Genomic DNA, 91,312 nt, shown 5'->3' on the forward strand with positions numbered 1-91,312 from the left:
CGGTGAGCTGGAAGCCGCCCAGGCAGACCATGGCGAGGACGGCGACGCCCAGCGGTTCGGCCGGGGCCTTCTTCTCCACCACCCAGCTGCTGTAGAAGAAGCAGCCGCCGAGCAGCCCCCAGAAGGCGGCCGAGCCGAGGCGCTTGGGGTTGGTGCGGTCGACGACCATCTGGGCGGCCATGGCGAGGAAGACGGCGCCGACGAGCCAGTAGAACCACTCCGCCTTGATCACTTGGCTTCCTCCGCGGTGCGGCTGCCCTCGGCAGCGGTTCGGCCGCCGGAGGCGGCGAGGTCGTGGTCCAGTGAGCGGTCCAGGCGCAGCAGCCGGAAGCCGTGGATGAGGAACGCGCAGACGGCGGTGGGGATGGCCCACAGCGCCAGCTGAAGCGGCTCCAGGTGGGTGTGGTACGTGGTGTTGACGAACCCGGTGATCAGCAGGATCGAGCCGATGGCCAGGAAGCAGTCCTCGCCGAAGAACAGCCCGACCGTGTCGGCGCTCGCGGAGTACGAGCGGACGCGCTCGCGGATCCGCTCCGGCAGCGGGCCGTGGCGGCGCTCCGCGGCGCCCTCGGCCATCGGCGCGACCATGGGCCGGACGCTCTGGGCCGGGCCGCCGATGCTGGTGAGGCCGAGAGCGGCGGTGAGCTGGCGCAGCAACAGGTAGAGGGCGAGGAACCGGCCGGTGGTGAGCTTGCCGAGCCGGCCGATGAGGATACGGGCCTGTTCCTGGAGGCCGTGGCGCTCCAGGAGGCCGATCACGGGCAGGGTGATGACGAAGATCGTCACCGAGCGGCTGGAGGCGAAGCCGTTGCCGAAGGCCGCCAGGATCTCCTGGGGCGAGAGCTTGGCCAGCAGTCCGGTGGCGATGCCGGCGACCCCCACCACCAGCAACGGGTTGCGTCGTGTGGCGAATCCGAGGATCACCACGAGGACGCCAAGGAGAACGATCATGCGTCTCGCCTTCCGCGCACAAGGACCTCACGGGGGGCGTGAGGAGGGTGCACCGGAGGCTAGGCGTTCGTTCAACGATCCGACAAGAGCCTGAAACGAACTTGTTCCGGCCCCGCCGGATCGTTTACCGCTGGGAAACCCCTATCGCCGGAACATCTTCCGCCCGTAGGCGTCGGCCAACTGCCCCTGGGAATCGTCCAGATAGGAGGCGAGCAGCCGCTCGGCCTCCACCGCGTCGCCGCCCTGCAGCGCCTCCAGGATCTGGCGGTTGCGCACCAGATAGGGGGCGTGGAAGCGGCGGGGGTCGGCCATGACGTGGAAGACCAGCCGGAGTTCGGCCAGCACCGCGCGCATGAGTTCATCGGCGCGGGGGCTTTCGGCGAGGGAGACGATCGCCTGATGGAAGCGGATATTGGCGGTGGACAGGTCCTGCCAGGCCCGGTCCCGCGCGGCGCGCTCGCCCGCCAGCACCGCCGCCTCGACCGCCCGCACCTCGTACGGCGGCTCGCCCAGACCGCGCACCGCCGCGCATTCGACGAGCCGGCGCACGCGGTAGATGTCGTTGAGGTCGTCGACCGTGACGACGCGGACGAAGACGCCGCGGTTCAGCTCGTGCACCAGCAGCCGCTCATGGGTCAGCAGGCGGAACGCCTCCCGGAGGGTGTTGCGCGAGACGCCGAGCGCGCCGCCGACGCTGTCCTCGGACAGCCGGGTGCCGGGCGGGAAGAACCCCTCGGCGATGCGGTCGCGCAGGATGTCCGCGACCCGCTCCGCCGTGCTGGTGCGGCCCAGCAGCGCCCGGTCGGCCTCGAGTCCGGCGGCGAGACCGGGGGCCGGGGCGTACCCGGCCGGCTCCGCCCGCTCCGCGGCCTCCGGCGACCCCGACATCTCCGGCGACTCCTCCGGCGGCTCCTCCGACGGCTCGCCGGAACGGCGCTTTACGCCCTTTGTCCCCTTCGCCACATCAGCCCCTGTTCGGTGTCTCGTTCGTCCCGTATAGCGAGAAGTCAAGCCCAGAAACCCTCACCGGACAACATCTATCTTGTCGGATCGTTCAACGATCGCTTACCTTGTGGTGCCATCCGCGGCCACCCGCGACCCCGCACGCATCCCCCACGCCCGAACGGACGGATATGACCGCATCCTTGGCGAACCTGTCCATCGATCTCAACGCCGACCTCGGCGAGGGGTTCGGCCGCTGGCAGCTCACCGACGACGAGGCCCTGCTGTCCATCGTCACCAGCGCCAATGTCGCCTGCGGCTTCCACGCCGGGGATCCCTCGACCATGCGCCGGGTGTGCGAGCTGGCCGCCGAGCGCGGGGTGCGCGTCGGGGCCCAGGTCTCCTACCGGGACCTGGCCGGTTTCGGCCGGCGCAGCATGGACGTTCCGCCCCGGGAGCTGGCCGACGAGATCGCCTATCAGATCGGCGCGCTGGAGATCTTCGCGCGTGCCGCCGGGACGCGGGTGCACTACGTCAAGCCTCATGGCGCGCTCTACAACCGCGGCGTGCACGACGAGGCGCAGGCCGCCGCCGTGGTCGAGGGCGTCAGGCTGGCGGCCGGAGGTCCGCTGCCGGTGCTGGGGCTGCCCGGGTCCCGGCTGCACGATGCGGCCCGCGCGGCCGGGCTGCCGGTGATAGCCGAGGCGTTCGCCGACCGCGCCTACACCGCCGCCGGGACGCTCGTGCCGCGCGGCGAGCCCGGCGCCGTGGTCCACGACCCGGACACGGTGGTCGAGCGCGCCCTCGGCTTCGCCCGCGACCGCGCGGTGACCTCGATCGACGGACGGCGCATCGAGGTGGACGTGCGCTCGCTGTGCGTCCACGGCGACACCCCCGGCGCCGCCGAACTCGCCCGCCGGGTGCGGTCCGAGCTGGCCGCCGCGGGGGTGCGCGTGGCGGCGTTCACATGACGGTGCGGACCCTGCCCGTCGGTGAGCACGGGCTGCTCATCGAGCTCGACAGCGGCGAGGCGGCCGAGGCGCTCCACGCCGAGCTGCTGCGCCGCGCCGCCGCGCGGCGGCTGCCCGCCGTGCGCGAGATCGTGCCCGCCGCCCGCAGCGTGTTCCTTGACGGGCTCGCCGACCCCGGGCGGCTCGCCGCCGAGCTGCCCGGCTGGCGGATACCGCCCCTCGACCGCGGCGACAGCGAGATCGTCGAGGTGCCCGTGCGCTACGACGGGCCCGATCTGGACGAGGTCGCGCGGCGGTGGGGGGTGACGCCCGAGGAGGCCGTACGGATCCACTCCGGCGCCGAGTTCCGGGTGGCCTTCTGCGGCTTCGCGCCCGGCTTCGGCTATCTGACGGGGCTGCCCGAGCGGTTCCACGTACCGCGCCACGCGACGCCCAGGACCCGGGTGCCGGTCGGCTCGGTGGCCCTCGCGGGCGGGTACACGGGCGTCTATCCGCGCTCCTCCCCCGGCGGCTGGCAGCTCATCGGCACCACGGACGCCGTGCTGTGGGACACCGCACGGGAACCGGCGGCGCTGTTCACCCCCGGCACCCGCGTCCGCTTCGTCCCGGTAGGGGAGAGCACGGCCCCGGAAGGGGCGGCGACATGACCGACAGCGCCTTCGTCGTCGTACGGCCGGGAGCCCTGACCACCGTCCAGGATCTCGGCCGCGTCGGCCATGCCCATCTCGGGGTGCCCCGCTCGGGGGCGCTCGACCAGCCCGCCCACCGGCTCGCCAACCGCCTGGTGGGCAACTCCGAGGGGGCCGCGACCCTGGAGACCACGCTCACCGGCTGTGCGGTGCGGCTGCGCCGCCCGGCGACGGTCGCGGTCACCGGCGCGCCCTGCCCGGTCACGGTCGACGGCCGCCCGGTCGCGTGGGGCGCGGCCGTACGGGTGCCGTCGGGCGCGCTCCTGGAGGCCGGGGCCGCCGCCCATGGGGTGCGCAGCTATGTGGCGTTCGACGGCGGTGTCGAGGCCGAGCCGGTGCTCGGCAGCCGGGCCACGGATGTGCTCTCCGGTCTGGGACCGGCGCCGCTCGCGGACGGCGCGGTGCTGCGGCTCGGGCGGCCGCGCGGGCCGGTGCCCGCTGTGGACGGGGTGCCGCATCGGGGCGTCGCGCCCGAGCTGGTGCTCCCCGTGGTGCTCGGTCCGCGTGACGACTGGTTCACCCCCGCGGGGCTGCGCACCCTCTCCACCGGGGACTTCCGCGTCTCGGCCGCGAGCAATCGGATCGGCCTGCGGACCGAGGGCCCCTCGCTGGAGCGGGCGCGGGACGGTGAGCTGGCCAGTGAGGGCATGGCGCTCGGCGCGCTCCAAGTCCCGCCCGACGGACGGCCGGTGCTCTTTCTCGCCGACCATCCGACGACCGGCGGCTACCCGGTCGTGGGCGTCGTGCCGGAACGGTGTCTGGCCGCCGCGGCGCAAGCCGTCCCCGGCACTCCGGTACGGTTCACCCCGCTGGGCCGGGCCTCCTGGAGGCCGCCTGCCGGGCGGACCGTGCCGGACGCCTAACGGGCGCGCCGTGCGCCGACGCGCTCCCTGCGCTGGGCCTTGCGGCGCAGCGCGCGGCGCTCCTCCTCACCGGTGCCGCCCCAAACCCCGTGGGTCATTCCGCTCTCCAGTGCGTGGTCCAGGCATTCCTGGATCACCGGACAGCGGTGACAGACCGCCTTGGCCAGCGCCTCCTGCTTCCGGGCCGCCGGGCCTGCCACTCCCACGGGGAAGAACAGCTCCGGATCCTCGTGCGTGCATTCGGCGTTATGCCACCAGGCCATGGCTGCCCCTTCCGTGAACGATCGCTGAAGCACCCGCCGTCGGGCTCACGCGCGGGGGGCGCGGGCGGGCGCCCGTGAGTCATGCGGGCGCGTCGGGCGGGCTTTGACAGGGTTCGGGTTTCCGGTCGTGGCGGCGGCAAACGGATCCGAACACGCCATGCCTCATATCGGGCTGCCTGGTTGAGCCCCGGGGCGGTCCCGGCACCTCCAGGGGCGTCAGTCCCGCAGCGGCTCGGGCAGCAGGATGACGCTGCTGCCCGGCCGGCCGATCCACCGCGGACCGCCGTCGACCGCGACCCCCGTGACCGCGGCGGCCATCGCCAGCGCCCGCGCCGTCCAGCCGGACGGATGCCCGCCGTCCCCGAAGCGATAGCGCCACGCCTCCTCCGGATCGCCCTGCTCCGGGTCGAGCATGACCTCCCCGGAGGAGCACATCGCCCCGTCGCGGGCTATGGAGGGGTGGATGAGCGCGTCGGGGTGGTCGAAGACCGAGACGGCCACGGTGCCCCGGGAGAGCGGTGCCAGCACCTCCTCGCCATGGATGGCGATCCCGTCGAACTGCTGGAGCACCACACCGCCGGGCGCCGCGCCGACCAGCACCCGCCCCTCCTCCTCCAGCAGGACATCCGCGTAGTCGGCCTCGCCGTCCTCCTCGCCGTCCTCGTGCTCGTGCTCGTCCTCGCCGATGGTGGCGACGATGTCTCCGCCCAGCGCGGCCACGACCTCCGGCACGCTCCGCCCGGCCACGAACGCCACACAGCCCCAGTCCTGATACTCCCCACCCTCGCCGTCGAAGGCGGCGATCAGCTCATCGGCCGCCCGCTGCGCGGCCCGCTCCTCGGGGGACGGCTCCCGGGCGCCCGGCGCCCCGGCCACCAGGTCGGCCAGCGACGTCCACCACGCCAGCTCGCCCGGGCACCGCCCGTCGGCCTCCCGGGGCCGCCAGGGGTCGGCCCCGGCCGCGATCAGCGCCGACGCCTTCTCGCGGTCCCAGTTGCGCACCGCGTGCCACAGCGGGGTGCGGCCCGCCTCGTCCGGCTGGTCCACCTCCCGCGCCACCGTGAGCAGTTCGGCCAGCACCTCGGCGCTTCCCGAGCAGGCCGCTGAGTGCAGCGGCGCCATATGGCCGCCGAGGATGCGGTCGGGGTCGGCTCCCGAGGCGAGCGCGGCGCGCACGGCCCGCAGATCCGTCCAGTCGTGGATGTCGTGCCAGTCGGTCATGCGTCCAATCTGTCATCCGCCACCGACAATCCGTCCCCGGCCTCCTCCGGCGGGCCGTAACCGCCGCCGCCCGGGGTGTGGACGACCAGGACGTCCCCCGCCCCGACGTCCGCCGCGTCGCGGCCGTCCAGGCGGTCCACCGAACCGTCGGCGCGCTCGATCAGGTTCGCGCCCAGCGCGCCCGGTTCGCCACCCGCCATGCCGTACGGGGCCACCCGGCGGTGGCCGGTGAGGAGGGCGACCGTCATCGGCTCCAGGAAGCGGACACGGCGGGTGACGCCGTGGCCGCCGCGCCAGCGGCCGCGGCCGCCGCTGCCCCGGCGGATCGCGAAGCTCTCCACCCGCACCGGGTAGCGCCACTCCAGCACCTCGGGGTCGGTCAGCCGGGAGTTGGTCATATGGGTCTGTACGGCGTCGGCGCCGTCGAAGCCGTCCCCCGCGCCGGAGCCACTGGCGACCGTCTCGTAGTACTGGACGCGGTCATTGCCGAAGGTGACGTTGTTCATCGTGCCGGAGCCCTCCGCCTGGACGCCCAGGGCCGCGTACAGGGCGCCCGTGACGGCCTGGGAGGTCTCGACGTTCCCGGCGACCGTGGCGGCCGGGAAGACGGGCGCCAGCATGGAGCCCTCGGGGATGCGGACCTCCAGGGGCTTCAGACAGCCGCTGTTGAGCGGGATGTCCTCGGCGACCAGCGTGCGGAAGACATAGAGCACGGCCGCCATCACCACCGAGCTGGGCGCGTTGTCGTTGCCCGGCCGCTGGGGCGAGGTGCCGGTGAAGTCCAGGACGGCGCCGCGCGCGTCGCGGTCCACCGTAAGGCTGACGCGGATGACCGCCCCGCCGTCGGTCTGGTAGCGGTACGAGCCGTCGCGCAGCCCGGCGACGATACGGCGCACCGACTCCTCGGCGTTGTCCTGGACGTGGCCCATATAGGCGTGCACCACATCGAGGCCGAACTGCCCGATCATCCGGCGCAGTTCCTGGATGCCCTTCTCGTTGGCGGCGATCTGGGCGCGCAGATCGGCGAGGTTGGCGTCCGGCGCGCGGGACGGATACGGCCCGCCGGTCAGCAGCTCGCGGGTCTCCCGCTCCCGCAGCGCCCCGTCCCGTACCAGCAGCCAGTTGTCGAAGAGGACGCCCTCCTCCTCGATGGTGCGGCTGAAGGCGGGCATGGAGCCGGGGGTGATGCCGCCGATCTCGGCGTGGTGGCCGCGCGAGGCCACGAGGAAGAGCAGCTCGTCCCCCGCCTCGTCGAAGACCGGGCTGACCACGGTGACATCCGGCAGATGGGTGCCTCCGTGGTACGGGTCGTTGATCGCGTACACATCGCCGGGCCGCATCGCGCCCCCGTTGCGCCGCAGCACCTCCTTGATGGACTCGCCCATGGAGCCCAAGTGGACGGGGATGTGCGGGGCGTTGGCGATGAGGTTGCCCTCGGCGTCGAAGAGGGCGCAGGAGAAGTCGAGCCGCTCCTTGATGTTGACGGAGTGGGCGGTGTGCTCCAGGCGGACGCCCATCTGTTCGGCGATGGCCATGAAGAGGCTGTTGAAGACCTCCAGCATCACGGGGTCCACCTCGGTGCCGACCGCGGTGGTGCTCGGGCGCGGCCGGACCCGGGTGAGCAGCAGATGGCCGCGCTCGCCCATGGTGGCCTGCCAGCCCGGGTCGACCACGGTGGTGGCGTCCTCCTCGGCGACGATCGCGGGCCCGGTGACCCGGTCCGAGGGGCGCATACGGTCGCGTTCGTAGAGCTCCGTCCGCTGCCAGTGCCCTTCCGAGAACATCCTTACGGTCGTCACGGGCACCAGTTCGCCCTCCCTGGGCGGCCGTTCCACGGCATGGCCGCCGGTGGGGCCGGACGCGCCGACCGCCTCGACCGACACCGCCTCGACGACCAGCGGCTTGTCCATGGTGAAGGCGTAGCGGGTGCGGTGCGCCCGGACGAAGTCCTCGGTCATCGCGGGGGCGGAGCCTACGGGTACGGGGATGCTGGAGTCGGTGCCCGCGTACCGCAGATGGACCCGGGCGAGGGTGCCCAGGGTGTCCTCCGGGACCCCGTCCGCGAGCAGTTCGCCGCGGGTCTGATCGGCCAGCCGCGCGCACAGCTCGCGCACCCGCGCCAGCGTCTCCTCGCCCAGCTCCGCCTCGACGGCCTGCTCGCGCATGGCGGTGGCGTCGGCCACCCCGATGCCGTACGCGGAGAGCACCCCCGCGAGCGGCGGCACGATCACTGTGCCGATGCCGAGCGCGTCGGCGACCGCGCAGGCGTGCTGGCCGCCCGCGCCGCCGAAGCTGGTGAGCGCGTAACGGGTGACGTCACGGCCGCGCTGCACGGAGATCTTCTTGACCGCGTTGGCCATGTTGAGCACCGCGATTTCCAGGAAGCCCGCCGCGACCTCCTCCGGTCCGCGCCGGTCTCCGGTCGCCTCCGCGATCTCCTCGGCGAGCGCGGCGAAGCGCTCCCGGACCGTCGCCGCGTCCAGCGGCTGGTCGGCGTGCGGGCCGAAGACCGCGGGGAAGTGGTCCGGGTGGATCCGGCCGAGCATCACATTGGCGTCGGTCACGGTCAGCGGGCCGCCGCGCCGGTAGCAGGCGGGGCCGGGGACGGCACCGGCCGAGTCCGGCCCCACGCGGTAGCGCCGGCCGTCGAAGTGGAGCACCGAACCGCCGCCCGCCGCCACGGTGTGGATGTTCATCATCGGGGCGCGCATCCGCACCCCGGCGACCTCGGTGCCGAAGATCCGCTCGAACTCGCCCGCGTAGTGCGAGACATCGGTCGAGGTGCCGCCCATGTCGAAGCCGATGACGCGGTCGTGTCCGGCCTCGCCGGAGGAGCGCGCCATGCCCACCACACCGCCCGCGGGCCCGGACAGCACCGCGTCCTTGCCCCGGAAGTGCGCGGCCTCCCGCAGCCCTCCGTTGGACTGCATGAACATCAGCCGGATACCGCGCAGTTCGGCGGCCACGTCCTCCACATAGCGGCGCAGAATGGGCGACAGATACGCGTCGACCACGGTGGTGTCGCCGCGGGACACCAGCTTCATCAGCGGGCTGACCTCGTGCGAACAGCTCACCTGCGCGAAGCCGAGGTCTCGGGCCACCGCGGCGACCCGCTGTTCGTGCGCGGCGTGCCGGTAGCCGTGCAGCAGGACGACGGCGGCGGCGCGGAAGCCGTCGCGGTGGGCGGCGCGCAGCGCCTCGGCGGCGGCGTCGAGGTCCAGGGGGCGGACGACCTCGCCATGGGCGTCCACCCGCTCGGGGATCTCCACCACCCGGTCGTACAGCGCCTCCGGGAGCAGGATCCGGCGGTCGAAGAGGCGGGGGCGGTTCTGGTACGCGATGCGCAGCGCGTCCCGGAACCCTTCGGTGACGACGAGGACGGTCGGCTCACCCTTGCGCTCCAGGAGGGCGTTGGTGGCGACCGTGGTGCCCATCTTGACGACGTCGATCCGGTCGGCCGGGACCGGATCGCCGGGGCCGAGCCCCAGCGTCTGCCGGATCCCGGCGACGGCGGCGTCCGTATAGCGCTCGGGGTGGTGGGACAGCAGCTTGCGGGTGACCAGACGGCCGTCCGGACGCTTGCCGACGACGTCCGTGAAGGTTCCGCCCCGGTCGATCCAGAATTCCCAGCGACCCGTCACCCCGCCATTGTCGCAGCGGACGGCGGTGGGTCGGCGATGAGCGGATCGGCGGGCGGGCGGGGCACCGGGTCGGCGGAGGCGGGCACCTGGACGCGCGGGCCTGCGGACGAGGGCGCGGACCGCTGGGCGAGCGGATCGGCGGAGGGGCGGGGCAGTGGGCCGGTGGTGGACGGGTGCGGGAGGAGGGCGGGGGCCGGGCCGCGGGTCACCGCGGTGAGCGCGGCGAGCGTCGCCCGCCGGTCCCGGTCCTCGAGCAGATGTCCGGTGCCCTTGAGGCGGTGGCGCCACTCCAGGGCCGCCAGCGCGACCAGGCCGGGCAGCAGGTCCGTGCAGCGGTCCGCGACCCACCGGGTGCCGCGGGTCGCCATCCACCACGCGGAGGCGGCGCGCGAGGGCGCGGGGCCGTCGAGCTCCAGGGACGGCGGGGCGCCGGTCGCGATGGAACGGGCGCGCAGGGCGCTGTGGAACTCCCTGGCCAGCAGCCGGTGCCCGAGCTCGCTCGGATGCAGCCGGTCCACGCTCCACGCCCGCCGGTCGGCGACCCAGGTGTGGTCGCTCAGCTCCACATGGACCGCCTCGTGGCGCTGGGACAGCGCGTGCACCACGGTGTTCACCGCGCGCATCCGGCGGCCCAGCGGGCGCGCCAGCGCGGACGGCAGCCCCAGCATCCGCCCGGGGTCGGGCAGGCAGGCGGTGAGCACCACGGCGCCGTCGGCGCGCAGCGCGCCGATCGTGCGGTCAAGGGCCTCGGCGACCCGGTGGATGTCGAACGAGTCGCGCAGCGTGTCGTTCCCGCCGACCACGACCGACACCAGGTGGGGGCGGGCGCGGCGGGCGGCGGGCAGCTGTTCGTCGGCGACGTCGGCGGCCAGCGCCCCGCTGCGGGACAGATTGACGAACTCCACGGGCTCATCGGGGTGCGGCCCTGCCGCGGCCGCCAGCAGCGCGGCCCAGCCACGCCATCCGCCGCCGGGCGCCGGGTCGCCGAGCCCCTCGGTGAGCGAGTCGCCGAGGGCGGCGAACCGCAGCCTGCGCGGCTCCGCGGCATCGCCGATGCCCGGCGTCGTCCCCTGCGCCGTGCCCCGGGGCGTGGCCTTGCCCGTACCCGACGCCGTGACCCGGGGCGTGCTCGGGTCCGTGCCCTGCGACGGGGCCTGAGCCGTGGCCCGGGGCATGCCCTGGGCCGTGCTTCGCGCCATGGCCCGGGCCGTGCCCTGCGACGGGGCTTGGGCCGTGCCCTCAGCCGTGACCCGGGCGATGCCCTGCGCCATGGCGTTGCCCGCGCCCTGGGGCATGCCCTGCGACGTGTCCCGGGTCCGGCCCGTCCGGTGCGGGGCGGCCGTGGAGTCCCGCCCCGCACCCTCCGTCCTCGTCAGGGCCGTCTCCGTACGAGACGCTTCCGTACCAGCGCGGTCCCCCGTGTGAGCGCCGGCTGCGCTCACCGCACACCGCCGACGGCCCGGGGCGCGGAGACCGCCGGAGCGGCCGGGAGCGCGGCGGCCGGGAGCCGGCCGCCGTCGGCGCACCGGACGCCCTCGGTGGACGCGTCATGGGCGGCCAGGAAGGAGGCGACCGCCGCGGGCCAGCCGTAGCGCTCGGCCCGGGCCCGGGCCGCCGCCCGGCGCAGGGGCTCCGAGCGGCCGAGGACGCGCTCGACGGCGTCCGCGAAGGCCGGTCCGTTGTCGGCGGCGGTCTCGCCCGCCGCACCGACGATGTCCGGCAGCGCGGAGAGCGCGCTGACGACCACGGGCGAACCGCAGGCCAGGGCCTCCAGCGCCGCGAGGCCGAAGGTCTCCGCCGGGCCCGGCGCCAGCACGACATCGGCGCTCGCCTGGATGGCGGCGAGCCCCGCCCGCTCCGCCACATGGCCGAGGAAGACGGCCGGAAGCCCCTCGGCGCGGGCGCGGGCCTCCAGGCGCGGCCGGAGCGGCCCGTCCCCGGCGACCACGAGCGCCGCGGAGACGCCGCGCCGCCGCAGCTCGGCGAGCGCGTCGAGCGCCCGGCCCGGCCGCTTCTCGGGCGAGAGCCGCGAGCACATGGCGATGAGCACGGCCGCCTCACCGCGGTGGTGGTCCCGCAAGGCGGCGTCGTGGTGGGAGGGGTGGAAGTGGCCGAGATCCACGCCCAGCGGGGCGCGTACGACGTTGCGCGCGCCGATCCGTACGAACTCGCGCGCCGCCCATTCGGTGGTGCAGACGATCCGCGAGTACGCCCGCGCGGTACGGAGGTTGAGCCGGTCCGCGGCTCCCTGGGCGAACGCGTCCGGCACACCCCAGGTGCGCAGCACGGCGTCCGCGCTCTCGTGGGAGACCATCACGGCCGGTACGCGGGCGCGCCGCGCCCACTCCCCCGTCCAGCGGAGGGAGGTGCGGTCCGACACCTCGAGCCGGTCCGGCGCGAGGCCGTCGAGCAGCCGGGTGAGCCGCCGCCGGTCGGTCAGGACGCGGTAGCCGCCGGTGCCGGGGATGGTCGGCCCGGGCAGCGTGATCACCCGCCCCTGCCGGGTGTGCTCGTCCGAGACCCGCTCGCCCGGCACCACCAGGACGGCCTCGTGCCCGGCCACCTGGTACCCGGCCCCGAGCTCGCGCAGCGCGGTGCGGAGGCCACCGGAGGCGGGGGTGACGAAGTTGGCCAGCCGGACGATGCGCAGCCCCTTGGCGTCGCTCATGTTCCGCTCTCCTCCCACCGGGCTCATGCCGTGCCCCCTTGATTCGCTTCTCCGCCCGCGCCGCGCACAGGCGCGCGCCTCGCCATCCACCGCGGCCCTGCGGCCGCGCGTGCGGCGCTCATGCGGCGACCGCCGTGCGGGCCGCCAGGACCTCGGTGTAGTGGTCGATGAGCTGGTCGCCGATCGCCGCCCAGGTGCGGCCCTCGACCGCCTCCCGGCCGGCGTGCCCCAGCGCCGCGCGCCGCTTCGCGTCGGCCGCGAGCAGCGAGACGGCGTCGGTCACCTCGGTCGCGTCCCCGGGCGGCACCAGCAGTCCGGTGCGCCCGTGGTCGATGAGGTCGAGCGGGCCGCCCGCCGCGGGCGCGATCACCGGGACGCCGCTGGCCTGGGCCTCCTGCACGGTCTGGCAGAAGGTCTCCTGGGGCCCGGTGTGGGCGAAGACGTCCAGCGAGGCGAAGACGCGGGCCAGGTCGCCGCCGGTGCGGCGGCCGAGGAAGCGGGCCCTCGGCATGGCCGCCCGCAGCGCGGGTTCGCTCGGCCCGTCCCCGACCACGACCACCTGGATGCCGGGGAGCTCGCTCAGCGGCGCGAGCAGCTCGACGTTCTTCTCCGGGGCGAGGCGGCCGATGTATCCGACGATCAGCTCACCGCCGGGGGCGAGCGAGCGGCGCAGCTCCGGGTCGCGGCGCGAGGGGTGGAAGCGCTCGGTGTCGACCCCGCGCGGCCACAGCCGGATCCGCGGCACGCCGTGCTCGTCCAGGTCGCGAGCGGCGGCGGTGGAGGGGGCGAGGGTGCGGTCGGCGGCGGTGTGCACGGCGCGGATGCGGCGCCAGGCCGCGCTCTCGCCCGCGCCGAGGTAGGTGCGGGCGTAGGAGCCCAGGTCGGTCTGGTACACGGCCACCGCGGGTATCCGCAGCCGGAGCGCGGCCGTCATCCCGCGCGCGCCCAGCACGAAGGGGCTGGCGAGGTGGACGACATCGCTGCCGTGGGAGGTGATCGCGGCCGCGAGCTTCCGGCTGGGCAGTGCGACCCGCACCTGCGAATAGCCGGGCAGCGGCAGGGACGGGATACGGACGACGGGGTACGGATGCGACCGGTCCATCTCCCCTTGGCTCTCGGGTGGCCCGCCGGCCGCGGCGGGCGGTGGGCCTCCGGGCGGACCCGCCGGTGCGATGACCAGGGGGTGATGACCACGGCGGTGGAGGTGGTCCGCGGTCTGCAGCGTGCAGTGAGCGACGCCGTTGATGTCGGGTGGGAAGGATTCAGTCACGATGGCGACACGCATACCGGTGTTGTCGGCGTACGAAGGGTGGCCCCGGCATCGTGAACGTTTCGCGCCGTGGAACGTCCCATGAGCGTTGGCCGTCGCACCCCGCGGGGCCCGTTAGGGGCCCCTGGAGGGAGCACGGCAAACCCGTATGAACCCGCTGGAATCGGCGGCCGGTCACTCGGCGTGAATGTTTCGCTGCGAACGCCCTGCTCGGGGCGGAGCGGAGATACGGAGGGTGATGAGGCCTTCACCCACGCCCGGAAAGACGCGCTCGACGCCTCGAGGGTTGCCTGCGTCCGATACCTCGAGGTCGCCTGCGCCCGGGACCTTGGAGGTGTCCGCGCCCGACGCCTCGGAGGTGCCTGCCCCCGGGGCCGTACGCCGGGGGCGGCCGGGGGTCAGAAGCCCGGGGTCTCGGGTCCGATGCGGCTGCGGACCGCCGTCTGGACCTCGGCCTCCTCCGCCGGGTCGGCGGCCAGCCGGCGGAGCTGTTCGACGACGCGGGCGTCGGCGGTGGCGGCGTGGCGGGCGGCGACTTCGCGGGTGCTCTCCTCGCAGTCCCAGAGGCATTCGACCGCGAAGCCCGCCGCGAAGGACGGATCGGTGACGGCCAGCGCGCGGGCGGCGCGGCCGCGGAGGTGGGAGGAGGCCGTCTCCCGGTAGATATGGCGCAGGACGGGCGCGGCGCAGGAGATCGCCAGGCGTCCGGCGCCGTCGACGAGCGTCCACAGGTTCTGGGCGTCCGGGCCCTCGGCCCGGACCGTGCGGCGGAGGGCGGCGAGCACGAGCGGGGTGTCGTACTGACCGCCGCGGCAGGAGAGCATCGCGGCCGCCGCGTCCCCGAGGGCGTCGGGGCGGTGGGCCCAGACCCGGGCCCGGTCGAGGGCGGCGATACCACGCATGCGTTCGAAGGCGGAGAGGGCCGCCTGGGAGACCAGCTGCGAGGCGTCCGGCTCGGTCACGGCGGCCTCGATCAGATCGAGCACCTCGGGGTCGCCGGTCTCCGCGAGGTGCCGCAGCGCCGCGGCGCGGGCGGCGTCGGGGGCCGACGCGGCGGCGGCGAGGAGTTCGGGCCGGTCCTCGGGACCGGCGACGGCGGCCAGACAGCGGGCGGCCGCGTCGGGGCGGTGGGCGTCCGGCTTCAGATCGTGTTCCCGCTGGGCCCACAACAGGATGTCGTGGACGCTCCAGCCGGGGCGCGGCCCCGAGGGCCGCAGCTGGCGCTGCCATCGGTCGAAGGCGCCGCGCTCGGCCGCCGCGCGCACCCGCGGCCCGTGGTCCGGATCGTCGGCCCACAGCCGCCAGGGCCGGGGTTCGTAGGCGCCGCGCACGACGGCGGCCAGTTCGGCGTCGCCGTCGGGAGTCCGGGGGAAGCGGGCGAGGATCGCGGGCGCGAGGCCGCGCAGCCCGGTGTCGTCGTCGCGCAGGGCCAGCTCGTCGAGGGCCCATTCCCAGTTGCTGCCGGCCGCGGCGTAGCGGCGCAGCAGCCGCAGCGCGTCGGACCTGCCGTAGGCGGCGAGGTGGCCGAGGACGGAGAGGGCGAGCCCGGTGCGCGCCTCGTCGTCGTTGACCAGGTCGTCGGGGTGGAACAGATGCTGTTCGATCTCGTCGAGCCCGGCGTCGAGGTCCAGACAGAGCCTGGCGTAATAGAGCGAGCGGTTCTCGACCTGCCAGTCACGGCGGGGGTCGCGCAGCACACAGTGGTGCAGTGCCGCGAGCGCCTCGGCCCGCGGCGCGGCGAGGGCGTGCAGGGTCCCGTCGCCGCGGCCTCGCTGCAGGAGGCCGAGCAGGGTGCCGCTGGGCGCTATGTCTGGATCGAACATGAGGTCAGCATCCGGTGCGGGAGGTTCGCTGGCAACGGGATTTCCATCGATCGGCATTCTTGCCGATGTCCTGCCGCCGTATGCCTGATGAACGGCGCGAGACCGAGGGACTCCCGAGCGCCGCAGCCTACCCGGAATCACGCCCTCCGCCGATTCCCGCCCGACATGCCCCCGGAAGGCCATGGGCATATGCCACAAGCACCACCGGATCGGGTATTGCCAAACCGCTTACGGGATGTCGCAGCCTGTGCAAGAGTCGTTACCGGTCCCTCCCTCAAGACCCGGCCGCGCCGCGCCCGTATCGGAGAACGTCATGCCGTCCCCCCGCTCCGCGGACCATCCCGCCGTATCGCCTCCCCAGCGTGAGACGGTGGACGCCCTCATCTCACAGACCCAGCGGCTCCGCGGCGGGCTCGACGCCGTCCGCCGTGACACCGTCGCGGACCTGGGCGGTACGGATGACGCGCAGGTGCGCTGGCAGCGCGCGCTGTGCGAGCTCGCCGTCCACCAGCTGGACGATCTGGGCCGGCATCTGGGCGAGCTGCGCGAGGGACTGCCCGCCGATGCCCCCGGGACGGTCGATCCCGCCGAGCCGAAGGCCGACGCGACGGCAGAGGCCCCGGCCGGGAGCGAGGCCGACGGCGACGCTCCCACCGGCCGCGGTTCGCTGCTGAGCCGGGTCGGCAGCGCCGAGTGGAACCTCCTCACCGACGAGGTGACCTGGTCCGACGAGCTCTGCCGGATCTTCGGACGCGACCCCGAGGACGGCGGGCTCACCCTCGACGAGCTCCCCTCCTGGGTCTTCTCCGAGGACCAGCCGATCCTGACCGCGATGGTCACGGACTGCCTGGTGGACGGAAAGCCCATCGACGGCGAGTTCCGAATCGTGCGCGCGGACGAGGTGGTGCGCACCATCCATATGGCGGGCGAGCCCGTGCTCGACACCGACGGCAGCACCGCCTCCATGTGGGCCGTGCTGCGGGACGTGAGCGAGCTGCGCCGCAGCGAGCGGGCGGTGCGCGAGAGCCGGGACACGCTGCGCCACCAGCGGCGGATCGCCCGGACCGAGCGCCGGCTGGCGGTGGAGGTGCAGGAGGCCGTGCTGCCACCGTGGCGCGGCTCCCTCCGGCTCCCGGCCCGTGACGGCTTCCCGGGCGCCGGCCCGGCGGCCGACGGCGCCGCCCTCGACCTCGCCGCCCACTACCTCCCCTCCGAGTCCAGCGCCCAGATCGGCGGCGACTGGTACGACGCGCTCGAACTCCCCGAGGGCCACACCCTGCTGAGCGTCGGCGGCCTCACCGGCCACGGTGTGACCGCCACCTGCGGCATGGCCATGCTGCTGGGCGCCGTGCGCGGCATGGCGGTGGCCGGGATCGAGCCGGGCGCGCTGATGGGGCGGCTCAACCAGCTGCTCGCCGTCTCCTCCCAGCCCGCGCTGGTCGGCGCCGTCTGCGGGCGGTACGACCCGCGCACCCGCACCCTGGTGTGGGCCCAGGCCGGACACCCCGCCCCGCTGCTGTTCCGCGACGGGACGGGGCGCCCGCTGCGCTCTCCCGATGGCGTGCTGCTGGGCGCCACGACGGGCGCCGCGTACACCCAGTACGAGGAGCTGCTGGAGCCGGGCGATCTGCTGGTGCTGCACACCGGACGGCTCGCCCGGGACACCGAGGGCGCCACCGAGCGGCTGCTCGCGCTCGCGCCACGGCTGACCGCCGCCCAGGGCGCACAGGAGTGCGTACGGACGGTGGCCGAGGCGTTCGGCGACGAGCCGCGCGAGCACGACGCCTGTGTGCTGATCGCCAGGGTCACCGGCACCCACGCATGACAGGGTCACCGGCACCCACGCATGACAGGGTCACCGGCGCCCGCGCATGACGCGGCGCCCCGCGTCGGCGTGGCGCGGTGAACGGCCCCTCGTAAGGCCTCGACTCCCCGTAAGGCGTTGACCCCGCGTAAGGCATCGGCCCTTCGTGTGGCGCTGACCCCGCGTAAGGCGCTGACCCCGCGTGCTGCCCCTCGTCATGCCCTTCGTACGGCGTGGCCCCGCCGCTAGACGGCCGCGCTCTTGGCGATGGGGCCGGTCCCTTTCAGCCCCGTGCCGCCCTTCCCCGCACCTCCCTTCGGCATCACCCGCTGGATCTCCTCGCGCAGCTCCCGGATGGCCGGTGAGGTGCCGTACCGGCCGGTGAGCCGGTACATCTCGCGCAGCCGGTCCCAGGTGCGGTGCGAGGAGTTCTGCTCGATCGTCAGCAGCGCCATCCGGGCATAGCGCTCGGCCTGCTCGGGATCGTCGCCGATGAAACAGGCCGAGGCGATGGAGATGTGGTCGAAGATCTGGGACCGCTGGCGCCCGCCCTCCCGCATCCGCAGCGCCTTCTTGGCGTGGCTCTGCGCGATCCCCGCCGCCCCCGGCTCGTGCTCGGCGAGCGTGCGGTAGACCAGCCCCTGCATCCCGTGCAGATCGGCCTCGTTGAACAGCTGCATCCAGCTCGGCGCCGGCCCGTCGTCCCGGTCCGAGACGAACAGCTCCTCCGCCTCGCCCAGGGCGCGCCGGACCGCCTGGCCATGGCCCTTGGACGCCTGCGCCCATGCCTCGATGGTGCAGAACATGGACCGGGTGCGCGGCAGCGCCGCCTCCCCCGCACCGGACTTGGCCAGTCTCATCAGCTCCAGGGCGTCGTCCGGGCGGCCGAGGTGCACCATCTGACGGGCGGCCCGGGAGAGCGCCTCGCTCGCCCGGGGCCGGTCGCCGCCCTCGCGGGCCGCGTGCGCGGCGATGACGAAGTACTTCTGGGCGGTCGGCTCCAGGCCGACGTCATGGGACATCCAGCCGGCGAGGACGGCCAGATTGGCCGCCACCCCCCACAGTCTGCGCTGCAGGTGCTCGGGGTGGCGATAGGCGAGCATGCCGCCCACCTCGTTGAGCTGGCCCACCACGGCCTTGCGCTGGAGCCCGCCGCCGCGGGCCGCGTCCCAGGCGCGGAAGACCTCGACCGAGGTCTCCAGGGCGTCGATCTCCTGGGAGCCCACGGGGGCGGCCTCGTAGCGGTCGAAGCCCACGGGCTCGACGGAGAGGGGATTGTCGGTACGGGGCGCGTCGGTGGCGAGGGTGGGGTCGGAGAGCAGAAAGTCGCTCATGGCACCGGTGATGGCGGATCCCGCGGCGAGCGCGGCACCCGCACCCACCAAGCCGCGTCGGTTGAACATAAGGTCCATTCCCGTGAATTCGGTGAGGACCGCGGCCGTGGACTCGGGCGGCCAGAGCAGCCCGTCGCCGGACTGCCCCTTTCCCGCGCGCCCCCCTCGTCCGAACCCGAGATCCTCAGTGGTCACGACTCGACCGAGGCGCTCGGTGAACAGGGCCGCCAGCACCTTGGGCACGGGATCGCGCGGCGTCTCGCCGGTGTCGATCCAACGCCGCACCCGCGAGGTGTCGGTCGCCAGCTGCGGATGGCCCATGGCCGCCGCCTTCCGGTTCACGAGCCTCGCGAGCTCCCCCTTGGACCAGCCGGCGAGGCCGAACAGGTCCGCAAGACGGGTGTTGGGTTCCCTCGTCACGTCAAGCCCCCAGGTTCCTCGGCTGACTTGACAGTAACGGTCCCGTCACGAGCCGTGCGACTATTCGCCAGGGTTCGCCAGGGTCCGCCAGATGGTGTGCCACCCGCACAGGGGTGTGATGTAGGAGTGCGTTACCCGGCCCGGTGGCGGCTCGAGTTCGACCGAACCGCATTCCCCAGGGTGCGGCCCCGCCCCGGGGCCGGGTGCGTACGCAATTCGTCGGCACGCGAAGGGATCTGTCTCGCCCATGTACGCAGCATCGTCCTCCGTGTCCGTCCCGCCCCGGCCGTACCGGCGGCAGCTGCCCGGCAATGGGCCGTACCTCGATCCCGCCCCCGGCGGCCGGGCCCGGCGGACCGCCGCCCTCGGCCCCGTGCCGCCCCGCGGGAGACTCGACTTGTCCGGTCCACAGGGTGCGCAGCTGCGCACCGCGATCACCTCGGTCCACCGCATCTGCCCGGAGTTCAACCCGGTGCAGGTGCTGCGGCGCAGCGGACGGTCCGTGCTCCTGATCGGGGCGACCGGGCGCAGCACGGCGGTGGCCAAGTGCCTGCTGGACCACTCCCCCGCGTGGGCCGAGCGGTTCCGCCGGGAAATAGCGATGTACCGGGCGTTCGTCCGCCAGCGCCCGCCGGTGCGGGTGCCCCGGCTGATCGCCGCGGACCCGGACAACTGCGCGCTGGTCATCGAGCGGATGCCCGGGCGGATCGCGGCCGCGCAGCGCCATCCCACCGAGCCCCCGCCCCGTGCCGATCTGGGCGCGGTGCTGGGTGCGATCCGCCGGGTCAACCAGTGGCGGCCGCCCGCCGATCTGTTCGACGCCCCCATCGACTACGCCGCCCGGCTGGCCCGCTATCACGAGCTCGGGCTGCTGACCGACCGGGACATGGGCGATCTGCAGAAGCTGCTGCGCGGCGTCTCACACGCCTGCGGGCGGCAGACCCCGGCGCAGTTCTGCCACGGCGACGCCCTGTTGAACAACGTCCTGCTGTCCCCCGCGGGCCCGGTGCTCCTCGACTGGGACCACGCGGGCTGGTATCTGCCCGGCTATGACCTGGCCACGCTGTGGACGGTGCTGGGCGACGCCCCCGTCACCCGGCGCCAGATCAGCCAGTTGGCGCAGGCCGCGGGCCCGGCCGCGCGGGACTCCTTCCTGGTGAATCTGATGCTGGTGCTGACGCGGGAGATCCGCCAGTACGAGACCGCGGTGCAGCGCACCATGCACGACCCCGCTCCCGTGGTGCCGGGCGCGGTGCCGGCCGGTGAGGAGCAGCGGCTGCTGCTGCGCCGGCTGCACGACGACTGCGCGCTGGCCCGGCGCGCGGTGCGGGCGGCGGTCGGCACCCGCTGAGCGGAGGCGGAGTGGCGGCCGCCCGGCGCGTCACCGGTCTGGACCGGTGACGCGCCGCAGGCGGGCGACCATGCGAACGTCCGTCCGGGTGACGGCGATTGACGCCACGCCTGGCAGCGCATATCTCTAAGTGGCTCGGCTCGGCCCGGCCCGCTTGAGGAGGCTGCAATGCCAGGATCCGCACAGGACAGCGCCCACGACGCGAACAGAGCCCCGTCCGGTCCCACCCGGAGAACCACGCTGCGCACCGCGGGAGCCGCGGCGTCCGCCGCCCTTCTGCTCCCGCTGGTCTCCGCCACCCCCGCCGCCCATGCCGACCAGCGGCGGGCCGATGCACCTGGTGCCGACGGCGGCGCCCTGCAGCGCGCCTTCGCGGCCGCTGCCGCCGAGTACGGCGTTCCGCTGAGCGTGCTCCTGGGCGTGTCGTATCTCCAGTCGCGCTGGGACGGCCACCGCGGCGCGCCCAGCGTCACCGGCGGCTACGGCCCCATGCACCTCACCGACGCCCACACCGCGCTGCTCACCGCCCCGCACCACAGCCAGGGCACCGAGGACGCGCGCGGCGATCTCGCCCGGCCGCTGAGGGTGCCCAAGGCCACCGTTCCCCAGCCCCGGCAGCTGCCCGCCCGGCTGCGCACCCTCAGCCGCGCCGCGGACCTCACCGGGCTGTCCGCGGAGGCGCTGCGCGGCGACGAGAGCGCCAATGTGCGCGGTGGCGCGGCCCTGCTGGCCGCCACGCAGAAGCGGCTCGGGCTGCCGTCGAGCGAGGACCCCGCCGACTGGTACGCGGCGGTGGCGGCCTACTCCGGCGCCGACGACGCCGCGGCCGCGGCCTTCTTCGCCGACGAGGTGTACGGGGTGATCCGCGGCGGTGCCGCGCGGACGACCGCCGACGGCGAGCGGGTCTTTCTCGACCCGGCGCCCTACGTCGCCCCGGACACCCGGCAGCTGCGCACGCTCGGTCTGCCGTCCCGGGCGCGGGATCCGCGGGTCGAGGCCCCCGAGGACGTCTCCTGCGAGTGGATCCCGGCGCCCTACGAGGAGTTCGGGGAGGGCGACTACGGCAACCACGACCTGGGCGACCGCCCCTCCTCGCAGTCCATCGACTACATCGTCATCCATGACACCGAGGGGTCCTGGGACACCACCATCAAGCTGGTCCAGGACCCCACCTATGTGTCCTGGCAGTACACCCTGCGCTCCTCCGACGGGCATATCGCCCAGCATGTGCCGCTCAAGGACGTCGCCTGGCACGCGGGCAACTGGTACGTCAACGCCAAGTCCATCGGCCTGGAGCACGAGGGGTTCCTGACCGCCCCGGACGCCTGGTACACGGAGGCGATGTACCGCTCCTCGGCGCGGCTGGTGCGCTACCTCGCCGAGCGGTTCGGCATCCCCCTGGACCGCCAGCACATCCTGGGCCATGACAATGTGCCGGGCACCACCGCCGCCACCATCAAGGGCATGCACACCGACCCCGGCCCCTACTGGGACTGGGCGCACTACTTCACCCTGCTCGGCGCGCCCTTCCGGCGCACCGCGGGCTCCTCCGGCGGCCTGGTCACCATCCGCCCCGACTACGACACCAACCGGCCCGTCTACACCGACTGCGAGACGGCGGGCCAGGCGTGCGCCCCGCACGGCTCGGCCGCGGTGCGGCTGCACACCGCGCCGAGCGCGGACGCCCCGCTGGTCAAGGACATCGGGCTGCGCCCGGACGGCTCGGACTCGACGACCGGGGTGAATGACACCGGCGCCCGCGCCACCACCGGGCAGCAGTTCGCGGTCGCGGGGCACGAGGGCGACTGGACGGCGATCTGGTACCTGGGCCAGCGGGCCTGGTTCCAGAACCCCAAGCGGCGGCCGACGGCGGTGAGCGCCAAGGGGCTCGTGGTGACGCCCAAGGCCGGGGCGGCGGAGGTTCCGGTGTACGGCCGCGCCTACCCGGAGAAGGAGGCGTATCCGGAGGGCGTGCCGGTGCAGGCGGTCTCGCCGCTGCCGTACAAGCTGCTCGCCGGGCAGTCCTATCCGCTGGGGCTGAGGACGCGGGGCGAGTATCTGTGGGCGACCACCTTCGATCCGGCCGGTCACAAGGTGGTGCGCGGCCAGGACGTGTACTACCAGATCCAGTTCGGGCACCGGGTGGCGTTCGTCCGGGCCGCCGATGTGACGGTCCGGCGCTCGGGGAAGTGAGACTGACGGGCCGTCAGCCCGCCGTATGACGGACGGCAGGGGCCGTGAGCGACCGTACGGGCCTCTCACGGCCCCGGCGAAGGTCCAGCAGCGCTGCTTCTCTCAGCGCTGCTGGAACATCTCCGCGGGCAGCGGCTTGAGCAGCCGGTACAGATCGTCGGTGATCGGCCGGTCCCAGCTGGCGATGGTGACGAGCACGCCATCGCTGCGGTCGAACTGGGCGCAGGAGATCCGGCCCTCGGAGAGCTTGATCCGGCGGACGATGAGCAGATTGTCCTCGTGCATGACCGGGCTGTCCTCGGTGTCCACCACCTGCACCGGCTCGTCGTTCCCCAGCGCCGCCAGCAGCTGGGTCACCTCGAACGGCGGCTGGCCCTCGGCCACCTCGCGGGCCGGGGAGCCCTCGGGCAGATTGCCGATGATCATCGCCGGGCCGCGGCCGCCGAACAGGTCGTAGCGCAGGAAGACGCCCTGGCAGGTGCCGTCCGGAGCGGGCAGCAGCCCCGCACCAAGATCGCCGGGCCAGTCTCCCGGGTCCATGGCGAGGACGTCGAAGTCCGGCCCGGTGGGCGTGGCGGCGCTGCGGCGGCGGAGGAAGGACATGCCGACATGGTACGTGGCCGCGCGCCGGTTGCCGTGCCGGGGAGCGGCCGGGCCGCACCCCTCATCCGGGGTCGGGCGCCGGACGCCGCGGAAGGCCGACCGTGGGGGTGATGAGCCGCTTGGCCAGCCCGGCCCGGTCGGTGCCGACCTTACGGTAGACATCGGACAGCAGCCGGGCGACCTCACGCTCCTCCAACCCCGTGGCCTCGCCGATCCGGGCGTCCGACCAGCCCTCGGCGGCCCGCTCGGCGACGGCCTGCTCCTGCGAGGTCAGCGGGCTGGCGTGATCGACGCGCAGCTGCATGGGGCGCAGTCCGGCCGCCGACAGCTCGTCGCGGGCCCGGGCCGCGAGCGCGTCGGCTCCGCAGCGCACCGCTCCCTCCAGACCGCGGTAGAGCCGGTCGCCGGCCTCCTGGGGCAGCCCGATGCGGCGCAGCGCGGCGCCGTGGTCGACCAGCGCCACGGCCAGGTCGTACGCGGCCGGTGACCGCATCAGATGGCTGACGGCCTCGGCCAGCAGCTTGATCCGGTCCGGCCCCTGGGTGACGGTGGCGGCGGTGTGCAGCGCCTTGCCGATCGCGGAGTGGGTGCCGAACTGACGGGCGCGGCGCACCGCGTCGTCGGCGACCTCGGCGGCCTGCCGGGGATCGGTCAGCGCGAGGCCCTGGGCGAGGTGGAGCTGCCAGGGGCACCAGGCGGGGTTGCGCATACCGCGTCCGTCCATGCGGCGGCCGACCTCGGTGAGCTGCTCGCGGGCCTCGCGGTGCAGATTGGCGGCCAGCAGCAGCTCACCGCGGACCGCCGGCACATCGGGGCAGAGCGTGGCCTGCGGCAGGGTCTCGCCGCGGTGCCGGGCCGCGAACTCCTGCGCCTCCCGGACCCGGCCCCGGCAGATCAGCGTTCCGATGAGGGTGCCGACCGCGGTCCAGTGGGCGGGTGTCGAGGAGCCCACCAGGTCGGCGATCCGCATTCCCTCACGGGCCAGCTCCTCCGCCTCGCCGAGAGCGCCGCGGCGCAGACGTGCGTAGCCGAGGAGGGTGAAGCCGAACGCCAGGTGGGAGCCGCGCCAGCCCTTGCGCTCGCATTCGGCGATACCCTTGTTGAACAGCTCCTCGGCGCGTCCGGGCTGGTCGCAGTGGAGGAAGACCAGGGCGACCAGGATGGGCACCTCGAAGCCCCAGTCGTCATCGGTCCAGCTGAGGCCGTCGCCGAGGGCCTCCTCCGCGTAGTGCAGGGCGGTGGCGACCGGCTCTCCGCGCGTCATCGCGTCCCAGGCGCGCAGCCCCATCAGATAACGCTCGGCCATGCCGCGGCCGGTGAGGTGGTCCGCGAGCCGGGCCAGCCGCCGGGAGCGGGCGGGCGACTCCTTCTCGTCGGCCCGGAACATGTTCCACATCAGCTGCTCGGTCTGCATCCGCAGCCGGGCGCGGGCGCTGGTGGCCCGCCCGACCTCCTCGGCGAAGACCTGGGCGGCCTCCTCCATCCGGCCGCTGTGGCCGTACGCCTGGGCGAGCCGGTAGGTGATCGCCTCGCGCAGCTCGGGGCCGAGCGCGGGCTCCTCGAGCGCGGCCCGCAGATGGTTGACGGTGACGTCGGGCTCGGTGAGCTGGGCGGCGCAGCCCAGCTCGTACAGCACGGCGGCGCGCTCCTCCAGGGCGGGTGGTTCGCGCAGGGCCCGCGCCAGACAGCGGCGCCCGGCGTCGGGGGCTCCGGCGCGCAGATACTCCCGGGCGGCCGCCCGCAGATGGCGCACCACCCAGGGGTCGCCCTCGGGGTGCATCTCCAGCAGATGCCGGCCGGCGGCCGCGGAGCCGAGGCCCGCGCCGAGCACCACGGTGGCGGCCTGGCCGTGCATGGCCACGCGCAGGGCGCCGGGGATGGCCTGGTAGACGGCGGTGGCGATGAGCGGGTGGAGGTACTCCAGGGGCCGGGTGCCGTTCCCGGGGTGCGGCGGGGCCAGGATCCGCGCGTCGACGAGCCGGGACACCACATCGGCGGCCTCGGTCTCGCTGAGCCCGGCGACGTTGGCGGTCAGCGCCGGGGTGGCCTCGATGCCGAGGACGGCGACGGCCCAGGCGAGGCGGACGGCGGCGGTGCCGAGGCGGGTCAGCCGGTCGTTGAGCCCGCTGTCCTTGGCCGAGGAGACCAGCTCGCGCAGCGCGGGCAGGTTCTCCGACTGCGGCTTCAGCCGACGGTCGCGGATCTTGGCGGTGAGCTCGGTGACCTCCCAGGGGTTGCCGCCGGTCATCGCCCAGCACTCGCGGCAGAACGCCTCGTCGGCGTGGTCCCCGAGGACCTCACGGACGATCCTGCCGACTCCGCTCGGGGTGAGCGGCGCCAGCACATGGGGCCGTGATCCCTGGCGCTCGGCCAGGGTCCGTATCGCGGCGACATCGGCGGTCAGCTCCTCCGGGCGGTAGCCGACGGCGAGCAGCAGGGGCAGGTCGGCGGTGCGCGGGGCGAACCGGGTCAGCCAGTCCAGCGATTCGGGGTCGGCCCAGTGGACATCGTCGAGGATCATGACGACCGGGGCGTGCTCCACGGCGAAGCGGGTCACCAGCCAGTCGAGGCCGTCGCGGACGCCCTGCGGATCGGGCGCCCCGCCGTTGCCCGGGACCATCAGGCCGACCGCGGGCGCGACGATCTCGTACCAGCCGCCCAGGATCCTGCGGTGCTCGTCCTCGCCGGTCGCCGCGAGCACCGGCTGGAAGAGCTGGCGCACCACATGGAAGGCCGCGCCCTGTTCGTGCTCGCCGCCCCGGGCCCGGAGCACGGTGCAGCCGCGGGCGGCGGCTCTGCGGCGCGCCTCGCCGAGCAGCGCGGTCTTGCCGACGCCGCCGGGCCCCTCGAAGGCGATCACTCCGCCGCCGCGGGTCCCGGCCCCGTCGGCGGGATCCGTACCGCACAGTTCGGTCAGCGCGGCGTCCACCGCGCGCAGCTCGCGCTCCCGCTCCAGCAGTGTCCGACGCGTCCGGTTCTGTTGGCTCATGTACTCCGCCATGTTGCTTCCCCTCCGGCAGGTGACGCCGAGCGTAGCGCGGATGGCACGCTGCGTAGCTCCCCCATGGTGGGATTTCCGCCGGGCATTGCCAGTGGCACACGCCAATTCACCACCTCCTCTATCGATGCCACGTCTCGCACGCGAGGATGACCGGATTCAACGGGTCGGCCAGATACCGCTTTCGCCTGTGGTATATGCGGGCTCGGGCTGCCCGAACGACGAAGGGGGCGGAGACCACTCATGCACTCGCACGCTGCGCGACCACACGCCCGGCGGACGGCACTGCTGCGCCGGGCGGCCCTGTTCGGCTTTCCGGCCTCCGCAGACCTCAGTCCCGGCACCGAGACGGCCAGGCACCACACCATCCAATGGCTTTCGCGGTTCGGCGTCTTCGAGGACCGCGCGTCCGTCGCGGAGTACGACGCGCTCCGCTTCGACGTGCTGACGGGCCTGTTCTACCCCCGGGCGACCGGCGCCGATCTGAACCTGGGCAGTGACCTCGTGGGCTGGTACTTCGTCTTCGACGATCAGTTCGACGGGGAGCTGGGCTGCCACCCGGAGGCGGTGGCGCGGCTGGTGGCGGACGTCATACGGATCACCGACGAGGACCTGGCGCACGGCAGGGCGGGGGACGGTGACGGGCCGCTGCTGGAGAGCTTCCGCGACCTGTGGCGCCGGATCAACTCCGGGCGGCCCCAGGTGTGGCGGGACCGCTTCCGCCACCACTGGCTGGAATATCTGCACTCCTACCACCGCGAGGCGCTGGAGCGGACCGGCGCCCTGCCCGGGGCCGGCGGCGCGGGCGCGCCGCGCTCGGTGGAGGACGTGCTGGCGCTGCGGCGCCACTCGATAGGCGTACAGCCGTGTCTCGACCTGAACGAGCCGTTCGGCGGCTACACCCTGCCGCCCGCGCTGCACGGCGGCTATCCGCTGGCCCGGATGCGGGAGGCTACGGACGATGTGGTGGTCTTCACCAATGACATCGCCTCCCTGGACAAGGAGCTGGCCGTCGGCGACGTCCACAACAGCGTCATCGTCCAGTGGGAGCGCGCGGGTGGTGAACTGGAGGACGCGGTACGCCATATCGCCGACCTGGCCAATGCCCGCTACCGCTGGTTCGAGGAGACCGCGGCCGGACTGCCCGCGGTGCTGGCCGAGACGGGGGCCGGTCCGGACACCCACCGCGCCGTGGCGCGCTATGTGGACGGCATGCGGCATGTGATGACGGGCAATCTGGGCTGGTCGCTGCGTACGGCCCGGTACGACGAGCAGGGCACCGAGGCGGTCAGCGGAGGGCGGCAGCGGCCCTGGGCCCAGCTGACCGGGGCTCAGCCGGCGTAGCGCCACTCGACCGCTCGGCTCGCGTGGCGCCACTCGACCGCTCGGCTCGCGTGGCGCCACTTGACCGCTCAGCTCGCGTAGAGCTGCTCGATCTGCGCGGCGCAGACCTTGTACACCGCGTCGCGCCGCAGTTTGAGCGTGGGCGTCAACAGCCCGTCCTCGACGGTGAATTCCTTCGGGAGGATGCGGAACGCCCTGATCGACTCAGCTCTGGACACCGAGAGGTTCGCCGTGGAGACCGCCTGCTGGATCTCCGCGTGCAGCGCCTTGTTCGCCGACGCGTGCTCCCGGCCGACCGGGAGCCGCGCGTCGACCACCTGGTGCCAGCGCCTCAGCATCTCGGCGTCCAGGGTGATCAGCGCCCCGACGAAGGGGCGGTTGTCGCCCACCAGGACGCACTGCGAGATCAGCGGATGCGCCCGCAGCCGCTCCTCCAGTGGCAGCGGGGAGACGCTCTTGCCGCCGCTGGTGATGATGATGTCCTTCTTACGGCCGGTGATGGTCAGATAGCCCTCGCCGTCGAGGAATCCGATGTCTCCGGTGCGCAGCCAGCCGTCGCGCAGCGCGGCCCCGGTGGCCTTCGGATCGTCCACATAGCCCGCGAAGACGGTGCCGCCGCGCACCCATACCTCGCCGTCCGGCGCGATGCGTACCGCCGTGCCCGGCATCGGGCGGCCCACGGTGCCGTGCCGAGGGCGGCCGGGCGGCTGCGCGGTGACGGCGGCGGTGGTCTCGGTGAGGCCGTAGCCGTTGTAGACGGTGATCCCGGCGCCCGCGAACGTCAGCCCCAGCTCCCGGCTGAACGGTGAGCCACCGGTGACCGCGTAGCGCACCCGGCCGCCCAGGACGGCTCTCAGCCGCCGGTAGACCATGTGGTCGAAGACGGCGTGGGCGGCTCTGAGCCCGGGGCCCGGCCCCTTCCCCGCGCCCTGTGTCTGCTGCTCGACCGCCGCGGCGTGGCGCACCGCCGTGTCCATGGCCCGCTCGAAGAGCGAGCCCTTGCCCGCGTCCCGGGCGGCGGTCCGGGCGGCTCCGAGGATCCGCTCGAAGATGTAGGGCACCGCGAAGACGCAGGTCGGGCGGAAGGACTGGAGGGACGGCAGCAGTGCGGCCGGGCTGAGCTCGGGCTCGTGTCCCATGAGGATGCCGCCCCGCACACAGAGCACTTGGACCATCAGTCCGTAGATGTGGGCCAGCGGGAGGAAGGCGAGGACGGCGGGCCGCTGCCCGGGCTCGGCGAACAGCCCGCTCCAGCCCGCGAACAGGGTGTCGCATTCGGCGGCGAGATTGGCGTGGGTGATCTCGCACCCCAGGGGCCGTCCGGTGGTGCCCGAGGTGTAGCAGATGACCGCCGTACAGCGCGGTTCGACGAGCCAGCGCCGCTCGGTGACCAGTTCGTCGTGGACCCCGGCGCCGCGCCGCCACAGCTCCGCGACGCACCCATGGTCCATCTGCCAGATGGAGCGCAGCGCCGGAAGGGTGTCGCAGACGGCGCCGACCGTCATGGTGTCGTCCTCGCCCTCCACCACCACGGCCACGGCCCGCGTCTGGGCCAGGATCCAGCGCACCTGCTCCGCCGAGGAGGTGGGGTAGACGGTCACCACCTGGGCGCCGACGGACCACAGGGCATAGCTGAACAGCGTCCACTCGTAGCGCGTCCGGGCCATCAGGGCCACCCGGTCCCCGAACCGCACTCCCTCGGCCAGCAGGCCCTTCGCCAGCGCCAGGACCTCGTCACGGAAGGCCGCGGCGGTCATTGGAGTCCACTGGCCGCGGTCGGCGGCGTCGCGCCGGGCGAGCTGGATCCTGTCCGGTTCGCGGTCCGCCAGCTCGTACACCGAGTCCGCGAGCCCGCCCGCGCGCAGCGGTTCCACCATATGAGGGAGACTGAATTCGCGCACGACACCCCCTTTTCAGCCGACTTTCCGCCCCGCACAACGGGGAGGTGGGAGGGAAAACTACCTCCCGGGGCCGGGGCTGCATAGAGCGCGGACGATTCTGCTCCCGCCCACGGAGACCCGGCGCGACCTGCCGGAGTTACCGTGAGTCACGCCCACGGTTCGGCATGGGGTGTGAAGGTTTGACGACGTTCTGGTCCTGGCCGATAACGCACTACGGGGCGGGCCCTCCGGTCCGGCCGGATCCGCCCGCCCCGATCAGCCTCCCCGGTTCAGGTGAGGTCGAACTCGCCCTCACGCGCGCCCAGGACGAAGGCGCGCCACTCGGCCGGGGTGAAGATCAGCGCCGGCCCCTCGGGACGGCGGCCGTGGCGCATCGCGATGAATCCCTCGACGAAGGCGATCTCCACATCGCCCACGCCCTGGCTGCTCGACTGCCATTGGGCGCCCGAGAGGTCGAGTTCGGGCTTCTCGCCGCTTCCTGTCAGTGGCTGTTCGGTGGTAGTGCTATCGGCCACGTCAGCTCATCCTCCCGCATCGTCGTCCGCGCCCCACCCTAGCGATCGTGGCCGGTGCCGCACAGGCCACGAAAGGAGGAGTGAGCAGGAGACTCACCCGGCGGGTGACGTGTCCGCGACCACCCACATCGAGAAGAACTGCGAGCCTCCGCCATAGGCGTGGCCGAGCGCCTTGCGGGCGCCGTCGACCTGGTGTTCGCCCGCCCGCCCGCGCACCTGGAGCGCGGCCTCGGCGAACCGCAGCATGCCGGACGCCCCGATGGGGTTGGTGGACAGCACGCCGCCCGAGGGGTTGACCGGAAGTTCGCCGTCGAGCTCGGTCACCCCGGACTCGGTGAGCTTCCAGCCCTCCCCCTCGTCCGCGAAGCCCAGGTTCTCCAGCCACATGGGTTCGTACCAGCTGAAGGGCACGTACATCTCCACCGCGTCGATCTCCCGGCGCGGGTCGGTGATCCCGGCCTGGCGGTAGACATCGGCCGCGCAGTCCCGGCCGGCCCTCGGCGAGACGAAGTCCTTCCCCGCGAAGAGCGTCGGCTCGCTGCGCATGGCGCCGCCGTGCATCCAGGCGGGCGGATACGGGGCGCGGTCCGCGCCCGCGCGGTCGGTGAGCACCATGGCGCAGGCGCCGTCCGAGGAGGGGCAGGTCTCGGAGTAGCGGATGGGGTCCCACAGCATCGGGGACGACCGCACCCGGTCCAGCGTCAGATCGTGCTCGTGGAGATGCGCGTAGGGGTTGCGCAGGGCGTTGCGGCGGTCCTTGTAGGCCACGAGGGCGCCGATGCCGGAAGGCGCGCCGGTGCGCCGCATGTACGCCCGGACGTGCGGGGCGAAGAAGCCGCCCGCCCCGGCCAGCAGCGGCTGCTGGAAGGGGATGGGCAGGGACAGCCCCCACATGGCGTTGGACTCCGACTGCTTCTCGAAGGCGAGGGTGAGGACGGTTCGGTGGACACGGGCGGCGACCAGCCCCGCGGCCACCAGCGCGGTGGAGCCGCCGACCGAGCCCGCGGTGTGCACGCGCAGCATCGGCTTGCCGACCGCGCCGAGCGCGTCGGCGAGGTACAGCTCGGGCATCATCACGCCCTCGAAGAAGTCGGGGGCCTTGCCGATGACGACGGCGTCGATGTCCGCCCAGGTCAACTGGGCGTCCTCCAGGGCCCGTACGGCGGCCTCCCGGACCAGCCCGGCGATGGAGACGTCGCGGCGTGCGGCGGTGTGCTTGGTCTGGCCGATCCCGACGACGGCCACCGGCTCCTTCGTCACGAGGCATCCCCTTCCAGGACGGCCACCAGGTTCTGCTGGAGACAAGGGCCCGAGGTGGCGTGGGCGAGGGCCCGGTCGGCGGCGCCGCGGTGGATGGCGGCGACGGCCTCGCCGAGGCGGATCAGCCCGGCGGCCATCATGGGGTTGGCGGCCAGCGCCCCGCCGGACGGATTGACGCGTACGTCATCCCCCAGCCGCAGCTCGCGGCGGAGGATCAGCTCCTGTGAGGTGAACGGCGCATGCAGCTCGGCGAGGTCGACGGGGGCCTCGAAGACGCCCGCGCGCTCGGCGGCGAGCCGGGTGGACGGGGAGCGGGTGAGGTCCCGTACGCCGAGGCCGTGCGCCTCTGTCCGGTGGTCCATGCCGCGGATCCAGGCGGGGCGGCGGCAGAGCCGGCGCGCGGTGTCCCCGGCGGCGAGCACGACGGCGGCCGCGCCGTCGCCGACCGGCGGGCAGTCGTGGCGGCGCAGCGGCCGCACCAGATACGGCTCGTCCAACAGGGCCTCGGGCGGCGGTGAACCGGCCAGCTGGGCATGGGGGTTGTCCTCGGCCGCGGTCCGGCTGCGCGCCGCGATCCCGGCCAGCGCCCGCTCGTCGGCGGCGGTGCCCCCCGTGTCCTCCGCGTCGAGCAGCGCCTGGGCCTGGAGGGCGGCGAGGGAGACCGAGTCCGGCCACAGGGGCGCCACGTAGTACGGGTCGAGCTGGCGGGTGAGGACCTCCCGCAGATCGCCGGGCGAGGACTTGCCGTAGGAGTAGACGAGCGCGGTCTCGGCCTCGCCGGTCAGCAGCCTCGTCCATGCCTCGTACAGCGCCCAGGCGCCGTCCATCTCCACATGGGACTCCGAGATGGGCGGCCAGGCGCCGACGCCGTCGAGGGCCATGGTGAAGGAGAAGGCGCGGCCCGCCAGGTAGTCGCAGGAGCCGGAGCAGGTGAAGTCGATCTCGCCCGCCCGCAGTCCGACGGCGTCGAGCACCTGGTGGAGGACGGGCATCAGCATCTCGACCTCGGAGGTCTCCGCGGTGTCGCGCTGGTGGTCGCTCTGGCCGAAGGCGACGATGGCCACCTCTCGCATCTACAACAGCTCCTTGTAGGTGTCGTAGTCGGCGTCGGGTTCGCCGGTGGGGCGGTAGTGGTCGGGGTAGCGGCCGTCCTCGCTCCATACGGGCTCCACGCGCAGCCCCATGCGCACCTCGTCGTAGGGGATGCCGCCGATGCGCGCGTGGAGGGCCAGATCGGCGCCGTCCAGGGCGATGTGGGCGTAGACGTACGGCACCTCGATGTCGAGGTTGCGGGCCTTGATGTTGACGATGCAGAAGGTGGTGACCGTGCCGCGCGGGCCGACCTCCACCTGTTCGTCGGTGGCGACACCGCAGGTGGGGCAGGCGCCCCGGGGCGGGACGTACACCTTGCGGCAGGACGGGCAGCGCTCCCCGTAGGTGGTGTGGTCGGCGAGGGCCCTCAGATAGCGCGACTGGGCGCGGCCGGGCGCGTAGGTGTAGTCGAGGCGGGCGGGGGCCACGATGCCGCTGACGGGGTCGGCGAACGTACCGCTGTGCGGCACGGCTTCGCCGCCCCCGGCGCCGTCGTACGGCTCGAAGCAGGCGATGTCGGTGATGGCGCCCTCGCGCTCCGCGGCCCAGCGGATCCGCACCCGCATGCCGGTGCGCACGACGTCGGGGCCGGGTGCGTCGAGGGCGTGGAGGAGGCCGGTGTCCGCGCCGTCCAGCCGCACCAGCACCCAGGCGAAGGGGGTGCGCAGGGGCTGGCCGCGGCGCGGCGAGGGGTTCCAGGCCCAGGTGGTGACGGTGCCGGTGGCGGCGACCTCGACGAGGTCGGACAGCTCGTCGGCGGTGACCGGGTCGTATTCGACGGGCGGCACCAGCACCCGGCCGTCGGTGGTGCGCACGCCGAGCACGGTCTGTTCGCGCAGTCCGGTGAGGAAGGCGCTCTGGACCGGGCCGAGGGAGCGGGTGAACGGGAACTCGACGACCAAAGGCGCCTGGAGCACTTCGGGTGAGGGGGCCGGGGTCATGGGGGTGCGTCTCCTTCCGCGCGGCCGCGGGGTGGGTGCGGCGGGCCCGGCCGCGGGGTGGGCGCGGCCGGCCTGAGGTGTGGGGGTCACGCCCGGCGGTAGACCGGCGGCCGTTTCTCCGCGAAGGCTTTCGAGCCCTCCTTGGCGTCGGCGGTGTCGAAAATGGGCCAGCCACGTATCAGTTCGGACTTCAGGCCGTCGGTCTCGGTCATCTCGGCGGTCTCGTAGACGGACGCCTTGACCGCCTCGACGGCCAGCGGGCCGTTGGCGTTGATCAGCTCGGCGAGCTCCAGGGCCTTCTCCAGCGCCGTGCCGTCCGGGACGACATGGCCGATCAGCCCGATCCGCGCCGCCTCCTCGGCCGGGTAGGGGCGCCCGGTGAGCAGCATCTCCAGGGCGTGGGTGCGGGGCAGCTGGCGGGCCAGCCGTACGGTGGAGCCGCCGATGGGGAACAGCCCGCGCCGTACCTCGAAGAGCCCGAAGGTGGCGCCGCGGCCCGCGATACGGATGTCGGTGCCCTGGAGGATCTCGGTGCCGCCCGCGACACAGGGCCCCTCGACGGCGGCGATCACCGGCTTGCGCGGCCGATGGTGGCGGAGCATCGCCTTCCAGTGCAGATCGGGGTCGGCCGCGAGGCGGTCGCGGACGTGCTGTCCGTCCATCCGGCCGCCGCCCGCGAGCGCCTTGAGGTCCATTCCCGCGCAGAAGGCCCCGCCGGCGCCGGTGAGCACCACGGAGCGCACGGCGTCGTCCTCGTCGGCCTCGGTCCAGCCGTCGTACAGCCCGACCAGCATCGGCAGCGAGAGCGCGTTCCTGGCCTCGGGCCGGTTCAAGGTGAGCACCAGGGTCGCGCCGACGCGCTCGACGATGAGGTGTTCGGTCCCGCTTGTCACGACGTCCTCCCGTCTCGAGACCTAGGGTCCTTCTGGCGGATCTCCGCCAGAAGGACCCTAGAACAGGTTGCAGCAGCCGGGGACCGACTTCAAGAGAAATCTGATGCTCAGTCAGATTTCTTGTTCCGTGGGCCTTCCCACCTCATCCCGGCGCGGCTCTAATGAGCGCCGAGCCGCCGGATCGAGGGGTCAGGAGGAGTCATGGAGTACAACCTTGCGGACCTGTTCGAGTCGATCGTCGACACGGTGCCCGGCAGAGAGGCGCTGGTCTACCTCGACCACCCCGGCACCGGGGCCGAGCGGCGGCTCAGCTACGCCCAGCTGGACGCGGCCGCCAACCGGCTCGGCCACCATCTGCTGGACAGCGGTATCGCCCCGGGCGAGCATGTCGGACTGCATCTGTGCAACGGCGTGGAGTACCTCCAGACCGCGCTGGCCTGCCTGAAGATCCGGGCGGTGCCGGTGAACGTCAACTACCGCTACGTCGAGGACGAGTTGGTCTACCTCTACCGCGACGCCGAGCTGGCCGCGCTGGTCTACGACGCCGAGTTCGGCGAGCGGGTGGCCGCCGCGCTGCCCCACACCCGCACCCTGCGCCATCTGGTGCGGGTCGGCTCCGGGGACGGCCCCGGGGACGGCCCCGGGGACGGCCCCGGGTCGGCCGTGGCGTTCACCGACGCCGAGGCGTCCGGGTCGCCCGAGCGCGGCTTCCCGGCGCGGTCCGCCGACGACCGCTTCATCATCTACACCGGCGGCACCACCGGGATGCCCAAGGGCGTGGTCTGGCGGCAGGAGGACCTGTTCTTCTCCGGTCTCGGCGGCGGCGCTCCGACCGGCCAGCCCGTCGAGCGCCCGGAGGAGCTGGCCGAGCGGGTGGCCGCGGGCGGCGAGGGACTGGTCTTCTTCCCCACCCCGCCCCTGATGCACGGAACCTCCACCCTTACGGCCTTCATCGCGTTCAACTTCGGTCAGAAGGTGGTGCTGCACCGGAAGTTCGTGCCGGAGGAGGTGCTGAGGACCATCGAGAAGGAGAAGGTCACCGCGGCCTCGCTGGTCGGCGACGCGATGCTGCGGCCCCTGGTGGACGCCCTGACCGGGCCCCTCAAGGGCACCGATCTCTCCTCGCTGCTCAGCGTCAGCAGCTCGGGCGCGATCCTGTCGGAGACCGTACGCGCCCAGTTCGCCGAGCTCTCCCCGCACACCCTGCTGCTGAACAACTTCGGCTCCTCGGAGTCCGGGTTCAACGGCACGGCCACCGCCGACTCCGGCCCCGAGAAGGGCTTCCGGCTGAGCGTCAACGCCCGGACGACCGTGGTGGACCCGGCGACCCTCGCCCCGGTGGCGCCCGGTGAGCCCGGCCGGATCGCCCAGCGCGGCCATGTGCCGCTCGGCTACTACAACGACCCGAAGAAGACCGCCGAGACGTTCTTCGAGGCGGACGGGGAGCGCTGGGTGCTGCTCGGCGACATGGCGACCGTCGACGAGAACGGTGTGATCACCGTCCTCGGGCGCGGTTCCCAGTGCATCAACACCGGGGGCGAGAAGGTCTACCCGGAGGAGGTCGAACAGGCCCTGAAGGCCCATCCGGATGTGTACGACGCGCTGGTGGCGGGCGTTCCGGACACCCGCTGGGGCCATCGTGTCGCGGCCGTCGTCCAGCCCCGGGCGGAGGCGTCCGGGCTCACCGCCGACGCGGTCCGCGACCACTGCCGGGAGCGGCTCGCGGGCTACAAGATCCCCCGTACGGTCGTCTTCACCGACCGCATCCAGCGCTCCCCCAGCGGCAAGGCCGACTACCGCTGGGCGCGGGCGGTGGCGGAGGGGGCGGACCAGGACACCCCGCATCCCGGATGAACCGCCACGCCGCCCTGAGCGCGTCGGGCGAAGTCCGCTACGGTTCGGCAGCGCCCCGAAGGGGCGCGGGGCTGTGTCGATGTGCGGCTCCGCCGCGCGGGCGCGACCGGCCACGACGGCGCCGCAGACGGCCGACGACGCATCGCAGCACTTCCAGCGGAGCGCTTAGGCTGACCGGGTGACTCTTCCGCCTGTGACGCCCGCGACTCCAGTGACTGCTGGTGCTCCTGTAACTCCTGGTGCTCCTGCGGCTTCCGCGACACCCGTACCTCCCGCGACGGTCGGCCTTCCTCCCGTGCCCCTGGCCGACGGGATCACGATGCGGATCGCCGTCGAGGACGACGCCGAGGCGCTCGCGGACGCGTTCACCCGCAACCATGAGCATCTGCGCCCCTCCAGCCCGCGGCGGGACGAGAGCTTCTTCACCGCCGACGGCCAGGCCGCCCGGCTGCGGGACCAGCTGGAGCAGTGGGAGTCCGGCCGGATGGTGCCCTGGGTGCTGACCGGCGGCGAGCGGATCCTGGGCGCGGTCACGCTGTCGCAGATCGTCCTCGGGCCCTGGCGCAACGCCCATCTCGGCTACTGGATCGACGCCGGGCACGCCGGCCGCGGGCTGACCACCCTGGCCGTCCGCTCCGTCTGCCGGACGGCCGATGAGCGGCTCGGACTGCACCGGATCGAGGCCAGCACACTGCTGGAGAACATCCCGTCCCAACGCGTCCTGCTGGGCTGCGGATTCACCCGGATCGGCATGGCGCCGGACTATCTGCACATCGCCGGCGCCTGGCGGGACCACCTGCTCTTCCAGCGCGTCCTCAACGACCGCCCCGTGGCCTGACCGCCGCCTTACGGCGCTCCGCGCTCGCACACCGAGGGCAGCGAACGGCCCAGCGCCACGGTGTGCAGCGGGTCCAGATGCCGCCCGTGGACCACGGCGGCGGTCCCGGCCGTGAGCCGTCCCACGCAGGAGGGGGACTCGCGCACGGCCGCCGAGTCCGCGATGGCGCGCACGAGTTCGCCGTTGATCCGGTTGATCTCCAGCCGGACCCGGCCGAGGTCGGGGCGTTCGCTGGGCGCCTGTGAGGGGTCGGCGTCCCAGCGGCTGTAGAGGCCGCGCTGGACGACCTTGCTGGCCTCGATCTGGTCGCGGAAGATCCTCGATGTGGCCACCGGGTCGGCGCCCAGCTCCTCGGCCTGCCGCGCCACCGCCGCCAGCACCTCCCGCTCCCGCGCGGGGTCGTCGATCGGGCTGTCCGTGCCCCACTTCGCGGCGGCGACCTCGTCCGCCACCAGCACCCGTTGCGCGGACAGTTCGACCAGCGGCCGCAGGGTGCCGTGCTGGACACGGGCCGGACCGGGCGCCGGGCCGGCCGGTCCGGCGACGGCGGTGGTGGCCCCGGTGGCCACCACCGTGGCGGCCAGCACGGCGATCAGCGCATGGCGCGGGGACGGATGCGGTCGCATGGGCGGGGTTCCTCTCTCGGCGGTACGGGCGGCCCGCGCCATCGTCCGGGCGGCCCGGGTGGCCTGAGGCGTCGTCCGGGCGACCCGGATGGCCTGAGCGTCGTCCGGGCGGCCCGGATGACGCCCAGCGGGTTCTGGAACGATAGGGCGCCGCACCGCGAGCACGCCACGGGGCAGGTCCCGCGGAAGGCGGAACCGGCCCCGTGAGCCCCGGCCGGATCAGGCGGGCTGCGGCGGCCGGGCCAGTTCGGCCTGGCCGAACAGCAGGGCGTAGCCCTCGGGCAGCTGGTCGAGGATGCGGCGCAGGAGTTCCGGGCCCGCCACCCGCCCGATGATCCCCAGCACCGATCCGGCGTCCCAGCGGGCCGTCGCCCGAGTGGATCCGGGGGTGTGCGCGGCGATCTCCTTGACGAATCCCCAGCCGGTCAGCCGCTCGGAGCCGGGGATCTCGGCGGCGAGCACCCGCGCCGCCCTCCGGGGCAGTGCCGCGGCCAGGGCGACCCGCTCCTCACCGGTGAGCTGACGTCCCAGGGCGGCCAGCACGGTGCGGGTGACCTCCTCGGCCCTCTCCCGGGTGGAGTAGAGGCCGTCGTACCGCACCGCCTCGATCAGCTCGTCGTACGTCATACCGGACTCCTGCGGCCCCGGGCGACGCTGCTGGAACATGGGTGTGAAGGTGCCTTTCTCGTGAAGGGGTGGGGATGCGTCAGGCGGTCAGCTGGTGGGGGGCGCCCGTCCCCTCGCTGATCTTGATCTTGCGCGGCTTGGCCTTCTCCGAGATCGGCAGGCGGAGGGTGAGGACCCCCGCGTCGTACGAGGCGTCGATCCCCTCGGTGTCGAGGGTGTCCCCGAGGATGAGCTGACGGGTGTGGAGGCCGGACGGGCGCTCCGAGGCGATCATCTCGGCGCCCTCGGGGGCCGGGGAGCGGCGCTCGGCGCGGACGGTCAGCACATTGCGCTCGACATCGAGGTCAATGGTGTTCGGATCGATGCCCGGGAGATCGAAGTGGACGACGAACTCGTCGCCCGCGCGGTAGGCGTCCATCGGCATGGCGGCCGGTCGTGCGGCGGTGCCGAGCAGCTGCTGGGAGAGTCGGTCGAGCTCCCGGAAGGCGTCGGTGCGCATGAGCATCACAGATCACTCCTTTTCGTATCGCGCTGCGTGCGATGCCCTATGCCTTTTTATATAGCGCGACCGACATTAAGTTGACAACCCCACGCTCAATGCTGGCCCTGACCTGCGTCGACCGCACCTTCCCAGTACGGCTCGCGCAGCCGCCGCTTGTAGAGCTTGCCGTTGGGGTCGCGCGGCATCTCGGTAATGAAATCCACTGACTTGGGGCATTTGTACCCGGCGAGCCGGGTGGTGCAGTGGGCGAGGATCTCCTCGGCCAGACCGGGCCCCGGCGCATGCCCCTCGGCGGGCTCCACGACCGCGATGACCTGCTCGCCCCAGTCCTCGTGGGGGATCCCGAAGGCGGCGGCGTCGGCCACGGCCGGATGGGTGAGCAGCGCGGCCTCGATCTCGGCCGGGTAGATGTTGACCCCACCGGAGATGATCAGATCGATCTTGCGGTCGCGGAGGTAGAGATAGCCGTCCTCGTCGAGGAGGCCGAGGTCGCCGACGGTGAAGAAGTCGCCGATGCGGTTCTTCTCGGTCTTGGACTTGTCCTTGTGGTAGGCGAAGCCCCCGGTGCTCATCTTCATGTAGACGGTGCCGAGTTCACCGGCAGGCAGCCGGGTGCCCTCGTCGTCGAAGATGGCGATCTCGCTGATCGGCCAGGGGCGGCCGACGGTCCCCGGCTTCTTCAGCCAGTCCTCGGCGGTGGCGAAGGCGCCGCCGCCCTCGCTGGCCGCGTAGTACTCCTCGACACAGCCGCCCCACCAGTCGATCATTCCGCGCTTGACGTGGTCGGGGCAGGGCGCGGCGCCGTGGATGGCGTGGCGCATCGACGAGACGTCGTAGGACCGCTTGACCTCGTCGGGGAGGGCGAGCAGCCGGTGGAACTGAGTGGGCACCATATGGGTGTGCGTACAGCGGTAGGTGTCGATCAGGCGCAGCATCTCCTGGGGCGTCCACTTGTCCATGAGCACCAGGGGATGGCCGATGTGCAGCGAGGAGCTCGCGAACTGCAGAACGGCGGTGTGGTAGAGCGGTGAGCACACCAGATGGACGTGGTCGGGCTCCTCGGCGCGCGGCCTGATGCCGAAGAACCGCAGGAAGCCGCCGAGGTGACTCTCCTCGGGGAGCTTTCCGGTCAGCGCCCGGCGGATGCCGCGCGGCCGGCCCGTGGTGCCGGAGGTGTAGTTCATCACCCAGCCCAGCTCGCGGTCGGCGGGCGGCTCCTCCGGCTGCCCCTCGAGCAGCTCGGCGTACGGGCGGAAGCCGTCGATGGCGCCGACCGCGTAGCGGTGGGTCGTGGGCAGCCCCGCCTCGTCGGCGGCCGCGGCCGCCTGCCCGCCGTAGCGCTCATGGGCGATCAGCACCTTGGCGCCGGAGTCGGAGACGATCCAGGCGATCTCGGGGCCGACCAGATGGTGGTTGACCGGCACCAGATAGAGCCCGGCCTGGGTGGCGGCGAGCGCGGCGACGAAGAACTCCACCCCGTTGGGCAGGACGACCGCGAGGGCGTCGCCGCGGCGCAGCCCGGCGGCGCGCAGCCCGCCGACGAGCCGGTTGCACGCGCTGTGCAGCCGCCCGGCGGTCCACTCCTCACCGTCCGGGGCGATGAGCACGGTGCGGTCGGGCTCGAGCGCGGCCTGGGCCCAGAAGCCGTTGGGTGTAGGGGACGACATGACGGTCCGGTCCTCCTTCTGACGGCGGGATCAGGGGAATGGCGAACGGGGGTGTGCGGGGGCGGAACGGGGGCGTGCGGGAGTGGACGGGGGTGTGCGGGGCGGGCGCGGTCAGGCGCGTCCGGCGATGCGGTTGACGCGGTCGATGGCGCGCTCGAAGCCGCGGGTCAGCTCGTCGAAGACGGCCCGCACCGGGCGGACGGAGTCCATCCGGCCGACGATCTGGCCGACCGGCGTGCCGAGCAGCGGTTCCACCTCGTACTTCTGGATGCGCGAGACGGCCTCGGCCACCAGCAGCCCCTGGAGCGGCATGGGCAGCGGGCCCGGGCCGTCCGGGTCCTCCCAGGCGTCGGTCCACTCGGTGCGCAGCTGGCGGGCGGGTTTGCCGGTGAGGGCGCGGGAGCGCACGGTGTCCCCGGACCCGGCCGCCAGCAGTTTGCGGGTGAGGGCCGCCGAATGGAGTTCGGCCTCCTCGGTGGTGAGCCAGAGGGAGCCGATCCACACGCCCTGGGCGCCGAGCGCCAGTCCGGCGGCGATCTGCTCACCGCTGCCGATGCCGCCCGCGGCGAGCACGGGCAGCGGGTCCACGGCCCGTACCACCTCGGGGGTGAGCACCATGGAGGCGATCTCACCGGTGTGGCCGCCCGCCTCATAGCCCTGGGCGACGATGACATCGAGCCCCGCCTCCTTGTGGTGGAGGGCGTGGCGGGCGCTGCCCGCGAGGGCGGCCACGAGGATGCCGTGGTCATGGGCGCGGGCCACGACATCGGCCGGGGGCGAACCCAGGGCGTTGGCCAGGAGTTTCACGGGGTAGTCGAAGGCCACGTCGAGCTGGCTGCGGGCCACCTGCTCGAGCCAGCCGGTGATCCGCCAGCCGGACGCCTCGCCCTCGGCGAGCTCGGGGACGCCGTGCTTGGCGAGGGTGTCCCGGACGAAGGCACGGTGGCCCTCGGGGATCATCGCCTCGATATCGGCCTCGGTGACCCCCTCCACCTTCTTCGCGGGCATCACGACGTCCAGGCCGTACGGTCTGCCGTCGGTGTGCGCCTCCATCCAGTCGAGGTCGCGGGCCAGCTCCTCGCCCGCGCCGTAACGGACCGCGCCGAGCACACCGAAGCCGCCGGCCCGGCTGATCGCCGCGGCCACGGCGGGGAACGGCGTGAAGCCGAAGACGGCGTGCTCGACACCCAGCCTTGTGCTCAGCTCCGTCTGCATGGGCGGCAGGATGCCGCAGGGCGCCGGACGAAGGAAGAGTTTTTCTGACGCTACGTCAGATTCGAAGCAAGAAATCCGCGTCCCGGGCCGTCCGGAGGGGTCCGGGGCCCGGGGATCCGGGGCCGGGGGTCCGGGGCCCGGGGGTCCGGGGCCCGGGGGTCCGGGGCCCGGGGGTCCGGGGCCCGGGGGATCACTTCTCCAGCACCGCCATGGCCGCGTTGTGCCCGGGGACCCCGCTCACCCCGCCGCCGCGCACCGCGCCCGCGCCGCACAGCAGCACATTGGCGTGGCGCGTCTCCACGCCCCAGCGGCCGGTGCCCTCCTGGGCGTACGGGAAGGCCAGGTCCCGGTGGAAGATGTTGCCGCCGGGCAGCCGCAGGTCGGCGTCCAGGTCCAGCGGGGTCTTGGCCTCGACGCACGGGCGCCCGTCGGCGTCCCGGGCCAGACAGTCGGTAATCGGCTCGGCCAGATGGGCGTCCAGCTCCGCGAGGGTGGCGCGCAGCAGCGCGGTGCGCGTCGCGTCGTTGTCCTCGGTGAACAGCCGGGCGGGGGTGTGCAGTCCGAACAGGGTCAGGGTCTGATAGCCCTCGCGCGCGAGTTCCGGGCCGAGGATCGACGGATCGGTCAGCGAGTGGCAGTAGATCTCCGACGGCGGCCGGTGCGGCAGCTCCCCCGCGGCCGCCTGGCGGTACGCCTCCTCCAGCGCGCCGTACCCCTCGGCGATGTGGAACGTCCCGGAGAACGCCTCGCGCGGGTCCACCTCGCGGTCGCGCAGCGCGGGCAGCCTGCGCAGCAGCATGTTCACCTTGAGCTGCGCCCCTTCGGCGGGCGGCGCGGGCGGCTCCTCGCCCAGCAGCCGGGCCAGCTCGCGCGGGGCGGCCCCGACGAGCACGTACCGGGCGGCCGCGGTGCCCTCCCCCGCCTCGCCCTCGTACCGCACCTCCGCCGAGGTGCCGTCGGTGGCGATCGACGTGACCTCGCGCCCGGTGGCGATCCGCGCGCCCGCCGCGCGGGCGGCGTCGGCGAGGGCGTCGGTGAGCGCGCCCATGCCGCCGACGGGAACGTCCCAGTCCCCGGTGCCGCCGCCGATCACGTGGTAGAGGAAGCAGCGGTTCTGACGCAGCGACGGGTCGTGGGCCCGGGCGAAGGTGCCGATGAGCGCGTCGGTGAGGACCACGCCCCGGACGAGGTCGTCGTCGAACGCGGCCTCGATCGCCTCCCCCAGCGGCCGCTCGAACAGCGCCTGCCACGCCGCGTCGTCCCCGATCCGCGCCCGCAGCTCCTCCCGGGTGGGCAGCGGCTCGGTCAGCGTGGGGAAGACCCGCTCGGCGACGCGCCGGGTCATGCCGTAGAACCGCTCCCAGGACGCGTACTCCCGCTCCGACCCGGTCAGCCGCTCGAACGCGGCGCGCGTCCGGCCGGTGGCGGCGGTGTCCACCAGCAGCCCGGTGGGGCGCCCGCCCCGGACGTCGGGCGTGTACGAGGACACCGCGCGCTTGCGCACCGCGAAGCGCAGTCCGAGGTCGTCGACGATCCGCCGCGGCAACAGGCTGACCAGGTAGGAGTAGCGCGAGAGCCGTGCGTCCACCCCGGGAAAGGGCCGCGTGGACACGGCCGCGCCACCGGTGTGGCCAAGCCGCTCGAGCACCAGCACGCTCCGCCCGGCACGGGCGAGGTACGCGGCGGCGACCAGACCGTTGTGACCACCGCCGACGATGACGACGTCGTACGCATCGCTGTGAGACATGCCCTCTGGTTAGCACGCGGTGACAGCCGGGACCAGGCCGCCCAGGGGTCACCTCGCCCCCAGGTGGCACCTCCGCCGCCGAAGGCCACCTCTGCCGCGCCCGCCGCCCCGTCGTCTCGGCCGTCCCGCCCGCCTCAGGCGCCCCGCCCGTCTCGGGCGCCCCGCCCGTCTCTCCGTGGCGGCCCAGCCGCTCCAGGCAATGCGCCTCGTCGCAAGGGGGACGCCTCTGCCCCAGGCGGCAACTCCGCCGCCGAAGGTCANTCCCGCCCGCCTCAGGCGCCCCGCCCGTCTCGGGCGCCCCGCCCGTCTCTCCGTGGCGGCCCAGCCGCTCCAGGCAATGCGCCTCGTCGCAAGGGGGACGCCTCTGCCCCAGGCGGCAACTCCGCCGCCGAAGGTCACCTCCGCCGCGCCCGCCGCCCCACCGTCTCGGCCACCCCGCCCGCCTCAGGCGCCTCGGCCGCCTCGGGCGCCCCGCCCGTCTCTCCGTGGCGGCCCAGCCGCTCCAGGCAATGCGCCTCGTCGCAAGGGGGACACCTCGGCCCCAGGCGGCACCTCCGCCGCCGAAGGTCACCTCCGCCGCGCCCGCCGCCCCACCGTCTCGGCCGCCCCAGCCGCCTCGGCCGCCTCGGGCGCCTCGCCCGTCTCCTCGCTGCGGCCCAGCCGCTCCAGGCAGTGCGCCTCGTCGCCGCGGCTGACCAGGGTGTCGGGGTGGTCGGGGCCGAGGACGCGCACGCGGGCCCGGGTCACCCGGCGGTAGTCGGCCAGCGCGTCGGACCAGCGGCCGAGCCAGCCCAGGGCGACGGCCACCTCACGACGGCTGACCAGGGTGTCCGGGTGGTCCGGGCCCAGGACGCGCTCGCGCAGGGCGCAGACCTCCCGTGCCTCGGCGAGGGCCTCCTCCCAGCGGCCCAACCGCCCCAGGCCGACGCCGAGGCCGTGCCGGGCGCGCAGGGTCTCCGGATCGGCCGGGCCCTGGGCGCGGGTGCGGTCCTCGACCAACGCACGGTAGACCGCGAGGGCCTCCTCGCCCCGGTCCAGCCACCCCAGGCCGACGCCGATCTCGTAGCGGGCGGCGAGGGTGTCGGGGTGGTGGGGGCCGAGGGTGCGGGCGCGGGCGGCGGCCACCTCGCGGAAGACGCCCAGGGCCTCGCCCCAGCGGTCGAGGCGGCCGAGGGCGCATGCCACCTCGTAGCGGGTGACCAGCGTGTCGGGGTGGTCGGGGCCCAGCACCCGGGCGCGGGCCGCGGCCACCCGCTCCGCCATCCGGTACGCCTCCTCCCGGCGCCCCAGACAGCCCAGGTTGAAGGCGAGGTTGTGGCGGCAGCGCAGGGTGTCGGGGTGGTCGGCGCCCATGGTCCGCTCACGGGCGGCGAGCACGGCGGTGTAGACGTCCTGGGCCTCGGGGAAGCGGCCGAGGCGGCCCAGGGTGAACGCGGTCTCCTGGCGGGCGGCGAGGGTGTCCGGATGGTCGGGGCCCAGGACGCGCCGACGGCCCGCCGCGACCCGCTCGTACTCGCGCAGCGCGTCGCCGGGGCGGCCCAGCATCCCGAGGGCGAAGGCGATCTCGTAGCGGCTGGCGAGGGTGTCGGGGTGGTCGGCGCCCAGCGCACGCTCGCGCTCGGCGGCCAGCGCGCGGTGGGTTTCCACGGCCTCCGTCCAGCGGCCCGCCCGCCCCAGGTCCAGCGCGGCGCGGTGCCGCTCGGCGAGCCGGGCCCGTACCCCGGGCGGGGCCGGCGGGGCGGGGTGCGTGGGGACGCGGTCGCCGGTCCAGGCGCCGGTCAGCGCCGCCGCCGCGTCGGGCGGGGTAGCCGACAGCAGTCCCACGCCGCCACTGTGCGCCTTGGTCCCGGTGGTCATACGGCGGGCCCAGCCCGGGAGGCGCGGAGCCGGCGGCCCCGCGGTCAGAAGGCCCGGAGCCAACGGTCCCGCGACCGGGGGCGCGCCACGCGGCTCGGGGAACGGCGGCGGCCGCCGGGATGCGCGCCCCGGGGCGATCCGCCCGGCGAACTCGGCGGCGTCGCGCGGACGGTCCTCCGGGGTCTTGGCCAGCAGATCGAGGATGGCGCGCTCGAACCGCTCGGGGAGTTCGGGCCGGTGGCGGCGCGGCGGGGTGGGCGGGGTGTGGCGGTGGCCGACGAGGATCGCCCAGGCGTCGTCGAGGGCGAACGGCGGCGCCCCCGTGGCCAGTTCGTAGAGCACACAGCCCAGCGAGTACAGATCGCTGCGGTGGTCGACCGGGTCGCCCGCGATCTGCTCGGGCGACATGTAGTGCGGGGTGCCCATGGCGACGCCGGTGCCGGTGAGCCGGGAGGTGAGGCCGACGTCATCGCCGAGGCGGGCGATGCCGAAGTCGCAGAGCTTCACGGTGCCGTCGGTGAGCCGCATGATGTTGGCCGGCTTCAGATCGCGGTGCACCACGCCCTGGCCATGGGTGTAGGCGAGGGCGTCGGCCACCTGCTCGGCGATGTCCAGCACCTCGGGGACCGGCAGCGGCCGGCGCGCGTTGTCGCTCAGCAGCCGGCCGAGGTCACGGCCCTCCAGCAGCTCCATGACCAGGTAGAGCACGCCCTCGTGCTCGCCGAAGTCATGCACCACGGTGACCCCGCGGTGCTGCAGCGCGGCGGCGACCCGCGCCTCCCGGCGGAACCGCTCGCGCATCACACCGGTGAACGAGGGGTCGTGCCGCGACCCCAGCGGTTTGAGGCATTTGACGGCGACGCGGCGGCCGAGCGACTCGTCCCGCGCCCGCCACACCTCGCCCATTCCCCCGCGCCCGATCCGGTCCAGCAGCCGATATCGGCCCTGGATCAGCCTGATGTCCGCCATGCTCCCCCTGCCTCGGCGGAAGTCAGCTCCCGCCGCCCCCGTGGAGACCGGCCGTGCACGGCCGCGCACCCGCCGCATCCCCGCTGTCCAGTATGGCCGCGTTTCTGCGCAGTTTGTAGGGCGAGGGGCGGCTGCCCGGGCCGAGCCGTTCGACCGCCCGCAGGATGTGCTTCGGCGGCAGCTGCCAGCGGGCCGTGGGCGGGATGCAGCGCAGCGCCCTGCCCATCGCCCGCAGCCGGCGGGTGACCACCCGCGGCGGGGGCGCCGGGCGCCCGTACAGCGCGTGGGCGTACGGGGGCAGGGTCCCGTAGGCGAGCGAGGCGAAGCGCCCCCAGATCACCTCGCGCGCCGGGACGAGCAGGGCATGGACCGGGGGCCGCCGCAGAAAGGCGTCCACCTCGCGGGCCTCGGAGGTGGCGGCGAGTTCGGGGCGCACCGTGGCGAAGTACGCGGCGAGCGCCGCCGTATCGGCCGGTACGTCGGCGGCGTCGAGGCCGACCAGCCGGGCGGACACCACGTTCTCGGCGACATAGGCGTCCGCCTGGGCGTCGGTGAGCGGATAGCCGGAGCGCCGCATCACGTGGAGGTAGGAGTCGATCTCGGCGCAGTGCACCCACAGCAGCAGCTCGGGCTCGTCGACGCCGTGCCGGACCCCGGTGACCGGATCGGTCAGGGAGAGCCTGCGGTGAATGCCCCGGACCTTGGCGCCCGCCCGCTCGGCCGCCTCGGTGGTGCCGTAGGTGATGGTGGCGACGAACCGCGCGGTGCGCAGCAGCCGTCCCCAGGCGTCCTCGCGGAAGTCGGAGTTCTGGGTGACGCCGCGCACCGCGAGCGGGTGCAGCGCCTGGAGGTACAGGGCGCGCACCCCCGCGATCCACATCACCGGGTCGCCGTGCATCTGCCAGGTGACCGACCGGGGGCCGTAGAGCCCCGGGTCGCCGTCCGATCCGCCCCGCCGTATGGCCGCCGCCATGGCCACCACCTCCCGACGGCCAGCCTACGGAGTGTCCGGCGGACCACGCGGCGGAGCCGCATAGCGATCCACGCGGCGGAGCCGCATAGCGATCCACGCGGCGGAGCCGCATAGCGATCCACGCGGCGGAGCCGCACATTGATGCCGCCCCCTCCCCGCCCCTTCCCGCAGCATCGATATGCGGCTCCGCCGCGTAGCAGGGGCTTCCTCCCCTGGACCTCGGGGTCTGGGGCGGAGCCCCGCACGCGGCATAGCCGCATATCGTCAGGTGCCGGGAAGGGGCGGGGCGGGGCGGGGCGGGGAGCAGCCCGCCGCAGGCGGCAAGACGTGCCGGACAAGCCCTAGGCGTGCCCTACGCGTGCCCTGGGCGTCAGCGGGCCCCGGGGCGGGACCGCCCCGGGCTCACTTCTTGAGCGGCTGGGTGAAGCGCAGCAGATTCCCGGCGGGGTCGCGGAAGGCGCAGTCGCGGACGCCGTAGGGCTGGTCCATGGGCTCCTGCAGCACCTCGCCGCCCGCGGCGCTGACGCGCTCGAAGGTGGCGTCGCAGTCGTCCGTGGCGAAGATGACGCCGCGCAGCAAGCCCTTGGCCATCAGCTCCGCCATGGTCTGTCTGTCGGCCGGGGAGGCGTTCGGGTCGGCGAGGGGCGGTTCCAGGACGATGTTCACGTCCGGCTGCGACGGCGACCCGACGGTGACCCAGCGCATCCCCTCGAACCCCACGTCATTGCGGACCTCGAGGCCGAGCACATCGCGGTAGAAGGCGATCGCCCTGTCGTGGTCGTCGACGGCGATGAAGCATGTGGAAAGGGTGATGTCCATACCGCTCACGCTACGGCCGAGCGGCGACACTCGCTTCTCCGTTCCTGACCGGCCGCGTGTAGATCTTGGCCATGCACGCCGGGATGGCGGCGCCATGATCATGGTCCCGGGCCCGGTACGCGCTCGGGCTCTCGCCGACCAGCTGTGTGAAGCGCGAGCTGAACGACCCCAGCGAGGTACAGCCGACCGCGATGCAGACCTCGGTCACCGTGAGGTCGCCGCGCCGCAGCAGCGCCTTGGCCCGCTCGATGCGGCGGGTCATCAGATAGCTGTACGGGCTCTCGCCGAAGGCGGCGCGGAAGCTGCGCGAGAAGTGGCCCGGCGACATCAGGGCGCCCCGCGCCAGCGCCGGGACGTCGAGCGGCTCGGCGTAGTCGCGGTCCATCCGGTCGCGGGCCCGCCGCAGCCGGACGAGGTCATCGAGATCCTGCCGTTTCACCGGCCCAGTTTCCCACAGCGCCGCCGTGACCGGTGTGGATCGAAAATCACCCGCGTCCGGACCGATCAGGACCGATCAGGAATGGAGAAGCCCCGGTCGCGGAGGCGTGGCTAGCGTCTGCGCCATGGACCTCACCATTCACTGGACCTTCCTTCCGCATGACGACCCCGACGCCTCCCTGGCCTTCTACCGCGACACCCTCGGCTTCGAAGTCCGTAAGGACGTCGGGGACGGCGGGATGCGCTGGATCACGGTCGGCCCCGCCGGCCGGCCCGAGACATCCATCGTGCTGGAGCCCCCGGCCCTCGGCCCCGGCATCACCGACGACGAGCGCCGCACCGTCGTGGAGATGATGGCCAAGGGCAGCTACGCCCGTATCACCCTGGCCACCGCCGACCTCGACGGCGTCTTCGAGCGGGTGCGGACCAGCGGCGCGGAGGTCGTCCAGGAGCCGACCGCGCAGCCGTACGGGATCCGCGACTGCGCCTTCCGCGACCCCGCGGGCAACATGATCCGCATCAACGAGGTGCGCTGAGCCGCAGGCGAAAAGGCCATGACCTGCGCATCGGACGTATTGTTCGAAGCCGGTCAGGTCGATTCGGGCGACACCGGCGGGGGCCGTGCGGGCGGCCCCCGCCCGAACAGATGGAGAGACACCATGAGCAGGGCCACGGACACGGACACGCGGTCGCCTGAACCCCACGCCGCCGACAGCCACGATCTGATCCGGGTGCACGGCGCGCGCGAGAACAACCTCAAGGACGTCAGCATCGAGATCCCGAAGCGCCGGCTGACGGTGTTCACCGGCGTCTCGGGCTCGGGCAAGAGCTCGCTGGTGTTCGACACGATCGCCGCGGAGTCACAGCGGCTGATCAACGAGACCTACAGCGCCTTCCTCCAGGGGTTCATGCCGAACCTGGCGCGCCCCGAGGTCGACCTGCTCGACGGGCTGACCACCGCCATCACCGTCGACCAGCAGCGGATGGGCTCCGACCCCCGCTCCACCGTGGGCACCGCCACCGACGCCAACGCGATGCTGCGCATCCTCTTCAGCCGGCTGGGCACACCGCACATCGGCCCGCCCGCCGCGTTCTCCTTCAACACGGCCTCGGTCTCGGCGACCGGTGGCTTCACGGTCGACCGCGGGGCCGAGAAGACGAAGACCGAGAAGGTGAGCTTCAGCCGCACCGGCGGCATGTGCACCCACTGCGAGGGCCGGGGCACGGTCTCCGACATCGACCTCACCCAGCTGTACGACGACTCCAAGTCGCTCTCCGAGGACCCGTTCACCATTCCCACCTACACCGGGGACGGCTGGGTCGTACGGGTCATCTCCGAGTCGGGCTTCTTCGACAAGGACAAGCCGATCCGCGAGTACACCAAGAAGGAGCGGCACGACTTCCTCTACCGCGAGCCGACCAAGGTGAAGATCAACGGGGTCAACCTCACCTACGAGGGGCTGATCCCCAAGCTCCAGAAGTCGTTCCTGTCCAAGGACCGGGAGTCGATGCAGCCGCACATCCGGGCCTTCGTGGACCGGGCGGTCACCTTCGCCGAGTGCCCCGAGTGCGACGGCACCCGGCTCAGCGAGCTGGCCCGCTCCTCGAGGATCGGCGAGGTCAACATCGCCGACGCGTGCGCGATGGAGATCCGCGACCTGGCCGGCTGGGTCCGCGGGCTGACGGAGCCGTCGGTGGCGCCGCTGCTCACCAAGCTCCAGCACACCCTGGACTCGTTCGTGGAGATCGGCCTCGGCTATCTCTCGCTGGACCGGGCCTCGGGCACCCTCTCCGGCGGTGAGGCGCAGCGCACCAAGATGATCCGTCACCTCGGCTCCTCGCTCACCGATGTCACCTACGTCTTCGACGAGCCCACCATCGGCCTGCACCCGCACGACATCCAGCGGATGAACAACCTGCTGCTGCGGCTGCGGGACAAGGGCAACACGGTGCTCGTGGTGGAGCACAAGCCGGAGACGATCGCCATCGCCGACCATGTCGTGGACCTCGGCCCCGGCGCCGGTACGGCGGGCGGCACCGTGTGCTTCGAGGGCACCGTCGACGGGCTGCGGGCTTCCGGCAGCGTCACCGGCCGCCATCTCGACGACCGGGCCACGCTCAAGGAGACGGTCCGCAAGGCCACCGGCCAACTGGAGATCCGCGGCGCGCGTGCGAACAACCTGCGGGACGTCGACGTCGACATCCCGCTCGGGGTGCTCTGCGTCGTCACCGGCGTGGCCGGCTCCGGCAAGAGCTCGCTCGTGCACGGCTCCATCCCGGCCCCGGAGGGCGTGGTCTCGGTGGACCAGACCCCGGTCCGGGGCTCCCGCCGGAGCAACCCGGCCACGTACACCGGGCTGCTGGACCCGATCCGCAAGGCGTTCGCGAAGGCCAACGGCGTCAAGCCGGCCCTGTTCAGCGCCAACTCCGAGGGGGCCTGTCCCACCTGCAACGGCGCCGGTGTCCTCTACACCGATCTGGCGATCATGCAGAGCGTGGCCACGCCCTGCGAGGACTGCGAGGGGAAGCGGTTCAGCGCCTCGGTGCTGGAGTACCACCTCGGCGGCCGTGACATCAGCGAGGTGCTGGCGATGCCGGTGACCGAGGCCGAGGAGTTCTTCGGCAGCGGCGAGGCGCGCACCCCGGCGGCCCACAAGATCCTTCAGCGGATGACGGACGTCGGGCTCGGCTATCTCACCCTCGGCCAGCCGCTCACCACACTGTCCGGTGGCGAGCGGCAGCGGCTCAAGCTGGCCGTCCACATGGCCGACAAGGGCGGGGTCTACGTCCTCGACGAGCCGACCACCGGGCTGCACCTCGCCGATGTCGAGCAGCTGCTCGGCCTGCTGGACCGGCTCGTGGACTCCGGCAAGTCGGTCATCGTCATCGAGCACCACCAGGCCGTCATGGCCCACGCCGACTGGATCGTCGACCTCGGCCCCGGCGCCGGTCACGACGGTGGCCGCGTCGTCTTCGAGGGCACCCCGGCCGACCTGGTGGCCGCCCGGTCCACCCTCACCGGTGAGCACCTCGCGGCGTACGTCGGCGCCTGACCGGGATCCTTACGGGGAGCGCCGCCGTGCGGCGGCTCAGCGGCGCACCCGTGGCATCCCCAGCCCGATCCAGGAGATGATCTCCCGCTGGATCTCGTTGTTGCCGCCGCCGAAGGTGAAGACGACGCTGCTGCGGTAGCCGCGCTCCAGCTCTCCATGGAGGACCTCGCCCGCCGAGCCCTCCTTGAGCGGTCCGGCGGCCCCGACGATCTCCATCAGCCAGGCGTAGGCGTCGCGGCGCGCCTCGGAGCCGTACACCTTGACGGCGGAGGCGTCCTGCGGGGTGAGGGCCTCCCGCTCGAGGGCCTCCACCATCTGCCAGTTGAGCAGCTTCATGGCGTCCAGCCGGGCGTGGGTGCGGGCCAGCCGGCCGCGCACCCAGCCCAGGTCGATCACCCGGCGGCCGTCGGGGAGCTTGGTGTCGGCGGCCCACTGGCGGACGCCGCGCAGGGCGCGGATGGCCATGGTGCCGTGGGCGGCGAGGGTGACCCGCTCGTAGTTGAGCTGGGTGGTGATCATGCGCCAGCCCTCGTTCTCGGCGCCGACGCGGCGGGTGGCCGGGACCCGGATGTTCTCGTAGTAGCTGGCGGTGGTGTCGTGGGAGGCGAGGGTCTTGATGAGGGTGGAGGAGTAGCCGGGGTCGTCGGTCGGGACCAGCAGGATGCTGATGCCCTTGTGGGGTTTGGCGTCGGGGTCGGTGCGGACCGCGAGCCACACCCAGTCGGCGGTGTCGCCGTTGGTGGTCCAGGTCTTCTGGCCGTTGACGATGTATTCGTCGCCGTCGCGCACCGCGCGGGTCTTGAGCGAGGCGAGGTCGGTACCGGCGTCGGGCTCGCTGTAGCCGATCGCGAAGTCGATCTCGCCGGAGAGGACCCTGGGCAGGAAGTACGCCTTCTGCTCCTCGGTGCCGTACCGCATGATCGTGGGCCCGACCGTGTTGAGCGCCATCAGCGGCAGCGGCACCCCGGCCTGGGCCGCCTCGTCGAAGAAGATGAACTGCTCGACCGGGCCGAGCCCGCGCCCGCCGTACTCCTGTGGCCAGCCCACCCCCAGCCAGCCGTCGGTGCCGAGTCGGCGGATGGTCTCGCGGTAGAACCGCTTCTGCCCGGCGGAGTCGGCGTAGCGGGCGTAGGCGTCATCGGGGACCAGTTCGGCGAAGTACGCGCGCAGCTCATCGCGCAACCGCCGCTGATCAGGGGTGTATTCGAGGTCCACGGCCCCTCCTGGAGTCTCGCGTGCGCCATGACGGCGGGCTGGGAGCGTCCTGGGATCGAGGGGCACGGTAGAACGTGTTCCAACAATACGGAAGGGCCGTGGACCGGGCCGGTCCGCCCGGTCCACGGCCTTACGTCTCAGTCCTCCGCCCGGGGCGGGGTGTCGTCGCCGCCCGGCGTTACGACCCGTACCGGCTGGCCCGGGCGCCAGGTCCGCAGCACCATCCGCCCGTTCTCCCGGGCGGTGTGCACCACCTCGGTCACCTCGGCGCGGAAGAGGTGGAAGGGCTCGGGCGGCCGGACCTCCTCGGCGAAGCCGGCGAGCGTCTCGGGGTCGGCCACCTCGACCGCCCGGCCGCTCACCCGGACGTCGCCCTCGGTCAGGTCCTCGCCCGGGCCGGGGTTGGCCTGCACCGAGAACCGGGGATCGCGGCGCAGGTCCAGCGCCTTGCGCGACTCCGGCATCATGCCGAGCCACAACTCGCCGGAGAGGAAGTTCACTTCGAGCGGGGTGACCCGCGGGGAGCCGTCCTGGCGCAGGGTGGCCAGCACATGGTGGCGGTAGCGCCGGAAGCGGTCCTGGGCGTAGTCGGCGAAGGCGGGCTCGGCCGCCGCGAATCCGGCCCAGCTGGTGGTCGGGTGGGTCATCGTCATGGCGCCCATGTTCGGACCGTTTCCGGACGTCTCCTGTCGGGATTTCCGGGCTTCCCACTCCCGCGCCTGGTCCGGTGGCAGATACGCGTTCCACTCGGTGCCCGGCAGCGGATAGGCGATCCAGGTGCGGGCGTAGGCCGGGGGCCGGGCCCGGCCGCGCCGCAGCAGCAGCGCGGTCGGTTCCCGGGCGGCGCGGCGCAGCAGTGTGGGCAGGGTGGTGGAGCGGTTGTTCCCGCTGGTCTGGGCGGAGGAGCAGCCCGCGTGGTACGCCACGGGCAGGGCGCGGTCGCCGGTCACCAGGCAGGGCGGCCGCAGCCCCAGCCGCTGGAGCCCCTTGGCGGCGGTGCGATAGCGGCCGGTGGTGGTCTCGGACTGTTCGGCGGTGTGGTCGAGGATGACGAACTGGCTCGCCAGATGGAGGGTGATGATCACCCCGAGGGCGACCGCCAGGTGCTGCGGGGAGCGCGCGGCCCGCACGGCGCGGAACACCAGCCCGGCGATCGGCAGCGCCAGCAGCGCGTAGGCGGGCATCAGGAACCGCGGTGCGGAGTAGCCGATGAGCAGCAGATAGGGCAGGGCGAGGGTGGCCGCGCAGGCGATGGGCAGCACGGTGAGCGGTACGGCGGGGGGCCGGGCGGCCGGGCGGCCGAGCCCCACCCGCACCCGGCGCTGCTCCTGGCGGTCGCGCAGGGTGGTGTGGACGGCGAGGAGGGTCAGCACGGGCAGCGCCAGCCACCACACGGTCAGCTCCGGGTGGCGCAGCGGCACCTCGCAGGGGCGGCACAGCTGGGGTCCGTTGAGGCTGCGCAGCGCGGCGCCGACGGTGAAGTGGAGCCCCATGCCGCCCTCGACGTCGCTGGAGGCGCTCAGCCGCTCCCCGATGCCGCCGAAGCGGTCGTACGCCTCGCCGATCCACTGGGCGGCGCCGAGCAGCGGTCCGCCGATCAGTGGAAGCAGGGCGGGCCGCCAGGTGCGCGTCCCGATCGCCCCGATCAGCAGCGGCAGGGCGAGCCATCCCCCGTCGGGGGTGCGCACCAGGGTGACGCCCGCGAGGACGGCGGCCAGCCACCAGCGGGCGTTCGGCTCGTCCGGCACCCGGAGGAACCAGCCGACGGCGGCGACGGCGCCGATCGCCACCCAGAGGTTGGGCATCACCGCGGGCCCGCTGATCTGGGTGATCCACAGCCCGGAGAACAGCAGCGCGGCCAGGGCCACCTGGGACGCGGGCAGCAGCCGGGTCCAGACCCGGAAGGCGCCGTAGAGCGCGCCCGCGGACAGCAGCATCAGCAGGATCCGCAGCGCAGGAATGGAGTCGGTGGCGGACACGACGGGCGCGACCAGGAGACTGACGCCGCGCGAGCGGGGTGCGCTGAAGTACGCGGGCGGGGTGCGCGGATCGACCTGGGAGACGTACACGGACTCGTCCCAGCCCAGCGCGTGGCCGGTGTGCGGGATCACCATGGCGAGCTGGACCACGGCGTATCCGATGGCGACCAGCCCGAGCCAGGGGGCCGGACGACGGTACCGCTGCGGCGGGCGGGGCTGGGGGCGCGGGGGCAGGACGGCGGCCGCCGGTGCGGCAGTATTCTCCATGCGCGCACCATATGATGTCTATGTACCTTTTTCGTCCTATTAGGCCGTTCGGCTCAGTGTCCAAGGGGTGCCATGGACGCGGCGGATCCGTACGCTGTTGCAGCGGTGCACACCCCCATCCGGCGGAGGACGGACACACCCATGAAAATGCTCATCAACGTCCCCGAGACCGTGGTCGCCGACGCCCTGCGCGGACTGGCCGCCTGCCACCCCGAGCTGATCGTCGACGTCGACAACCGGGTGATCGTCCGGCGGGACGCACCGATCGAGGACAAGGTGGGACTGGTCTCCGGCGGCGGCTCGGGGCACGAACCGCTGCACGGCGGTTTCGTGGGCCCCGGCATGCTCGACGCCGCCTGCCCCGGCGAGGTGTTCACCTCCCCGGTGCCGGATCAGATGGTGCGCGCGGCGGCCGCGGTGGACAGCGGCAAGGGCGTGCTGTTCATCGTCAAGAACTACACGGGCGACGTGCTCAACTTCGACATGGCCGCCGAGCTCGCCGAGGACGAGGGCATCCAGGTCGCCAAGGTCCTGGTCAACGATGACGCGGCGGTCACCGACAGCCTCTACACGGCGGGCCGGCGCGGCACCGGGGCCACCCTGTTCGTGGAGAAGATCGCGGGCGCCGCGGCCGACGAGGGCGCGCCGCTGGAACGGGTGGAGTCGATCGCCCGGCGGGTGAACGAGCTCTCGCGGAGCTTCGGCGTGGCGCTCAGCGCCTGCTCCACCCCGGCCAAGGGCGGCCCCACCTTCGATCTGCCCGCCGGGGAGCTGGAGTTGGGCGTGGGCATCCACGGCGAGCCGGGGCGTGAGCGGCGGGCGATGATGACCTCCCACGAGATCGCCGACTACGCGGTGGAGGTGGTGGTCGAGGACCTGCGCCCGGACAGCCCGGTGCTGCTGCTCGTCAACGGCATGGGGGCCACCCCGCAGCTGGAGCTGTACGGCTTCGCCGCCGAGGTGCACCGGGCGCTCGGCGAGCGCCGGGTGGCGGTGGCGCGTACGCTCGTCGGCAACTACGTCACATCACTCGACATGGCGGGCGCCTCGATCACGCTGTGCCAGGTCGACGAGGACCTCCTGCGGCTGTGGGACGCGCCCGTGCGGACCGCCGGGCTGCGCTGGGGCGCCTGAGGCCGGCCGGCCCCCGATACGTACGCTGTCGCCGTTGGCTACACCCCGAGGAGGCGTCTGTGTCCAGCAGTGAACCCGCCGTCGACGACGTGCTCGACACCCCTTTCTTCCTCCGATGGCTCACCGCCGCCGCCACGTCCGTGAGCGTTGAGGCGGCCCGTCTCACCGACCTGGACTCCGCGATCGGCGACGCCGACCACGGCACCAATATGCAGCGCGGCTTCGCCGCCGTGACCGAGGCGCTGGAGAAGGAGCCGCCGGGCTCGCCCGGGGCCGCGCTCATCCTGGCCGGGCGCCAGCTGATCTCCAAGGTGGGCGGGGCCTCCGGACCGCTGTACGGGACGCTGCTGCGGCGCGCCGGCAAGGCGCTCGGCGACGCCGAGCAGATCACCCCGCAGCAGCTGGCGGACGCGCTGCGGGCCGGGGTGGACGCGGTGGCGCAGCTCGGCGGCGCCGCGCCCGGCGACAAGACGATGCTGGACGCGCTGCTCCCCGCCGTCGAGGCGCTGGGCGCGGGCACCGGGTCCTTCGCGGCCGCGGGCGAGGCCGCCGAGAAGGGGGCGCTGGCCACCGTGCCGATGCTGGCCCGCAAGGGCAGGGCCAGCTATCTGGGTGACCGCAGCGTCGGCCACCAGGACCCGGGCGCCACCTCGTCGGCACTGATCATCGGCGCGCTGGCGGAGGCGGCCCGATGACCGAGGAGAGCGGGAAGGTCGGCATAGTCCTGGTGTCGCACAGCGCGGCGGTGGCCGACTCCGTCGCCGAGCTGGCGAAGGCGCTGGCCGGCGGCGGCACGGCGCCGGTCCGCGCCGCGGGCGGCACCGCGGACGGCGGGTTCGGCACCAGTCCGGAGCTGATAGCGGAGGCGGCCCACGCGGTCGACCGGGGCGCCGGAGTGGCGGTCCTGGTGGACCTGGGCAGCGCGGTCCTGGCCGTCAAGGCGCTGCTGGCCGAGGGCGACGAACTGCCCGACGGCACCCGATTGGTGGACGCGCCGCTCGTGGAGGGCGCGGTCGCGGCGCTCGTCACGGCCTCCACCGGGGCGGATGTGGAGGCGGTGCTCCAGGCGGCCTCGGAGGCGTACGACTACCGCAAGGTCTGATACCGCCGCGCGCCATGGAACGGGCCCCGCCGGTGACGGCGGGGCCCGGTTCCGTCCCCGGCCCATATTGCGCCACCGCTTATTTCGCTGATACTCGGCGCGTACGGGGCGAGTTGCCCGGTTTCGGACCGCTCCGGGCACGGTGACAGCACCCCGCCCCCTTCGGCCGTCAAGTGATAGGCGCAATACCAGAACGGGCTTCCGAATCCGTCGATCTTGCGTCTAGACTGCTCATGTCCGAGTGGGGGGACCGGCGGCACTCAGGGGGAATAAATGGGCGTAATTGAGTGTGCCCGCGCGCATCTGGCATCCATCGAACCGATGATGTCCACGCGGGTGTCGCACCGGCCGGGGCCCCTTTGCGGCCCGGCCTGGATTCCACGCGCGGAAATGGCCCGGCCGCGCCGACCGCACGATTCCCTGAGCGTCTGATCTCCGCGCCCGTCACGGGCGTTCGATATATCGGCCATGGGCGGCGATCGTGTCTCACGTCTGCGTTCATGGTGCCCTACAGCGCACGGACGGCAATCCATCTTTTCCATACAAAGCAAGGGTTTCCGCGTGCCTGTTTTCTTCTCCTTAATCAACGGATTTCGACATTTCGACGTGGAGGAGTCAGTCGCATGACCACACCCACGCTCAGCCCCGGCCGCTTGGATGCGGATACCGTCCGTGAGTCGGTGGACGTCGTACTCGAAGATTTCCTGGCGGCCAAGGCCCGCACCACCCCGCAACACCATCTGCCGTATCTCTCCGGGCTGCTCAAGGAATTCCTGTCCGGCGGAAAGCGCATACGGCCCCTGTTGTGTGTCACCGGCTGGCGGGCCGTCGGCGGCGGCGAGGACACCGAGACGGTGTTCCGGGTGGCCGCCTGCCTGGAGATGTTCCACGCCTTCGCGCTGATCCACGACGACGTCATGGACGACAGCGACACCCGCCGCGGCCGGCCGACCATCCATCGCACCCTGGCCGCGCTGTGCGCCACCGACCGCAGGCCGGATCAGATCGAGCGGTTCGGGGTCAGCGGGGCGGTGCTGCTCGGCGACCTCGCCCTCACCTGGTCGGACGAGCTCCTGCACTCGGCCGGTCTGACCCCCGTCCAGTTCGACGCCGTGCTGCCGCTGCTGTCGGAGATGCGCACCGAGGTGATGCTGGGCCAGTACCTCGATCTGCAGGCCACCGGCGAGCTGACGGACGACGTCGAATCCACCCTCACGGTCATCCGGTACAAGACCGCCAAGTACACCATCGAGCGTCCGCTGCACGTCGGAGCCGCCCTCGCGGGCGCCGACCCGGAGGCCATGGAGGCGTTCACCGCCTACGCCCTGCCGCTCGGCGAGGCGTTCCAGCTCCGCGACGACCTGCTGGGCGTGTACGGCGATCCGGAGTCGACCGGCAAGTCCCAGCTGGACGATCTGCGGGCCGGGAAGAACACCACCCTGATCGCGCTCGCCCTGCGCGGCTCCGACCCCGTCCAGGCGGCGCGGCTGCGCGGCCTCATCGGCAATCCGCTGCTGGACGAGGGGGACGCCGCGACCATTCAGGAGATCTTCGCCGCCACCACCGCCCGGGAGGCCGTCGAGCAGATGATCGACGACCGCCGGACGCAGGCCCTGCGGGCCCTCGACGACGCCCCATTCACCGCGGACGCGGTCAACGCGCTGAAGCAGATCGCCCGCATGGCCACTGTGAGGAACTCATGACGACCGGACTTTCCACGGCCGGGGCCCAGGACATCGGCCGGAACAGCGTCCGCCCGTACCTGGAGGAGTGCACCCGCCGCTTCCAGGAGATGTTCGACCGCCATGTCGTCACCCGGCCCACCAAGGTCGAATTGACCGACGCCGAACTGCGCGAGGTCATCGACGACTGCAACGCGGCGGTGGCCCCCCTCGGCAAATCGGTTTCCGATGAGCGCTGGATCTCCTATGTGGGGGTGGTGCTGTGGTCCCAGAGCCCCCGCCATATCAAGGACATGGAGGCGTTCAAGGCCGTCTGCGTCCTGAACTGCGTGACGTTCGTGTGGGACGACATGGACCCCGCGCTCCACGACTTCGGCCTCTTCCTGCCCCAGCTGCGCAAGATCTGCGAGAAGTACTACAGCCCCGAGGACGCGGAGGTCGCGTACGAGGCGGCGCGCGCCTTCGTCACCAGTGACCATATGTTCCGCGACTCGCCCATCAAGGCGGCGCTGTGCACCACGTCCCCGGAGCAGTATTTCCGTTTCCGGGTCACCGACATCGGCGTCGACTTCTGGATGAAGATGTCGTATCCGATCTACCGGCATGCGGAGTTCACCGAACACGCCAAGACGAGCCTGGCCGCGCGCATGACCACCCGCGGACTCACCATCGTCAACGACTTCTACTCCTATGACCGCGAGGTCTCCCTGGGCCAGATCACCAACTGTTTCCGGCTCTGCGATGTGAGCGATGAGACGGCGTTCAAGGAGTTCTTCCAGGCCCGGCTCGATGACATGATCGAGGACATCGAGTGCATCAAGGCGTTCGACCAGCTGACACAGGACGTCTTCCTCGATCTGATCTACGGCAACTTCGTCTGGACCACCAGCAACAAGCGCTACAAGACGGCCGTCAACGACGTCAACTCTCGCATCCAGTGAGGGAACGGGGATCCGTGACTCCCGCGAAGAGCTCCGCACAGCCGGAGCGCCCCTGGACCACCGGCACGGCGCCCGGCTCGGTGCCGCTGCTGGGGCACACCCTGGCGCTGTGGCGCCGTCCGCTGCGGTTCCTGGCCTCCCTGCCCGCCCACGGCGATCTGGTGGAGGTCAGGCTGGGGCCCAGCCGCGCCTATCTGGCCTGCCATCCCGAGCTGGTCCGCCAGGTGCTGCTCAATCCCCGGGTGTTCGACAAGGGCGGGGTCTTCGACAAGGCGCGGCAGCTGCTCGGGAACAGCCTCTCGGTCTCCCGGGGCGAGGACCACCGCTACCAGCGGCGGATGATCCAGCCCGCGTTCCACACCCCGAAGATCGCCGCCTACACCGCCGCGGTCGCCGATGACACCCGTACCGCGATCGGCTCCTGGGAGCCGGGGCGCACCCTGGACATCAGCGACACCATGCACGCCCTGCTGATGCGGGTGGCGGCGCGGACGCTGTTCTCCACCGGGATCGACGAGGCGACGATCGACGAGGCGCGCCACTGTCTGCGCATCGTCTCGGACGGCATCTACAAGCGCACCATGGCGCCTTTGGGGATCATGGAGAAGCTCCCCACCCCGGGCAACCGGCGCTATGACCGGGCCAACGCCCGGCTGCGGCAGATCGTGGACGAGATGATCCGCGACCGCCGGCGCTCCGGCGCCGACCACGGCGATCTGCTCTCCACACTGCTGCGCGCCGAACACCCGGAGACCGGGAAGGGCCTTGACGACGGCGAGGTCCTCGACCAGGTGGTCACCTTCCTGGTGGCCGGGAGCGAGACCACCGCCTCGACCCTCGCCTTCGTCTTCCACCTCCTGGGCGCCCACCCGGAGGTGGAGAAGCGGGTGCACGCCGAGATCGACGAGGTCCTGGAGGGGCGCACCCCCACCTTCGAGGACCTGCCGTCCCTGGAGTACACCCGCGGGGTCATCACCGAGTCGCTGCGGCTGTATCCGCCGTCCTGGATGGCGATGCGGGTCACGGCGGCCGAGACCGAACTCGGCGGCCGGACCGTCCCGGCGGGCACGATGATCCTCTACAGCGCCCAGGCGCTGCACCACAACCCCGAACTGTTCCCCGACCCCGAGCGGTTCGACCCCGAGCGCTGGCTCGGCGACCGCGCCAAGGAGGTGGAGCGCGGGGCGCTGCTCCCGTTCGGCGCGGGCAGCCACAAGTGCATCGGGGACGTCCTGGCGCTGACCGAGACCGCCCTCATCGTGGCGACGATCGCGAGCCGGTGGCGTCTCCGCCCGGTGCCCGGGACGACGCTGCGCCCCGAGCCGAAGGCGACGCTCGAACCCGGCCCGCTGCCCATGGTGTGCGAGCCGCGCTGACGACGTCCGGCCCGGGGTCCGCCCCGGACCGGACGCCCCGCACCTTCCGTACCCCACCTCGCGAGTGAAGGACATCTTCCGCATGAGGACCGCGCAGCAACCGGCGACGCGCCACTGGCGGCACGCCGTCGCCCCCGGCGGGCTTCCGCTGGTCGGCCATGCCCTGCTCATGGGCCGCAAGCCGCTTACGTTCCTGGCCTCCCTGCCCGCCCACGGCGATCTGGTCGAGCTCCGGCTGGGGCCCCGGCCCGTCTATCTGCCCTGTCATCCGGAGCTGGTCCAGCAGGTGCTGGTGAACGCGCGGGTCTACGACACCGGCGGGCCGGTCAAGGAGAAGGCCAAGCCCATCCTGGGCAACGGCCTGATCACCTCCGACTGGGCGGACCACCGGCGGCAGCGCCGGCTGGTGCAGCCCGCCTTCCACGCCGCCCGGATCGCCAAGTACGCCGAGGTGATGGAGCGGGAGTGCGAGGCCGAGTCGACGGCGTGGACCGCGCGCCGCCCCATCGACGTCAGCCACGAGATGCTCGCGCTCACCGCGCGGGTGACGGCCCGTGCGCTCTTCTCGACCGATATGGCGCCGCATGCCGTGGCCGAGATCCAGCACTGTCTGCCCATCGTCGTGGAGGGCGCCTACCGGCAGGCGATCGACCCCACCGGGCTGCTGGCCAAGCTCCCGCTCGCGGCGAACCGGCGCTTCGACGACGCGCTCGCCCGGCTCAACCAGCTCATCGACCGCATGATCGACGACTACAAGGCGTCGGACGACGGCGACCGCGGCGATGTGCTGTCCGCGCTGTTCGCGGCGCAGGACGACGAGACCGGCGGCACGATGTCGGACCAGGAGATCCACGACCAGGTCATGACCCTGCTGCTGGCCGGGATCGAGACCACCGCCTCCGCGCTGACCTGGACCTGGTTCCTGCTCGGCCGCAATCCCCGCGCCGAGGCCGCGCTGCACGCCGAGGTCGACGAGGTGCTGGGCGGGCGCGCCCCGGCTTACGCCGACGTCCCCCGGCTCGCGTACACCCAGCGGGTGTTCAGCGAGGCGCTGCGGCTCTTCCCGCCCGCGTGGCTGTTCACCCGGACCACCACCGAGGCCACCGAGCTGGGCGGGCGGCGGCTGCCCCCGGCGTCGGACGTGCTGATCAGCCCATATGTGCTGCACCGCGATCCGGCCCTCTTCCCCCGCCCGGAGTCCTTCGACCCGGACCGCTGGCTCCCGGAGCGGGCCAAGGAGGTGACGCGTGGCTCGTATCTGCCGTTCGGCGGTGGCAGCCGGAAGTGCATCGGCGACGTCTTCGGCATGACGGAGGCGACGCTCACCCTGGCCGCGATCGCGGGCCGCTGGCGGATGCGCCCGATTCCGGGGACGAAGATCCGGCCGAGGCCCCAGATGAGCCTCACGGCCGGTCCGCTGCGGATGATTCCGGAACCACGCTGAACGCCGTGCTCCACAGACCCCACGGACCGCGGTGGGTGGCCACCGCGGTCCGTGGGGTCTGGCCGGCCGGGGCGGTGCGAGTGCTCCCGGCCGGGGCGGTGCGTGGGCCGTGCCGGGCCGCGGCGGTTCTCGCCGCGGCCGGGGACATGGGCGTCCGGAGCCGGGGTTCGGGCGTCCGGAGCACGGGGTCCGGCGTCCGGAACGCCGGGTTTTCAGGCGTCCGGAACGCGGGGTCAGGCGTCCGGAGCCGCGGTGAAACGTATCGGCAGTCGCCGCAGCCCGCGCAGCATCAGGCTGGGGCGCCAGGCGAGTTCGGCCGGATCGGCGTCCAGGGCCAGATCGGGGCAGCGCTCCAGCAGGGCCCGGAAGGCGGTGGCCCCTTCGAGCCGGGCCAGCGGGGCGCCCAGGCAGTGGTGGACACCGTGTCCGAAGCCGAGGTGGCCGCGCGGTGCGCGCCGGATGTCGAAGCGGTCCGGCTCGGCGAAGCGCCGGGGGTCGCGCGACCCGGCGGCCAGGACGACCGCCACCGGCTCCCCGGCCGGAATGGTCGTGCCCGCGATCGCCACCGGCTCCCTGGTGAAGCGGAACGCGGCGCTCTCCACCGGGCCGTCGTAGCGCAGCATCTCCTCGATCGCGCCCTCCAGCAGCGACCAGTCGGCACGCAGCGCGGCCAGCTGCTCGGGGTGGCGGAGCAGGGCGAGGGTGCCGCTGGAGATCAGGTTGGCGGAGGTCTCGTAGCCCGCGACCAGCAGCACGAACGTCATGCCGAGCATCTCCTCGTCGGAGAGCGCGTCGCCGTCCCCGTCCATGGCGCGGACCAGGGCGCTGAGCAGATCGTCGCCGGGGGTGCGGCGCTTGGTCTCGATGAGCTCCGCGAAGTAGCCGGTCAGGGCCTGGGCGGCGGCACCGGCGGCCTCCGGGCGGGTCAGGTCGGTGCTCTCGAGGTACCAGTCGTGGAACGCCTTGCGATCCGTCTCCGGCACGCCCAGCAGCTCGCAGATGACGGCCAGGGGCAGCGGCAGCGCGTAGTCCTCGACGAGATCGGCCCGGCCCAGCGGGGCCATCGCGTCCAGCAGTTCGTCCGCGATCTGCCGGACGCGGGGGCGCAGGGCCTCGATCCGGCCCGGGGTGAAGGCGCGGGCCACCAGCCCCCGCAGCCGGGTGTGGTGCGGCGGGTCGGTCTGCACCATGTTCCGCCCGATGGCATTGCCGCCGTCGTCCTGCCACGCGGCCGAGTGACGGACGTCATTGCTCAGCCGGGGGTCGGTCAGCGCGGCGCGGGCCTCCTCGTGGCCGACGACGAGCCAGAACTCACCGGAGGCGTCGGTGCGCACCCGGTGGACCGGGCCCCGCTCCCGCAGACGTGCGTAGACCGGATACGGGTTGACGACGAAGTCCGCGCCGAGCGCGGACAGATCCTGGGGCATGTGATCCCCTCAGTCGGTTGGCGGCTTCCCCCGAAGCCAGAACCGGGGATCGTTCCCCGTTCTGGCGATGATCTTAACACCTAACCGGAGAGATTCCCCCGGTTAGTGTTAGGGTGCGGGCCATGGGCAGCCGTGTGGAGAAAGAGACACCGTTGCGCCGAGACGCACGGCGCAACCGCGAGATGCTGATAGCTGCCGCCCGGGAGATCTACACGGATCAGGGTGTGGACGCCCCGCTCGACGACATCGCCCGTCGGGCCGGAGTCGGCAGCGCCACCCTCTACCGGCGGTTCGCCGGCCGGGCGGAACTCATCGAGGCGGTATTCGGCGATTCCCTTCGGGACATTCTGCGGGCCGCCGAGGAGGCCCGCTCCGCGACTGACGCCTGGGTCGGGCTCACAGCCTACCTGGAGCGCATCTTCGGGCTGCTCGCCGCCGACCGGGGCACCAACGACCTGATGACCACCGCCATCCAGGGCGTCCCCTCGCTCGACGCGCTCCGTAAGGAGAACCACAAGACGCTCGACGACCTTCTGCGCCGCGCCCAGGAGCAGGGCGAGGTCCGGGCGGACGCCACCGCGGAGGACCTGCAGTTCATGCTGGCCGCGCTCGGCCGCGCGGTCCCCGGCTCGACCGTGGCCGCGCCGCTGGCCTGGCGCCGCTATCTGGCCCTGCTGCTCGACGGGCTGCGCCCCGAGGGGTCCCATCCGCTCCCGGCCCCCTCGCTCACCCCGGAACAGCTCAACGCCGCCATGCTCCAGCTCGGCAAGGTACGGCGGCCACGCACGGGACCCTAGGGAGTCTCCGGGACGGGGCGGGCCGACGCGCGGGGCTCCTGGGCGGGGCGTGTCACCACAGTGGCCGGGTGAAGTGTGTCGCCCGCCTACATATCCGAGCCGAACTGCGCATTTCTACGGTGTGGCAACACAAAACCGTCCCCGCACCCCGCTCGGAAGTGGTGACCCATGCCCACCCCGGATTCTCCGGCCTCCGCTCCCCCGACCTCGCCCGGCTCACTGCGCCGTATCGTCGCCGCGAGCCTCATCGGCACCACCATCGAGTGGTACGACTTCTTCCTCTACGGCTCGGCCGCCGCGCTCGTCTTCAACAAGCTCTTCTTCCCGGACTCCGACCCGCTCGTCGGCACGCTGCTGTCGTTCCTGACCTACGCGGTCGGCTTCGCCGCCCGGCCGGTCGGCGCGCTGGTCTTCGGCCACTACGGCGACCGGCTCGGCCGTAAGAAGCTGCTGATCCTGAGTCTGCTGATGATGGGCGGCGCGACCTGCGCCATCGGGCTGCTGCCCACCCACGCCACGGTGGGCTCCGCGGCGCCCGTACTGCTCACCGCGCTGCGTCTGATCCAGGGGTTCGCACTGGGCGGCGAATGGGGCGGTGCGGTGCTGCTGGTGTCGGAGCACGGGGACGCGCGGCGGCGCGGGTTCTGGGCGTCCTGGCCGCAGACCGGCGCCCCCGCGGGGCAGCTGCTGGCCACCGGGGTGCTCTCCGCGCTGACGGCCACGCTCTCCGACGACGCCTTCGAGTCATGGGGCTGGCGGGTGCCGTTCCTGCTCTCGGGGGTGCTGGTGCTGGTCGGCCTGTGGATTCGTCTCTCTGTCGATGAATCGCCGGTCTTCAAGGCCGCGCTGGCCCGGGCCGAGGCCCGTAAGGCGGCCGCGGGCGCGGAGGACACCGCCGAGAAGATGCCGCTGGTGGCGGTCCTGCGCCACCACTGGCGGGATGTGCTGATCGCCATGGGCGCGCGGATGGCCGAGAACATCAGCTACTACGTCATCACCGCCTTCGTCCTCGTCTACGCGACCTCCGACCATGTGGGCCTCGGCAAGCAGACCGCGCTCAACGCCGTACTGATCGCCTCGGCCGTGCACTTCGCGGTCATCCCCGCGTGGGGCGCGCTGTCGGACCGGATCGGGAGGCGCCCGGTGTACCTCCTGGGCGCGGTGGGCGTGGGCGCGTGGGCCTTCCCGTTCTTCCTCCTCATCGACACCAAGGGCTTCCCGGCCCTGTTGCTCGCCGTGACGGTCGGGTTGATCTTCCACGGGGCGATGTACGCGCCCCAGGCGGCCTTCTTCTCCGAGATGTTCGCGACCCGGGTGCGGTATTCGGGGGCGTCGATCGGCGCGCAGTTCGCGTCCGTCGCGGCCGGTGCGCCCGCACCGCTCATCGCCACCGCGCTGCTGGCCGACTACGACAGCGCCACGCCGATCGCCCTCTATGTGATCGCGGCGGCCCTGCTCACCCTGGTGGCCGTGGGCGTCGCCAAGGAGACCCGGGACCGCGATCTGGCCGCCGTCGAACCGACCTCGGCCCCCTCCCCGCGCTCGGCGGCGGAGTCGGCCGAGCGCACGGCCCGTTCGGCCTCGGCTCAGTAACCCACGGCCGAGGCCAGGCGGTGCAGCCGCAGGGCGAGCTGGATCTCCAGGGAGCGGGCGGGCGACTGCCAGTCGGGGCCGAGCAGCCGCCCGACCCGCTCCAGCCGCTGCGCCACCGTGTTGACGTGCACGTGGAGGGCGTCCTTGGTACGGGCCGGGCTCATCCCGCCGGCGAAGTACGCGTCGAGCGTGTGGATCAGCTCGGTGCCGCGCCGCTCGTCGTAGTCGATGACGGCGCCCACGGTGCGGTTCACGAAGTCCTGGACGCCGGTGCCGTCCGGGGCGCCCTCGCGGGTCCCGGCCAGCAGCAGCCCGAGGAAGCCGAAGTCCTCGGCGGCGGCGCCCTGTCCGGCCCGGCCCAGCACCCGCAGGGCGGCCAGACAGCGCCGCGCCTCGGCGTAGCCCGCGGCGACCTCCCCGGGCCGCGCGGCGGGCGCGGGAACGGGCGCGGAGGCGCCCACGGTGACCGCGGCGTGCACGGCGGTGCCCAGCTGCCGGGCGGTGCGGCGGGCGAGGGCGTCGGCGGTCTCGCCGTCGGCGAGCGGCAGCAGCAGGACGGTGCCGCCGTCGCGGGCGGCGGCCAGACCGTGCCGGGTGGCCGCCAGATGGGACGCGGCGGACCACAGCCGCCGACGGCCCGCGGCGTCCTCGGCGGGCGCGCCGCCGGATGTGCTGGACGTGCTTCCGGGCCCGTTTCCGTGGGCGTCGCCATGGGTGTTGCCGTGCGTCTTGCCGAACCCGCTTCCGTGGGTGTTGCCGTGTGCGTTGGCGGACCCGCTTCCGTGCGTGTTGCCATGTGCGTTGCCGTGCGTGTTGCCGGACCCGGTGGCGGGCCCGGTGGCGGACGTGCCGGGGCCCGGGGCCTCGATGCCCGCCGCGAGCACCACATGGGGCGTGTCCAGGTCCGCCTGGAGCCGCGCGGCGCGCTCGCGCAGCAGCCGGGGCTCGCGGTCGGGGGCGTCGAGGAGGTCGTCCAGGAGCTCGCCGCGCACCCGCTGTTCGGCCTCGCCCGCGGAGCGGCGGGCGAGCTGAAGCAGTGAGGTGACCATCGCGGCCCGCTCCAGTGTGCGCTGGTCCACGGGGTCGAGCCGGGGGTGGCCGCGCAGCACGAGCGCGCCGAGCAGTTCGCCGCCCGCCGAGACCGCGGCGACCCAGTCCTCCTCGCCGTCGCGCACCGCGTGGCCGTCGGCCCGGGACCGGTCGACGGCCGCCGCGGGCGCCTCGTCGGCCTCGAGGAACTCCACCGAGCCGCTGAGCACCTCGGCCAGGGCGTCGGCCACGTCGTGCACCCCGCCGCCGCGCAGCACCAGTTCGGTGAGCCGGTCGTGGACGTCGGAGGCGCGCTCGATGACCCGGCTGCGATCCCGGATGATCTCGTTGGCGGCCTCCAGCTCGGTGAGCGCCGTACGGGTCTCGGCGAGCAGATGGGCGGTGTCGATGGCCACAGCCGCGTGGGCGGCGAACGAGCCGAGCAGCGCGATCTGCTCGCGTTCGAACACCCGGGCCCGGCGATCGGCCGCGAACAGCACGCCGATGACACCGCTGCCGAGCAGCAGCGGCACCCCGAGGATGGCGACCAGTCCCTCGTCCATGACGCCCGCGTCGATGGCGTGGGTGTGCTGGAACCGCGGATCGTGGAGGTAGCTCTCGGTCACATAGGGGCGGGCGGTCTGGGCCACCAGACCGCCGAGCCCCTCCCCCATGCCGAGCCGCAACTGCTGGAAGCGGGCCGAGACCGAACCGTCGGTGACCCTCATATAGGTGTCACCGGCCGTCGGGTCGTTGAGCGTCAGATAGGCCACCTCGGTGCCCAGCAGGGAGCGGGCGCGCTGCACGATGGCCTGGAGCACCGCGTCCAGGTCGCGCAGCCCCGCCAGGTCGTGGGCGGTCTCGAAGAGCGCGGACAGCTCGGCCTCGCGGCGCCGTCGCCCCTCCAGCTCACCGCGCACCCGCAGGGCGAGCAGCTTGGCGCGCTCCAGGGCCGCCAGCCGGTCGGCCGGGGCCTTGTCGGCGCGGGCGCGCAGCACCGGGCGCTCGTACGCCTCGGCGGGCGCGCCGCGTGCGAGCAGTTCCAGGTAGGGGTTCTCCGGCCGGTCGTCGGGCATGGGCACAGGCATACTCCCGCCGGGCGCGGCGGCGCCAGCCGTAAGGCGGCCCGGTGCCTTGTCGACGGGGCGGCCGGGCAACAGGCGGTCCGGTGGCTGAGCCAATGGGCCACCGTCCGGAGTTGGCTCAGCCAATCGGCCACCATCCGCCCGTGGCTCGGCCAATCCGCTCCCGTGGCTCAGTGGCTGAGCCAATTGTCCTTCAGAGGCCGGTGACCGATCCGATGGGCCGCTCAGTGGGCGGTCCATCCGCCGTCCATGCTGAGCGAGGCCCCGGTGACGAACGATGTGTGCGGACCGCAGAGGTACGCGACGGCCTCGGCGACCTCCTCGGGCTCGACCAGCCGCTTGACCGCCGCATCGGCCAGCATCACCTCGGAGACCACCCGCTCCGGCGAGATCCCGTGGGCCTCGGCCTGGTCGGCGATCTGCCGCTCGACGAGTGGGGTGCGCACATAGCCGGGGTTGACGCAGTTGGACGTCACTCCGTGCTCCGCGCCCTCCAGCGCGGCGACCTTGGAGAGCCCCTCCAGACCGTGTTTGGCGGCCACATAGGCCGACTTGTACGGGGAGGCGCGCAGCCCGTGCACCGAGGAGATGTTCACGATCCGGCCCCAGCCCTGGGCGTACATGTGCGGCAGCGCGCCGCGCACCAGCCGGAAGGGGGCCTCCAGCATCACGGTGAGCACCCGGGAGAAGACCTCGGGCGGAAAGTCCTCAATGGGCCGGACGAGTTGGAGCCCGGCGTTGTTGACCAGGATGTCGGTGCCGGCGGAGGCCCGCTCTGCGGCGTCGAGGTCGGTGAGGTCCAGGGGGTGGGCCTCGACAGGCCCGGGCAGTCCGGAGGCCGCGGCGACGAGGTCGGTGAGGCCCTCGGCGTCCAGGTCGACGGCCCGCACCCGCGCCCCGGCAGCGGCCAGTCGCAGCGTGCAGGCCCGGCCGATGCCCCCGGCGGCGCCCGTGACGAGTGCGGTACGGCCGGAGAGATCGGGGCCGCCGGACGGCCGTGGGTCCGGGCCTGGTGTGGTGGACGCGCTCATGAGGGGCACATTAGGCAGCCGTGGGGCCCGAACCGATGTGGGCGCGGCACATACTTCACTCCTCGATGATGGGCTCGAACCATGTCGGGCCGTCCTCGAGCGCCTGCTTGATCCGGGACAGGGAGAAGTCCTCCATCTCGGGCAGCGCGTCGAGCGGGAACCAGCCGACGTCCAGCGACTCGTCGTCGTTCACCCGCGCCTCGCCGCCGACCGCGCGGCAGCGGAAGCAGATGTCCACGAACTGGCACCTGTCGTCGTTGGGGTAGGTCACCGGCGCCAGGGTCCGTACGAGCACGATGCGTTCGGGGACACAGCGCACCGCGGTCTCCTCCTCGACCTCGCGGACCACCGCCGTGGCCGGCTGCTCACCGGGTTCGGGGATGCCGCAGATGATGGTCCAGCGGCCGTTGTCGGCCCGGCGGCCCAGCAGCACCCGGTCCTGGTCGTCGAGGACCACGGCGCTCACGCCCGGCAGATAGAGCAGTTGATGGCCGATGGAGGCCCTGAGGTCACGGATGAAGTCGGGGGTCGGCATGGGCCGAGGGTATCGGGCGGAAACGGGGGCGCGCGCGGCGCCCGTACGGCGCCCTTCACGGCGGGCGTTTCACGACCGACTCATCGTTTCTGTGCACCATATACACATTCCTTACGACAAGCGCTACGGTTTCGGGTGTCATGGCTCGCGCGACGGCCGTAAGGGCGTCGGCGCGATGCCCGTCACGACGGGGGGTCGACGGGATGACGTCATCAGTGGTGGAGCCTGTCGTGCGGGACCACGGCAGGCCGGCCGACGGCCGCGCGGGTGCGTCCGATATCGCGGGGGTTCTGATCCTGGCCGGCTGCGCCGTCTGGGCGCTGATCGCGGCCATGGGGCGGCCGGCCCGCCCCGAGGGGGTGCTGCTGGCCGTTCTGGCGGTGGCCGCCGGGTACGCCTGCGGCCGGATCGCCGGATCGCTGCTGCCGGTCGCGGGGGCGGCGGCCGCCGGGTTCGCGGGGTTCGGCCTGGCCTGCACCTCGCCGTACGGGCTCGCCGGCCATGAGGGGCCGGGCGCGGCCCAGCTCACCCTGGCCACGGGCGCGGTCTGCTGCGCGGCCTGGGCCGCCCCGCGGGTCCTCCGCCCGGCGCTGTGGCTGCCGGCCGCGGCGATCACGCTGACGGCCGTGGTGGGCGGCTCGACGGTCGGCTCGGTGGCGAGCGGCGCCGTCCTGGTGTGCTCGCTCATCGCCGCCCGGCCGCGGCGGCGGCTCCCCGCGCTCGCCGCGTGCGCGCTGATCGCCACGGTCGCGGTGGGCGGCACCTGGGCGGTGGCCAAGGGCGCGGTCCCGGGCGGACTGCCGCCCGCCCTGCGCGCCCATCTCACCGAGCACCGGATCCGGCTGTGGCAGGACGCCGCCCGTATCGAGGACACGGATCCGCTGCGCGGCGCGGGCCCGGACCGCTTCGGGGAGCTGAGCCCGGCGGTGGCCCAGCCGCTGGGCCCGGAGGCCAAACCGCATTCGGCGCCGCTGCAGCAGGCGGCCGGTCAGGGGCTGCCGGGGGTGGCCCTGCTGGGCGCGGCCTTCGGCTGGATGCTCCACGCCCTGTGGCGCTCCCCGCGCCCCACTCCCGTGGTCCTTACGGCGGCCGCCACCCTCACGGCCCTGGCCGTCGAGTCCTGTCTGGGCAACGCCCTCAGCTTCTCCCAGATCACCGCGGGAGCCGGCCTCCTCGCCGGACTGGCGACCGCCCGCCGCCTGGCCGACGACCCGGGAGCGGTGCCATGAGATCCGGCGCGGCCCACGCGTACGCGCCCCCGAAAAGGGGATGCGCCCCCGGAGGCCCCGGAGGCCCCGGAACGGAACACTTCCCCCGAAAGAAGGGGAACGGGGGTCGGCTAGACCTGGGAGGTGCGGGCCGCGATCAGCCGCAGCCGGTCGCGGATGACCCGGACCGCCGCCTCCGCGTCGTCCACGGTGACCGTGAAGACGCGGCCGTCCCCGAGGCGGACCACCACGCCCTCGCCCCGGCGCACCACCACGGCGGTGCCCTTCTCGGGGCGCCAGCGGTAGCCCCAGCCGCCCCACTGGCAGGGGGTGACCTTACGGGCCACATCGGCGTGGACCACGTCGCTGAGCGGAATGCGGCGGCGTGGGAGCCCCATATGGCCGCAGCGGATCTCCAGCACCTCGTCGTCGACCCGTACCGCCACATGGACGAAGGCGAGGGTGCCGAAGAGCATCAGCAGCCCGGCGGCGACACAGCCGACGACGGCCATCAGGAGCGGTGCGATGCCCGAGCCCCAGGGCGAGTCGACGGCGAGGTCGACACCGAGCGCCAGGCACGCGGCGCCCGCCACGGCCAGCAGCCACTGCACGCGATTGTGGGCGCGTCCGATCCAGACCGCGGGCGGCTGCCCGTGGGCGGTCGGCTCTCCGTGGTCGTGGTGCCTCATGGTTGGCAGCGTACTCACCTTCCGGCCCCACGGCAGCGGGGCGGGTGAATCCACTGGTGAGGGGCGTTTCGGTCAGCTCACCGCGGGAGGCACCGGTGTCAAGCGCGCGTCGGGGCGACGGATGCCAGCAGCACGCCTTCGGCGTAGGTCAGCGCGGCCTCCGGCAGGTGGGCCTCGCGTCCGCTGAGGATGACGGTCAGACCGCCCGGGGTGACCGGGCCGTCCGGCGGGAACGGGTCGGCGCCGATCCGGCGCAGGGCCTGGGCGGCGACGGCCCCGGCCGAGCCGTGGAGGACGATCGGCGGCGCGTCCGGCTGCTGTACGGCGGTCCGGATGCGGTCGGCGACGAGTTCGTAATGGGTGCAGCCCAGGACGACGGTCGTGACATCGCGCGGGGTGCGGGCCGCCGCGGCGGCCACCGCGGCGTCGATCCCCTCGTTGTCGGCGTGCTGCACCGCGTCCGCGAGCCCAGGGCACGGCACCTCGGTCACCTCGACGCCGTCCGCGAAGTCGCGGATCAGTCCGCGCTGGTACGGGCTGCCGGTGGTGGCCGGGGTGGCCCAGATCGCGATCGGCCCTCCCCCGGCCGCCGCGGGCTTGATGGCGGGCACGGTGCCGACGACCGGCAGCCCGGGCTCCAGCTCGGCGCGCAGCGCGGGCAGGGCGTGGACGGAGGCCGTGTTGCAGGCGACGATCAGCGCGTCGGGGCGGTGTGCGGCGGCGGCCCGGGCGCAGCCCAGGGCCAGCTCGGTGACGTCCTCGGGGGTGCGCGGGCCCCACGGCATGGTGGCGGGGTCGGAGGAGACGACGAGATCGGCGTCCGGTCGCAGTCGGCGCATCGCGGCGGCGGCGGGCAACAGCCCGATTCCGGAGTCCATAAGCGCGATCTTCACCCGGTCACTTTAATGGATCGGTCCCGTGCGCCCGACGGCCGGGCCCACCTTCGGGCAGACTTCGACGGGTGAGCGCGCTGATGTGGATCGCCGCCGGGTCGTTGGCCGCATGGCTGTGGCTGCTGCTGGGCCAGGGCTTCTTCTGGCGTACGGACGTCCGGCTGCCCCGGACCGGCCCGGACGGCTCGGGGCCGCCGGAGCCGGACGGGTCCGGGCCGCCGGAGCCCGCGGCATGGCCCTCGGTGGCCGTCGTGGTGCCCGCCCGGGACGAGTCCGCGGTGCTTCCGGCCAGCCTGCCCTCGCTGCTCGCCCAGGACTATCCGGGGCCGGCGGAGATCTTCCTGATCGACGACGGCAGCTCGGACGGCACGGGGAAGCTGGCCCGTGAACTGGCCGACGAGCACGGCGGGCTGCCGCTGACCGTCGACTCCCCCGGCGAACCCGGCCCCGGCTGGACCGGCAAGCTGTGGGCGGTGCGGCACGGCATGGCGCTCGCCACGACCCGCCTCGCCGCGGACCGTCAGGACGCGTGCGGTGCGGACCGTAAGGACGCGGACGGCCGGGACGCGGACCGTAAGGACGACGGCGGTGTGGACTACCTGCTGCTGACGGACGCGGATATCGCGCATGAGCCGGACTCCCTGCGGGAGTTGGTGCGCGCGGCCGAGGCGAACGGGCTGGATCTGGTCTCCCAGATGGCGCGGCTGCGGGTGGTGACCTACTGGGAGCGGCTGATCGTGCCCGCCTTCGTCTACTTTTTCGCGCAGCTGTACCCCTTTCGGTGGGTCAACCGGAGCCGGGGGCGCACCGCGGCGGCCGCGGGCGGCTGTGTGCTGCTGCGCCGGGAGGCGGCCGAGCGGGCCGGGGTCCCGGAGGCGATCCGGCAGGCGGTCATCGACGACGTGGCGCTGGCCCGCACGGTGAAACGGTCCGGCGGACGGATCTGGCTGGGGCTGGCCGACCGGGTCGACAGCGTGCGGCCGTATCCACGGCTGGGCGAGCTGTGGCGGATGGTCTCGCGCAGCGCGTACACCCAGCTGCACCACAATCCGCTGCTGTTGCTGGTGACGGTCGCGGGGCTGGCGGTGGTGTATCTCGTGCCGCCCGCGGCCGTGGTCGCGGGGGTGCTGACGGAGCGTCCCGCGCCGCCGGCGATGGGCGCCGCCGCCTGGGCGCTGATGGCGGGCACCTACATCCCGATGCTGCGCTACTACCGGCAGACGCTGTGGCTGGCGCCGCTGCTGCCCCTGACGGCCCTTCTCTATCTGCTGATGACCGTGGACTCGGCGGTGCGGCACCACCTCGGGCAGGGCGCGGCCTGGAAGGGGCGCACCTACGCCCGCCCGAGCGCCGCGCCCTGACGCCCGCCCCCAGCGCCGCGCCCTGACGGCCGCGCCCCGTGCACCGGGGTTTCACTTGCGGCCGGGGGTCCAGTTCATGCCCCAGCCGTAGGCGTGGTCGAGGGTGCGCTGCGGGCTGGTGCCGCGCTGCGGCACCAGATAGCGGGCCTCGCGCTGCACGACGAGCTCGCCGCCGGTGTTGGTGATGAGCGCGAGCGCGCAGACCGGGGACGGGACGGTGCACTCGTCGAGCGAGAAGTCGATCGGGGCGCCGAACTGCGGCTGCAGGGTGACCGTGGCGTGGAGGTCGGCGAAGCTGCGGGCACCTTCGTAGATGGTCACGAAGACCAGGATCCGGCGGAACAGCTTCTGGTGGTCGAGGTTGATGGCGAGGTTCTCACCGGCCGCCCGGGCACCGGTCCGGTCGTCGGCGTCCAGGTGGATGAAGGGCGGCTGGTGCAGCGAGCCGAAGGAGTTGCCGAGCGCCTGGACCACGCCCTTGCTGCCGTCGGAGAGTTCGAACAGCGCCCCGAGGTCGAGATCGAGGTCGCTGTGCACGGCCATGGCCCGGCCCAGCTTGGAGGCCCACCCCGAGAACTGCTTGCGCACCTGCCAGTTGAGGTTGATCCGCATGGTGCCGGAGGTGCCGCCCTGCTTGGTCAGCGAGACCGAGGGCGCCTCCTTCGTCAGGGTGACCTTGCTGAGGCTCACCGGTGCCGCGCCGGGCGCGGGGGCCGGTGCGGCCGGTGCGGTGGGCGGAGGCGGCGGCAGGGGCGTGGAGACGGCGGTGGGCGACGGAGGCGGGTACGCCCCGGCGGGCGGGCCGGAGGGCGGCGCCGGGGCCGCGTACGGGTTCTGCGCGGCCGGGTACGGGCTCTGCGCCGCGTACGGGTTCTGCCCGGCGTTCGGCGGGGCGGCGGGGGCGGGAGCCGGGGCGGCGGGCTGAGCCGGCGTCTGCCGCGGCTCGTCGACCGTGATACCGAAGTCCGTGGCGAGCCCCGCGAGACCGCTCTGGTACCCCTGCCCCACGGCGCGGAACTTCCAGGCGCCCTGCCTGCGGTACAGCTCGCCGAGGACGAAGGCGGTCTCGACCGTGGCGTCCTCGCTGTCGAAGCGGGCGATCTCCGCGCCGCCCGCCGCGTTCAGCACCCGAATGTGCAGACCGGGCACCTGGCCAAACGTTCCGCCATCGGCCGAGGCCGCGAGGACCACGGTGTCGACGGCGGACTCGACCCGGGCGAGGTCCACCGAAAGGGTGTCGGTCACGGTGTCGCCCGCGGTCAGCTTCCCCTCGTGGCGCACCGCGCCGGAGGAGTGCGCCGCCTGGTTGTAGAACACGAAGTCCCCGTCGGACCTGACCTTTCCGGACACCAGCAGCAGCGCCGAGGCGTCCACGTCCGGTGCCCCCGGTCCGGCGCGCCAGCCGAGCTCGATCCGCACCGCGTCAGCCGGTACTGGCGTGTTACCGCCCTTGCGCATCGCCATTTCCGTCCCCCTGCCTTTCTGTTCATTCGGATCCGGCCACTCGGCCGTCACACAGCGCGGACGACGGGTGGCTACCCGCTGAAAACGCGCTCTTTACACGATCTCAACGTACCCTGACGACCGATTTTCCCGGGTTCGCTCGGATTGGGGATCCACGGCCACTCCGAACACTGAAAACAACCCTCCTACCGGACTCCCCAATCAGCACATGGTGGGCTTAACTTATGGTCTATGACCTCCCCCCGCAGCACTTACGGTGGCGGCTACTACTCCTCGCCGTCCTTCCCGGACACCCCCATCTACGACAGTCTTGTCGCCGAGCGGGGGACACCGCAGATCGCGCCCATCAGGGTGCCGTCGGCCTATGACACCGGAAGTCATCTTCCGGCGCTGCCCTCGGCGCTTCCCGCGCTGCCGGCCGCCCCCTCCCCGCAGCCGATGCACCAGGGCTACCAGCAGCACGCGCCGCAGCCCACCGGCCTGCAGCAGGCGCACTCGCCCTACATCCCGCCGCAGCCGACGGGACCGCGGGGCTACCCGGGCGCCCAGCAGCCGCAGGCGCAGCGTCCCGCGCCGGCCTCGCCGATGGGGTACGAGGCGATGCGCCCGGCCATGACGCGTCCGGTCGCGCCTCGCCCGGCGGCGCCCGCGCCCTCTCCTTACGAGGACCCTTACGGGCGTCAGCAGTACCCGGGCGGCCGGTCGCCGCAGCCGGGAGGCGGCTACTGACACACGTCGGGAGGTGATGCGACCGGGCCGTGCCCGGTCGCGGGAAGGTCCGGGCCGGACGGGGTATCCCCGTCCGGCCCCTGATTCGTTTGTGAGGCCGTCCGCTTCGTCGTGCGGCCGTCCGTGCCCGATTTATGAGGGCCGTTCGGCCCTTCTCCGGCGGCGGGGCGCACCGCGATGCTGGATCGAGCAGTTCCGCGAGCCATCTCCACCACCGGGGGTGGGCCGGGCTCTCACTCCACTGCGGTGATGAGCATGTCGACCGGTCCCGCCCCGTTCGGCGTGGGGCGCGGGGCCGGGAGGGGACCGGTCTCGCGCTCCACGCGAAACGCGCGCCGCCACCGTGGCGGCCACCGTAAGGGCGTCATCCGCTCCCGGCCGTGCCGATCCTGCCGTGCCGATCCTGGCCACACCGCCCACGGGCTCACTGACCCGCTTCGCGCTCCTTGATCCGCTCGGCGATCACCGCGGCCTGGATGCGCCGTCCCACGCCCAGCTTGGACAGGATCGAGGAGATGCGGTTCTTGACGGTCTTCTCGGCCAGGAACAGCCGCTCGGCGATCTGGCGGTTGGTCAGTCCGTCGCCGATGAGCTCAAGGATCTCCCGCTCCCGCGGGGACAGCTTCTCCAGCTCCACGGGCCCGCTCGGCGCCGGGCCGCGCAGCCGGGCCATCACCCGGGCGGTGGCGCCGGGGTCGAGCATGGAGCGGCCATCGGCCACCGTGCGCACCGCCGACACCAGGTCGGACCCGTTGATCTGCTTGAGCACATAGCCCGCGGCCCCGGCCATGATGGCGTCGAACAGCGCCTCGTCGTCGTCGAAGGACGTCAGCATCAGACAGGCGAGGTCGGGGAGCCGGGCCCGCAACTCCCGGCAGACCTCGATCCCTTCGTGGTCCCCGCCCTCGCCCGAGGAGCCGAGCCGTACGTCGAGCACGGCGACCCGTGGCCTCACGGCGGGCGCGCGGGCGATGGCCTCGCGGGCGTTGGCCGCCTCGCCGACCACCTTCAGATCGGATTCGGCGTCGAGCAGATCACGCAGTCCGCGCCGCACCACCTCGTGGTCGTCGAGCAGAAAGACCCCGATGGGGCCGTCGGGGTCGGCTGTCTGGGGCACGGCCTCTCCTCCATGGCGCGCGGGTCGCCGGTCGCGGTCCGGCTGCCCAGCTTTACGTTCTGGCGCGGGGAAGCGTAAGGGGCCATTCGGCCCCCGGGCCGCCGGCTATGTCCTCCGGCCCGGTCATGCGGCCCGGTCATGGCGAGATTCCGCCCGCGTACGGCCCGTACAGGTCCAGCAGCCGGGTGCGGGCGCTCTGCAGCCGGCGCCCGATCACCTGGGCGCAGGCCAGCGCGAGGGCGTAGCCGAGCTCCGGGTCCTCGTCGCACAGCCGGCGCACCGCCTCGGCGTTGAACTCGTGTGCGCGCACCGGGCTGAGCGCCTCCGCGCCCAGGTGCCAGGTGTCCGGCGGGAAGAGCCAGGACCAGCCGATGAGCTCTCCGGGGCCGAGGGTCTCGATCACCGCGGCCCGCCGCCCCGGGACGTGCAGATCGAGCGTGACGGCGCCGGTGCGGATGATCCAGAAGCGGTCGGCNCGTGACGGCGCCGGTGCGGATGATCCAGAAGCGGTCGGCCTTACGGCCTTCCTCGAAGATGCGGCCACCCGAGGGGAAGGACACATCGTGGGCGAGCGCCATCAGCCGCTCACGGTGTTCGGTCTTCAGCGCGCTCAGAAGTCCCATCATGACCTCACTCTGCCGTCTCCTCTCCCCCCTCGCCCCTCGGCGATCTCTGAGCGGAAGAGACGACGAGAGGCAGCCGATCCAAAGCGATACACCGTCGATCGGGTATCGCTTCACCCTTACCCATTTCCGGTCGTGTTTCCGATATGACACGTCATTCGTGGTCGTCATGACCGATGAGGCGCCGCTCCCCGTACCCTCGGCTGCTTCACCGACCCTGTGTTGTCGCTCGTACTCGTCACCAAACGGGAGGCACTGGTGCTAGCCGACCCTCGTCGTCGGTCCGCCGATCGAGCCGGAGAACACCTGCTCCACCGCCGTTTCACCGCCGACGAGCTGCCCCGGCTACGGGTGCAGGTCGAGGAGTGCGCGGCCTGGGCCGGGCTCAGCGAGACCCGCCGCGGGGACTTCGTGCTGGCCGTGGACGAGATCGCCAACAACGCCATCGAGCACGCGGGCGGCACCGGCTCCCTGCTGCTGCGACGGATCGGCGACGAGCTGGAGTGCCGGATCAGCGACTCCGGCCCCGGCTTCTCGGAGGACGTCATCCCGCGGATCCTGCCGGGGCTGGACGGCGCGACCAGCGGCCGCGGGCTGTGGCTGACCCAGCTGGTCACCGACCGGCTGGTGATCAGCGCGGGGGCGGTCGGTGCCGTGGTGACACTGGCCATGCGGCTGCGCTGAGTGAGCCATCGGACTCCCTCGGCGACCGCTTCGGCGGGACAATGGGAAGGGACATTCCCGGGTACCGGCAGGAGAGGCGGTGGACGCGGTGGAGCTTCCCGTGGTCGTCGGGGTCGACGGTTCGGACGCCGCCTCGGACGCACTGGACTGGGCGGCCGAGATGGCCGGGCGCCGCGGGCTGCCGCTGCGCGTCGTCCACGCCTCCCTGTGGGAGCGGTACGAGGGCTACATCCCCGGTACGGCCGCCGACCGCCCCGCCGAGCGGCTGCACAGCGAGGCGGTGCTGGCCACGGCGGCCGAGCGGGCCGGGCGGCGGGTACCGGCCCTGAAGGTGATGACCGACCTGGCGGCCGACGACGCGGTCACCGCCCTGCTGCGCGCCGGGAAGAGCGCCGAGGCGCTGGTGGTCGGCTCGCGTGGGCGCGGCGAGTTCGCCTCGCTGCTGCTCGGCTCGGTCGGACTGGGCATCGCGGCCCGCGCCCAGTGCCCGGTGGTCGTGGTGCGCGGCCGCCCGGAGAACGTGTGCGGCGGGATGAACCGGGTGGTGGTGGGGATCGCCGAGCGCGAGCGCCAGGGCGAGCGGGAGCCCGCGCCGCCCTCCGCGGCCGTCGCGTTCGCCCTCCGCGAGGCGCGGCTGCGCGGCGGCGAGCTGGAGGCGGTGCACGCCTGGCGCTGCGCGGGCCCCGAGGACCACGGGAAGCCCGGGAACCACGGCGGGCGCGAGGCGCGCGGCGCGCACGAGGAGCAGGGGGCTCGCGAGGCGAACGGGACCCGTGAGACCCACGGGGCACGTGAGCCGCACGGGGCGCGTGAGACACAAAGCGCGCGTGAGGCGCACGAGCGGCGCGCCGCCGAGCTCCTGGACGAGACGCTGGGCGGCGCCACGGCGGCCGGGCTGCCGCCGGTGCCGGTGGCCCACCGCCCGGTCGAGGGCTCGGCGCGCAAGGCGCTGCTGGACGCCTCCGCACACGCGGATCTGCTGGTGGTGGGGGCCCGGCGGCGGCAGGGGCACTTCGGCATGCAACTGGGCCTTGTCAACCACGCCGTGCTGCATCACGCCAAGTGCCCGGTCGCCGTGGTGCCGGTTTCCTAGGCGCCGGTCCCCCAGCGGTCCCCGAGCCTGGCCGAGTTCCTTCCATCCCCGCCACCCCCGGCCCCCGCCCCGGCTACTCTGCTGGTGAGAGGGTCATGGGGGGATGGAGGCCAGGTGTCGGGCAGTGCGGATCAGGGGCGCCATCCGGCTCTCCCCCAACTCCGGCTCGACCAGCTCCTCGACGAGCTCCAGGCGCGGCTGGACGCGGCCCGGTCCACCCAGGACCGGATGCACAGCCTCCTGGAGGCCGTGCTCAGCGTGGGCCGCGAGCTGGACCTGGAGCAGGTGCTGCGCCGGATCGTGGAGTCCGCGGTGGTGCTGGCCGACGCGGAGTACGGCGCGCTGGGCGTGGTCGACCGGCACCGGCTCTCGCAGTTCCTGCCGGTGGGCATGTCCGAGGAACAGGCGCACCACATCGGCCCGTTACCCAGTGGCCATGGGCTGCTCGGCGAGCTCATCCGCCACCCTCAGCCGCTGCGGCTCACCGATCTGTCGGAGCATCCGGCCAGCTACGGCTTCCCCGAGCACCATCCGCCGATGCGCTCGTTCCTGGGCGTGCCGATCCGCGTCCGTGACGAGGTCTTCGGGAATCTCTATCTGACCGAGAAGCGCGGCGGCGCCCAGTTCGACGCCGATGACGAGGCGGTGCTGACCACCTTGTCGGTCGCCGCCGGGGTGGCCATCGACAACGCCCGGCTGTACCACGAGAGCCGGCGCCGCGAGCAGTGGCTGGAAGCGCTCGGCGTCATCACCCGTACGCTGCTGGCGGGCACCCCGGCGGGCGAGGTGCTGAGCCTGATCGCCCGGCTCGCCCTCCAGGTGGCCCTCGCCGACTCGGCGGCGATCCTGCTGCCCGCCACCGGCACCGACTCGCTGATGGTCGAGGTGGCCGAGGGGCATGACGCCGAGCTCATCGGCGGGCTCGTGGTGCCGTCCGACGGCTCGCTGGCCGGGCTCGCGGCCCGCACCGGGCGCCCCGCGGTCGCCTCGGACGTACGGCTGGACTCCCGGGCCCGGTCCTGGCCGCTGCCGGCCCCGGAGAGCGAGTTCGGCCCGGTGGTGGCCGTACCGCTGGTCGCGGGCGAGCGGGCCTCCGGTGCGCTGCGGCTGTGCCGGCTGGCCGGGCGGCAGCCGTTCGACGACCATGAGGTGGAGCTGCTCTCGGGGTTCGCGGCACAGGCGGCCCTGGCCCTGGAACTGGCCCGGCACCGCGCCGAGTCCGAGCACATGGCGCTGCTCCAGGACCGGGACCGGATCGCCCGCGACCTTCACGATCTGGCCATTCAGCGGCTCTTCGCGACCGGGCTCACCCTGCAGAGCGCGGGCCGGCTGATCGAGCGCCCGGAGGCAGCCGAACGGGTGGGGCGGGCCGTCGACGACCTGGACGAGACCATCAAGATCATCCGTTCCACGATCTTCGCCCTGCGCACGGTCGGGGACGACGGCGGCGAACCCGCCACCCTGCGGCGCCGACTGGTCAAGGCCGTCCACTCGGCCTCGGACGCCCTGGGCTTCGCCCCGTCGCTGCTGATGGACGGCCCGGTGGACACCGATGTGCCGGACGAGACCGGCGACCATGTGCTGGCGGTGCTGGCCGAGGCGCTCAGCAACACCGTGCGGCATGCCCATGCCCAGCGGGTGGAGGTGCGGCTGACCGTCGGCGCCGACATCACCCTGGAGGTCACGGACAACGGGGTGGGCACCGGGGGCGCCGCCCCCAGCGGCGGACTGGTCAATATGCGGTCCCGGGCCGAACTCCTGGGCGGCACCCTGCACATCGAGGCGCCCGAGGCGGGCGGCACCCGGCTGGTCTGGTGTGTCCCCCTGGACCGCCGACGGCCCGCCGGAACGGCGAAAGGGGTGGCCCCGTGATATTGCTCTCTCTCCACCGAATAACGCGCATATCCGGCCCGCCATGCGGTACTCACGAATGGGGAAGGGGGTATGTGATCCATGCGAATGATCTGGGGGCTGTGGCGCTGGCGGCGCAACCCGCTGCGTCGTAGGACGGACGTGATGGAGGCATGCGCGGCGCTGATCGCCGCGGCGCTCATCCTGCTCGTCGCCCCCGTCGTCGGCTGGACCTCGGGGTCCCTGGCACACGGGGCGCTGGTGAAGGCCGCGCAGAAGCAGCGCGCCGAGCGTCATCCGCTCTCGGCCACCGTGGTGAAGGTGCTGCCGCATCCGCCCATCGACTCCGATCCCGAGACCGCTTCCGCGAGAGACGCCCATCGCCGCGTCCTCGCCCGCTGGACGGGGCCGGACGGCAGCAGACACGAGGGCACGCTGGGCGCTCGCCCCGGCGCGGATCCCGGTGAGCGGTTCCGGATCTGGACCGACGACCACGGCCGCCCGGTGGGCCGCCCGCTGGACACCGCGACGGCCACCACCCACGCCGTGCTGGCCGGAATCGGCGCGGCCGGGATGACGGCGGTCCTGGTGGACGGCGCCCGGCGGCTGGTCGTATGGCGGCTCATGCGTCGGCGTTACACACAGTGGGACATCGCCTGGGAGCGGGCCGGTCAGGACTGGGGACGGGCGGACGCCGACAGCTGACCTGTGCGAGCGGGCAACGCCCGGCCGGGAGTTGTCATACGAACACACAACTCCCCCCGTGCTCCACAGCCAGGTCAACTCATGGCGCCTCGCGCACGCTACGGTGGGGCATTCCATATGCGCAGCGGCAGTCAGCAGCGGCGGTCAGGCGCGCACACCGGCAACGCACGAGGTGGGGGCACAGCAGCACCATGGCACAGGGCTCGGTCGTCCAGGTGACGCACAGCGGAACGTCGCGGTGGCGGCGCCGCACCGGAGAGTACGCCTCCCTCACGGCGGCCCTGGAGGCCGCCGGGGACGGTGATGTGCTCTCCATCTCGCCCGGCACCTACCGCGAGAATCTGGTGGTGAGCCGGGCCGTCACCCTGCGCGGGCCCGAGGGCTCGGCACGCGGTTCGGTGCGGATCGCGCCGGTGGACGGAGTCGCGCTGACGATACGTGCCTCCGCCGTGGTCCAGGATCTGCATGTCGAGGGCCAGGACTCGGCCGCCCCCGCGCTGCTGGTCGAGGACGGCACCCCGGAGCTGACGGACGTACGGGTGGCCACGCGCTCGGCGGTCGGCATCGAGGTGCGCGGCGGCGCCCGCCCGACCGTGCGGCGCTGCACCGTGGACAACCCCGCGGGCGTCGGGCTCAGCGTGCTGGACGGCGCGGGCGGGGTGTTCGAGGAGTGCGAGGTGGTGGCCGCCGGGCAGTCGGGCGTGGCCGTGCGCGGCGGCGCCCGCCCGCGCCTGGACCGCTGCCGGGTGCACCACGCCTCCGGGGCGGGGTTCTCGCTGACCGGCGAGGGCTCCTCGCTGGAGGCCGTCGGCTGTGAGGTGTACGAGATCCGGGGCGCCGGGGTGCAGGTCTCCGGGCGCGCGACCGGGCATCTGACCGACTGCCGGGTGCACCGTACGACGGCCGACGGGGTCAACCTGGACACGGACGCGGTGCTCACGCTCGCCGACTGCGAGATCCACGACATCCCGGAGAACGCGATCGACCTGAGGTCGCGCTCGGTGCTGACGCTGACCCGCTCCACGGTGCGCCGGTTCGGGCGCAACGGCCTGTCGGTGTGGGACCCGGGCACCCGGGTGGACGCCAACCAGTGCGAGCTGCACGAGAGCACCGGCGACTATCCGGCGGTGTGGGTGAGCGACGGGGCGACCGCGGTGCTCGACTCGTGCCGGGTGCGCGAGGTGCCGGACGCCCTGTTCGTCCTGGACCGCGGGTCGCGGGTCGACGTGGTCGACAGCGATCTGTCCCAGGTGCGCTCCACCGCGGTCTCGGTCAGCGACGGGGCCATCGTCCAGCTGGACGACTGCCGCATCCGGGAGGCGGCCACCGGGGCGTGGTTCCGTGACCACGGCAGTGGCGGCACCCTCGCCAACTGCACCATAGACGGCGCCGCCACGGGAGTGATCGTCACCAAGGGCGCCGATCCGACGGTCGAGCGCACCACGGTCTCCGGGCCGACGGAAGCCGGGTTCTACGTGTCCGCCGAGGGCCGCGGCACCTTCACCGGCTGCCGGGTGACCGGCAGCGGGGGCTACGGCTTCCACATCATCGACGGCTGCCGCACCACCCTGACCCGGTGCCGTACGGAGCGGTGCGCGCGCGGGGGCTACGAGTTCTCCGAGGCGGGGCCGATCGTCGAGGACTGCACCAGCGACGAGAGCGCCACCACGGCGCTGGGCTCCCCCGGCGCGCCCGCCCAGCCCCAGGTCACCGCGCCCGCCGTGGAGACCGCCTCGACGGGCGGGCTGCTGGGCGGCATCCCGGCGCAGCGAGCCGCCCAGACCTCCGCGCCCGCCGAGCCCCCGGTCGCCGTCCGCCCGTCCACGGCGGTGCTGGGCGAACTGGACGCGCTGGTCGGGCTGGAGAGCGTCAAGCGCGAGGTGCGGGCCCTCACCGACATGATCGAGGTGGGCCGGCGGCGTCAGGAGGCCGGGCTCAAGGCCGCCTCCGTCCGCCGCCATCTGGTCTTCACCGGCTCCCCCGGCACCGGTAAGACGACGGTCGCCCGGCTCTACGGGGAGATCCTGGCCTCCCTCGGGGTGCTGGAGCGCGGCCATCTGGTGGAGGTCTCCCGGGTGGACCTGGTCGGTGAGCACATCGGCTCCACGGCCATCCGCACCCAGGAGGCGTTCGACCGGGCGCGCGGCGGGGTGCTGTTCATCGACGAGGCGTACGCCCTCTCCCCGGAGGACTCCGGCCGGGACTTCGGCCGGGAGGCCATAGACACCCTGGTGAAGCTGATGGAGGACCACCGGGACGCGGTGGTGGTCATCGTCGCGGGGTACACGGCGGAGATGGAGCGCTTCCTGTCCGTCAACCCCGGTGTGGCCTCCCGTTTCTCGCGCACCATCACCTTCGGCGACTACAGCCCGGAGGAGTTGCTGCGGATCGTGGAGCAGCAGGCCGAGGAGCATGAGTACCGGATCGGCGAGGGGGCGGCGGAGGGGCTGCTGAAGTACTTCACGGCGCTTCCCAAGGGCCCGGCGTTCGGCAACGGCCGCACCGCCCGGCAGACGTTCGAGGCGATGGTGGAGCGGCACGCGGGCCGGGTCGCCCAGCTGAGCGCCCCGACCACGGACGACCTCACCCTGCTCTACCCCGAGGACCTGCCGGAGCTCATCTGACCGGCGGCCTCCTCCTCCGCCGGTGGCGGCGTCTGCTCCGGGAGCCGGGCCAGCAACCCGGCCCGCTCCCGGTCGAAGACGGGGTCGGCCTGGTAATCGCCGTGCCCCCGGATCGGCGCGGGCAGCGGGTGATCGGGCGTACGGCCGTAGGCCAGCGGGTCCTTGAGCGCGTCGCAGTCGACCTCGGGCCCGCTGCCGTCGGGCAGCTTGATGGGGCCGCCGATCGGGTCGGTATAGCGCCACAGATTGCGCCAGCAGCGCACCTCGCCGTGGAGCGAGAGCAGCTGCGCGGGCCCGAAGTAGGCGGGGAACCAGCGCCCGTAGAGTCGCTCCAGCGGTGAGCCGTAGGTGAGCAGCGCGACCTGGCCGCGGGTGCGGTGGTCCACCTGCCAGACCGCGGCGGCGGCCAGCACGCTGCCCTGGGAGTGGCCGGAGATGACCAGCCGGCCGCCGTGCCGGCGGGTCCAGGTCTCCATCCGCCAGGTCAGGTCGGGCACCGCCCGCTCGGCGTAGCACGGCGGCGCGAAGGGATGGGCGGCGCGCGGCCAGAAGGTGCCCACGTCCCACAGGATGCCGATGGTGCGGCGGGCGGAGGGGCTGCGGTAGGCGCGGCGGGCCCAGGTGACCAGCATCAGGAAGGCCAGCCCCATCAGCCACGAGCCCAGCGCCTGCGCGGTCTGGGCGGCGGCGTCCACGACCCCGGGCGCGCCGTCGGCGGCCCGCCCCGGCACCTCGTGGGTGACCCAGGCCGCGGTGACGGCCAGGGCGCCGAACAGCAGGGTCAGCAGCGCGACGGGGCCGACGATCCACGGGGCGGAGTCGGTGAGGCCCGCGCGGGCGATCGTGCCCGCGATCCGCCGGGTGCGTACGGGGTCGGGCCGCTCCCCCGGATAGCCGTCCATGATGGTCGGCAGCAGCCGGTTGCGCACCCGCCACACCCTTACGGTGAAGATCAGCAGCAGGACGACCAGGGCCAGCAGCAGCGCGGGGATGGCCGTGGCCAGCCAGGTCAGCAGCACCGGCGGCGCTATCCCCGGCCCCTCACCCGGGGTGCCGCCGCCGTCCAGCCAGTCCGCGAAGCGCTGGGCGACGCCTCCGGCGAGCACCGCGCCGAGCCCGCAGGCGAGCACCGCGACGGCGGGCCCGGCGAGCCCGTACAGCGGGGTGCGGCCGGGCGCGGCCCGGTGCAGGACCAGGGCGCACACCGCCATGGTCACGATCAGCGCGCCCACCCCGATGGCGATGGCGCAGAACGCCTCGTTGCCCGGGAGCTGGTCGGTGGAGACCCAGCCGGGGCGGGACCAGCCGGCGTACAGGACGGAGAGCGCCAGCACCGCGAGGGCCGCGCCGGGCAGCGCGGTGATGGTGATGCGGTCCAGCTCCCCGTCGACCTTGGTCTCGCTGCGGCCGCGGTAGCACACCACGGCCACCACCATGACCGCGCCCGCGCAGAGCAGCGTCAGCAGCGCCCAGCCCGCGGTGTCCTGGAGCCCGCTGCCGCCCGGCTTGCGGTCATAGGTGGTGGTGGGCAGGGTCAGGCCCGCCGCGATGGTGAGGAAGCCCGCGGCGGTGTGCGCGGCGCGCAGCCGGGCGACGATCCTGCGGCCGTACCAGAAGCCGGGCAGGCACAGCGCGGGCCGGTTGCCCGCCTCGGGCGCGGACTCGTCGACGGGGCGCTCCAGCGGCGGGGAGGCCTCGTACGCGCTCCAGGTGCGGTTGGACAGGTACCACAGCAGTCCGGTGAGCGCGCCGGGCAGCACCGCGGCGAGCGCGAGCCTGCGGCCGGGCTGGCTCCACCAGCCGTGGTTCTCCGGGGACAGGAAGCCGAGCCAGGACTTGCCCCCGGCGCAGTCGGCCGAACCGGCGCACTGCCAGGCGACCAGGTCCAGGGCCACCTCGCAGGCCCCGGCGATCAGCAGCACGGTCAGGGTGAGCGCCACGAGCCGGACCAGCAGGCCGTAGGTGCGCACGGTCCGCTCGCGCCGGTCGGCCGGGGGCCGCATCCAGTGGGCGAGGTTGGCGACCATGAACGGCAGTAAAAGCAGCCACAGGGCGCGGGAGCTGTTGCCGGAGGTGAGGTTGCACCAGACGTACGCCTCGCGGATCGGGCCGTCGCGGTCCGGCCCCTCGCGGTCCTCCGGCGGGCGCTGCTCGGCGTCGATGTCGTCGGCCCTGCGGTAGACCGCCGCGGTCTCGTCGCCGGTGACCAGGCTGGTGCGCGGATCGCCCAGCATCTCCTCGGGGGTGGTGCCGCCCACTCCGTGGACGAGGAGTTCCAGATCGGGTGGTGGCGCTCCGCCCTTGCGGGCTGTCATCGCCTGTTCCGCCGCGTCGGCCGGTGTGTCCGTACGCATGGTCGATGGCACCGTGTCCCCCGATCCGGTGTGGTGCGGTCGTTCTGGCTCCAGGATTGTGCCCATCGGCCACCTTCCCCGACCCTGACAGGGCGGGCGTGGCGAAATCGTAACCCTGGGTGCACCGGCGCTCGGCTGTCCTCGCCTCATGTGAAGACTGCCTCATGCGAAGACTGTCCTCGCCTCATGCCAAGGCTGTCCTCGCCTCGTGCGAAGATGAACGCGCGGGCGACGAGGGCCGACCGGAGGGAGACGAGGCAGGGTGAGCGACAACCAGAACCTGCTCGCGGAGCAGCGGCGTGCCCTGATCCTCGATGAGGTCAGGCGGCGCGGCGGGGTGCGGGTCAACGAGCTGACGCGCAAGCTCAATGTCTCGGACATGACGGTTCGTCGCGATCTGGACGCGCTGGCCCGGCTGGGCGTGGTGGAGAAGGTGCACGGCGGGGCCGTGCCGGTGGCCGAGGCGAGCACGTACGAGCCCGGGTTCGAGGCCAAGTCGGGCCTCGAGCTGAGCGCCAAGGAGGACATCGCCAAGGCGGCGGCCGCGATGGCCACCCCGGGCACCGCGATCGCCCTGGCCGGGGGCACCACGGCCTTCGCACTGGCCCAGCAGCTGCTGGAGGTGCCCGATCTGACGGTGGTCACGAACTCGGTCCGGGTGGCCGATGTGTTCTACAACGCCCAGCGGTCGGCGGCGCTCGGCGGGGTGGGCCCGCGCCCGGGCGCGGCCACCGTCGTGCTCACCGGCGGGGTGCGCACGCCGTCGGACACGCTGGTGGGGCCGGTCGCGGACGCGGCGGTGCGCTCGCTCCACTTCGATGTGCTGTTCCTCGGGGTGCACGGGATATCGGTGGAGGCGGGTCTGTCGACGCCGAACCTCGCCGAGGCGGAGACCAACCGCCACTTCGTCAGGGCCGCGCGGCGGGTGGTGGTGGTCGCGGACCACACCAAGTGGGGCACGGTGGGGCTGAGTTCCTTCGCCTCGCTGGACCAGGTGGACGCGCTGGTCACGGACCCGGGGCTGCCGGAGGAGGCGCGGGCGGAGATCTCCGAGTATCTGCCGGAGCTGGTGGTGGCGGGCGAGCCGGTCCGCGCCGCAGACATCTGACACCCCGACAGTTATCGTGTGTCCATGACACACCGGTTGCGTTCCGTCGGGCTGGAGTACGCCGAGACCGCCCCGGTGCGGCTCGTCTTCGTCGCCAAGGTCTCGGCCGCCCCCGAGGCGGTGTTCGAGGCGTTCACCGATGTCGAGGGCTGGCCTCGGTGGTTCCGGCAGGTGAGGGACGCCCGCTCCACGGACGGCGGCAAGCGCAGGGAGATCCGCCTCATGGGCGGCACCCGCTTCCTCGAGACGGTCATGGCGGCGGATCCGCACGAGCGCTACGCCTACCGCGTCGACGAGACCAATGTGCCGGGGCTGCGGGCGCTGCTGGAGGAGTGGACGCTGCGGCCCTCGGACGGCGGGACCGTGGTGCGCTATGTCTTCGCGGTGGACGGCACGGCGGTGCTGCGCGGTGCCGTACGGGCGATGCGGCCGGGTCTGCGGCGCGCGTTCCACCAGGCGGTACGGAACCTGGACCGGATGGTGGCGGCGGCCTGACGACGGCCGTAAGGGCGAGGCGAGGGCCGTAAGGGCGCGACGGCGTCCGTAAGGGCCTGGCAACGTCCGTAAGGGTCTGTCGGCGGCCGTGAGGGCGGAGGTCAGTTCGTCCAGTTGCCCGTGGTGAGGAAGATGTCGAGCGTCTTCACATACGGCTCGATGTCCAGCCCCTGCTCCTCGAGCCACGCGTCCGAGAAGTACTTGTCCAGATACCGCTCCCCCGGATCGCACAGCAGCGTCACCACGCTCCCGGTCCGCCCCGCGGCGACCATCTCGGCGACGATCCGCAGCGCGCTCCACAGCCCGGTCCCGGTGGAGCCGCCCGCCTTGCGGCCGATGGCCCGCTCCAGGGCGCGCACGGCGGCGACGCTCGCCGCGTCCGGGACCTTCATCATCCGGTCGATCGCGCCCGGTACGAAGCTGGGCTCCATCCGGGGACGGCCGATGCCCTCGATGCGTGAGCCGTGGTCGCTGGAGGCGTGGGCGTCGTGGTGGACCCAGCCGTCGAAGAAGCAGGAGTTCTCCGGGTCGGCGACGCACACCCGGGTGTCGTACTGCATGTAGTGGACGTAGCGGGCGATGGTCGCCGAGGTGCCGCCGGTGCCCGCCGTGGCCACGACCCATGCCGGTTCCGGATAGCGCTCCAGACGCAGCTGCTGATAGATCGACTCGGCGATGTTGTTGTTGCCGCGCCAGTCCGTGGCCCGCTCGGCGTACGTGAACTGGTCCATGTAGTGGCCCCCGGACTCCGCCGCGAGGGCGGCGGACTCCTCGTACATCGTTCGCGGGTCGTCCACGAAATGGCACTGGCCACCATGGAATTCGATCAGGCGGCACTTCTCCCGGCTGGTCGTGCGGGGCATCACCGCGATGAAGGGCACCCCGATCAGCTTGGCGAAGTACGCCTCGGATACGGCGGTCGAGCCGCTGGACGCCTCGATCACGGGCTTGCCCGGCCGGATCCAGCCGTTGCACAGCCCGTAGAGGAACAGCGAGCGTGCCAGGCGGTGCTTGAGACTCCCCGTGGGATGGGTGGACTCGTCCTTGAGGTAGAGGTCGATCCCCCACCGCTCGGGCAGCGGGAAGCTCAGCAGATGGGTGTCCGCGGACCGCTGGGCGTCGGCCTGCACCTTACGGACGGCTTCCTTCAGCCACGCGCGGTAGCCGTGGTCACTGCGATCCACGTCGATCGTCTCGATGCTCCCGCGCGCCGTGCCGTCCAACGCCCACTCCTCCTGTTTGTGCCTCATGCCCAGCCCAGGTGGCATACTCATGCCGTTTCGATCCTCATTGTCCCCCAGTGCGCCCTGGTGTCCGGGGCCGGTCACGGGCACACTGCGCAGCAGGGAAAATGAGAGGCGGCGGCACAGTGCCAGTCGGAGCCATCGGGGAGGCGGTTGTGATGGCCGATACGGAGTTCAATGCCAGGGGAGTGCGGATCGAGCGATTCCTGCGCTCGGTCACCCGCGCCGGACAGGTCATGATCAAGGACGGCAGGCTGCAGTTGCTGACCAGTTACGGAAGCGAGATCGACAGCGCGCCCGTGCAGTCGGTGCGCGCGAGCAAGCCCTGGTTCGTGGACGGGGACCAGGCCATGGCCACCGTGAACGGCACCCGTTACCGTCTCACGCTCGGCTCGCAGGACGCCAAGTCCACCTCGGCCAAGTCCGGCTCGGGCGCCGCCAGCCGCTTCCTCGACGCCGTCCGGTCCGCCCGGGGGCATGCCTCGAAGAGGTGAGGCGGCCGAGTTGCGCAGGCGCGCGGTGGGACCGACCCTGGACGAGTATCAGTATCACTGAGGGTCAACAAGCGGTGACGCTGAGAACCGTCCCACCGGTCGCGCCCAGCAGCCACCACTGCTGAACGTGTTCGTCGCCCGCATCTGAATCAGGCTAGCCCCACGTCTTCAGGGAGTCGCAGCCGTGATCAGTCGTCCTAGCAGGCATTGCACGGTGGAGCTGCAGGCCCTGCCGTCGCGGATCGGACAGGTCCGCAGAATCGTGTCGGCGCAGTTGCGCTACTGGCATCTGGATCCGCTCATCGACCCGGCGGCGCTCGGCGTCACCGAACTGCTCACCAACGTCCATCGGCACGCCGAACCGGACAAGCAGTGCACGGTGGAGATCGCTCTCATGCTGGACCGGCTGACCGTCTCGGTCCGCGACCAGGATCCGCGACTGCCTCGCGTCCAAGCGTGCGATCCCTTCGCCACCCATGGCAGGGGGCTCGCGCTGGTCGCGGCCGTCAGCCAGAGCTGGGGGATGCACGCGCGGGACGACGGCGGCGGGAAGGTCGTCTGGTTCACGCTGGCCGTGCCGCGATCCACCGCCACCGCCAAGCCGCCCTTCGCGGCGCACGGAACGGGCCGCACCGCGCCACCCCTTCGCACGGACGCCTCCCGTCCGGCGTCGGCGCCCACCGCGCCCCTCACCGGCCCCGCGCCCGCATCCGGGCCGGCCGTCACCCCTGCACCGGCGCCCGTCACCCCGGCACCGGCGCCCGCACCCGTCGCCCCCGCACCCGTCGCCGCGGCACCGGGCC

The 91,312-nt window shown here is 73.2% G+C and carries 73 protein-coding genes and 1 pseudogene (1 of these 74 running past the window's edge); 32 read left to right on the plus strand and 42 right to left on the minus strand.

The window, feature by feature from the left end:
* From IEJ02_RS22635 to IEJ02_RS22645, 3 genes are all read right to left on the minus strand, one after another.
* Positions 1–232, minus strand: partial view of a DUF979 domain-containing protein gene (locus tag IEJ02_RS22635; RefSeq protein WP_191066530.1) — the 5' portion only. Its footprint begins 737 nt before the window's first position; only the first 232 of its 969 coding nucleotides appear in the window; the start codon lies at positions 230–232; the stop codon falls past the left edge of the window.
* Positions 229–951 (minus strand): DUF969 domain-containing protein, encoded by a 723-nt coding sequence (locus IEJ02_RS22640; RefSeq protein WP_191066531.1) that lies wholly within the window; start codon positions 949–951, stop codon positions 229–231. The genes IEJ02_RS22635 and IEJ02_RS22640 overlap by 4 nt, the downstream gene beginning before the upstream one ends.
* Before the next feature lie 141 nt (positions 952–1,092).
* Positions 1,093–1,839 (minus strand): GntR family transcriptional regulator, encoded by a 747-nt coding sequence (locus IEJ02_RS22645; RefSeq protein ID WP_223864259.1) that lies wholly within the window; start codon positions 1,837–1,839, stop codon positions 1,093–1,095.
* A 245-nt stretch (positions 1,840–2,084) separates the two neighbouring features.
* On the opposite strand from IEJ02_RS22645, the gene IEJ02_RS22650 reads away from it, so the two are divergent.
* From IEJ02_RS22650 to IEJ02_RS22660, 3 genes are read left to right on the plus strand one after another with little or no spacing between them, the layout of a single operon-like run.
* Positions 2,085–2,864: a LamB/YcsF family protein gene (locus tag IEJ02_RS22650; RefSeq protein ID WP_191066532.1), complete on the plus strand. Its 780-nt coding sequence runs from the start codon at positions 2,085–2,087 to the stop codon at positions 2,862–2,864.
* Positions 2,861–3,511 carry a 5-oxoprolinase subunit PxpB gene (pxpB, locus tag IEJ02_RS22655; RefSeq protein WP_191066533.1) on the plus strand — a complete coding sequence of 217 codons (651 nt, stop codon included), beginning with the start codon at positions 2,861–2,863 and terminating at the stop codon, positions 3,509–3,511. The genes IEJ02_RS22650 and pxpB overlap by 4 nt, the downstream gene beginning before the upstream one ends.
* Positions 3,508–4,416 carry a 5-oxoprolinase subunit C family protein gene (locus IEJ02_RS22660; protein WP_137976703.1) on the plus strand — a complete coding sequence of 303 codons (909 nt, stop codon included), beginning with the start codon at positions 3,508–3,510 and terminating at the stop codon, positions 4,414–4,416. The genes pxpB and IEJ02_RS22660 overlap by 4 nt, the downstream gene beginning before the upstream one ends.
* Here IEJ02_RS22660 and IEJ02_RS22665 read toward each other — a convergent pair.
* The 7 genes from IEJ02_RS22665 to IEJ02_RS22695 all read right to left on the minus strand — a co-directional run bounded on the left by IEJ02_RS22665 (position 4,413) and on the right by IEJ02_RS22695 (position 15,302).
* Positions 4,413–4,679, minus strand: a complete 267-nt coding sequence (locus IEJ02_RS22665; protein ID WP_137976704.1) for a WhiB family transcriptional regulator — start codon at positions 4,677–4,679, stop codon at positions 4,413–4,415. The genes IEJ02_RS22660 and IEJ02_RS22665 overlap by 4 nt on opposite strands.
* 216 nt (positions 4,680–4,895) lie before the next feature.
* A complete protein-coding gene (locus IEJ02_RS22670; protein WP_191066534.1) occupies positions 4,896–5,900 on the minus strand; it encodes an ankyrin repeat domain-containing protein in 1,005 nt (334 codons plus the stop codon).
* Positions 5,897–9,541 (minus strand): hydantoinase B/oxoprolinase family protein, encoded by a 3,645-nt coding sequence (locus IEJ02_RS22675; RefSeq protein WP_191066535.1) that lies wholly within the window; start codon positions 9,539–9,541, stop codon positions 5,897–5,899. Before IEJ02_RS22675 ends, IEJ02_RS22670 begins: the two co-directional genes overlap by 4 nt.
* A complete protein-coding gene (locus tag IEJ02_RS50435; RefSeq protein ID WP_317985878.1) occupies positions 9,538–10,836 on the minus strand; it encodes an SGNH/GDSL hydrolase family protein in 1,299 nt (432 codons plus the stop codon). The genes IEJ02_RS22675 and IEJ02_RS50435 overlap by 4 nt, the downstream gene beginning before the upstream one ends.
* Positions 10,837–10,979: 143 nt before the next feature.
* Positions 10,980–12,209, minus strand: a complete 1,230-nt coding sequence (locus IEJ02_RS22685) for a glycosyltransferase (RefSeq protein WP_191066536.1) — start codon at positions 12,207–12,209, stop codon at positions 10,980–10,982.
* A 118-nt stretch (positions 12,210–12,327) separates the two neighbouring features.
* The gene (locus IEJ02_RS22690; protein WP_191066537.1) at positions 12,328–13,494 is read right to left on the minus strand and encodes a glycosyltransferase family 4 protein; all 1,167 of its coding nucleotides are present in this window, start codon (positions 13,492–13,494) and stop codon (positions 12,328–12,330) included.
* Positions 13,495–13,877: 383 nt separating this feature from the next.
* On the minus strand, positions 13,878–15,302 hold the full coding sequence (locus IEJ02_RS22695; RefSeq protein WP_191066538.1) for a HEAT repeat domain-containing protein: 1,425 nt from the start codon (positions 15,300–15,302) through the stop codon (positions 13,878–13,880).
* A 313-nt stretch (positions 15,303–15,615) separates the two neighbouring features.
* Here IEJ02_RS22695 and IEJ02_RS22700 point away from each other — a divergent pair, with 313 nt between their 5' ends.
* Positions 15,616–17,127 (plus strand): PP2C family protein-serine/threonine phosphatase, encoded by a 1,512-nt coding sequence (locus IEJ02_RS22700; RefSeq protein ID WP_191066539.1) that lies wholly within the window; start codon positions 15,616–15,618, stop codon positions 17,125–17,127.
* Positions 17,128–17,351: 224 nt separating this feature from the next.
* Here the strand turns inward: IEJ02_RS22700 and IEJ02_RS22705 are convergent, their stop codons facing one another.
* Positions 17,352–18,860 carry a DNA-binding protein NsdB gene (locus tag IEJ02_RS22705; RefSeq protein WP_191066540.1) on the minus strand — a complete coding sequence of 503 codons (1,509 nt, stop codon included), beginning with the start codon at positions 18,858–18,860 and terminating at the stop codon, positions 17,352–17,354.
* Positions 18,861–19,107: 247 nt separating this feature from the next.
* Here IEJ02_RS22705 and IEJ02_RS22710 point away from each other — a divergent pair, with 247 nt between their 5' ends.
* Positions 19,108–20,211, plus strand: coding sequence for an aminoglycoside phosphotransferase family protein (locus IEJ02_RS22710; protein WP_137976708.1), 1,104 nt, complete (start codon positions 19,108–19,110; stop codon positions 20,209–20,211).
* A 168-nt stretch (positions 20,212–20,379) separates the two neighbouring features.
* Positions 20,380–22,404 (plus strand): N-acetylmuramoyl-L-alanine amidase, encoded by a 2,025-nt coding sequence (locus IEJ02_RS22715; RefSeq protein WP_191066541.1) that lies wholly within the window; start codon positions 20,380–20,382, stop codon positions 22,402–22,404.
* A 102-nt stretch (positions 22,405–22,506) separates the two neighbouring features.
* On the opposite strand, the gene IEJ02_RS22720 is transcribed toward IEJ02_RS22715, so the two are convergent.
* Both IEJ02_RS22720 and IEJ02_RS22725 read right to left on the minus strand, forming a co-directional pair.
* Entirely contained in the window at positions 22,507–23,007 is a 501-nt protein-coding gene (locus IEJ02_RS22720; protein ID WP_020873536.1) for a hypothetical protein, read from the minus strand.
* 61 nt (positions 23,008–23,068) lie between these two features.
* Positions 23,069–25,996, minus strand: a complete 2,928-nt coding sequence (locus IEJ02_RS22725) for an ATP-binding protein (protein ID WP_223864260.1) — start codon at positions 25,994–25,996, stop codon at positions 23,069–23,071.
* A 252-nt stretch (positions 25,997–26,248) separates the two neighbouring features.
* Between IEJ02_RS22725 and IEJ02_RS22730 the strand changes: the two genes are divergently transcribed.
* Positions 26,249–27,349, plus strand: coding sequence for an isoafricanol synthase (locus IEJ02_RS22730; protein ID WP_191066543.1), 1,101 nt, complete (start codon positions 26,249–26,251; stop codon positions 27,347–27,349).
* A 68-nt stretch (positions 27,350–27,417) separates the two neighbouring features.
* On the opposite strand, the gene IEJ02_RS22735 is transcribed toward IEJ02_RS22730, so the two are convergent.
* The 6 genes from IEJ02_RS22735 to IEJ02_RS22760 form a co-directional block, all read right to left on the minus strand.
* Complete coding sequence (locus tag IEJ02_RS22735; RefSeq protein WP_191066544.1) at positions 27,418–29,250, minus strand: AMP-dependent synthetase/ligase; 1,833 nt, start codon at positions 29,248–29,250, stop codon at positions 27,418–27,420.
* A 269-nt stretch (positions 29,251–29,519) separates the two neighbouring features.
* Positions 29,520–29,765, minus strand: a complete 246-nt coding sequence (locus tag IEJ02_RS22740) for a DUF397 domain-containing protein (protein WP_191066545.1) — start codon at positions 29,763–29,765, stop codon at positions 29,520–29,522.
* Between the two features lie 93 nt (positions 29,766–29,858).
* Complete coding sequence (locus IEJ02_RS22745; RefSeq protein WP_137976712.1) at positions 29,859–31,025, minus strand: thiolase family protein; 1,167 nt, start codon at positions 31,023–31,025, stop codon at positions 29,859–29,861.
* Entirely contained in the window at positions 31,022–32,098 is a 1,077-nt protein-coding gene (locus IEJ02_RS22750; RefSeq protein WP_191066546.1) for a thiolase family protein, read from the minus strand. Before IEJ02_RS22750 ends, IEJ02_RS22745 begins: the two co-directional genes overlap by 4 nt.
* The gene (locus tag IEJ02_RS22755; RefSeq protein WP_191066547.1) at positions 32,099–33,058 is read right to left on the minus strand and encodes a Zn-ribbon domain-containing OB-fold protein; all 960 of its coding nucleotides are present in this window, start codon (positions 33,056–33,058) and stop codon (positions 32,099–32,101) included. It lies immediately after the preceding gene.
* A gap of 86 nt (positions 33,059–33,144) precedes the next feature.
* On the minus strand, positions 33,145–33,951 hold the full coding sequence (locus IEJ02_RS22760; protein WP_137976715.1) for a crotonase/enoyl-CoA hydratase family protein: 807 nt from the start codon (positions 33,949–33,951) through the stop codon (positions 33,145–33,147).
* Positions 33,952–34,152: 201 nt separating this feature from the next.
* On the opposite strand from IEJ02_RS22760, the gene IEJ02_RS22765 reads away from it, so the two are divergent.
* On the plus strand, positions 34,153–35,805 hold the full coding sequence (locus IEJ02_RS22765) for an acyl-CoA synthetase (protein ID WP_191066548.1): 1,653 nt from the start codon (positions 34,153–34,155) through the stop codon (positions 35,803–35,805).
* Between the two features lie 319 nt (positions 35,806–36,124).
* A complete protein-coding gene (locus IEJ02_RS22770) occupies positions 36,125–36,643 on the plus strand; it encodes a GNAT family N-acetyltransferase (RefSeq protein ID WP_191066585.1) in 519 nt (172 codons plus the stop codon).
* 8 nt (positions 36,644–36,651) lie between these two features.
* Here IEJ02_RS22770 and IEJ02_RS22775 read toward each other — a convergent pair whose 3' ends face one another.
* The 10 genes from IEJ02_RS22775 to IEJ02_RS22820 all read right to left on the minus strand — a co-directional run bounded on the left by IEJ02_RS22775 (position 36,652) and on the right by IEJ02_RS22820 (position 48,030).
* Positions 36,652–37,269: a chorismate mutase gene (locus tag IEJ02_RS22775; RefSeq protein WP_191066549.1), complete on the minus strand. Its 618-nt coding sequence runs from the start codon at positions 37,267–37,269 to the stop codon at positions 36,652–36,654.
* 219 nt (positions 37,270–37,488) lie between these two features.
* Positions 37,489–37,935, minus strand: coding sequence for a DUF2267 domain-containing protein (locus IEJ02_RS22780; RefSeq protein ID WP_137976718.1), 447 nt, complete (start codon positions 37,933–37,935; stop codon positions 37,489–37,491).
* A gap of 40 nt (positions 37,936–37,975) precedes the next feature.
* A complete protein-coding gene (locus IEJ02_RS22785; protein ID WP_191066550.1) occupies positions 37,976–38,401 on the minus strand; it encodes an Hsp20/alpha crystallin family protein in 426 nt (141 codons plus the stop codon).
* A gap of 89 nt (positions 38,402–38,490) precedes the next feature.
* A complete protein-coding gene (locus IEJ02_RS22790; RefSeq protein ID WP_191066551.1) occupies positions 38,491–40,065 on the minus strand; it encodes an acyl-CoA synthetase in 1,575 nt (524 codons plus the stop codon).
* Positions 40,066–40,176: 111 nt separating this feature from the next.
* Positions 40,177–41,280, minus strand: a complete 1,104-nt coding sequence (locus IEJ02_RS22795) for an NAD(P)H-dependent flavin oxidoreductase (RefSeq protein WP_191066552.1) — start codon at positions 41,278–41,280, stop codon at positions 40,177–40,179.
* Positions 41,281–41,470: 190 nt separating this feature from the next.
* Positions 41,471–43,027, minus strand: coding sequence for a phytoene desaturase family protein (locus tag IEJ02_RS22800; protein ID WP_191066553.1), 1,557 nt, complete (start codon positions 43,025–43,027; stop codon positions 41,471–41,473).
* Between the two features lie 567 nt (positions 43,028–43,594).
* Positions 43,595–45,853, minus strand: coding sequence for a serine/threonine-protein kinase (locus tag IEJ02_RS22805; RefSeq protein WP_191066554.1), 2,259 nt, complete (start codon positions 45,851–45,853; stop codon positions 43,595–43,597).
* A gap of 22 nt (positions 45,854–45,875) precedes the next feature.
* Positions 45,876–46,826 carry an oxygenase MpaB family protein gene (locus IEJ02_RS22810; RefSeq protein WP_191066555.1) on the minus strand — a complete coding sequence of 317 codons (951 nt, stop codon included), beginning with the start codon at positions 46,824–46,826 and terminating at the stop codon, positions 45,876–45,878.
* Positions 46,827–47,228: 402 nt separating this feature from the next.
* On the minus strand, positions 47,229–47,645 hold the full coding sequence (locus IEJ02_RS22815) for a VOC family protein (protein WP_137976723.1): 417 nt from the start codon (positions 47,643–47,645) through the stop codon (positions 47,229–47,231).
* 10 nt (positions 47,646–47,655) lie between these two features.
* Positions 47,656–48,030, minus strand: a complete 375-nt coding sequence (locus IEJ02_RS22820; protein ID WP_223864273.1) for a helix-turn-helix transcriptional regulator — start codon at positions 48,028–48,030, stop codon at positions 47,656–47,658.
* A gap of 178 nt (positions 48,031–48,208) precedes the next feature.
* Here IEJ02_RS22820 and IEJ02_RS22825 point away from each other — a divergent pair, with 178 nt between their 5' ends.
* Positions 48,209–48,619: a VOC family protein gene (locus IEJ02_RS22825; protein ID WP_191066557.1), complete on the plus strand. Its 411-nt coding sequence runs from the start codon at positions 48,209–48,211 to the stop codon at positions 48,617–48,619.
* 123 nt (positions 48,620–48,742) lie between these two features.
* A complete protein-coding gene (locus IEJ02_RS22830) occupies positions 48,743–51,136 on the plus strand; it encodes an ATP-binding cassette domain-containing protein (RefSeq protein WP_191066558.1) in 2,394 nt (797 codons plus the stop codon).
* A 36-nt stretch (positions 51,137–51,172) separates the two neighbouring features.
* Here IEJ02_RS22830 and IEJ02_RS22835 read toward each other — a convergent pair whose 3' ends face one another.
* Both IEJ02_RS22835 and IEJ02_RS22840 read right to left on the minus strand, forming a co-directional pair.
* The gene (locus IEJ02_RS22835) at positions 51,173–52,351 is read right to left on the minus strand and encodes an acyl-CoA dehydrogenase family protein (protein WP_191066559.1); all 1,179 of its coding nucleotides are present in this window, start codon (positions 52,349–52,351) and stop codon (positions 51,173–51,175) included.
* Positions 52,352–52,488: 137 nt separating this feature from the next.
* Positions 52,489–54,597, minus strand: coding sequence for a pyridoxamine 5'-phosphate oxidase family protein (locus IEJ02_RS22840; RefSeq protein ID WP_191066560.1), 2,109 nt, complete (start codon positions 54,595–54,597; stop codon positions 52,489–52,491).
* Between the two features lie 141 nt (positions 54,598–54,738).
* Here IEJ02_RS22840 and dhaK point away from each other — a divergent pair, with 141 nt between their 5' ends.
* From dhaK to IEJ02_RS22875, 7 genes are all read left to right on the plus strand, one after another.
* On the plus strand, positions 54,739–55,731 hold the full coding sequence (gene dhaK / locus IEJ02_RS22845) for a dihydroxyacetone kinase subunit DhaK (protein WP_191066561.1): 993 nt from the start codon (positions 54,739–54,741) through the stop codon (positions 55,729–55,731).
* A 59-nt stretch (positions 55,732–55,790) separates the two neighbouring features.
* Entirely contained in the window at positions 55,791–56,426 is a 636-nt protein-coding gene (gene dhaL / locus IEJ02_RS22850; RefSeq protein ID WP_191066562.1) for a dihydroxyacetone kinase subunit DhaL, read from the plus strand.
* Positions 56,423–56,833 carry a dihydroxyacetone kinase phosphoryl donor subunit DhaM gene (dhaM, locus tag IEJ02_RS22855; RefSeq protein ID WP_191066563.1) on the plus strand — a complete coding sequence of 137 codons (411 nt, stop codon included), beginning with the start codon at positions 56,423–56,425 and terminating at the stop codon, positions 56,831–56,833. The genes dhaL and dhaM overlap by 4 nt, the downstream gene beginning before the upstream one ends.
* Positions 56,834–57,456: 623 nt before the next feature.
* On the plus strand, positions 57,457–58,536 hold the full coding sequence (locus IEJ02_RS22860) for a polyprenyl synthetase family protein (protein ID WP_191066564.1): 1,080 nt from the start codon (positions 57,457–57,459) through the stop codon (positions 58,534–58,536).
* Positions 58,533–59,456 carry a terpene synthase family protein gene (locus tag IEJ02_RS22865; protein WP_191066565.1) on the plus strand — a complete coding sequence of 308 codons (924 nt, stop codon included), beginning with the start codon at positions 58,533–58,535 and terminating at the stop codon, positions 59,454–59,456. The genes IEJ02_RS22860 and IEJ02_RS22865 overlap by 4 nt, the downstream gene beginning before the upstream one ends.
* 14 nt (positions 59,457–59,470) lie before the next feature.
* The gene (locus IEJ02_RS22870; RefSeq protein ID WP_191066566.1) at positions 59,471–60,832 is read left to right on the plus strand and encodes a cytochrome P450; all 1,362 of its coding nucleotides are present in this window, start codon (positions 59,471–59,473) and stop codon (positions 60,830–60,832) included.
* A gap of 82 nt (positions 60,833–60,914) precedes the next feature.
* Positions 60,915–62,276 carry a cytochrome P450 gene (locus tag IEJ02_RS22875; protein WP_191066567.1) on the plus strand — a complete coding sequence of 454 codons (1,362 nt, stop codon included), beginning with the start codon at positions 60,915–60,917 and terminating at the stop codon, positions 62,274–62,276.
* 233 nt (positions 62,277–62,509) lie between these two features.
* Here the strand turns inward: IEJ02_RS22875 and IEJ02_RS22880 are convergent, their stop codons facing one another.
* On the minus strand, positions 62,510–63,703 hold the full coding sequence (locus IEJ02_RS22880) for a cytochrome P450 family protein (RefSeq protein ID WP_191066568.1): 1,194 nt from the start codon (positions 63,701–63,703) through the stop codon (positions 62,510–62,512).
* Between the two features lie 122 nt (positions 63,704–63,825).
* Here IEJ02_RS22880 and IEJ02_RS22885 point away from each other — a divergent pair, with 122 nt between their 5' ends.
* Together IEJ02_RS22885 and IEJ02_RS22890 are read left to right on the plus strand one after the other, a co-directional pair.
* Complete coding sequence (locus IEJ02_RS22885) at positions 63,826–64,500, plus strand: TetR/AcrR family transcriptional regulator (RefSeq protein WP_191066569.1); 675 nt, start codon at positions 63,826–63,828, stop codon at positions 64,498–64,500.
* Positions 64,501–64,668: 168 nt separating this feature from the next.
* Positions 64,669–66,093: an MFS transporter gene (locus IEJ02_RS22890; RefSeq protein ID WP_191066570.1), complete on the plus strand. Its 1,425-nt coding sequence runs from the start codon at positions 64,669–64,671 to the stop codon at positions 66,091–66,093.
* Here the strand turns inward: IEJ02_RS22890 and IEJ02_RS22895 are convergent.
* The 3 genes from IEJ02_RS22895 to IEJ02_RS22905 all read right to left on the minus strand — a co-directional run bounded on the left by IEJ02_RS22895 (position 66,087) and on the right by IEJ02_RS22905 (position 69,773).
* Positions 66,087–68,210 carry a helix-turn-helix domain-containing protein gene (locus IEJ02_RS22895; protein WP_191066571.1) on the minus strand — a complete coding sequence of 708 codons (2,124 nt, stop codon included), beginning with the start codon at positions 68,208–68,210 and terminating at the stop codon, positions 66,087–66,089. The genes IEJ02_RS22890 and IEJ02_RS22895 overlap by 7 nt on opposite strands.
* A 221-nt stretch (positions 68,211–68,431) precedes the next feature.
* Complete coding sequence (locus IEJ02_RS22900; protein ID WP_137976736.1) at positions 68,432–69,238, minus strand: 3-hydroxybutyrate dehydrogenase; 807 nt, start codon at positions 69,236–69,238, stop codon at positions 68,432–68,434.
* A gap of 55 nt (positions 69,239–69,293) precedes the next feature.
* On the minus strand, positions 69,294–69,773 hold the full coding sequence (locus IEJ02_RS22905) for an NUDIX hydrolase (protein ID WP_137976737.1): 480 nt from the start codon (positions 69,771–69,773) through the stop codon (positions 69,294–69,296).
* 215 nt (positions 69,774–69,988) lie between these two features.
* Between IEJ02_RS22905 and IEJ02_RS22910 the strand changes: the two genes are divergently transcribed.
* Positions 69,989–71,002 (plus strand): O-antigen ligase family protein, encoded by a 1,014-nt coding sequence (locus tag IEJ02_RS22910; protein ID WP_317985879.1) that lies wholly within the window; start codon positions 69,989–69,991, stop codon positions 71,000–71,002.
* 110 nt (positions 71,003–71,112) lie between these two features.
* On the opposite strand, the gene IEJ02_RS22915 is transcribed toward IEJ02_RS22910, so the two are convergent.
* Both IEJ02_RS22915 and IEJ02_RS22920 read right to left on the minus strand, forming a co-directional pair.
* Entirely contained in the window at positions 71,113–71,670 is a 558-nt protein-coding gene (locus IEJ02_RS22915; RefSeq protein WP_191066572.1) for a hypothetical protein, read from the minus strand.
* A 98-nt stretch (positions 71,671–71,768) separates the two neighbouring features.
* The gene (locus IEJ02_RS22920; RefSeq protein ID WP_191066573.1) at positions 71,769–72,563 is read right to left on the minus strand and encodes a glutamate racemase; all 795 of its coding nucleotides are present in this window, start codon (positions 72,561–72,563) and stop codon (positions 71,769–71,771) included.
* Positions 72,564–72,643: 80 nt separating this feature from the next.
* Here IEJ02_RS22920 and IEJ02_RS22925 point away from each other — a divergent pair, with 80 nt between their 5' ends.
* Positions 72,644–73,924, plus strand: coding sequence for a glycosyltransferase (locus IEJ02_RS22925; RefSeq protein WP_191066587.1), 1,281 nt, complete (start codon positions 72,644–72,646; stop codon positions 73,922–73,924).
* Between the two features lie 51 nt (positions 73,925–73,975).
* Here IEJ02_RS22925 and IEJ02_RS22930 read toward each other — a convergent pair whose 3' ends face one another.
* Positions 73,976–75,382, minus strand: coding sequence for a TerD family protein (locus IEJ02_RS22930; protein ID WP_191066588.1), 1,407 nt, complete (start codon positions 75,380–75,382; stop codon positions 73,976–73,978).
* A gap of 237 nt (positions 75,383–75,619) precedes the next feature.
* Between IEJ02_RS22930 and IEJ02_RS22935 the strand changes: the two genes are divergently transcribed.
* On the plus strand, positions 75,620–76,117 hold the full coding sequence (locus tag IEJ02_RS22935) for a DUF6643 family protein (RefSeq protein ID WP_191066574.1): 498 nt from the start codon (positions 75,620–75,622) through the stop codon (positions 76,115–76,117).
* A 424-nt stretch (positions 76,118–76,541) separates the two neighbouring features.
* Here the strand turns inward: IEJ02_RS22935 and IEJ02_RS22940 are convergent, their stop codons facing one another.
* On the minus strand, positions 76,542–77,234 hold the full coding sequence (locus tag IEJ02_RS22940; protein WP_275560498.1) for a response regulator: 693 nt from the start codon (positions 77,232–77,234) through the stop codon (positions 76,542–76,544).
* 136 nt (positions 77,235–77,370) lie between these two features.
* Positions 77,371–77,860, minus strand: a pseudogene (locus tag IEJ02_RS22945) (Crp/Fnr family transcriptional regulator).
* Between the two features lie 255 nt (positions 77,861–78,115).
* Between IEJ02_RS22945 and IEJ02_RS22950 the strand changes: the two are divergent.
* From IEJ02_RS22950 to IEJ02_RS22970, 5 genes are all read left to right on the plus strand, one after another.
* A complete protein-coding gene (locus tag IEJ02_RS22950) occupies positions 78,116–78,541 on the plus strand; it encodes an ATP-binding protein (RefSeq protein ID WP_165556305.1) in 426 nt (141 codons plus the stop codon).
* A 79-nt stretch (positions 78,542–78,620) separates the two neighbouring features.
* Positions 78,621–79,634: a universal stress protein gene (locus IEJ02_RS22955; protein ID WP_191066575.1), complete on the plus strand. Its 1,014-nt coding sequence runs from the start codon at positions 78,621–78,623 to the stop codon at positions 79,632–79,634.
* 114 nt (positions 79,635–79,748) lie between these two features.
* Complete coding sequence (locus IEJ02_RS22960) at positions 79,749–81,506, plus strand: GAF domain-containing sensor histidine kinase (RefSeq protein WP_191066576.1); 1,758 nt, start codon at positions 79,749–79,751, stop codon at positions 81,504–81,506.
* Positions 81,507–81,587: 81 nt separating this feature from the next.
* Entirely contained in the window at positions 81,588–82,190 is a 603-nt protein-coding gene (locus IEJ02_RS22965) for an Rv1733c family protein (protein WP_191066577.1), read from the plus strand.
* A gap of 191 nt (positions 82,191–82,381) precedes the next feature.
* Positions 82,382–84,814, plus strand: a complete 2,433-nt coding sequence (locus IEJ02_RS22970; RefSeq protein ID WP_191066578.1) for a right-handed parallel beta-helix repeat-containing protein — start codon at positions 82,382–82,384, stop codon at positions 84,812–84,814.
* On the opposite strand, the gene IEJ02_RS22975 is transcribed toward IEJ02_RS22970, so the two are convergent.
* Complete coding sequence (locus IEJ02_RS22975) at positions 84,784–87,168, minus strand: hypothetical protein (RefSeq protein WP_370467107.1); 2,385 nt, start codon at positions 87,166–87,168, stop codon at positions 84,784–84,786. The genes IEJ02_RS22970 and IEJ02_RS22975 overlap by 31 nt on opposite strands.
* Positions 87,169–87,430: 262 nt before the next feature.
* On the opposite strand from IEJ02_RS22975, the gene IEJ02_RS22980 reads away from it, so the two are divergent.
* Positions 87,431–88,276 (plus strand): DeoR/GlpR family DNA-binding transcription regulator, encoded by an 846-nt coding sequence (locus IEJ02_RS22980; RefSeq protein ID WP_191066579.1) that lies wholly within the window; start codon positions 87,431–87,433, stop codon positions 88,274–88,276.
* 24 nt (positions 88,277–88,300) lie between these two features.
* A complete protein-coding gene (locus tag IEJ02_RS22985) occupies positions 88,301–88,771 on the plus strand; it encodes an SRPBCC family protein (protein ID WP_191066580.1) in 471 nt (156 codons plus the stop codon).
* A 101-nt stretch (positions 88,772–88,872) separates the two neighbouring features.
* Here the strand turns inward: IEJ02_RS22985 and IEJ02_RS22990 are convergent, their stop codons facing one another.
* Complete coding sequence (locus IEJ02_RS22990; RefSeq protein ID WP_191066591.1) at positions 88,873–90,021, minus strand: PLP-dependent cysteine synthase family protein; 1,149 nt, start codon at positions 90,019–90,021, stop codon at positions 88,873–88,875.
* A 152-nt stretch (positions 90,022–90,173) separates the two neighbouring features.
* On the opposite strand from IEJ02_RS22990, the gene IEJ02_RS22995 reads away from it, so the two are divergent.
* Complete coding sequence (locus IEJ02_RS22995) at positions 90,174–90,509, plus strand: hypothetical protein (RefSeq protein WP_020873483.1); 336 nt, start codon at positions 90,174–90,176, stop codon at positions 90,507–90,509.
* 184 nt (positions 90,510–90,693) lie between these two features.
* Positions 90,694–91,312: ATP-binding protein (locus IEJ02_RS23000; RefSeq protein WP_317985881.1), on the plus strand; the 619-nt coding region annotated here is incomplete at its 3' end.

This window comes from Streptomyces sp. 5-10, from assembly GCF_014712245.1.
GTDB lineage: Bacteria > Actinomycetota > Actinomycetes > Streptomycetales > Streptomycetaceae > Streptomyces > Streptomyces violaceusniger.

Coding starts and splice junctions, on each gene's coding strand:
- IEJ02_RS22905 (WP_137976737.1), bottom strand. CDS start 69,773: ATGCCGACCCCCGACTTCATCCGTGACCTCAGGGCCTCCATCGGCCAT.
- IEJ02_RS22790 (WP_191066551.1), bottom strand. CDS start 40,065: ATGTCGTCCCCTACACCCAACGGCTTCTGGGCCCAGGCCGCGCTCGAG.
- IEJ02_RS22840 (WP_191066560.1), bottom strand. CDS start 54,597: ATGGAGAATACTGCCGCACCGGCGGCCGCCGTCCTGCCCCCGCGCCCC.
- IEJ02_RS22730 (WP_191066543.1), top strand. CDS start 26,249: ATGCACTCGCACGCTGCGCGACCACACGCCCGGCGGACGGCACTGCTG.
- IEJ02_RS22690 (WP_191066537.1), bottom strand. CDS start 13,494: ATGCGTGTCGCCATCGTGACTGAATCCTTCCCACCCGACATCAACGGC.
- IEJ02_RS22710 (WP_137976708.1), top strand. CDS start 19,108: ATGTACGCAGCATCGTCCTCCGTGTCCGTCCCGCCCCGGCCGTACCGG.
- IEJ02_RS22775 (WP_191066549.1), bottom strand. CDS start 37,269: ATGCGACCGCATCCGTCCCCGCGCCATGCGCTGATCGCCGTGCTGGCC.
- IEJ02_RS22995 (WP_020873483.1), top strand. CDS start 90,174: ATGGCCGATACGGAGTTCAATGCCAGGGGAGTGCGGATCGAGCGATTC.
- IEJ02_RS22750 (WP_191066546.1), bottom strand. CDS start 32,098: ATGCGAGAGGTGGCCATCGTCGCCTTCGGCCAGAGCGACCACCAGCGC.
- IEJ02_RS22720 (WP_020873536.1), bottom strand. CDS start 23,007: ATGTCCTTCCTCCGCCGCCGCAGCGCCGCCACGCCCACCGGGCCGGAC.
- IEJ02_RS22645 (WP_223864259.1), bottom strand. CDS start 1,839: ATGTCGGGGTCGCCGGAGGCCGCGGAGCGGGCGGAGCCGGCCGGGTAC.
- IEJ02_RS22765 (WP_191066548.1), top strand. CDS start 34,153: ATGGAGTACAACCTTGCGGACCTGTTCGAGTCGATCGTCGACACGGTG.
- IEJ02_RS22650 (WP_191066532.1), top strand. CDS start 2,085: ATGACCGCATCCTTGGCGAACCTGTCCATCGATCTCAACGCCGACCTC.
- IEJ02_RS22880 (WP_191066568.1), bottom strand. CDS start 63,703: ATGCCCCAGGATCTGTCCGCGCTCGGCGCGGACTTCGTCGTCAACCCG.
- IEJ02_RS22640 (WP_191066531.1), bottom strand. CDS start 951: ATGATCGTTCTCCTTGGCGTCCTCGTGGTGATCCTCGGATTCGCCACA.
- IEJ02_RS22770 (WP_191066585.1), top strand. CDS start 36,125: ATGCGGATCGCCGTCGAGGACGACGCCGAGGCGCTCGCGGACGCGTTC.
- IEJ02_RS22815 (WP_137976723.1), bottom strand. CDS start 47,645: ATGGACATCACCCTTTCCACATGCTTCATCGCCGTCGACGACCACGAC.
- IEJ02_RS22695 (WP_191066538.1), bottom strand. CDS start 15,302: ATGTTCGATCCAGACATAGCGCCCAGCGGCACCCTGCTCGGCCTCCTG.
- IEJ02_RS22890 (WP_191066570.1), top strand. CDS start 64,669: ATGCCCACCCCGGATTCTCCGGCCTCCGCTCCCCCGACCTCGCCCGGC.
- IEJ02_RS50435 (WP_317985878.1), bottom strand. CDS start 10,836: ATGCCCCAGGGCGCGGGCAACGCCATGGCGCAGGGCATCGCCCGGGTC.
- IEJ02_RS22715 (WP_191066541.1), top strand. CDS start 20,380: ATGCCAGGATCCGCACAGGACAGCGCCCACGACGCGAACAGAGCCCCG.
- IEJ02_RS22885 (WP_191066569.1), top strand. CDS start 63,826: ATGGGCAGCCGTGTGGAGAAAGAGACACCGTTGCGCCGAGACGCACGG.
- IEJ02_RS22780 (WP_137976718.1), bottom strand. CDS start 37,935: ATGTTCCAGCAGCGTCGCCCGGGGCCGCAGGAGTCCGGTATGACGTAC.
- IEJ02_RS22925 (WP_191066587.1), top strand. CDS start 72,644: ATGTGGATCGCCGCCGGGTCGTTGGCCGCATGGCTGTGGCTGCTGCTG.
- IEJ02_RS22810 (WP_191066555.1), bottom strand. CDS start 46,826: ATGGCGGCGGCCATACGGCGGGGCGGATCGGACGGCGACCCGGGGCTC.
- IEJ02_RS22805 (WP_191066554.1), bottom strand. CDS start 45,853: ATGGCGGACATCAGGCTGATCCAGGGCCGATATCGGCTGCTGGACCGG.
- IEJ02_RS22875 (WP_191066567.1), top strand. CDS start 60,915: ATGAGGACCGCGCAGCAACCGGCGACGCGCCACTGGCGGCACGCCGTC.
- IEJ02_RS22985 (WP_191066580.1), top strand. CDS start 88,301: ATGACACACCGGTTGCGTTCCGTCGGGCTGGAGTACGCCGAGACCGCC.
- IEJ02_RS22725 (WP_223864260.1), bottom strand. CDS start 25,996: ATGAGCCAACAGAACCGGACGCGTCGGACACTGCTGGAGCGGGAGCGC.
- IEJ02_RS22900 (WP_137976736.1), bottom strand. CDS start 69,238: ATGAGCGCGTCCACCACACCAGGCCCGGACCCACGGCCGTCCGGCGGC.
- dhaM (WP_191066563.1), top strand. CDS start 56,423: ATGACCGAGGAGAGCGGGAAGGTCGGCATAGTCCTGGTGTCGCACAGC.
- IEJ02_RS22825 (WP_191066557.1), top strand. CDS start 48,209: ATGGACCTCACCATTCACTGGACCTTCCTTCCGCATGACGACCCCGAC.
- IEJ02_RS22975 (WP_370467107.1), bottom strand. CDS start 87,168: ATGCGTACGGACACACCGGCCGACGCGGCGGAACAGGCGATGACAGCC.
- IEJ02_RS22930 (WP_191066588.1), bottom strand. CDS start 75,382: ATGCGCAAGGGCGGTAACACGCCAGTACCGGCTGACGCGGTGCGGATC.
- IEJ02_RS22830 (WP_191066558.1), top strand. CDS start 48,743: ATGAGCAGGGCCACGGACACGGACACGCGGTCGCCTGAACCCCACGCC.
- IEJ02_RS22970 (WP_191066578.1), top strand. CDS start 82,382: ATGGCACAGGGCTCGGTCGTCCAGGTGACGCACAGCGGAACGTCGCGG.
- IEJ02_RS22935 (WP_191066574.1), top strand. CDS start 75,620: ATGACCTCCCCCCGCAGCACTTACGGTGGCGGCTACTACTCCTCGCCG.
- IEJ02_RS22820 (WP_223864273.1), bottom strand. CDS start 48,030: ATGGACCGCGACTACGCCGAGCCGCTCGACGTCCCGGCGCTGGCGCGG.
- IEJ02_RS22660 (WP_137976703.1), top strand. CDS start 3,508: ATGACCGACAGCGCCTTCGTCGTCGTACGGCCGGGAGCCCTGACCACC.
- IEJ02_RS22755 (WP_191066547.1), bottom strand. CDS start 33,058: ATGACCCCGGCCCCCTCACCCGAAGTGCTCCAGGCGCCTTTGGTCGTC.
- IEJ02_RS22915 (WP_191066572.1), bottom strand. CDS start 71,670: ATGAGGCACCACGACCACGGAGAGCCGACCGCCCACGGGCAGCCGCCC.
- IEJ02_RS22865 (WP_191066565.1), top strand. CDS start 58,533: ATGACGACCGGACTTTCCACGGCCGGGGCCCAGGACATCGGCCGGAAC.
- IEJ02_RS22665 (WP_137976704.1), bottom strand. CDS start 4,679: ATGGCCTGGTGGCATAACGCCGAATGCACGCACGAGGATCCGGAGCTG.
- IEJ02_RS22860 (WP_191066564.1), top strand. CDS start 57,457: ATGACCACACCCACGCTCAGCCCCGGCCGCTTGGATGCGGATACCGTC.
- IEJ02_RS22795 (WP_191066552.1), bottom strand. CDS start 41,280: ATGCAGACGGAGCTGAGCACAAGGCTGGGTGTCGAGCACGCCGTCTTC.
- dhaK (WP_191066561.1), top strand. CDS start 54,739: ATGAAAATGCTCATCAACGTCCCCGAGACCGTGGTCGCCGACGCCCTG.
- IEJ02_RS22895 (WP_191066571.1), bottom strand. CDS start 68,210: ATGCCTGTGCCCATGCCCGACGACCGGCCGGAGAACCCCTACCTGGAA.
- IEJ02_RS22990 (WP_191066591.1), bottom strand. CDS start 90,021: ATGAGGCACAAACAGGAGGAGTGGGCGTTGGACGGCACGGCGCGCGGG.
- IEJ02_RS22670 (WP_191066534.1), bottom strand. CDS start 5,900: ATGACCGACTGGCACGACATCCACGACTGGACGGATCTGCGGGCCGTG.
- IEJ02_RS22700 (WP_191066539.1), top strand. CDS start 15,616: ATGCCGTCCCCCCGCTCCGCGGACCATCCCGCCGTATCGCCTCCCCAG.
- IEJ02_RS22800 (WP_191066553.1), bottom strand. CDS start 43,027: ATGTCTCACAGCGATGCGTACGACGTCGTCATCGTCGGCGGTGGTCAC.
- IEJ02_RS22965 (WP_191066577.1), top strand. CDS start 81,588: ATGCGAATGATCTGGGGGCTGTGGCGCTGGCGGCGCAACCCGCTGCGT.
- pxpB (WP_191066533.1), top strand. CDS start 2,861: ATGACGGTGCGGACCCTGCCCGTCGGTGAGCACGGGCTGCTCATCGAG.
- IEJ02_RS22785 (WP_191066550.1), bottom strand. CDS start 38,401: ATGCTCATGCGCACCGACGCCTTCCGGGAGCTCGACCGACTCTCCCAG.
- IEJ02_RS22685 (WP_191066536.1), bottom strand. CDS start 12,209: ATGAGCGACGCCAAGGGGCTGCGCATCGTCCGGCTGGCCAACTTCGTC.